Source organism: Pseudomonas sp. 43mfcvi1.1, from assembly GCF_900115935.1.
GTDB classification, from domain to species: Bacteria; Pseudomonadota; Gammaproteobacteria; order Pseudomonadales; family Pseudomonadaceae; genus Aquipseudomonas; species Aquipseudomonas bijieensis.
This window is the reverse complement of the sequence record NZ_UETT01000014.1, coordinates 112,325-196,793: the sequence shown is the minus strand read 5'-3', so window position 1 is coordinate 196,793 and position 84,469 is coordinate 112,325. Positions and strand designations below refer to the sequence as shown.

Here is an 84,469-nt window from a genome sequence, read left to right as displayed (position 1 = left end):
GCAGGCGCTCCAAGTCACCGGAGAGTTTTTCACGGGCGTACTTGTCGTCGTTCTTGAAGAACGACAGCCAGTTGGTGGTCTTGAGTTCGAACAGGTCGATCAGGTCTTCATCCGGGAAAACCGTGTTGCCCACCACGTTGATGTGCTGGATAGCCGCCACGGTGCCTTCGTTGATGTTGACCTTCAGGCCGACGCGGTTGCGCGGCTGCGGCACCACTTCGGTGTCGACAGTGGCCGAGTAGCGGCCCTGGGCAACGTACTGGCGTTGCAGCTCGTTACGCACACCTTCGAGGGTGGCGCGCTGGAAGATCTCGCCTTCGGCCAGGCCGGATTGCTTGAGGCCCTTCATCAGGTCTTCAGTGGAGATCGCCTTGTTGCCTTCGATCTCGATACTGGCAATGGACGGTCGCTCGACAACGGTGATGATCAATACGTCACCGTCGTGTCCCAGTTGGATATCCTGGAAAAAGCCGGTCTTGAACAGCGCGCGCGTGGACTCCACCAGGCGCCGCTCATCGGCGTTATCACCGACGTTCAACGGCAAGGCCCCGAACACACTGCCTGCGGAAACGCGCTGGAGGCCGTTGATGCGAATATCGGAAATCTTGAACCCTTGGGCGTGAGCCAGTGTGACATTGAGCAGCAGTGCAGCCGAGCAGAGCAGGCGCGAAAAATTCATCAAGATCTTATCCAGGACACATCGACAAGTGGTGTAGGTGGAGGCGGATATCTCACCGCAAGACGAGTCACCGCGGGAGCGAGCGGGCTGGTGGCGAGCAAGCATAAAAGTTCGCCGCGTTTGGTGCGGTTAACCCAATGTCAAGTTAGGTAAAGGTTTGCCCGCGGCGATGACGATGCGTGGCACACGGGCGATAATGGGCTGACACCTACTCAAGAGCGGCCCATGATCTCTGTATTGCTAGTCGACGATGACCAGGAACTGACGGGAATGCTCAGCCAATACCTGGAGCGCGAAGGCTTCGAGGCGACTGCGGTGCATACGGGGGAAGAGGGCGAGGTTCAAGCGCTGTCCGGTCGCTACAGCATCGTGGTGCTGGACGTGATGCTGCCGCGGCTGTCGGGTATCGAGGTGCTCAGGCGCATTCGGGCCGTGAGCCAGGTGCCGGTGGTGTTGCTGACGGCCCGTGGCGACAACATCGACAAGATCACCGGCCTGGAACTGGGGGCCGATGACTATGTACCCAAGCCCAGCTCACCGGGGGAATTGGTGGCGCGTTTGCGGGCGATCATGCGTCGGGTGCAGCCGGCGGATCGGTCAACCAGCGAAGTGATCAGGACCGGGCCGTTGGTCCTGTGGCCCGGCAAGCGGCAGGCGCTCTGGCAAGGGCGCGAGCTGGGGGTGACCAGTACCGAGTTCAGTTTGCTCGAGGAGCTGGCCCGCTGTGCCGGGCAAGTGGTGAGTAAACAGAATCTGTCGCTCAATGCCTTGGGCTGTCCCTTGACGCGTTATGACCGACGCATCGATGTGCACATCAGCAGCATTCGCCACAAGTTGGGGCCGCGTCCCGACGCCAAGGCCTGGATCCAGAGCGTGCGTGGCCTCGGTTACCTGTTGATTGCCGAATGATGAAGCCCAGCCGACTGTTCTGGAAACTGTTCCTGGCGTTCTGGCTCGCCACCAGCCTGACCTTCCTGGTCGGGTTGGGCCTGCTGATGATGGGCAGTTCCAGGCCAGGGGATCCTCATCTGGAAACCATCCTGGCCGCTGAAGGACAGCTCCTGCGCCAGTTTGGCGTGGAGTCGGGCCGGCAACTGCTGGCGGTTTGGGAGCACCCTGCTGACCAGGCCGTTGGCGTGTATGACAGTACCGGTCAATTGCTGGCCGGGGCACCGGTTGCGCAACCGGCTTACACGCGATCGGTCATCGGCAAGGACGGCGCCGCACTGTTGCTCAAGTCGACCCATCCCCTGGCTCAAGAGCGCGACAAAGGGCCAAGCCCCTGGACGCCGTTGATCATCGGCACGGTCATGAGCGCGCTGTTCAGCGGTTTCATGGCGTTCTACCTGGCATGGCCGCTGGCCTATCTTCGGCGCGCCATGAGTGACGTGGCCCAAGGACGCTTCGAAACCCGGGTCAAGCCGATCATGGGCGCGCGACGTGATGAAATCGTCGATCTGGCCGAGGACTGCGACCGAATGGCCAACCAGTTGAAGCTGTTGGTAGAAGCCCAGCAACACTTGTTGCACGACATTTCCCACGAACTGCGCTCACCGTTGACCCGCATGCAGGCGGCCATCGGGCTGCTGCGGCAAGATCCGGCTCGCCAGGAAATGGTGGAGCGCATCGACCGTGAGTCGGTGCGCATGGACACGCTGATCGAGGCCTTGTTGACCCTGGCGCGTCTGCAGGGCCGACCAGAGAGTATCGAGCGCGAGCCAGTCGATATCGTCGAGTTGCTGTCGCTAATCGTCGAGGACGCTCGATTCGAAGCGCAGATGAAAGGGTGCCAGGTCAGTCTGCAGGCGTGCCCGGGGTTTGTCAGTCGGGTCAGCGGCGAGCTGTTGTATCGGTGTTTCGAGAACGTCATTCGAAACGCGGTGCGCCATACCCGGCCAAACACCACGGTGATGGTCGTGGCCCAGGTCAATGGCGGCGTAGACGGCCTGACGGTGCAGATCAGCGATCAGGGCCCGGGGGTTGAACACTCGCGGCTACAGAGCATCTTCAATCCGTTCGAGCGTGGCTTGAACGAAGCCAGTGCCGGCTTTGGCCTGGGCCTGGCCATTGCCTCGCGGGCCGTGGAGATACACGGCGGCACCATCCACGCGCGCAATGAGCCGTCCGGCGGGTTGACCGTGGAAATCAGCTTGCCCCGTTGGGCATGATCTTTACACGATATTACATTGGCTTGACGGCTCTGTACGCCCCGCCTCAGTAGACTTTGCGTTCAAACTCAAGCAGCGTTTGCTGACGTTTCAGCGTGGAGGTGGTCATGTTTCTGGTTCATAAGAAGGGCTTCGTCCCCGGCAAGAAAATGGTCGACGGTCTGGTGCCCTACGACTTCTTCTGCGAAGACAATCCGGGCCTCAACCTGTTTGTCTTCACTGGCTCCGCCACGCCGGGCAAAGTGGTCGAGGAACAGACACTCTGGGGGTTTACCCGTCTTGAACGTTTTGAAGCGTTGACCGGCACGCTGGTGTCGAACAAAAAACAGCAAGGCTGGTTCCAGAAGGTCAATGTGCTCACCGGCCCCGCCCAGAACGGTACTCAAGGCGTGAAGTTCCAACGGGTGCTGAAAATCATCAAGCACACCGATGCATCGAGTCGTGTGACCAGCAAGGCCGACTACGAGATTCAGACAGACGAAGGCGACACCTACTTCACTCGTCGGCCTGCTGCGGGGGGCAGTGCGCAAACCATTATCTATTCGGCGGATCAATAGAGACCCTCAGCATCTGTGTCGCTGACCCTCCGCTATCGCGAGCAGGCTCGCTCCCACAGAGGATTGTGGGTGTTCACAGCATCCGCACACGACGCAAGGGCGCTCGTCAAGGCAGCCTGCTTTGGCAGGCTTCAGACGTAGGCAAGCTGAAACCGATAACCCACGCCATACAACGATTCGATGGGGTTTTCCGCCGGGCAGGCCTGTTCGAGCTTGCGCCGCAGATTGCGGATATGGCTGTCGACGGTGCGATCAGTGACCACCCGGTGATCGGAATAGATCCTGTCGAGCAACTGATCCCGGGAAAACACCCGCCCCGGGGACTGTGCCAGCGTGCTGAGCAGGCGCAGTTCCAAGGGCGTCAGGTCCAGGGCGATGCCATCGAGTGACGCTTGGTAGCGGTCTTCGTCAATCAGCAGGCGCGCGGGTTGGTTGACCACCAGTTGCGGGCTGCGGCGCAGGATCGCCTTGACCCTGGCCACCACTTCCCGAGGGCTGAAGGGTTTGCAGATGTAGTCGTCGGCCCCCAGGTCCAGCCCGAGCAGGCGATCCACTTCCTCCACGCGGGCGGTGATCATGATGATCGGCACGGCACTGAAGCTGCGTAGCTCCTGGCACACTTGCAGGCCGTCGCGCCCTGGCAGCATCAGGTCGAGCAGAATCAGCCGCGGTTCGTGGGCCCGGACTGCCGGCACCACCTGTAGCCCGTTGTCCAGGCATTGAACCGCATAGTCGGCGGCGACCAGGTAATCACGCATCAGTGCGGCCAGCTTGGGTTCGTCTTCGACGATGAGGATCGGGCTGTCATTGACCATGCTTCAGGCGCTCCGTGGCAGGCGCAGGGTCAGCCAAAGGCCGCCCAGCGGCGAGTGATCGGCGCTGAGGCTGCCGCCATGGGCCAGGGCGATGCTGTGACAGATGGCCAGCCCCAGGCCAGCGCCACCACTGGCGCGATTGCGTGAGGTTTCGCCGCGGTAAAAACGCTCGAACAACCGTGATAACTGGGTGGCATCGACCCCGGGACCGGAGTCCAGGAAGTCGACGCGCACGGTGTCGCCCTCGTCGGCGGCTCGAATACGCAGCACACCGCCCTCGTCGGTATAACGCACGGCATTTTCCAACAGGTTGCTGAACAGCTGCTGCAAGCGCTTGGGGTCGGCCTCCAAGCGTAGCGACGGGGCTGGCAGTTCCAGCTCCAGGCTCAGGTGTCGGGCATTGCAACGCTCCTGGAACATCGCCACGCAACTTTCCAACAGCTCGTTGAGATCGCATTCGCTCTTGCGGTAGGTCAGCGCGCCGACATCGGCCAGGGACAGTTCGTAGAGATCATCCACCAGTTTGCTGAGCATGCTGACTTCGCCTTGCAGTGACTTCATCGAGGACGGGTCGAGGGTGCGTACGCCGTCTTCGATGGCTTCCAGTTCACCGCGCAGCACCGACAACGGGGTACGCAGTTCGTGGGACACATCGGCCATGAATTCCCGACGCATTTTTTCGTTGCGTTCCAGCGTATACGCCAACTGGTTGAAATCCCGGGCCAACTGACCGACTTCGTCATTGGACGCCACCGACACTCGGTTACTGTATTCACCGGCGGCCAACCGGTGGGTGGCGGCGGCCACGCGCTTGACCGGGTCAAGCAGGGTGCGGGCGATCCACCAGGCAATCAGCATTGCCAACAGTAACGAGAGTACGCCCACCGCCAGGCTGGTGCGCACCAGGTATTGACGAAAGCGTTCGCCGCCAGCTTCGGTCACGTTCTGGAACGGCGTCACCGCCAGCCAGCCGACGGTCTTCCCTGCGACTTGCACCGGGCGCATCAAGGCGTCGTTGGCAATCGCCGAGTAGCCCATTACCAACTGTTTCTGCTGATCCAGCAGGGCGATACGAAACACCGCGCCGGTCAGATCGGACATCGGCATGGGCGGCCGTTCTGGGTGGGTGGTGTTTTCGCCCGGCTCCGGACGCAGCAGTTCGAACCAGCGATCGGGCTGGTTGCGCAGGAATTCCCAGTTGCCTTCGCGCTCATAGGCGCTGGCCAGGCGCGGCAATACCGGCGTCATGCGCAACAGGGCTTGTTCGTTGAGGTAGTCGAGAAAGCCTTTGCCAAAGCTCCAGCCGTTGGCCACGCCCATGCTCAGGATGACGAACAGCACGCTGGCCAGTACGGCAATAAACAGCTTGGTGGAGATGCTCAGTTTCATGGGCTCGGGCAGGTCGGTGAGTGGCCCGTCCATTTAGGCCCTGGCGCCACGAAGATTCAAGGGCGGCGGGCAATCTTCAATTTTCCTGCACATTTGCCTCGCAGTATGGCGCCTGGCTTGAACCATCCGTCTTGCAGAGGCATTTATGTCGACCAAATTATTCGCCAAATCCCTGGTGACCGCCGCCTTCCTGGTGTGCTTGATCGTGTTGTTCATGTTGGGCGGTTGCTCCGGCGAATCCGCGCCTACACCCGAACCGCCCAAGGTCTCGGTGATCACCGTGCAACCGCAAAGCCAGGCGCTGACCACTGAGTTGGCCGGACGTACCCAGGCGTTCATGGTCGCCGAGATACGCCCGCAGGTCGGCGGTATTGTCCAGCAGCGGCTGTTTGTCGAAGGGGCAGAGGTCAAGGCCGGGCAGGCGCTGTATCAATTGGACGCGGCGTCCTACAAAGCCGCTTTGGCGCAAGCCCAGGCGAGCCTGGCCAAGGCCCGCGCCACTCTGAAGTCGGCCCAGGCCACGGCCAGGCGTGACGCGCAACTGGCGAAAATCGATGCCATCAGCCAGCAGGACAACGAGGATGCCCAGGCCAGCCTGCTGACCGCCGAGGCGGAGCTGCAAGTGGCCCAGGCCGATGTCGACACCGCACGCATCAACCTGGCGTATACCCGCATCAGTTCCCCTGTCAGCGGGCGCATCGAAACCTCGACGGTCACTCCGGGGGCACTGGTAGTCGCCAACCAGGACAGCGCACTGACCACGGTGCAGCAGTTGGACCCGATGTATGTAGACGTCACCCAGTCGACCACCGAGCTGCTGCGCCTCAAGCGCGACTTGGCCAGCGGCGTGCTGCAAAGCAACGGTGAAGGCGAGGCGCGGATCAGCCTCAAGCTCGATGACGGCAGTCTCTACGCCCATGAAGGGCGCTTGAAGTTCAGTGGGGTCAGCGTCAACGAGGGCACCGGCACAGTGACCTTGCGCGCGCAAATCGCCAACCCGGACCGGCTGTTGCTGCCGGGCATGTATGTGCGGGCGGTGCTGGAGCAGGCGCGGGATGACAAGGCCATCCTGATCCCACAGAAGGCGGTGACCCGCAGCGCCAGCGGCGCGACTTCGGTACTGGTGGTGGTCAATGGCAAGGTCGAGCAGCGCGTGCTGAGCATCGATCGCGCCGTGGATAACCAGTGGTGGGTCACGGCTGGGCTTAACGCGGGAGACCAGGTGATTGTCGAGGGCGGGCAAAAAGTCCGGGTCGGTGACGCCGTGGTGGCGCAGAACGCCGGCACCCGCAGCCGTACGCAGAAAGCGACCCCTGTCGCCATCGCGCAGGAGGGCTGAACATGGCACGTTTCTTCATCGACCGGCCGATTTTCGCCTGGGTCATCGCCATCGTCATCATGCTTGCCGGCGCGCTGTCGATCAGCCAGTTGCCCCTGGAACAGTACCCGGACATCGCGCCGCCGACGGTGCGCATTTCCGCGACCTACACCGGCGCCTCGGCCAAGACCGTGGAGGACTCGGTGACCCAGGTCATCGAGCAGCAAATGAAGGGCCTGGATAACCTGACCTACATGTCGGCCTCCAGCAGTTCGGACGGCAGTGCCAGTATCAGCCTGACCTTCACCGCCGGCACCAACCCGGACGTGGCCCAGATGCAAGTGCAGAACAAGCTGCAACAGGCCGAGTCGAGGCTGCCGCAGTCGGTGCAAAGCGAGGGCCTGACCGTGACCAAGGGCGGCTCGGATTTCCTGATGATTGCCGCCCTGGTGTCCGACAACCCGAGCGTCACCGGTACCCAGATCGGCGATTACATCTCCAGCACCTTGCTCGATTCCATCAGCCGCCTCGACGGTGTCGGCGATGTGCAGACATTGGGCTCCGGCTATGCCATGCGTATCTGGCTGGACCCGGCCTTGCTGGAAAAATATGCGCTGATGCCCTCGGATATCAGCAGTGCCCTGGAGGCGCAGAACACCGAGGTTTCCGCCGGTCAACTGGGGGCCATGCCGGCGGTGAAGGGGCAGCAGTTGAATGCCACCATCAGCGCCCGCAGCAAGCTGCAAACCGTCGAAGAGTTTCGCAATGTGGTGGTCAAGTCCTCCAGCGACGGGGCCGTGGTGCTGCTTGGGGATGTGGCGCGGGTCGAGTTGGGCAGTGAAAGCTACGACGTCAGCTCTGCCCTCAACGGCAAGCCTGCTGCCGCCATGGGCGTCCAGCTCGCCGCCGGGGCCAACGCCCTGAGCGTGGGGGAAGCGGTGAAGGCCAAGCTCAAGGAACTGGAGCCGTTCTATCCGGCGCAGATGCAACTCAAGAACGTGATTGCCTACGACACCACGCCCTTTGTCAGCCTGTCCATCGAAGAAGTGGTCAAGTCACTGGGCGAGGCCATTGTCCTGGTGGTGCTGATCATGTTCCTTTTCCTGCAGAACCTGCGGGCCACGCTGATCCCGGCGATCACCGTACCGGTGGTGCTGCTGGGCACGTTCGGCGTACTGGCGCTGTTCGGCTATTCGATCAATACCCTGACCATGTTCGCCATGGTCCTGGCCATCGGCCTGCTGGTGGACGATGCGATCGTGGTGGTGGAAAACGTCGAGCGGGTAATGGGCGAGCGACGGTTGTCGGCCCTGGACGCCACGCGCCAGTCGATGGATGAAATCACCAGCGCCCTGGTGGGCATCGCCTTGGTCCTCAGTGCTGTGTTTATTCCCATGGCGTTTTTCGGCGGTTCCACGGGCATCATCTACCGGCAGTTTTCGGTCACGATCGTCTCGGCCATGGTGCTTTCGGTGTTGGTGGCCATGACGCTGACGCCGGCCTTGTGCGCGACGCTGCTCAAGCCGTCCGACGGTCATGGTGCCCAGGGCGGTTTCTTCGGCTGGTTCAACCGTACCTTCGAACGTGGTGCCGAGGCCTATAAAGGCCAGGTAGGCGCTATTTTGCAACGTGGGCGCCGCAGTTGGCTGGTGTATGGACTGTTGGTGCTGGCAATGGCGCTGGGGTATGCCAGCCTGCCGACCTCGTTTCTGCCCGATGAAGACCAGGGCATCCTCATGGCCCAGGTGCAGTTACCGGTGGGGGCTACGGACAGTCGCACCCAGGCGGTCGTCGAGCAGTTCGAAAGCTACCTTCTCGAGCAACCGGAAGTCGAGGCGCTGATCAGCATTTCCGGCCTGGGCATGAACGGCAACAGCCAGAACGCGGCCCGCGCCTTTATCCGGCTCAAGGACTGGAGTGAACGCACGGGGGCGGGGCAGGATGCGGCCGCCATCGCCCAACGGGCGACCCTGGCACTGTCGAGCATCGCCGATGCCAATGTGTTCGTCATGCAGCCACCGGCCATACGGGGCCTGGGGCAGACGTCCGGCTTCGATCTGCAACTCAAGGACCTCGGTGGCCTGGGACATGATGCGCTGGTGGCGGCGCGGGAGAAACTCATCGATCTGGCCAACAAAGACCCGCGCCTGCTGGGGGTACGCAGCAATGGCCTGGACGACGCACCGCAGCTCAAGGTCAGTATCGATGATCGCAAGGCCGGCGCCTTGGGCCTGAGCACCAGCGACATCAACACCACTTTGTCCACGGCGCTGGGCGGCACCTACGTCAATGACTTCCTCAACCAGGGCCGGGTGAAGAAAGTCTACGTCCAGGGTGAGGCCTCGTCGCGGATGCAGGCGGCCGACCTGGAGCACTGGTTCGTGCGCAACAGCAATGACGAGATGGTGCCGTTTTCCTCGTTTGCCAGCAGTTCGTGGAGCTATGGCTCGCCGTTGCTGGAGCGCTATAACGGCAACGCTTCGCTGGAGGTGGTTGGCGACCCGGCGCCCGGGGTCAGTTCCGGGGACGCCATGGATGCGGTGGAAGCCATCGTCAAACAGTTGCCCGAAGGCATCGGTTACGAATGGACCGGGCAGTCCTATCAATTGCGTCTATCCGGTTCGCAAGCGCCGTTGCTGTACGGGATCTCGGTGCTGTTCGTATTCCTCTGCCTGGCCGCGCTCTACGAGAGTTGGTCGGTGCCTTTCTCGGTGTTGCTGGTGGTACCGCTGGGAGTGGTGGGGGCGGTGCTGGCGACCCGTTTCAGTGGCTTGAGCAACGACGTGTACTTTCAGGTCGGGCTGTTGACCACCGTGGGGTTGGCGGCCAAGAACGCGATTCTGATCGTGGAATTCGCCAAGCACCTGCAAGAACAGGGCAACAGCTTGCGCGAGGCGACGCTGATTGCCGCGCGGCAACGCTTGCGGCCCATTCTCATGACGTCCCTGGCGTTCATGTTCGGCGTCTTGCCCCTGGCTTTGAGTACCGGTGCCGGTTCCGCCGGGCGCCAGGCCATTGGGACCGGTGTGCTGGGAGGGATGTTTTGCGCCACGGTGCTGGGGATCTTTTTCGTACCTCTGTTCTTCGTGCAGATCCGTCGGCGTTTCGAGCGCGTTTCCCCGGTTTCGACCTCTGTTCCATCCGCTCAATCAGGTGACGCATGATCAAGTTCCGCTGGCCCTTGCTGGCCATTCTCACGCTGCTCGGTGGCTGCATGAACCTGGCGCCGCAGTATGAACGCCCAGAGGCACCGGTCTCCGAGCAGTGGTTGCCAACCACCAGTACGCCCAAGGGGGAGGTGAGTGCCGACATCGAGTGGCAGCACTTCTTCACCGACAGTCGCCTGGCGCGCTTGCAGGCCCTGGCGCTGAGCAATAACCGCGACCTGCGCCTGGCCGTCCTGAACGTTGAAAAGGCCCAGGCGCAATACCGCATCCAGCGAGCCGAGTCGCTGCCTTCGATCGATGCCAGCGTCAGTGGTACCCACAGTCGCACGCCCGGTTCGTTGTCCAACACGGGCTCGGCGGCCACCACCCATGACTACAGTGCGCAACTGGGGTTGAGCAGTTATGAAGTCGACCTGTTCGGCCGGGTGCAGAACCTTCAGGACGAAGCGCTGGAAGACTACCTGGCCTTGACCGAAACCCGGCGCAGCACGCAGATCAGCCTGGTGGCCGAGGTGGCGACCGCCTGGCTGACCCTGGCGGCCGACAACGAGCGTCTGCACCTGGCCCAGGAGACCTTGCGCAGTCAGCAGGCGACCTACGAACTGACCCAGCGCAGCCACGCCCTGGGCGGCTCCTCCGGTCTGTCCGTGGCCCAGGCGCAAACCACCGTGGAGTCGGCCCGGGTCGACGCGGCGGCGTATGAAAGCCAGATCCTGCAGGATCGCAACGCCCTGCGCCTGCTGGTAGGCAGCGACATTCCCGAAGAGCTGCTGCCGGGCGCGAACCTGGAGTCGGCCGCGGCGCTGGTGCAGGTGCCGGCAGAACTGCCCTCCAGTCTGTTGCAACGCCGCCCGGATGTGCTGGCCGCCGAGCACTCGCTCAAATCCGCCAATATCGACATCGGCGCGGCTCGTGCGGCGTTCTTCCCCAGCATCAGCCTGACGGCCAATGCCGGTTCCTCAAGCTCGGCCTTGTCCGGTCTGTTCAAGTCCGGCAGTGGTGCCTGGACGTTTGCCCCGAGCATCAGCCTGCCGATCTTCGATGCCGGCAGTAACCGCGCGACACTGGACTCGGCCAAGACCGAGCGCGAGATCCAGGTGCAGACCTACCAGCAAACACTGCAGAACGCCTTCAAGGAAGTGGCCGATGCCCTGGCGGAGCGCAGCACGTTGGATCGTCGCATCGAGGCCCAGCAGGCATTGACCGACGCCAGCCGCAAGAGCTTCGAGCTCTCCGACGCTTTATACCGCGGCGGTTCGCAAAGCTATCTCGAAGCGCTGGATGCCCAGCGCTCCCTGTACAGTGCGCAACAGGACCTGATCACCTTGCGCCTGACCGAGCAGAGCAACCGCGTGACGTTGTACAAGGTGATGGGCGGAGGCTGGAATCAAGGGTAGGGCGGGGGCGTAAAGCCAATGACCCGGACCTGTGGGAGCGAGCCGGCTCGCGATAGCGCCGGCCCATTCAACAGCATTGCAAGCTGATCCACTGCCATCGCGAGCAAGCTTGCTCCCACAGGGGATTTTGGGTGGATGCTGTACCTGAGAACCACGCGGAAAAAATTGTGGGAGCGAGCCTGCTCGCGATAGCGCCGGCCCATTCAACCGCATTGCAAGCTGACCCACTGCCATCGCGAGCAGGCTCGGTTCCCACAGGGCTGAATGGGCAACAGCCTCAAGCCGCTGTCGATTTCTCCCGGCTGTCGCTCGCGGTGTCGCGAAACAGTCGAGGGGACATGCCGAAGGTCGATTTGAAATGCCGGCTGAAGTGGGAGCTGCTGCCATAGCCCCAGGCGTAGGCGATATCGGTGAGCGAACGATGGGCATGTTCCCGGTTGCGCAGGTCTTCGGCACAACGCGACAGGCGCCGCTGCCAGATGTATTCGCTGACACTGCACCCCAGTTCATCCTGGAAGGCGCGGTGCAGGCTGCGTACCGAACACTGTTCGGCGTTGGCGATGCGTTCGATGGTCAGGTCGCGGTCAGCCAGGTGGCGCTCGATGTACGCCTTGAGACGGTTCTGCTTGAAGAAGCGAAAGTCGTGTTCGAGTTGCTTTTCTTCCTGTTTGTTCTTCAGCGCGTTATCCAGCAGCCCGGTGATGCTGTCGCCGATCAGCCCGGCCGAATGGTTGTTCAGCAAGGGGTATTGGTTGTAGGCATCGCTGATCAGGTGCATCAGCATCCGCCCCAGTCCATTGCGACCGTTAAGGTGCATGTCGCCGGTTTGCGCGAGTTGCCCGGGTGCGCCTTGGAACAGCAGGATGAAATGTTCGCAGCCTTGCGTGCTGGTCACGTTGAAAGGTTTGCCGCAGTCGACCAGGAGCATTTCGTCAGGGGCCAGCACGCTGCTTTGTTGGCCCTGATCGAAATGACTGACGCCAGCCACCTGCATGATCAACATGCGCGGCGTGTCGAGGGCGTCGACCGCTTTGCTCAGGTGGCGTGAATAGCGATGGGCGCTGGCAGTCATTCGACAGAAGCGCAATTGGCCCAGGTCTCCGTACTCCAGCCGTCCCTGGAAGTTGCTGTCATGCAACGGATCAATGAAGGTCGATTCCAGCCGTTTTATATAGTCCGGCGTGCGCCCCAGGTGATCGCTCATGAACTCTTTCCACTTCATCAGGCGGTCGGAGCGAACAACCTGATCGGTGGACACGCAGGCTAGATGGTTCATTTTTCGCCTCTGTTTTTTATTGTTTTCTGGCGGACCGGGCCAAAGGTCGACTGGCCCGATCCGGGTCTGACCAAGGGGGCCACAGGCTCAGAACGGGTAGTGATGGCCTCCGGGCTGCCAGGTTACCCAATGGGCACGGGTAAACTCATCCAGGGCATAGTGACCGTTGAAGCGACCGAGGCCGGAGTTCTTTTCACCACCGAACGGGGCATTGGGTTGGTCATCGACGGTGATGTCGTTGATGTGGGTCATGCCCGCCACGATGCCACGGGCGAAGTTCAAGCCACGGGCCATGTCCCGGGTGAACACGGCGCTGGACAGGCCATACTCGCTGGCGTTGGCCAATGCCAATGCATGGGTTTCGTTTTCGGCGACCAGCAACGGCAGCAGGGGGCCGAAGGTTTCATCGCGGGCCAGTTCCTGATCGGCGTCTACTTCACCGAAGACATGGGCGGGCAACACCAGCCCGGATGCCGGGCCGCCACAAAGGCGCTTGAGGCCGGCGCTGCGGGCCCTGTCGATTTTATGCAGCAGGCCGTCGAGCTGGTTCTGATTGACCACCGGCCCGATCACCGTATCCGCCAGGGCGGGATCGCCGGTCTTGAGATTGCGCACGCGCTCGACCACCAGCGCCGCGAAGTCGGCATACAGCGAGCGGTCGACGATCACCCGGTTGACGCTCATGCAGATCTGGCCCTGGTGCAGGAAACGCCCGACCACCGCGGCGTGCGCGGCAACTTCAATGTCGGCGTCATCCAGGACCACCAGCGGTGCGTTGCCACCCAGCTCCAGGGCCACGCGCTTGATGTGTTTGCCGCCAGTGGCAATCCGGCCGACATTGCGCCCCACATCCGTCGAGCCGGTGAAGGAAATCAGGCTCGGCACCGGGTGCTCGACGAAGGCATCGCCGATTTCCGAGCCCGCGCCGACCACGACGTTGAGCGTCCCCTGCGCAAAGCCTGCTTCTTCAAACAGATGGGCAATCAGCAATCCGCCGGTCACCGCGGTGTCGCTGGCGGGCTTGAGCACAATCGTGTTGCCCAGGGCGAGTGCCGGCACCACCGAGCGCATGCTCAGGTACAGCGGGAAATTCCATGGGCTGATCACGCCCACCACACCCAAGGGCTCGCGAAAGACAAAACTCTGTTCGCCGGGCTTGTAGCTGGTCAGGATCCGACCTTCGACCTGCATCGGCATCGTCGTGCATTCACGCACCAGGTTCAGTGTGAATTGCCATTCCATGCTTGCCTTGATCCGGGTACTGCCGGACTCGCGGATCAGCCAGTCGATGATTTCTTCGCGGCGGTTCTGGATGACCTGGGCGAGCTTTTCAAGTTGTGCACCGCGCTGGATGGGGTGCAGTTGTGCCCAAGCCGCCTGCGCCTGGTGCGCGGCCTGATAGGCGTCGTCGAGATCGGCAACCGAGGCCAGGGGCATCTCCAGCAGCGGTTCGCCATTGAAGGGGTTGCGGTCGTCCAGGCGGCGCGTGGAGCGCCCGGTACGCCAAGCGCCGTTGATGTATTGATCGCCGTTGATGGCGTAGGGGGCGAGCGGTTGAGTCGTCATAATCTTTTACCCTTGGAGGCAGGTGGTCGCGTCGTTCCGACGTAAAGGTGCAGGCGTCGATGAAAACTGCTCAGCTTCTGATCCAGGCGCGGCCCCAGGAGTTGAGTGTGTATTCCTCCTGTGCCCAGACACCGGGCTGACGGCTGGCATCGGTGACTTCGAGTTCGGCCGAGAACTCCAGGCGGTTGCGATCGGCATCGACCACCATGAAGAACAGATTGTTGCCCGGCCCATGTCGGCCGGGGCCGAAGAAAATGGTGATGCGCTCCTTGGCGAAGCGATCCCCCCAGTCGCGGATGTCATTCCATTCGTTGGTTTCGTAACAGTGGTGGTCCCATTCGTTTTTCGAACCGCGGAAAAACGCCAAGGTGTGGTGCTCGTCGTCCGAGCGCAGGAAGCACGTCATGAGTTGGCCGGTCTGCTCATCCACGACGTTGTCCGAAACAGTGAAGCCCACCGTGTTGACGTAGAAATCGATCATGGCTTCCAGCTCTGTGGTCTGGAATACCACGTGCTGCAAGCGCCCCGGCATGCCTGGGCGAGAGGTCTGGCGAGCGGGGCGGGCGACGCCGAATATCGTTTGCCGGCCCTGGGGATCACGGATCAGGAAGGCTCCCGGCTCGAGCAGCGGCGAGTCGACCTCTTCGATGATGCCGCCATTGCCGAGCAGGCGAACCCGCAGTGCTTGCAGGCGAGGCTGATTGCCCAGGTCGAACGCCGCTGCGAGCAGGCCGCTGTGGTCGGCGGGCGACACGAGCATGGCGCGTTGCGGACCGCTGAGCACCCAACTGCCATCGGCTTGCGCCTGGCTATCCATGTCCAGCATCCGCCGATAGAAGTCGATTTGTCGCTGCGCGTCCTTGCTCGCCAGGTGCAGGTAGCACAGGCGTGCAGGTGTGGAAGTCTGGAGTGTTTGCATAACCACCTCTGTGCGTGAAGGTTCAATGAAAGACGGGCGCGACGCTTGGCTCGATTTCGTTGCTGTGGGCCAGGGCGATGCCGAACAGCGACTGCAACGATTCGGCGGCCTGGGTTTCGGTGGCCTTGTCGAAAATCGCCGCGATGTAGCGATCCGGGCGCAGCAGCACAAACGGGTGGGACTCGCCCAGCAAGGGCTTGAGCAGGCCTTCACGGTCCTGGAGCACCGTGCAGCCTGGGATCGCCGGCATGGCCTGGACAGACTCGGGCAGGATCAGGATGCGTCTGGCTTCAAGGTGGCTCCAGAGGCCATGCTTGAGTTCATCGACACGCTGGCGGGTCGGGTCGCCGTATTGAATCAAGGCGAAGCCGGCACCGATGGCGTCATCGAGCAGGTGTTCGTGGCCGTGGGCATCGGTGAGCATCGGTTGCGGGAACATCTGTCCGCAGGACAATGTGCCTGCCTGCCCCTCGGCCAGCACCAGGCCTCGGGTGAAACGAGGTTTGGGCTTGAAGCGCATTTGCAGGAAGTAATCGCGCAGCGGCGGCAACAGGCCGATCAAGGCGAATGCCCCACTGATCAGGCGAGCGTGCAGGACGGTGGCCGGCGCCATGACCACGCCGAGGTTCAAGGCCAACTTGATCAAGGCCCACGCATGATCGCGACGCTCGCTTTCGTAGGACAGCAGTGCGCTTTGCGCCATTTTGCCCTTCAGCACGCCGATCAGTTTCCAGCCCAGGTTGTGGGCATCGCGAACGCCGCTGTTCATGCCTTGCCCGGCATAGGGCGGGGTCAGGTGCGCGGCGTCGCCGGCGAGGAACACCCGCTGCACCTGCCACTTCTCGGCGACCCGGGCGTGGAAGGTGTAGACCGTCTTGCGCACGAGGGAAACCGGCGCGTCACCCTTGAAGGGGCGCAGCAAGGTTTGCAGGTGGGTTTCGTCGAGCGCCTGTTCGTCCGTTTCATCGGGCTTGAGCAGGAACTCGAATCGGCGTGTACGGTGGGGTCCGGGCACTTCGACCACCGGACGCCTGGCATCGCAATATACGCGGGTCTGCCAGAACGGGTCGTCGTCCTGGTCGGTATCGACCACCAGCCAGCGTGAGGAGAAGCTCGAGCCGACCATTTCGATCCCGAGCTGCTTGCGCACCGGGCTACGACCGCCGTCGCAGGCCACCAGGTAAGCCGCGTGGACTTCGATCATCTGCCCCTCGGCGTCACGAATCCGCGCACACACGCCGTGTTGGTCCTGACTGAACTCCACCAGCTCGTGGCTGAACCGTGCCGTCAGGCTGGCAAACCGTTCGAGGCCCATCCTCAGGGTGTTTTCAAACAGCGGTTGGCGAAACGCGTTGCGCTTGGGGAACCCATACAGCTTGCCGGTCGGTTCGACCTTGCCGAAGCAGCGCCCTCCGGGCCGGGTGTAGTAATGCACGCCGTAGCCAGGCACGACATCACGCAGCACGGCGGCATCCAGCCCGATGGCCTGCATGGTGCGCAAGGATTCGTCGTCGATTGAAACCGCCCGTGGTTCGGTCACGGTGCCCGGCTTGCGATCGATGATCAGGGTGTCCACGTCAGCTTGGCCGAGCAGGTTGGCCAGGGTCAGTCCGGTAGGACCGGCGCCGATGACCAGGACCTGAGTGTTGATGCGTTTGAGGGTTGTCATTGTTATTCCCTTGCGAATGGCTCAGCCCAGTGGCTTGGGGCGATTGGCGAGCGCAGCCATGCGTTGCGACAGTTCCTGTCCCAGGGCAAGGATCTGTTGCCCTTGCGTCTTTTCCTGGGCACTGTCGCGTTCTTGCACCGGGCGCACGCAACTGATGCTGCCGACGACTTTGCCATCGCCGTCGAAGATCGGCGCGGCCAGGCCATAGACGCCCGCGTCGACTTCGCCTGCGCTGGCTACATAGCCCTGGCGACGCAGTTGCTGCAGTGCGCGACGAAACGCCTCCCAGGTCTGGCCAAGTTGGCTGGCGCGAACCTCATCGGGATGGTCGAGAAACAGCTGGCTGTGTTGGCGCGAGGTCATGTTGGCGAGGATCGCCTTGGACGTCGCTCCCAGGAATAGGGGCCTGGGCGAACCGCGGGAGTAGCTGACCTCACTGAACAGATTGCCGTGCTGGTGAATGCACACGACCTGATCCTTGAAAAGTCGGCAGATCAGCCAGACCTGTTGTTCGCTCCACTGCGGGAAGCTGGGCTCAAGCGATTGGGCGGCGCGCACGAGAGGGTCGCTCAGGCGCAACTGGCGGTCCCAGGTAATGATTCGTGCGCCCAGCGCATAACGGCCGGCTTCGACCTGGAACAACAGGTTGGCCTCGGCCAATTCGCGCACGTAGCGGTAGATCGTCGAACGGGTGAAGCTCAAGGCGCCGCCCATGTCATCCACTGCCCAGATCGGGTGCTGTTCGGTGAACAGGTCGAGTACCCGCAACATGCGCTCCAGGCTCGAGCCTTTGCTGTCGCCATCCTGCTCGGGCAGGTGTTCAGGGGGGTGTAGGTTTTCCATGTTCATTGCTCGTCCACGATGCTGTTGCGCAGGGTGCCGATGCCAGCGATCTCGACCTCTACCTGATCGCCCGGCTTCATCCACACCGGCGGTTCGCGGAACGCACCGACGCCGCCGGTGGTGCCGGTGACAATCACGTCACCGGGGGCCAGTTCAGTGAAGGTGGAGCAGTATTCGATCAACTGGCGCACATCGAAAATCATGTCGCTGGTGCGGGTGTGTTGCATCACTTCGCCATTAAGGCGAGTGGTCAGCTCCAGGTCCTGTGGGTCGCCGATCTCGTCGCGGGTCACCAGCCAGGGGCCGAAACTGCCGGTGTTCGGGAAGTTCTTGCCAGGCACGAACTGAATGGTGTGCTTCTGCCAATCGCGGACACTGCCGTCGTTGTAGCAGGCATAACCGGCGACGTAATCCAGCGCGTCGGCGTGCTTGACGTGGCGGGCCGCTTTACCGATCACCACCGCCAGCTCGCCCTCGAAATCAAGCTTGTGGGAGGCCGTTGGGCGAACGATGGGTTGCAGGTGGGCGGTCTGGCTGTCTGCGAAGCGGGTAAAGATCATGGGGTAGGTCGGCATCTCTCGACCGGTTTCGCGCACGTGGGTGGCGTAGTTGATGCCGATGCACAGCACTTTGCCCGGGTTGGGGATGACCGGCAGGAACGTCACGTCAGCCAAGGGAAGACGTGGCAGGCTTGCCAGGGGCTCGCGGGTCAGTTCGCCCAGGCGGTCGTTGGCGATGGCCTGTTTGAGGTCGTGGCCGAGGGTTGGCTTGAGCGATTCCAGGTCGATGACGTGATCACCTTCGACCACACCGTAGCTGCTACGACCTTGGACAACAAAGCTTGCGAGTTTCATGAAGGCTCCTGGGAAGAGGGAGGGTGCAATGAGGGTCAATCTAGTCTTGCTATAAAATCCTGTAAAGTGGGATTTATACAAAAATCCTAAAATATGGAATTTATGTTTTTTTTGGCGAGGCTGTACCTTTGGCGGACCTGGGGAGCAGAGGGAGAGGCAGCAGGCAACCAACCGCAGATGGCTGGGTGTCGTAAGAGGTACGGAAAAGGGATCTAAACCTGTGGGAGCGGGCTTGCTCGCGAAGACGGCGTCACAAGCGACATTGATGTCGACTGTACTACCACCTTCGCGAGCAAGCCCGCTCCCACAGGGGATTTGCGTTTAATCGATTGGTGCCCAGCAGCCATGCAGCGACATGCGCATCCGGAACGGAATCCTGATCCGGGCAATGGGACCGCTGGCCATGTCACGGGAGTCCAGCACCACCAGCTCACTGCGCCCCTCTGCGATGAGGTTGAGCAGGGCAACGACGTAGCCATCGGCTTCCTCTGCATCCGCCGAGCGGGGAATGAAGATGGGCTCCTGGAAGCAGCCGCTGTCGCCAGGAAACCAGGCGTCGGTGCTGCCTGTCTTCAGGTTCAAATGGACCAGCAGGTTGAAGAATTGAAAGGGTATCGGGCCGTTCGCCGGGTTGTAGGGGCGCTGCGGATCGAAGGCGAGCAGGAAACCATGCTGGTACTTGCGACTGATGTAGCGGTCATCACACCTTGGAAACTCGCAGGGGTAATCCGTCAGCGGTTGCGGTTCAACGTCCTCCCCGGCGCCGTTCAGGTCAAAGGTCCAGCGCATCAGGCTGGCAGCCAGGGTTTCCGGCGGCGGGACATAACCATTGGCCTGGGGAAAGAAATAGAAGATGTTCCCGCCGGTGACCGGCATATCGACATAGACCTTGTCGCCCTCATCGAATGCATTGAGCGTATGCCCCTGGAAACCGTCCTTGGGCCCCTTGAACCAACGCACATCTTGCGCATGCCCATTGCGCGGCACGACGGCGAACAACTGAGGCAGGTCGGGTTGCCACTGGAAATGCGCTCCGCCGTTTTTCATGCGCTCGACGTCCACTGTCAACGGAATCAACGGGAACACAACGTACCGTTCGGTCACCGCGAAATCGTGCACCATTGCTGCATAAGGGGCCTGGAACCAGATCTCGTGCAGCAGTTTTCCGTCCGGTGAAATTTCGAAGTAGGCCAGGTCAGGCGTACCGTCGCCTTTGGCTTCATAACTGAAGGCCAGGAGATTGCCCGTCATCGGGTCGAGCTTGGGGTGGGCGGTGAATGTCGCGGATTTGATCTGCCCGTCAAAACTCCATTCGCCCAGGGTTTCCAAGGTCTCGCGATCCATCGCCCAGGGCAGGGCATCTTCCTTGAGTGCCAGCAGCACGCCGTTGTGTGGGATGACGGTGGTGTTGGCCGTGGTGTTGTTCTTCGCCGCGAGCGGGTCGTTGGTGAAGGCGTTGCGATAGACGCCATTGAGCGAGCGACCTTCACGGCGCTGGGCCAGCAAGCGATCGGTCTTCACGTAGCGACGGCGCAGCGATGCCTTGCCGTTGGCAAAGTGGAAGCGGCTGACCATGCCGTCACCGTTGAAAAAGATATCGGTGCCCAGCATCGGGGGATACTGCGGGTCTGGTGCGACTTGATAAAACGTCCCGTGGATCGAAGCGGGAAGGCTGCCTTCAATTTCCAGGTCGAACACGTCTGCTTCCACCCGGCTGGGCGTGTAGAGAGCGCCGGAAAACTCAGGGGTTTGAGGGAATGGAATACTCATCGGGCAATCTCGTCAATGTGCGGGTTCGTTGATGTTCAGGCCGATTGCGGGGACATCGCCGGCCCGGAAGGCTTCACGCCGCGGCGAAAGCGTGCAACGACCAGGCACGAGATCACCAAGGCTAGCAAATAGGCTGAAGCTGCCAGCCATCCGACCGCTCGGAAGTGGCCCTCGCCGACGACCAGTGCGGCCCCGAATGGTCCCAGCCCCTGGCCGATGAAAATCGCAGCGTTACCCAGGCCCGCCAATCGGCCGGAAGGGTCCAGTTCCGCCGCCATGGAAAGCAGGTACGGCAGGCTGAAAAACCAGACCATATGGATCAGGCAAGCCGTGCTGACAAACGCCACGGGGCTGGTGCCATAGACCATGATCAAGGTCGCCAGCAGCGCCGTGCCAAAGCTCAACAGTTGTGGAAACAGCAGGCCCAGGCGCCGTCCGATCAGCCCGGCCAGCCCGGCGCCCAGGGCACCGGCAAGGATGCTGCCACCGAGGATGCCGCCAATCTGCTGAGGCTCCAGGCCGATGCTCTTGCCGATACGTTCCTGGTAAACCCATAGGGCAGAGTGACCGAAAAACAGCAGCGCAAAGAGCATGATCAACAGGATCGACGTGAGGCCGAATGGCGGGATCGCGCCGCTGGTTGCGCGATGGGTTTGCGGGTAGCGTTCAGGCACCCTCCAGCAACCCGTCGCCGCGAGCACACTGGTGATCGCCAATAGTAGAAACGCCCCGTTAACACCGAATGACTTGAGGATCAGCGGCATGGACGTCACCAGTAACATCCCCCACAGCAGGTTACCGATGTTGATGACCGCGAAGGTCGCATCCTTGGACGTGCGCAGCGCCGCGGTGGCGTAGACGACCGCCATGACCGCGCCGCCGCTGGCGCCACAGATCATTCTGGAAACCAGCAGCCCGGCCTGGCTGTGAAGCTGCGTGCTGAGCAGATTGCCCAAGGCCAGGATCAACAGGGCCACCAGGGCGAAGCGGCGGCGGTCGACGCTGGCCATGAACAGGGCGCAGACGCCGCAGGCGATGGCCATCGCAATGAGTTCCGCGGCGAAGATAGCGCCGATTGCATTGAGTGGCAGGCCGAGCTGGTCGATCAAGGCACCGCCCAGGATCGGCTGGATCTGCAGCGTCCCCAGGGAAATGACCATCATCAGGCAGATGGCGCCCAGTGATTTCTTGCTGTCGATGGAGTCGAGTGCGTTCATGAAGCATCACCTCGGGTAATGGGCCCGCTCATGGGTGAGCAGGCGCATACGTCAATCAGAACGTGTGGACGTAGCGAACCTGCACCTGGTAATCCGCCCGGGAGCGATTCTCGACGCCGGTTTCTTTATAGGTGTTGAGCCAGAAGGCCTTGTCTTCGGTGATTTTCCAGAACAGGCCCGGGCCAATGCCCAGCACCTTTTCCCGGGAGTCGGTCAGGGTGTTGCCGTTGACCTTGTCATCGGAAATCTGCCGGAAGTAGTAGCCGTTGATGCCGACCGAGACCGTCGGGAACACTTCGTACGAGGCGGTGAAGTTGGCCCACGCCGACTGTCCCGACTGGGTGTCGCGCACCGATTGCCCTTCGAAGAACTGCGCCGAACTGCTGGCCGGATCATCGTTCTTGAAGTTGTACAGGTAGTTCAGCCGCCAGCTCACTTCCCAGCGAGGCGCGGGCATCCAGGTCGCTGCCCAGTAGGGGTTCAGGGAGAAGTAATTGGAGCCTGGGTTCAGGTCTTTGTGTTTGTCGTACTTGCCCGTTGGCAGGATGGTATCGAAGGCCATGCGCTGCACGAAGACCGGCCTGCCGCTGGCGTCGACGATCGGATCGAACTGGACCTGGGGCCCGACCGTGACGTCGCCCAGGCCTGTGGCGTTGTCCTTGAGCTTGGCACCGTTGTCACCGAAGTCGCCGTCCAGGGACACGACGGGCACCAGCAGGCTCCAACCCAGGTGCGCCCCGCCTGCGAAGGTGTCGGGTGAGTAGTAGCTCAGCTGGTTGATCATCGTGATGACGTTGATCTTCGGGTCATCGAAGGCGCCGTTCTTCTTGCCACCGTTGGTCCTGATGCTGCTGGCGGTACTGAACTTCAAATAAGTCTGATGAGTCAGCCCGGGTGGCCCGGCAAAGCCGTCGTAGAAACTGGTGCCACCCAGGTTGATACCGCTGGGTTGGCTCACCGAAGGTGGGGGAGGGCCATCGGCTGCAAAAGCGGCCAATGACGCGAAGCTGAGTGCCAGGCACGCTGGCAGGGTTTTGGTCAGGCTCATTGAAGTGGCTCTATTCTTGGAATTGTGAGCGGGGGAATATCCCCTGGCACTTCGACTTTAAGTCCCGGTCGTGGGTGATGCTTGAGCGCAACGGCCAGAGTTGACTGGGAGCGCCAGCAACCGGGAGAAAACCGGTACGAACTTCTCAGCCGTCAGCGCCAACGGCGCGCCAGGCGGCCTCGGCCAACTGCTGCCGGTAGAGTTCAGGGCTGCGTTTGACGCGGCCAGAGAGCCAGGCGCGGCAATAGCTCTCTGCCGAACCGATGATCAGGGACGGGATCAGCTCAAAAGGCAGTTCCTGCAAATCCTGCTGGTGGGCCGGGTCGCTGAACCATTTCTTGAGTTCGGCGTTCCTGGCCAGATTCGCCTCGGCAAGCCGCTCCTTGAAGCTGCTTTGTGCGACCGCAAAGCGTGCCTGGTACTGGAACCGCGCCCAATCGGGTTGGCTGACCACCCAGTCCACGTAGCTGTACACCAAGGCCTGGACCCATTCCTGGGTCGACGTGACGGTGCTGAGGTAGCTATCCCTGAGCCGCGCCTGATCATCCAGGGCGGTCATGTACAACGCCGCGACCAAGCCTTCCTTGTTATCGAAATGGTGATAGATGGCCCCCACGCTCATCTGGCTTTCGGCACGGATGATATCGATGGTGGTCGCTTCGATGCCTTGCTGGTTAAACAGTGCCAGGGCGCATCGGAGGATGTGCCGCTTGGACTCGGCACGACGCCCTGGGTAGCAGCGCTCGAGGAGATCGACAGGTTCCATTTTTCGGCCCAGGCAAAAAGGGGCCATGGTAATTGAAACGAAGGCTCGGGACGAGAGATTGACAGGCTGCGTATTTACAGAATAATGTTCTGTAACAGAGCGATATTCTGTAATCGAGTAATGTTCTGTCCATGACTCCAGCCCACCCGACCAGAGATATCCCATGAGCCAGACTCTCAGCATGTACCAAAGCGTTGGCGCTTCCGCTTTCAGCAATATGGCCTGCCAGATGGCACCGTACTTCGGCACCATCAACCCGGAAATTTCTGTATTGACCCCCGGCCGCGGCGAAGTGAAGGTGCCGTTTCGCAAGGAAATCACCAATCACCTGGCTTCCGTTCACGCGATCGCGCTGTGCAACGCGGCAGAGCTCGCAGGCGGCATGATGACCGAGGTGTCCATCCCCAGCGGCGCTCGCTGGATTCCCAAAGGCATGACCGTCGAATACCTGGCCAAGGCCAAGACTTCCATTCATGCGATTGCTGATGGCAGCGAAATCGACTGGGCGACCTCGGGCGACAAGATTGTCCCGGTCGATATCTTCGACGAGGGTGGCGTGAAGGTCTTCACGGCGCGCATCACCATGAACGTGAAAGTCGGCTAGGTCGCCCGCTCCATCATGCGTCGACCGTTTCTGCCAGATGCGCCATCAGCCACTGGCGGAAGCGGTTGACGCTTTGTCTGTTGGGGGCCCGGCCTTGGGGCTCCAGCAGGCAGAACTGCGCGTCGGTGCGCAGGATGGTTTGCGTCGGCCGCACGAGGCTGCCGGTTTGCAAATGGTTGCTGAGCAGGCCCGACCAGGCCAGGGCGATCCCCTGGCCTGCCAACGCCGACTGGATCAGCATGGAGTAGCTGTTGATATTGATGCGCCGCCGAGGTTCTGGCGCTGGGTAGCCAAGGCGTTGGAACCATTCTTTCCAGCCAATCCAGTCCCGGTGCTGGTCTTCCAGCCACAACCAGGTGCATCCACCCAACTGTTCCAGCGATTCGATCCCCGGGTGTTGCGCCAGATAGGCGGGGCTGCATACCGGGAAAATCTCTTCGTTGAACAACGGCGTGACTTTCATGTTTTTCGGTGGCGTGCTGCAGTAATAAAGCGCCAGGTCACAGTCCAGCCGGGAAAAATCACTGACTTGATCCGTCGCGATGATGCGCAGGTCAATCTCTTCATTCTGGCGTTGGAACTCCGATACCAACGGCAGCAGCCACAATGAGGCCATCGCCGTGCTGGTGACGACAGTGACCTGCTGTGCTCCTTGCCAATGGCGCATTCCCGCAGTGGCCTGGGCGATTTGCTGCAACGTATCGCGGATGCTTTCGTAATACTGGCTGCCCGAGGCGGTGAGGTTGATCTCACGGGTCGTGCGGGTGAACAGCGCGGTGCCCAGATAGTCTTCTAGCAAGCGAATCTGACGGCTGATGGCGCCTTGAGTGACGTTCAGCTCGCGCGCCGCCACGGTGAAGCTCAAGTGGCGGGCGGCGGCCTCGAACGCCACCAGGCTGTTGAGGGGCGGCAAGGGTTGCAGTTTCATCAGGCTGGGTCACTGTCTTATAAGGGTTGAGCGCACGGAGATTGTGCAGACGCCAGTGTGCAGTGACTACCTTATTAGCGATGCAAGGCTAAAGATCAAGGATCAGGTCAGACGTGGGCTTGCTGCAGCACAGCAAACGCAGGCCTTTGTCGATTTCCCGTTGCCGGATACCGCCGTTGTGGTTCATGTCCACCGTACCCTGTAGCAGGGCGGTCTTGCAGGTGCCGCAAACGCCTTGGCTGCAAGAAGAAGGTACGATTGCGCCGGCCTTTTTCGCGGCGCTCAGCACGGTCTGGTTGCCCGGCATGCTGAAGGTCTTGCCCGAGCGCGACAGGGTCACCGTGAACACGTCCTGCTGGTCGAGCGAAGGGGCTTGTTCGATCAGCGGCTCTTCGTTCAGTGCCGCAATGTCGAAGCTTTCCTGATGGTAGTGGCTGAAACCGAACGCCGCTTCCCTGAGCAGCGACTTGACCGCTTCCATATACCCCTGGGGCCCGCAGGTGAAGATTTCCCGTTCCTGGAAGTCCGGTACTTGCTGGCTTAACAACGGTAAATCGAGCCGACCTATCGGTTGCTGCCATTGAGCGGTATCGCCCAGACCTTCGCAAACACTGATGACCCGCAGTCCCGGCATGGCGGCCTGCATGCGCGTCAACTCGGCGTGGAAGATGATGTCTGCGGGGGTGCGAGCGCTGTGTACAAACACGATGTCGAGGTTGCCGGCCATGTCGCAGGCAGCCCGGGTCATCGACATCAAGGGTGTCACGCCCGAGCCGGCGGACAGGTACAACAACTTGCTCGCAGGATGGCCGACCGGGGTGAAACTGCCAGCAGGGCCGGAAGCCTTCAGGTGGTCCCCTGGCTTGAGGTTGTCATGCAGCCAATTGGACACCGTTCCCCCCGGCACGCGCTTGACGGTAATGGAAAACGCAAAGGGCCGGGTGGGGGAGGACGACAGGGTGTAGCAGCGGGCGATGGTCTGCCCGCCAATGACCGGCGAGATCGTGATGAACTGGCCAGGCTCGAAACTCAGAGCGCTGAAGTCCGCACACCGAAAGATGAAGGTCCTGACGTCATGGGTTTCCTGGCGCACCGCACAGCATTGCAGGGTTTTCTGTTCACCGCTGTGCCATTGCGAGCCGAATGTGCCCCAGGTTATCGGGTCGGTAAAACGTTGAACCGCGCTGGTGGTTGCGGGGCGCGTCAGGTTTTCGTAAGTCGTCATGTTCATTCCTCACACGCCATGGGCGGCCAGACGCGCCGCGTACCAGCGAGAGAACTGGTCGACATAGGTTTCGGTAAAGGCCGAGAACGGCCCGGGCGTGTAGGCAGGGTCCTGGGTGCCGCTGTGGGTGATGCCGACGAGGCTGGCGTCCTGCAGGTTTGTCGCAGCCCAGACTTCGGTCAGCTTATCCACTTGGTAGTCGACGCCTTCGATGGCATCGGCATGGACCAGCCACTTGGTGCGCACCAGGGTTTTATCGGGCGCCAGTGGGATGATGTAGGACACCACGGCATGGTCGCTCATGATATGGGTCCACGAGTTGTGCGTCCAAAGATGCACGTCGCCCAGGTCGCGACGGGTGAGGTCGCCAAACAGCCGGGTGCAGGCCACGCGGGTATCGAGGGTCTGGGATTCGCCGTTGCCGGCGATGACCAAGCGTTGGGAGCGAAACTGAGTGACGGTGTCTTCCCCCAAGTATTCGACGGCGTCGCAGATATAACCTTCGCTCTCCCAGTTGTTCTTGGTGTCGGCATTGCGGCGGTGATACTCGTCCAACGCTTGAAGTGAATCCTCCCCCAGCCCATCGGTGCAAAAACCGAAATCTTCGGGCAGGAACGACGCGGTCAATTCAGGATGGGTGGCGGCGCAGTGGTAACACTCGCGGTTGTTTTCTATCACCAACTTCCAATTGCCGTTCTCGATGATTTCCGATTCGTAGGCGATCTTCGAGTGGCTGATGTCGTATTGGGCGAAGCGCGGTGTCATGACCTGGTCAAGGTACAGGATGTCTTCTGGCGGTTCGTCGCCCAGGCAGACGAAAACATGGGTGCCGATGACCCGAGTATGCACGGGGATCAGGCTTTTGCATTTGGGGTCGAAACCCTGGCCCATGTGCGCCGCATGTTTGAGGCTGCCATCCAGGTCGTAGCTCCACTGGTGGTAGGGGCAGACCAGCATGCCCACCGTCGATTTGCCGGCCTGTTTCAAACGCGCCCCGCGGTGACGGCAGACATTGCGAAATGCCTGCACATGCTCGTCATCGTCGCGCACCAGAAGGATGGAAGATTTGCCGATATCGAGAGTAGAGACATCACCGGGTTCGGGTATGTCGCTGGTCACGCCCACCAGAATCCAATGTTTGGTGAAAAAGATATCGACGTCGGTTTCGAAAATATCCTGGCGGCCAAACAAACCGCCAGGCATGCCATGGCCGGGCATGCGGTCGGTCAGAAGTTCTCGATGGGTTTTCACGGCATTAATAGTCATTATGGGTCTCGCTCAAACTCAAAGTTGATCAGGCGGCAGGTACAGTTTGGAAAGGTGGAATAAGACCGTCAACGCGCTTTATTTTCACGCTCGCATAACTTTGCGTTATGCGTAGAGGTGGTATTTAAAGTCTTTTTTATCAGTGGTTTAGATAACTGTCGTCGCGCAGCCAATCGACCAGTGCCTGGGTAATGGGCTCAAGTTTTCGACCGCTGGGAATAACCAGGTAATAAGCGTCTTTTGGCTTGACCATGTACGGCGTGATTCTTATCAGTTCACCGCTATTGAGCCGGTGCGCGATCAGCCGACTCCATCCCAGTGCTATGCCATGGCCTTGAATGGCCGCCTGGATTGCGTCGTTGTAGGAACTGCAGCGAAATGAATAATTAAGCTTGGGGCGCATATCGCCGAGTTCCCGGCACCAACGGTTCCAGGTCATCCAGCCTTCGAGGGTTGAATCCGAGTCAATCAACGCCACGTCCAAAAAATCGGTAATGGATGAAGGTGCCGGGTTGCCAGCGAGCCAGGCAGGCGAACAGACGGGAAACACTTCTTCATCGAACAGGAAAACCGAACTTCCATCTTCCCATTTTCCATCGCCGAAACGGACGGCCAGGTCGACGTCATCCCGGTATGAACCTGGCGAGACCTGCTGCGTCATCAAGCGCAACTTCAACTTCGGTTGAAGGGTGCGCAGTGCGATCAACCGGGGGAGTATTCTCAGGTGAGAAAACGCCTCGGTGCAGGCGATGGTGATCTCCTGTTCACCGATGCCCTCGACGATTTTGTCGAAGACACTGGCCATGCGATGAATGGACTCTGCGACGACCAGATGCAGGACATAGCCTTCGTGAGTCAACTTGATTGCCCGATGAAGCCGATGGAACAGCTTGGTTTCCAGCGTATCTTCCAACAGCCTGATCTGTTTGCTGACGGCGGCCTGAGTCACGCCCAGTTCCTGGGCGGCCAGGGTAAAACTGGCCAGCCGCGCCACGGCCTCGAATTCCAGCAAAGCCGTCATCGACGGTATCAACCGCCGATAGCCCTTGACCTTTTTATCGATATCGCTGGGTTGCATAGGTGTGTTCCAACGCCGTGCCGGGTGAATCAAGCCACCGAAGATTGTCTTGCGGGTTCAGAACGCGCTGGGTGTGACAGGTTATGCCCCAGCAGTGCCCGATACAGTTCACCGTCGCCCAATATGCCCAGGACGGTGCCGGCCTCCTCCTGCACGATCAGGGGGTGACCGGTTTCGTAGCGAATCTGCAAGGCGTCGCGCATGCTGGTCGCCGGCGGCACGCAAGTGGGACGTCGAGCCAGGGTCTCGATTCGCTTGGTCGGATCCCATGGCTGGACGTGTGCGGTCGTGGCACCTTTTCGAACGCTGGTCAGATGCCGCTGCGGGTTGACCACCATCCACAGGTTTTGAGCCGTATCCAGGCAATATTCGTCGCGGGCGAAAACGCACTGTTGCAGCGGGGTCATCAAGCTTTTCGCACACAACACATTCAACGGGTTGGTGTGGGCGACGAAGTTACGCACGTAGTCATCGACCGGGTTCAGCACGATCTCTTCGGGCTTGCTGTACTGAATGATCTTGCCGTCTTTCATGATGGCGATACGCGTGCCCAGTTTCAGGGCTTCATCCAGGTCATGGCTGACGAACACGATGGTCTTGTGCAGCTTGCGCTGCAGATCGAGCAGCTCATCCTGCAAGCCTTGGCGAATCAGTGGGTCGAGGGCCGAGAAGGGTTCGTCCATCAGCAGGATGTCGGCGTCCATTGCCAGGGCGCGGGCCAGGCCGACCCGTTGCTGCATGCCGCCGGACAACTCGTCGGGCTTCTTGTTGCGCCACTGGGTCAGGCCCACCAGCTCAAGCTTTTCATCCACCAGCTTGCGCCGTTCCTTTTCCGGGCGGCCCTGCATTTCCAGGCCGAAGCTGATGTTCTCGCGCACCGTCAGCCAAGGCATCAGGGCGAACTTCTGGAACACCATGGCGATGCGCTGGGTGCGCATCATCTTCAGTTCGGCGGGCGTGCAGGACGCGATGTCGATCTGCCGGCCTTCGTGCTCGACGAACAGCTTGCCGCGGCTGACGGTGTTCAAGCCGTTGATGCAGCGCAGCAGGCTGGACTTGCCGGAGCCGGACAGGCCCATCAGCACGCAAATCTCACCTTTGTTGATCTCCAGGTTGGCCTTTTCCACACCGACGATCAAACCCGTCTTCTGGAGAATCTCCGGACGCGAAAAGCCTTGGTCGAGCAGATCCAGGGCGGGCTTCGGACGGGCGCAGAAAATCACGTCGACGTCTTCGAAACGGATGATGCTCATACGTCACCTCTTTTCAGGGTTTCACGTTGCTTGCAGATGCGGTCGAGGGTGATCGCCAGCAGCACGATCGCCAGGCCCGCTTCAAACCCCATCGAGATATCGGCGGTGTTCAGCGCATTGACCACTGGCTTGCCAAGCCCGTCGGCACCCACCAGGGCGGCGATCACCACCATGGACAGCGACAGCATGATGCATTGGGTGATGCCGGCGGCGATGCTGGGCATGGCATGGGGCAGTTCAATGCGCGCCAGTAATTGGCGGCGCGAACAGCCAAAGGCCTTGCCGGCATCCATCAACTCTTCGGGCACATCACAGATACCCAGGTAGGTCAGGCGAATAGGGGCGGCGATGGCGAATACCACCGTGGATATCAACCCCGGAACGACCCCCAGGCCGAAGAGTGTCAGGGTAGGGATCAGATAGACGAAGGTGGGCACGGTCTGCATCAGGTCGAGGACGGGTCGCAAGGCCGCATAGAACCAGGGGCGATGTGCCGCGACGATGCCCAGCGGTACGCCGATGACCACGCACACGAGCGTGGCGAAGGTCACCTGGGCAAGGGTCTCCATGGTCTCCTGCCAGTAACCGAGATTGAGTATCAGCAGGAACGAAAGGGCCACGAAAAGGGTGAGGCTCACCTTGCGTTGGATGTAATAGGCAAGCAGGGCAAATACTGCGATCAACGCCAAGGGATTGAACCAAAGGAGCGCGTTGGTAAATGCGCTGATGATGTTGGAGAGTGACAGCGATATGGCGTCGAAAAGACCTGCGCCATGTTGAGTCAACCATTCGACGTACCGGGCGATGTGTTCGCCCAGTGGAAGCTTCTCTTGTGTAATCCACATATCACTGATCCGGCTGATGGAAAGAAACAGCACGCAAGCAACTGCCCGGGTGCAGCTCTATGCGCCAGGTTTCCAGGCAACACAAAGCGACTGCGAGAGGCTTTCGCGTGAGCAGTTATCGAAGTTTGGGCAGGGGATGAGTAACAGAAGTGGTGTGTGTCAAAGCCAGTCGCCCCGGCGTTCTTTGGCCGGATGTCGAAGGTCTTTCAGAGGTGTGCACTGCAAGGTTCATAGTGGCGGCTCGTTGTTGTTTTGGTCTGGAGTCCGTTGCCTGTGGGAGATATTTATCCAGGTGCCTTTTGCTGACAAACCATTTTATGTCAGCCTCTCATGAGTTTTTGTCATTAATGATTGGCCGCTTCAAGGGAATCGACGTCGATAAAGTCGATCAAATGTACTCCGGTGTACATTTGGCGGTCATCCGAGTACATTCGCGCTACGCATTGTTTAAAGAAGGTAGGCAGGATGTCCCAGGTAGGGAAGGCACGCGGCAAGGCTCAGGACGCAGGCTGGCGGGGCTCGCCGGAGGGATGGCTGGAAGCGGCCTACGAGGCTCTGAAGGAGTCGGGCATCGATGCGGTTCGGGTCATGCCGCTGGCCAAGCGCCTGGGGTTGTCACGCACCAGCTTCTACTGGTTTTTCGAGGATCGCGAGCAACTGCTGGCGGCTTTGCTGTCTCGTTGGCGGGAGACCAATACGGGGGGCCTGATCCGGCAAAGCGAAAGCTATGCCGAAAGCATCTCCGAGGCGATCCTGAATGTGTTCGAGTGCTGGCTCAACCCGCAATTGTTCGATTCGCAGTTCGAGTTTGCCGTACGCAGTTGGGCGCTTCAGTCCGCTGAAGTGGCCCAGGAGGTCGCTGTCGTGGACGAGCAGCGAATGAACGCCCTGGCGAGCATGTTCAAGCGCTTTGGCTATGACAGCCAGGGGGCTGATGCGCGGGCCCGAACGATCTATCTGACGCAGATTGGCTACATCACCATGAACACGACTGAGTTGATCACCGTGCGCTTCCAGCGCATTCCTCATTACGTGAGCATCTTCACCGGCAAAGTCCCCAAGCAGCGTGAGCTGGATCGGTTCTATGGGAAGTTCGGCTATGCCGAAAAAGAGCCCGGCGTCTTCGTTCCCTTGACGGACACTTTCGAAGGTAACACCGATGATTAATGAGACCGTGGGAATCATTGGTGGAACCGGCTGGCTGGGTGGCGCGATTGCCAAGGCGGTCTTGGCGAAGGGACTGGTGCCGACGGGAAACCTGATAATTTCCAATCGTTCGGGGAGCCACCCATTGGCGCAACAAGGCGCCTGCCTGGTCACGGACAACCAGGACCTGGTGGATCGCAGCGACGTCGTGATCGTCGCCGTTCGCCCCGAGCATTTCGCCAGCCTGAACATCAACGCGGCTGGCAAAACCGTTATTTCCCTGATGGCCGGGATGACCGCACAGACGATTGCCGCACAGACCCAGGCTTCGGCGGTGGTGCGGGCGATGCCCAATGCGGCGGTGGAGATCGGGGAGTCTTTTACGCCTTGGTATTGTTTTGCACAGACAGCGGCAACGACGAAAAGCCTCGTGCAGCGATTGTTCGAATGCGTGGGTACGGCGGCAGAGGTTCAGCAAGAAGACTACATCGATTACCTCTCGGCGCTTTCGGGTACGGGCCCGGCTTTTCCTGCCTTGTTGATGACGGCGTTGGCCAATCAGGCGATGGCTGCCGGCATTCCCCCCGACATCGCACAGCTCGCCGCGAAGAATGTCGTGGTCAACAGCAGTCAACTGCTGGCCAGTCACGATGCTCAACAGATGATCGACGCCTTGGTGGCCTACCGTGGGGTGACGGCTGCTGCCTTGCAAACCATGATTCAGGGGCATTTCGAAGAGCAGATTGGAAGGGCGTTGCAGTCAGGCGCCGCGGTTGCTCGCAAGGGCCTTCAGGCCTGATAAGGCAATGTGTATCCGTTGCTGCGGTAACGGTAACGCCGCTATCGCGAGCAGGCTCGCTCCCACAGGGGAGTGGAGCCAGACACAACTTCTGCGCATGACCCGGAAAAACTGTGGGAGCGGAACCACCTCAGCAGAGGGGCTTGGATGAGCAACGTGTGCTATTCAGCCTTGAAGCAATACACCGCCAGCTTGTTCCCGTCCAGATCCCGAGCATAAGCCGCGTAGGCGTTATCAGCCCAGTTACGAGGGCCTGGCAGGCCTTCGCATACGCCACCGTTTGCCAAAGCGGCAGTATGGAACGCCAGGACCGCAGAGCGATTCGGTGCTTCGAAACTCACGGTAACACCGTTGCCGATGGTCGCCGGACCGCCGTTGGCCGGGTTGAGTACAAAGAACGAAGGCTTGTCGACGCCCCAGATGGAGCCGGCCTCGTCGAGATCGGCAACGCGCTTGAGGCCTATCTCTTTCAAGGTGGCGTCATAAAACGCACGTGCTTTTGCCAGGTTGTTGGTGCCGACGGTGACATGGGTAAAAACGGACATCTTGGTTTCCTTTCTGTGGGGTAATGGGGTTTTCCGACCGACTCTCAGAAGTGAATGACGGTACGAATGCTTTGCCCTGTATGCATCAACTCGAAAGCTTCGTTGATCTCTTCCAGGGGCATGTTGTGGGTGATGAAAGTCTCTAGCGGAATCTCCCCGCGGCCAGCCTTCTCGACGTAGCTGGGCAGCTCCGTGCGGCCCTTCACGCCACCGAAGGCGCTGCCGCGCCATACGCGACCGGTGACGAGCTGGAACGGGCGGGTGCTGATTTCCTGGCCGGCACCGGCGACGCCGATGATGATCGACTCGCCCCAACCCTTGTGGCAGCACTCCAGTGCCGCGCGCATCAGTTGCACGTTGCCGACGCACTCGAACGAGTAATCCACGCCACCGTCGGTGAGTTCGACGATGACGTCCTGGATGGGCCGGTCATAATCCTTGGGGTTGATGAAGTCCGTCGCGCCCAACGACAGGGCGACATCGCGCTTGGCCGGGTTGATATCGATGGCAAGGATGCGTCCGGCGTTGGCCATCTTTGCGCCGATGATCGCGGCCAGGCCGATACCGCCCAGCCCGAAGACCGCAACGCTGGCGCCAGACTCGACCTTGGCAGTGTTGAGTACCGCGCCAATCCCCGTGGTCACCCCGCAGCCAAGCAGGCACACCTGCTCCAGCGGGGCCTCCTTTGAAATCTTCGCCAGGGAAATTTCCGGCAGCACCGTGTACTCGGAAAAGGTCGAGCAGCCCATGTAGTGGAACAGCGGCTGGCCTTCGTAGGAAAAACGCGAGGTGCCATCGGGCATCAGGCCTTTGCCCTGGGTAGCCCTGACGGCCTGGCAGAGGTTGGTCTTGCCAGAGAGGCAGAATTTGCACTGCCGGCATTCGGCGGTATAGAGCGGTATCACGTGGTCGCCGACTTGCAACGAAGTCACGCCTTCGCCAATGGACTCGACGACGCCACCACCTTCATGCCCCAGCACCGTGGGGAAAATACCTTCAGGATCACTGCCCGAAAGGGTGAAGGCGTCGGTGTGGCAAACGCCGGTGGCGATGATGCGAACTCGTACCTCGCCGGCCTTGGGCGGCGCAACATCGATAGTGACCAGTCGCAGTGGTTCATTGGGCGCGAACGCGACCGCAGCCCTGGACTTCAAGGTCTGTGCTGACATGGAAGAGCCTCGTGTTGAATATGAAAAATTGCCCCTGATCCCAGGACCAGGGGCATGACTTCAGATGTCCTTGACCAGCCGCAGCGCGTCGTAGATGGCGGCGTGGGTATTACGTGCCGACACCGCGTCGCCGATCCGGAACAGCTGGAAACGACCCTCGGGGTTGGTCACGATATTTTGGGTTTTCCCGGCGATCAGATCGTGCTGTTCAACCGCACCGTTGTTACTCGAATGCGGGCGCAGTTCGAAGTACAGATCGTCCAGGGGCAGGGTGCCGTGGTTGATCACCACCTGATCGACCACGCGCTGCTTGTGCACCTGGCCATAATCGCTGCCGAAGCTGGCCACCAGCTGACCGTCGCGCTTCTCTACGGAGTCGACGCGATAGGTGACCGTGAAGGTGACGTTCAGGTCTTGCAGGCTGCGCATGTAAGGCACCAGGTTCATCGCCATCACCTCCGGCGCAAACGAGCGGTCCGGCGTGACGATCTCCAGTTTTGCGCCGCTGTTGGCGATGACCTCGGCCGCTTGTAGCGCCGCGTGGTCGCCGGCGTCATCGAAGATCAGCACGTTCTGGCCGGGCTTGACGTCGCCGGAAATGATGTCCCAGGTCGACACCACCAGTTCATTGCCTTGCTTGAGCACCTCGGTGTGGGGCAAGCCGCCGGTGGCGACGATGACCACGTCCGGCTCCTCGGCCATGACGGTCTCGGCTTCGGCCCAGGTGTTGAAATGGAACTTCACCCCCAGCCGTTCGCATTGCGCCATGCGCCAATCGATGATGCTGATCATCTCGCGACGCCGCTCGCTCAGGGCGGTCAGGCGGATCTGCCCACCGGGCTGATCCGCCACTTCGAACACCGTGACGTCGTGCCCGCGTTCCCCTGCCACCCGTGCCGCTTCCAGGCCCGCCGGGCCGGTGCCGATCACCACGACCTTGCGCTTGACCGACGCCTTGGGAATCTCATGGGGCATGGTGGTTTCGCGGCCGGTGGCGGCGTTATGGATGCAATACGCCGCGCCGCCCTGGTAGATGCGGTCCAGGCAATAGTTGGCGCCGACGCAGGGGCGGATTTCTTCTTCACGCTTTTCGATGATCTTGCGCACGATATGCGGGTCGGTCATGTGCGCCCGGGTCATGCCGATCATGTCCACCTTGCCCGAGGCGATGGCGTGGCGTGCCGTGGCCACGTCCGGGATCTTGGCTGCATGGAACGTCGGGAAACCGGTGGCCGAGCGAATCTCGCCGGCAAAATCCAGGTGCGGAGAGTTGCGCATGCCCTGGATTGGAATCACGTCGGTGAGGCCAGCATCGGTATCGATGTGTCCGCGAACGACGTTGAGGAAGTCCACCAGCCCACTGTCCTTGAGCATGTGGGAGATCTGGATGCCGTCCTTGGCGCCGAAGCCGCCGGGCAGGTCCTCGTCGCCGGTGTAGCGAACCCCCAGCAGGAAGTCTTCGCCACAACGCTGGCGGATGCCCCGCAACACATCGAAAGTGAAGCGCAGGCGGTTTTCCAGCGAGCCGCCGTACGGGCCGTCGAGGTCGTTGGTCAACGGCGACCAGAACTGATCCATGAGGTGCCCGTAAGCCTGTAACTCCAAGCCATCAAGGCCGGCGGCCTTCATGCGTTCGGCGGCATCCACGTAATCCTTGATGATCCGGTCGATGTCCCAGTCTTCCATCTTTTTCGGGAAGGCCCGGTGGGACGCTTCACGGCGATGGGACGGCGATACGACCGGGAGCCAGTCAGCCTTGTCCCAGCGCGTGCGCCGCCCCAGGTGGGTCAGTTGGATCATCACCGCCGCGCCGTGTTCGTGGCATTCGTCAGTCAGGTCCTTCATCCATTTGACCACTTCATCCTTGTACGCCAGCACGTTGTTGAACACCGGCGGGCTGTCACGGGAAACGGCAGCGGAACCTGCGGTCATGGTCAACGCCACGCCGGCCTTGGCCCGTTCAACGTGATAGGCGCGGTACAGGTCCTTCGGCATGCCGTCGACAGGATACGCGGGCTCATGGGAGGTAGTCATGATCCGGTTTTTGAGGGTCAGGTGTTTGATCTTATAGGGCTGCAGCAGAGGATCGCTGGACATGGTGTTGCGCTCCGGGAACAGAACATCAGGCTTGGTTTTGACATAACGGTATGTTGAATGTTCATGTGTGTCAACGATTGAGACACAGGTGTACATTTTTCTTGCGCGGTGGGAAAGCCAGGATTAACATCCAGCCGAAACAAGGGGGTGGGCCGGCTCGTGCGGCCGGCCATCCCGCATCGATCCAGAGTGCAAGGGGGCTATGCGAGGAACTATGAAAGTGCTCGTTGCGGTAAAGCGCGCCATCGATCCGAATGTGAAGGTTCGGGTGAAAGCCGACGGTTCAGACGTTGAGCTCAATGGCGTGAAGATGGCCTTGAATCCGTTCTGCGAAATCGCGGTGGAGGAGGCGATTCGCCTCAAGGAGAAGGGGTTGGCATCCGAGGTGGTGGTGGTCTCGGTGGGCACTTCGGCCGCTCAGGAACAACTGCGCACGGCATTGGCGTTGGGTGCGGATCGCGCACTGCTGGTGGAAACCGACGCGGTACTCGAGCCGCTCAACGTCGCCAAGTACCTGAGCAAAGTGATCGATCAGGAAAAGCCGCAACTGATCCTGTTCGGCAAACAGGCGATCGACCAGGAAAACAACCAGGTTGGGCAGATGGTTGCGCAGTTGATCGGCAGCGGCCAGGCCACTTACGCCTCGGCAGTCGATCATGTCGACGGGCAATGGGTCGTCGAGCGCGAGGTCGACGGTGGTAGCCAGGTGGTCGCTCTCGCCATGCCCGCCGTGGTGACCTGTGACTTGCGCCTGAACCAACCGCGTTACGCCTCGTTGCCGAACATCATGAAAGCCAAGAAAAAACCGCTTGAAATCATTGCCGCTGACACCTTGGGTGCGAGCGTGAAGGAGCACGCTCGATTATTAGGGGTTGTCCCGCCGGCGGTGCGCAAAGCGGGGATCAACGTCGGTTCGGTGGCCGAACTGGTGGATAAACTGAAAAACGTCGCGGGGGTGATTTGATGCGCACATTGGTAATCGCCGAGCACTGTGCAGGGCAGCTTACGGCGGGTACGTGGAGTGCCGTGACCGCCGCCCTGGCCCTGGGTGCTGAAACGGATTTACTGGTGCTGGGCGGGACGCACGCCTGCGCAGTGGCGCAACAGGCCGCGCTGACCCAGGGCCTGGATCGGGTGCTGCTCGCCCAGGGCGAGATGTTCGAAAATGCCCTGGCCGAGAATGTCCAACCGCTGGTCACTTCACTGGTGGCCGATGGGTATACGCATGTCGTTGCCGACGCCAGCAGCATGGGCCGCAATGTGCTGCCACGGGTCGCGGCCAGCCTGGATGTCGGCATGCTGTCCGACGTCACCCGGATCGTCTCGGCAGACACTTTCCAGCGACCCATTTATGCCGGTAATGCCATCGCCACGGTTCAATCCCTCGATCCGATCAAGTTGCTCACCGTCCGCGCCTCGGCGTTCGCCCAGGCCTTGGCCCATGATCGTCGTTGCGAAGTGGTGACGGTCCAGGGCGGGCTAAGCGCAAGCAACGTGCGTTTCGTCAGTGAGCAACTGACGGCCAGTGAAAGGCCGGATTTGTCGAGCGCTCGGGTCGTCGTTTCCGGCGGCCGCGGCATGCAGGCCAAGGAACATTTCGCCTTGATCGAGCGCGTGGCCGACAAGCTCGGCGGTGCCGTAGGGGCATCGCGTGCAGCGGTGGATTCGGGTTTTGCCCCTAACGACTTGCAGGTTGGACAGACGGGGAAAATCGTCGCGCCGGAGCTATACATCGCTGCGGGTATCAGTGGCGCCATTCAACATTTGGCGGGCATGAGTGGTTCAAAAGTCATCGTCGCGATCAACCAGGACGCTGAGGCGCCGATTGCCCAAGTGGCGGATTACATGTGGGTGGCGGATTTGTTCGAGGCATTACCGGCGCTTGAAAAAGCGTTGTGAGTGAGCGGATGACTCCATCAAAGATAGATATATAAGCTCCGCCAAAATGGCGGAGGAGGGCCGAACCACCTGAGTATCTAACGGCTTTCGCATAACTAAAACTTATCCACGCATAACATAAAATCCCTTGAGGGTGTAATGGCACTCTGCTTTTATGAGGGAAGTTCTTTCTTCTGCTGCCCTGCCAATAACTATTAATACAGTACGCGGAGATGCACCATGATTACGTTATCCAGTAAAACTTGTATCGGCTGGCTTGCAGGCGCGGCGATGGCCGTCGCTAGCCTGATGGCTCACGCCGAGGAACCCACGCCTATCCGTATTGGATGGGTGAACTGGTCGGATACGGAAATCGCTGTAAAGCTGGCAGATACGGCATTGCGCGACCATTTGAAGCAACCGGTCAAATTGGTGCTCGCCGATATTGGTATTCAGTTCCAGGCCCTGGCCAACGGCAATATCGACCTGATTCCGATGGTCTGGCTGCCGAGCACTCACAAGTCGTTCTATGACAAATACAAAGACAAGCTCGAAGACCTCGGTGTGCTGTATGAAGGTCGGATCGGCATGGCCGTGCCAACGTCCATTCCCACTAGCGAGATCGCCAGTGTCGAAGACCTTAACAAGCCTGAAGTGCGGGAAAAGCTTGGTGGCAAGATCCTGACGTCGGAAGTGGGCAATGGCCAATACAAACTGACGGAAAAGGCCATTCAAGAATACAAGCTCGATGGCTACAAGATGGTCGCCTCTTCGGAGTCCGGGATGTTGAGCGAGCTGGATCGCAACCTCAAGCGTGACAAATGGTCGTTGATCAACGCCTGGAGCCCGCACTGGATGTTCGCCAAGTGGCCGCTGCGCTACCTGGATGATCCGAAGCAGATTTTCGGTGGTGCCGAACAAATTCACGCCGTAGCCCGTAAAGGCTTCAGCGCCGAGCATCCCGATGTCGCGCGGTTCTTCGCCAACTTCAAGATTCCCAAGGCTGACCTGGAGAAGTTGATGGCCAGCGCCCGTGACAGCTCGGCAGACAAGGTCGTTGCAGAGTACTACGCCGCGAACAAGCCCCGCTTCGAGGCCATGTTTGGCAGCCAGACCGCCTCCGCGACGCCGTCCCAGTAATGACCATTGCTACTGAGTAGCTGTGTCGCCGTCCGGTGTCCTTGCTGAAGGGCACCGGGCTCATCGAACGAACATTCAGGCGATACCCTTGAAGACCACAGCCTATCGTCGCTTTACCCTTGATGATGCGGTCGACTGGGTGAAGCATCTCTGCCAATCGAAGGGTTGCTCTCCAGCGGTTGCCAACTCACTGGCCCACGCCACCGTTGCTGCGCAAGCGCGGGGTAACCAGGCCGTGGGGTTTCGCCATCTCGTCGATTACTTGCCGGGTTTTTCATCGGGGCGAATCAATCCACGTGCCGAGCCGCGAATCTCCTGCGCCGGTGCGATTATTCTCAAGTCTGATGCCCGTGGCGGAATTGCCCAGCTTGGCGTGGATCGCTGCTTCGATTCGTTATGCCATGCCGCGCACGCCAATGGCGTGGCCGCGCTGAGCCAGTGCAACAGTTTCACCAGCGGTGAACTGGGTGACTACACGTCGCGGTTTGCCCAGGCCGGGCTGATTGCATTGGCGGTCGCAAACGGGCCGGCGCTGGTTGCGGTTCCTGGCGCCAAGGGCAAGACCTACTCGACCAATCCGCTCTCGTTTGCAGCGCCTTCAGCCGATGGCATTCCCTTGTTGTTCGACCAGGCGAGCAGTGCCGCCGCATTCGTGAACATCGCCCACGCCGCCTCGACGGGTAGCGATATTCCTGAGGGGTGGGCGGTGGATCGCGATGGCAACGGAACACGTGATGCACTGGCGGCGTTGAGCGGTGCGCTGCTGCCTTTTGGTGGTCATCGCGGGGCCAATCTGATGCTGATGGTCGAGGTCCTGGCTGCGGGGCTCACGGGGGCCAATTGGTCGTTGGATTCGCCGGCGTTCAACCAGGGGACCCAGACGCCTGGCTGTGGCCTGTTGATCCTGCTCCTGGCGCCGGCGTTCTTTTCAACGGGATTTGAGCAGCGGCTTTCAAGTCAACTGACCCGCCTGACGCAGATGGGCGTCCACAGGCCGGGATGGGAACGGCAACACGCAACGGTCAATGCGCAGAATGATGGGATCAGTGTTCCCGTTGACCTGCTGGAACAGCTGAGTCACCTGTAAGCCAGTTCGACACATTGCTCGATAAATGGGATCGAAAACGATGATAAACAGCACTGAAGATCCATCGTGGGACCAGGACATTATCCGCAACGGGGACCTGCTCAGGCACTCGCTTCAGAACGTCCTGTCGGGCAGCGCTTGCGATGAGGCGCCAGCACATACCGCGTCTCTGAATACCGCCCAATGGACTCTCAGCAAGACTGCGCAAACTTCAAATGCGCTACCCGTTTTTTTGCAGGGCCATTTATCCGCGGCACTGGACGCTGCGCCGCGGACCGATGACGGCCTGGTAGCGATACTGGTTGCGCTCGGCACGCTCTTGCCCCATGTCACCTGGATAAACCGTCAAGCCCGGGCTGACCAGGACAGCGCTTTCGTGGAGCGGCATCGTCACGGAATGATCGCCGGTCCCGGAGGGCTATTCGAATGTTCCACCTTGACCCTGGGGTTGGCGCTCCTGATGCCCGAGACCTGCTACCCCTATCACCAACACCCGCCTGCCGAGTTCTACCTGGTTCTTTCGCCGGGCGACTGGTACCGGGAGGACGTGGGTTGGTGGAGCCCTGGACCAGGCGGTCTAGTCTTCAACTCCCCGTCATGCGTCCATGCAATGAAGTCGATGGATGTTCCACTTCTGGCACTGTGGGGCCTGATGCATTAGTGCCTCGTTATAAGAGTAGATGAACTCGGGTAGTGATTGAGAGGATGAGACATGGCGGTTACCACGCAAGGTATCAAGTTGGACGAAGACACGCAGGCCAGGCTGAAGTCCGCGGCGGCCAGGTTGGACCGTACCTCCCATTGGTTCATGAAAAAGGCAATTCTGAACTTTATTGAAAAAATTGAAGCCGGAGCCGGCATTGAAGAACTTGTAGCGACCGAACTTCTGGAGAAAGATGCCAGGCGCCACAGCATCGCACGACGGCTTTGCAAGGACTGCAGTATTGATGACTTGAATTGACTTAATGATGGATCAGATCGGAAGATAATTGACAAAGCCTGACTTGAACAAACTATTAAATGCCCTGCCTATAACGTCGAAATATATAGGCAGGGGCTTGTTCATATGATTGATATTTTCTCATGAGTATTGAATGAAAAATGGTTTGTTCGTGTCCGTTCAGTCCTGAACAATGACTTCAGCAAACGGGATCGGGATGAACACGCTTGATTCCAAAAGCTACAGCGTGCTTCAGGATAATTAAAAGAACGGCGTTTTCGTTGAGGATCGACCGATGATTCAGATGACCGATACCCGGCTGGCTAGCAAACAGACCGCATTCGAAGAAATACCTTTTATCGATATCGCACCCTTACTCGATGGGAGCGACCCGCTGACAGTTGCTCGCCAGATTGGCGAGACGTGCGAGAAAGTTGGTTTTTTCTATATTAGGAATCATGGAGTATCTCGCGCCTTGATCGACGCGATGTATGCGCAAACGAAAAACTTCTTCGCCATGCCGTTTAATCAAAAGAATAAACTGAACGTGGTCAATTCAGGTCCCACGCTGCGCGGTTACATACCCATGTACGCGGAAAACGTCGATCCGGAAAATACCCGTGATTTCAAGGAGTGCTTCGACTACGGCGCGCACGATGAGCAAGTGTCTCCTTTTTTCGGGGCAAACCTGATGCCGACCGAGCTTCCGAAATTTTCGGGTGTCTGTGACGCCTACCATAAAGCGATGCTTGAGCTGGCCCGTAAGCTCATCAGCGCCATTGCGCTGAGCCTGGATCTGCCAGCGAACTACTTTGAAAAACTGCAACGCAAACCGATCACCATCCAGCGCTTGTTGCACTACCCCTCGCAGAGTGGCGAGATTTCACAAAAGGAAATCGGGATCGGAGCGCACACGGACTATGGTTTCCTGACGATCCTTTTCCAGGACAAGGTTGGTGGCTTGCAAGTCCGCAATCGTGCGGGTGAATGGGTCAGCGCGCCACCGGTGGAAGATACGTTCATCGTCAACATCGGTGACCTGGTGCAAACCCTGACGAATGATCGCTATACCTCGACTATGCACCGCGTCATCAATACCAGCGGTGTTGAACGGTATTCCATTCCATTCTTCATTGACTTGGACTTCGACGCGACGGTCGAGACCGTGGCGACGTGCATCAGCGTCAGCAACCCGGCCAAATATGCGCCCTACACCTGCGGCCAACACAAATACAGTCGCTTTGTCGCCAGCTACACCCACCTGCAGGAGGCGTTCGAAGCCGTCTGACGGATGAAGGCGCGGTGCAGAACCCGGTCACCGTCTACAGGGAGACGGTGACTGTCCGGGAGGCGTTGGGGTTACCCATAGGTATTTGACGAAGCGCGTTCATCACGCGGTGTCACACCGAAATAGCCACGATAGCTTCTGGTGAAGTGCGCACTTGAACCAAAGCCGCAGAGCGCGCCTATTTTCAGGACGGGTGATGAGGTCTGCTTCAACAACTGTTGTGCCCGGACTAACCGCAGCTTGAGGTAATAGCGCGACGGCGAGATGTCCAGATACTTATGAAACAGCCTCTCCAGTTGTCGACGTGAAATACCGACCTTGAATGCCAACGCGTTGAGCTCCAGGGGGACATCCAGATTGGCCTCCATCAACACGATAGCCGCTTGTAGCCTGGGTTGATTTGCGCCGAGTGTATGCTTGAGCGGTATCCGTTGGTGATCCTGATCATCGCGCATGCGTTCGTACATGAACATATCGCAGATCGCCGCTGCCAACTCACGACCGTGCTCGCGCCTGATCAAGTGCAACATCATGTCCATCGGTGCCGTGCCGCCGGCAGAGGTCAGGTGATTAGTACCGACGGAGAACAGGTGTGAAGTGATGTCCGCTCCAGGAAACGCTTCGCGCATTTGCGCCAGGCATTGCCAATGGACGCTGCACTTATGCCTGTCCAGCAGGCCGGCCTTGCCCAGGGCCCAGCTTCCTGTGCAGATAGCACCCAGTTGCAGGCCCAGGTCGGCTTGGTGCTGCAACCAACGCACATGGTCATGGCTCACGCTGTCCTGCACATTCATCCCGCCACACACGATCACGGTATTCAACGCCGAGGCCTGTTCCATTTTGGCGTCGGGCGTTATGTACAAGCCGGCACTGGCACGCACCGGTTTTGCGTCCTTGCCCAGGGTGAACCATCGATATAGCTCTCTGCCGGAGAGCTGATTTGCCATGCGCAAGGGTTCTATTGCCGATGCCAGGGAGATGAAGGTGAAGTCATCCAGTAGAAGGAATCCGACGGATCGTGGGGCAGGGGGCTGCGAAGTGGACACTGTGTTGCGCTCCTTTTGGATGTTGCGTACCCGTGCAGCTCTCATAGTTCGTGGCGACGTTCCCTCGACGGTGGATAACCAAAAAAAGAGCTGTAGCATTTACTGAAGTGAGGTGTTGAAACAAAGCCGCAGGCGATTGAGACATCGATGATCGTCAGGCTTGAGTTCTGTATCAGGCGCTGGGCGCCTTTAAGTCGTAATTCCAAGTAGTAGCGCTGTGGAGGGACCCCCAATTGCTCCTGGAAAAGACGTTGCACCTGACGTCTTGATAATTGAACGCACTCGGCGAGTTGATCCGGGCTTAACGGCTCCTCCAAGTTACACTCCATCAACGTGATCAGTTCTCGTAGCGGGGCGCTGACCTTGCCATCTTGAACCTGAACTGAAGTACGGAACCTGGACTGGTCGTGATCCAACACGTCAAAAACTGCGTTCGCGACGTTCTGATCAAGCGCTTTATAAAGCCACTTCATCATCATTTGAAAAGCCCCCGCGGGGCTCGCCGCCGTGAGCCGGTCTCGATCAAATACCACGGCGTCCAACGTGACGTTCGTGTTAGGCGAAAACTCGGATAAAGCGATCCGTTGTTCTGCGTGAATGGCACAGCGGTAGCCATCCAGCAATCCGGCTTTGCCCAGATACCAGGCGCCATTCCATAACCCGCCGAGCGCGATGGGCATGCTGGCGAGTTTGTTCAATAGCTTCACCAACGCCTCAGGCACGACTCTAGGCGTGCGTAACCCTCCGCAGACAATCATCAGATCCAGGGCGGCGATTCTGATGTCGGTCAGGGGGGTATCCGGTCTGATGGGGATGGCCAGGTCGCTCATGACTTCGGAGTCGTTGCGACTGAATGTATGCACTTTTATCGACCCAGGCTGGATGAGGTTTGCGGTCACCAGCACGTCCAGGCATTGCGTGAAACACGTCAGGGAGAAGTTCTCAAGCAAGAGAAAACCTATGCTTGATGTTTTATGACCCTCGATTAACTGGTTCATCAATCAAGCTTCATATCTGTAGAAAGCTGTTATCGAAGGGGTAATGCGTCAGCAACTCATAGCCGGTTTCAGTGACCAATAATTGGTTCTCCAGCTTGATGCCATCGCGGCCACCCACTTCACCCACGTACGCTTCGACACACAGGGCCATGCCTGCTTGCAGCTCTCCCTCGTATCCGTAGGATTCCAGGTCCTCCGGGTAGCGGATACTGGGGTACTCGTCGCACAGGCCCACGCCATGAAACAGCACGCCGTACCGCTGGGCGCGGTAGGACTCTGGCAGTCGATGCGCCTTGGCGGTGAGTTCCGTGAAGCGCACGCCTGGCTTGATCAGCTCGCTGTTGTGGGTGATATGGTCATGGGCAATTCGATACAGGCGCTTCTGTTCGGCCGTAGGTTCCAGCCCCCCGCAAATCCAGCTGCGGGACATGTCCACGCACATGCCGTAGGTGCCGATCAGATCCGTGTCGAACGACAACAGGTCGCCGTCGCTCAACACCCGTGGTCCAGACTCCTGGAACCAGGGGTTGGTGCGAGGACCGGAACTGAGGATTCGCGTCTCGATCCATTCGCCGCCGCGGCGGATGTTGCCGGCATGCAGTGCGGCCCAGACATCATTTTCGGTCACGCCGGCGCGCATTGCCTGGTGCATTTCAGCCACTGAGGCTTCGCACGAGGCCACCGCACAGCGCATTGCCTTGATCTCGTCAGGGCCCTTGATCATGCGGGCGAATTCGGTCACTTCCTGGCCGCTGTGCATTTCGATAGCCAAGGCATCCAATGCGCGCACACCAGCGACTTCGATTCGATCCACCGCCAGCCGGCGGTTGGCGCCGGCGTGTAGGCGCAGCAACTCGTCGATTTGCGCGGCGAAATGCCTGGCGTGTCGATCCGTATGCTCGCCGGTCTCGAAAAAGAAAAAAGACGCGCCGCTGCGTAATTCCGTCACCAGCGGCAAGTGAGCAGAAAGGTGATCGCAGCCATGGAAGTCCCACAGAACAACATGCCCACTGGCGGCGACGAAGCATGCCCGTGCGGGGTTATGGGTCGTCCATAATTGCATGTTGGTGGTATCGGTCGCGTAGCGGATATTCAGTGGATCGAATAACAGAATGCCGCCCAGGTCACGGGCGACCAACTGATCCACGAGTCGTTGCAATCGGTACGTACGCAGGGTGGGCAAATGGGGCGGCTCCAGGCCCAAACGCTCCCACTCCGCAAAAGCCAGGAGAGTGGGGCCTATTTCGACACGGTCGTTGTCATTGACCGAGCCATCTTTTTTTAATGCAGTTGCACGCTGCCTGGCCGGGTCGATGCGCCGAGCATTGGCTGGAATCGAAAAAGGTGAGGTTGTCATGGTGGCGTCCAGTTTCAATCTGCTGAAAGGCTCTGCGCGACCAAGCGACTATCGAGCCGGGGGACTTGATAACCCGATCACCGCTTGCGTGAAGCGGTGATCGGTGTGCTGAACGCTGTCAATACAGCACGTGTTCGATCAGGTTACGAAGCATCGATCCAGATGGTTTTCAGCTCGGTGTACTGATCGTGTGCCCAGACGGATTTGTCGCGACCACCAAAGCCAGACTCTTTGTAGCCGCCGAACGGCGTGGAGGCGTCGCCTTCACCGAAACAGTTGACCGTGACCACGCCCGCACGAATCTCCCGCGACAGGCGCAAGGCGTTGCGCAGGCTGCCGGTATAGGCGGATGCCGCCAGGCCGTAGACCGTGTCGTTGGCCAGTTCAATGGCCTCGTCGAGGGTACTGAAGCTGGTGACGCTCAGTACCGGCCCGAAGATCTCCTCGATAAACAGGCGACTATCACGTTCGACTCCGTCGATGATCGTCGGCTGTACGAACACGCCGGACTCGGTCTCTCCACCTTGCATCACATTGAGTTTCTGCTCGGCGGCATAGTCCAGATAAGAACGCACCTTTTCGAAATGCGTTTTGCTGATCATCGCACCGAGGCGATTTTCAGGATCCAGTGGGTCACCCATTTTCCAATCGCGCAGATGCTTGCTGATCAGTTGCAGCAGCTCATCCTTGACGTCTTTATGGACGATCAGCCGTGAGGACGCCGAGCAGTTCTCGCCCATGTTCCAGAAAGCGCCGGCCGTCACATACTGGGCAACCTGATCAAGGTCTTCGCAGTCATTCATCACCACGGCGGGGTTTTTACCGCCCAGTTCCAGCACCACGCGCTTGAGGTTCGACTCGGACGCGTACTTGAGAAACAACCGGCCCGTGTCGGTAGAACCGGTGAAGCTGACCATCGCCACATCCATGTGCCGGCCGATTGCCTCACCCGCTTCCCGGCCACCGCCAGGGGTAATATTGAATACGCCTGCCGGAATACCGGCCTGATGTGCCAGTTCGGCAACGCGCAGCGCGGTCAGGGTGGTTTCCTTGGCCGGTTTGACCACGATGGAACAGCCAGCGGCCAAGGAGGGACCAATCTTCCAGGCCAGCATCAACAATGGGAAGTTCCAAGGCAGAACCAGTCCGACGACGCCGATCGCTTCGCGTACCACCATGGTTACCGCACCGTGGCCGGTCGGCGCGGTGCTGTCGTACACCTTGTCGATCAACTCCGCATGCCAGCGCAGGGTATGGATCGTGTCGGGCACATCGACGTTCTGGCATTCGCTGACAGGCTTGCCACTGTCCAGGCTTTCCAGCACGGCGAGTTCGTGGGCGTTGTCTTCCAGCAATTGGGCGAAACGCAGGAGTACCTGTTTGCGTGCGCCGGGTGACAGCTTATGCCAGCGACCATCCTCGAACGCTTGCTTGGCGGCAGCCACGGCAACGTCGACGTCACGGGTATCGCACGCCGCTATCTCGGCAAGCGTTTCACCCGTGGCAGGGTTCGTCGTGATGAAGGTTTTTCCAGAGAGGGCATCGCGGAACTCGCCGTTGATGAACGCCTGGGTAGGAAACTTCAACTGGGCGGCGATGGCCGCGTACTGTTCTTTGGTCAGTAGATCAGCCATTTCAGGCACCTCCAGTGATCTGCGCAATGTTGCGCTTGAGCTCGGTGATGACGCCTTGCAGCGCCTGCTTTTCATCAGGGTCCAGGCCGTGCAGAGGGGCGCGCAGGCCACCGGTGCGCAAGCCGTTCAGTTCACACCCGTACTTGATGGACTGGACAAACTTTCCGCCTTCCAGAAAGTCCATCAGCGGCATCATCGCCGTCATGATGCGGCGGCCTTTGTCGAAGTTTTTTTCGACAACACAGGCCTCGTACAGCGCGACGTGCTCGCGGGGGATGAAGTTGGAACCGGCACACACCCAACTGCGGGCGCCCCATGCGAAAAATTCCAGGGCTTGATCGTCCCAGCCGCAAGACAGGGCGATGTGCGGGTATTTGCAGGCCAAACGGTGCATCTGAGCCATGTCGCCGGAGCTTTCCTTGATGGCAACGATGTTTTTCACATCGCGGACTTCGTCAAAGAATTCCTCGCCCATGCTCACGCTCATCCGACCTGGATAGTTGTAAAGCATGATGGGGAGAGCGGCGGCGCGGTCCACCGCCTTGACATGCAGTGCGATCTCTTTTTGCGTCGGCAGTGCGTAGGGCGGCGAGCCAACCAACAGCGCGTCGGCCTTGATGGCTTTCGCCGCTTCGGCGTAGGCGACCGAGTCTTCAGTGCGGATGGCGCCGGTACCCACGATCAGCGGTAGACGACCGCGCAGCACGTCCTTGGCCTGGGCGGCCAGGTCGAAACGCTCCTGAGCGGTGTGGGCATAATATTCGCCGGTTGAGCCACCGATAATGATGCCGTGCACCTTGGAGTCGACCAGATACTCCAGGACTTCGGCGAAGGCTGTCTTATCGATACTGCCGTCAGAGGTCAGTGGAGTAACGGCCGGTGTGTAAATGCCTTCAAATTTCATTAATCTCGCTCCAGTTAATGTCACTGCCTATCAAGCGGCGCTGGCTCGATAGAGTCAGCGCAGCCAGTTTTTCAACCAAGGGAGACCACGTGCTGAAGATCGAGCAAGTGGTCTTCAACTTCTTCAAGTTTGTCGGGGCGGGTCAACTTTCTTTACCGGCTCGGTACTGCCCCCAGCGCAAACTTATATTGACGCCTGCTGAAACCAGTGGGGCGGGTGGGTTAGGAGATGGGCCTGGTGATTTCAAGACGAAATCGATGAGTTCAGAGTGTTCCCCAGCCAGCCAATCCGCCAAGAGTTTGCCGGTGGCGGTGCCGCGGGTAACACCTAGCCCATTGCAGCACAGTGCCCCATAGACATTGGGCGACAGCTCGCCGAAATAACCCATATGGTTACGTGAAAGAGCCAGTGCGCCTCCCCAGGTATATTCGAACGTCATCTCAGGCAACATGGGAAAGCGTTGCTCGAAAGATGCCTGATGCCTGGCGACAAAGCGTTTCAGATATTTTGAATCGCTGCGGCCGTCGGGGTTAAAGCTGAAACTGTTACGGATCAAAAGACGGTTGTCCGGTGTACGACGTACCGTGGTACCGAATGGATCCGCAGGAATGACACCCCAATAAGGCCGGCCGCCGAGGCGAGCCTGCTCTTGTTCGGTCATGGGGCGGGTCAGGCTGGCATAGGTGAACACCGGTAGCATTCGCCCTTTCAGGAAGCCGAAACTCATGCCAAAGGCATTATTGGTCAGGATCAGTTTGTCGGCGGTGATTGAACCCGCGGCGTGCTTGAGCACCGTCTTCGTGCCGTACTCCACATGAGTGATCGCGGTGTTTTCATACAGCGTCACATTATTGGGGAGGCTGTCGGCCAAACCTTTGACCAGCGCCGAAGGCTGAAGCAAGGAAGTCCCTGGTGTAAATAACGCCTTGCGGTAGAAATGCGTGCCGATATGTTCGGGCAGTTCGCCAGCCTCGATCATCTGGTAGGGCTGATCCAGTTTATCGAGTCCGCGACGGTAGGCCTCCAGGACGGCGATGCCTCTTGGTTCAACGGCTGCCTGATATTTGCCGCAATGCTTCATTTGGCAATCGATGTTGTGGCGTTCAACCAACTCTTTTAAATAACCCAGGCCACTCAGATTAAGTTTCAGTGTGGTTTTCGCCGTGGCGATATCGCCTATGTAATCCTCCGCGGCGATGTCATGCGGCAAATCGATAGCGAACCCGGCATTGCGACCGGAAGTGCCAAAGCCCACTTCCTGAGCGTCGATCAACAGGATGGAATCGTCGGGGAAATGAGCCGCTAGCTGACGGGCGGCGGCAAGCCCTGTAAAGCCAGCACCGATAATCACCCAGCGTGCGCTGCTATGGCCTTGATGGGCGGGCTTGATCTGGCGCCCCTTGCTCAAGTGGTACCACCCGCAAGATGGATCATCGGCAGGTAACGAAGATACTTTTAACATTTCAAGATCCTGTTCATTCAACCGATCCGACGTCAGTCATGCAAAAAAGGGTGCTTGGTCATTTCACGTGTGCTGAGAATCCAACGGACGTAAATGTTAAGTCTTTGCAGTTTCAATTAACGATGTGATCAGGCGGTATCGAAGTGCGTTTGCATTGCTTGGGGTATCGAATCTATCGGCTTACATCGAACGGAAAACCATTAAAGGACGGGGCAGTCATCGACTTGCCCCACCTTGGTACGGCTATTAATTATTAGCTTGTGTCGCCGCAGCGCGAGCTGTTTGCAACCATGCATCAAATTGCTGCCGATGGGCTGCTACCCACTCCTTGGCGTGACGGCGGATATCTGCGGGTTTTTTCTCGCCCTGTTGCATTTTCAAGTTCTGGGCACTTTCGTCAGCCGTGGTGATTTGCATCACCGAAAGGAACTTCAAGGCCGCCGGATTCTTCTCGGCGAAGTCTTTATTCAACACGGCCTCGACCTTATCTACCGCAAAGCCGAGATTCTTGCCCTTGTACATCGTGTCGACATCATTCTTGCCGTCAGGCAGGTCGGTTTTCGGTACTTCCAGCCATACCACATCCTTGTCTTCTACCAGAACAGTGGCGATCCATTGTGGGACCCAGGTGAAGTAGAGAATCGGTTGCCCTTCCTTGTAACGGGTAATGGTGTCAGCCATCAGTGCGAAATAGGAGCCCTGGTTGACGGTGACTGTTTTATCCAGGTCATAGGCCTTCATGTGGTGGGCGATGATCAGCTCGCAGCCCCATCCAGGATTGCAGCCCGTCAGGTCTGCTTTGCCGTCGCCGTTGGTGTCGAACAGTTTGGCGATTTCCGGTTTCTTCAAGTCAGTGAGGTACTTGATGCCATGGGCTTCAGCGGTCTTCTTGTCGATCAAATAACCTTGGAGCACGCCGGGCATGATGTCGCCCGCCTTGACCATGGTTTTATCGCCCCCGGCCTGCTGGAAGAATTTATCGTGCAGCTTGTCCCACAAGTGCACGGTAAAGTCCGCATCACCGCTACCCAAGGCCATCATCATGACGCCGTACTCGGTCTCCTTGGGCTCCTGCACCTTGTAGCCCAGCTCTCGGAGGCCTTCCATGGCTACTTCGCCACGGAATCGCTCTTCAGCGATAGAGGGGAAGATGGGGGTGACCTTTACACCGTCCCCCGGTTGGTTCGCCGAGGCGTTTGCGCACAGGGACGTAGCCGCAATGGCGAAAGCTGTAGCGCAATTGAAAATGCGACGGGAAAGCTTGAATTCAGACATCTTCGCGTACCTTTTTTGGGTTTTTATCTTCAAGTGCGGCAGATCGAATAAGAGGGTTCAAGCGGTCTTGCTTCGCCCCGCAGGCTGTTTTGCGCCGAACAGGCGTAGCAGAAGGCCTACGGGACCGGTGTGATACCAGCGCAGGCTCGGGTCGGCTCCGGTGCGCGCGCCCATGGCTTGGGTCAAGCGGTCAAGGAAGATGGCAAGCAGCACCAAGCCAGTCCCACCGACCGTGGCCAAGCCCATGTCCAGGCGGCCGATGCCGCGCAGGACCATCTGGCCAAGACCGCCCACCGAGATCATCGAAGCGATCACCACCATCGACAGCGACAGCATCAGGGTCTGATTGAGTCCAGCCATAATGGTTGAGGTCGCCAGTGGCAACTGAACCCGGGTCAGCATCTGCCGCGGTGTGCAGCCAAAAGCGCGGGCGGCTTCTATTTTGTCCTCCGGTACCTGGCGAATGCCCAGATTCGTCAGGCGCACCAGAGGGGGAAGGGCGAAGACAATGGTCACAAGGATGCCCGGCACGTTGCCGATGCCGAACAGCATGACGACAGGCACTAGATAAACGAACGCCGGCAGTGTCTGCATGGCATCGAGTACGGGCCGTAGGACCTTTTCCAGATTGTCACTGCGGGCGCAGAGAATCCCCAGTGGGATACCTAGCAGGGCGCAAAAGAATACCGAAGTCAGTACGAGCGCCAGGGTGGTCATCGACTCGGACCAGACACCGATAAGGCCCAGCAGTGTGAGCGTCACAAAGCACAGCAAGGCCATGCGTTTACCGGCTAGTTGCCATCCCAGCAATGAAGACAGGATGATCCCGATGCTGGGTGGAATGCTCTGCAGAATGTATTCGACGCCGTTAAGTACTTGGTCGATCGGCCAGCGGATGGCGCGAAACACATCGCGAAAGTTGTGCACCAGAAAATTGAGGGTGCTTTCCACCCAGTCACCCAATGGAAGGGTGAGGACTTGAAACGGGTCGAGAAAACTGAACTCGGACATTAGGGCTTACCTCTTCATCTTCACCGCTGCGACGTCATGGAGGCCGCAGGTACTTCAGGTCAGGGACGCGCCAGCGTAGATGGGCGCGGCTGTTTAATGGCGGCTCAGCGTTTGCAGTAACTCGCTCTTTGACAGGGTCCCGGTGAGAGCGCCCGAACGGTCGAGTACAGGGACCGGGTAGGGCAGGTTGGCGGCGATCTCCAGTACTTCGTGCAGGGGGGTATCGGTAAAGACAGGCTGCTGTTTGTGCTGGGTGTAATGCGTGTTGCCACCCGCGCCGCTGGTATCGATATCGACCACCCCAAGTAGTTGTCCAAGTTCATCGATCAAGTAACCAAATGGCAGGCCGGCCTTGAAATGTGGCGCTTGGCCATTCGCTTTACGAACCGATTCCGGATTGAGCCTGGCCACGTCGCCTGCCTTGAGAATCCGGGAACTATCGAATCCTTTGAAGAACGTGCGTACATAGTCATTGGCCGGCTGACTGATCAACTCTTGAGGTGTGCCGATCTGTACCACCTGGCCCCCCTCCATGATCGCGATGCGGTGACCGATGCGAACGGCTTCCTCAATGTCGTGGGAAATGAAGATGATGGTTCGCTTTTGCTCGGCTTGCAGGCGAATGAGTTCTCCCTGCATCTCGCTGCGGATAAGCGGGTCCAGAGCGGAAAAGGCTTCGTCCATCAGCAGGATGGTCGGGTCGTTGGCAAGCGCGCGGGCCAGGCCTACGCGTTGCTGCATGCCGCCGGAAAGTTGATGCGGATAACTGTGCTCCTGTCCAGCAAGACCGACTTGGGCGAGGGCTTCCCTGGCGCGGCTATGCCGTTCCTTTTCACCAATGCCGGAAATTTCCAGCCCAAAGGCGGTGTTTTCCAGAACGCTCATGTGCGGCATCAAGGCAAAGGACTGGAACACCATGCCCATCTCTTTACGGCGGACATCAAGAAGGGCTTTATCAGCCAGGCCCGTAATTTCTCGACCATTCAGATAAATACTGCCTGAAGTGGGCTCGATAAGGCGGTTGAACAATCGCACCATCGTGGACTTCCCAGAACCTGAGAGTCCCATGATCACAAATATTTCACCGCGCTTAACAGCAAAGCTGGCGTCAAAAACACCAATAACTTGACCTGTTTTCTCAAAGACTTCTTTTTTGCTTGCCCCGGCGGCGAGCATTTTCATCGCCGTGTCAGGTTGCGCGCCAAATATCTTAAAAACGTTCTTAACAGAAATGATTTCGTCTGGGCTAGTCATCGCGTCCCTCCTTTGCGTGTAACGCTACAAGCGCGCGAAATCGAATTGAGCTCGAGCGTTGGTAATTTAGGCGGGCAGTAATAAAAGATAGATCTGCGCATGACATGTACCTGTTTTTTATTGTTTGCCCTTGGGGTCGGGCTTTTTTTCAATCTATAAGTATCCCGATTTTAAATCCAACAACATTTACAGGGCTTTATGGATAACCTAACGTTATCGAGACGCGCTAAAACGACCGCCTTCGCGCAATCACGACGCTTTTGTATGGCCTGGGCTAGGCTATTGAGTTACGCTCCGCCGCTTTCGCGGATGATAGGAGTGTGAGGGCTTACCATGCTCAGCAGACACGTTGACCCCGATACATTACTGCTTAGAATGCCTTCCCTTCGGGCTGTCAGGGCATTCGTCGCCGCCGCTAAATATGAAAGCTTCACTCGGGCAGCGGAGGCCCTGTGCGTATCGCAAGCCGCGATCAGTCGGCAGATTCGAGAGCTTGAGGAATCGTTGGGCGCTCAACTGTTCATGCGTGCCGGGCGCACGGTAGAACTAACCGCCGAGGGAAAGATATTTTTTGAGGCGGCGCAACTGTCGTTCGTTAATATCGCACAAGCGGCTGAAAGGATTCGTACCGCTCCGACGCAGAAGCATATCCTGACTGTTTGTTGCTCACCCGCATTCTCTGCATTATGGCTGTCCGAGCATCTTCCAGAGTTTCGGGCGACTAACCCGGATATTGAATTCAATCTGATTACCACTCAGAACTTTGTGAATATGGAACCTGGCATAGAGCCGGACATCATCATCTCAAAGATTCGCAAGGTGGGGGATGGGTATAAGAGTTATCAGTTGTGCCACGATATTATTTATCCTGTTTGCTCTCCAGCGTTTTTGGACGCACATCCCGAACTGAACTCGCTTGAAGGGGTGCGCGATTCTTCGCTACTTAATCTAAGCCCCTATGGACGGTCGGGTGTGGCTGAACATGTGGACTGGGGGGTGTGGCTGGCTTTTCTGAACGTTGATATTGATGAGCGTCCTGCCGACTGTCCGCCTATTTTTCATGCGAATGATTACAACCTGATCATGAACATGGTCTTGACCCATCAAGGCGTTGCGCTGGGCTGGAACCAGCTTGTCGGGGCAATGGTCGAGAGAGGGCAGCTCGTTCGCCCTGTCGAGCATCAGGTGACGCTTCGAAACAGTCTTCATTATGTAGCCTACAATGAAAGGACTGAATACGAAGATGCCTGTCGGCGAGTCCGGGACTGGATTCTTTCTAAGTTTTCCAGATGGAGCATATGAGTTTTTTTTCATTTAAATCTTCTCGGTCGGTACAGCGATTGTAAGTAAAGTCTTGCCTGGAATCGGTGGGTCATAACGCTAAGTTATCAGTTGAACGACGAAAATGTAGTTTTGCCGACAGGATAGGCTGTCGTACCCTTGGTGTTAAATATGGCTAAAACATGCGTATTCAGCGGTTGCGTTGGACAATGCTCCGCGTAGGACCCGTTGGGCCATGACACCGTTTTCTGGGCGTACTTACCATTAACCGTCAGGTTGATGCGTAGAGGATAATAATGAATATCAAAGCATCCGTGATCGACCTGATTCAAAAGCGTAAGGCGCGCCACGCGCTTCCCCGTGAGCTGTATATTGAACCTGAGGTTTTTCGTCAGGATCTTGAGCAGATTTGGCACAAGGATTGGATTTTTGCCGGGCATACCTTTGAGCTTGAAAAGCCCGGGCAATACTTGACGTTGCAGATTGGTGACTATCCAGTTTTAATCATCAGGGATAAAAGTGGTCAGGTCCGTGCTTTTCACAATGCTTGTCGTCATCGTGGCTCTAAAGTTTGTGAGCACGCCCAAGGCAAAGTTGCGAAGCTGGTTTGTCCTTATCATAAATGGACTTTCGAGCTGGACGGCAGTCTTTTGTTTGCCGGTAATATGGGGGCCGATTTCGACAGGTCTCAATACAACCTGAAACCCGTTCATTGTGAAATTGTCCATACGTACATTTATGTATGCGTCGCTGACGAGGCGCCTGAGTTCGAAAGTTTCAGGCATTCTGTAAGTCCTTTCATCGCCCCCCATTTCCTGGATAACTGCAAGGTTGCTTTCGAGTCCAACCTCGTGGAAAAGGGTAACTGGAAACTCGTATTTGAAAACAATCGCGAATGCTTCCATTGTGACGGTACGCATCCCGAATTGATGAATTCTTTTGTCGAGAATCTTTCGGTGGCCGGGGTGGGGGGCGAAGATGATCCTGAATTGACCGCGCACTGGAATCGCTGCGAAATCGCGGGCATGCCCAGCAAGCTTGTCATGGACCCGAATGGCCGTTTTCGTATGACACGCATTCCACTTTCCGCGGGCGCCGTGAGTTACACAATGGATGGTAAACCTGCTGTTACGGGGCGCCTGGATAAAAGCGGCGAGCCGGATATTGGCGCCTTGCTCTACTTTAATTACCCGTCTACCTGGAACCACTTTCTCGGCGATCACGCATTGAGCTTCCGGGTACTCCCGATCGGGCCTGGCGAAACGCTTGTGACGACCAAATGGCTTGTGCCCAGTACCGCCGTTGAAGGTGTTGACTACGAGATTGACCGGCTGACCAAGGTTTGGCTTGCCACCAACGATCAAGACCGTCGTTTGGTGGAAGGTACGCAGGCAGGTGTGACCTCACCGACTTACGAGCCGGGACCCTTCTCGGACATCGCGGAAAATGGCGTATGCCAGTTTGACGATTGGTACTGCGAAACCATGCTGACGCGCCTCCAGGCCCAGATTCCACTTAAATCGGTGGATTGATTTCCTTGCAACGATGGCCGGCGCTTTCGGCGTTGGTCATCGCTACTACGGCGTGCAAACAGCCCGGGAAGGGCGGTTGGTGCGTCCGCTCGAGAAGAATAAGAAAGGGCTCGATTCAATGTCCGCATTCGCTTTTTCCGGTCTCAACCTGGCCGTGACCACGCCGTTCGATGCCCAAGGCAGGATCGACTATCCACGCTTCGAGACGTTGCTCGAGCGCTATCTGACTGCTGGCGTAGAGGGTTTTGTCCTGAGCTCAGGGACAGGCATGCATGTCTACCTGCGCCAGGAAGAGTCCAGGCAACTGGTGGCCTTTGGCACTCAGGTCATCAAGGGGCGCGCTCGCGTCATCGTGCAAACGTCTGCCTTATTGGCGGATGAAGTGGTGCAGCGCACCCGCCATGCCGCCGAATGTGGCGCCGATGGCGTCATGGTATTGCCACCGTTTTTCGAAGGTCCAACCGACGACCAGAGCATCATCGATTTCTACGCCACGGTGTCCGAAGCCGGGTTGCCAATCATCGGCTACAACGTGCCTCAGGCGGTGGGGGTAGAAGTGACTCCTTCGCTGCTTCGCCAGTTGAGCGAGATTCCGAACTTCGTATCGGTCAAAGACAGCAGCGGCGATCTGGCCGCGCAGGCGTCGCTGATCCGCACGGGCCTGCCGACAATGAACGGCGCCGACCCACTGGTGCCGTACGCGCTCTTTGCCGGTGCGGCGGGCCTGATCTGGGGCGGGGCGAACATGGCGCCGCGTTCTTGTGTGGCGGTAGTGAAGGCCGCCATTGAGCAGGATTGGGCACGTGCCCGGGAAATCTGGCGGGCGATCGAGCCGGTGATGTCATTGATCTGGCAGGGTGATTACGTGCAATCGGTTTACGCCGGTGCCGATATCACCGGCTATGGCGCGGGTAACCCTCGCCGACCGTTGGCGCGTCTGCCTGCTGAGAGGATCGCCGTGCTAAAGGCCGCCCTTGAGCCTTTGATCGCTCTCGAAAGCCGACTTACGTTTGCGTGAGTGGCGTGCCGGGCGTGAATGATGTCGTCGTGAAGGGCAGAATCACACTCGAAATGGGGGATATATGAGCAATCAGCTGGAAAGCGCCATGCGTCATTACGAGGTTCCCAGGCCTCAACTTGGAATCATCTTGTGCCTGTTGTCGATGCTGATCTTTGCGAGCCAGGACGGGATCACCAAGGTGCTGGTCAAGGATCTGCCCATCGCGCAACTCGTCATGGTGCGCTATTGGGTATTCCTGGTCTTTGCTGTCGGTTACAGCGTTTACCAAGGTAGCTTGCGAACCGCATGTCGAAGCCAGCATCCCTTTCTGCAGGTCATCCGTGCGCTGATTGGCGTCGGTGAAATCGCTCTGTTTGGAATAGGGCTGCGCTACCTGGGCCTGGCTGAGATGCATGCCCTGTACGCCGTGTTTCCCCTGATGACCCTGGCTTTGGCTGGTGCATTTTTGGGTGAGTACGTTGGAGTTCGCCGATGGATTGCCGCCGCTGTCGGTTTCCTGGGCACGGTGGTCATCCTTCGACCGGGTACCGGTGTTTTTGAACTGGCGGCGCTTATCCCATTGTTGTCGGCCCTGGGGTTCGCTGTTTTCAGCGTGCTGACCCGACGCATCAGCCAAGGTGATTCGTTTGCCACGAACATGCTCTACATGGGGTTCTTTGGCGCGATAGCCATCACCTTGCTAGGTCTTGCGGGCTGGGTGTCTCCAAGCCCGAAGCAATGGGCCCTGATCGGGGTCCTTTCAATCACAGGCGTAGTGGCCCAGCTTTTACTTATCCAAGCGCTCAGGTACGCAACAGCGGCTACGCTCCAGCCTTTCAACTACACGCTTCTGGTGTTTGCCACGTTGATAGGCCTGTTCGTGTTTGGCGAGCTTCCCGACGCATGGACAGTGGTGGGAGCATGCATGGTGATTGCCGGTGGGCTGTATGCGATCAAGGTGAAAGGTTAGGCCTCTTATTCGCTATAGGCATAAGCATAATAGAATATATTCCTTGGTCGTATTAGCCATCGTGCTAGATTGTTCCTACCGGACAACCGGATATGTTCAATCCCATTTTATGGTACGACTATGTCCGGCGCCCGAATCTTCCAAATCAGCCTTGAGGCTCTGTCCTGTGACCGAACCCAAGGAGCGATTTCTCACTCCGGCAATATCCGCCTTAGTTCTGCCTCCATTACCGTTCCATTCGTGACCGGTAAACCGCTCCCGTGTCAGGCCAACAGCGAAGCCTGCAGTGCAATCAGCGAAGGCTTGGCGTTTCTTCTCTACGCCATGTGAATCCTCGCTGTTGGGCACTTCCATACCATTAGTCTAGCCAGCCATCTTCAGGTAATGCCGGTCCTGCGGGCCGCAACTTGATGCGTGAGCGAATGGACGCCTGTTCAAAGCAATATCTACGCGATTTACAACAATGCCAAATTATTTGGATGAAGCTCATCGAGCTGAAATCGTCAAGCTGAGCACGACATTAACCAGTCAAACGGAATGGCCAACCTGGCTTTTGTTGGTCGGATTCTACCTGGCCTGGGCTTTCGTTGTTTTTCATGGGGACGCACTGGGTGAAGTATTCACCATCGTCTTGTTGATTCCGCTGGTCGTGCTCTGGATGTCGATTCAGCATGAGCTTATCCACGGTCATCCAACGCGCTGGCCAGCCATAAATAAAGCCCTGGGATATCTGCCGTTCGCCGTATGGTATCCCTACGATATTTACAGGGACACGCACCTGGCGCATCACAACGACGAGGTGTTGACGGTGCCTGGTCAAGATCCAGAAAGTCGTTATGTCACAAGTGCCTTTTGGTTGCGCTCACCTGGTTATACGAGGGTGTTGCTATGGGTAAATAAGACCTTGGGCGGGCGCTTGATCATCGGCGCTCCGTTGGCAGTCATTTCACTTGTGGGCGCCGAGATAAAGGGGCTGTTTCATACCGGACGGAGCCATTGGCGGATGTGGGCTACGCATCTATCAAGTGTTGCCGTGTTGCTGGGATTGGTTGAGCAATACAGTGCCATCAGCGCGATCCAGTACATCTTATTTGTTTCGCTTCCAGCGTTATCCATTGCAATGATCAGGTCGTTTTACGAGCATCGGCCGTCAGCGCTTCCAGAACACCGCACGGTTATCAATGAATCGTCAGGGCTTTTGAGTTGGCTTTTTCTGAACCTCAACCTTCATCTGGTTCATCACGATCTTCCCGGTCTGCCCTGGTTTTACTTGCCACAGGTGTATAGGGCCCGGCGTGAACAATGGATAGCTCGAAACAATGGCTACGTCATTCATGGCTATTTCCAGTTATTGCATAGACATCTGCTCAGTCCAGTGGATTGTCCGCGCCATCCTGCCGAGCAATAAAAAATGAAAGCTAATCTGGGCGTTGGAAAATGATACGTTTTGAAGCCGTCAAGAAAACTCATAAGGGCAGCCCGCGAATGGCCGTGAGCGATTTGACGCTTCATGTCCGGGAGGGTGAGATCTGCGTGTTTGTCGGGCCAAGCGGTTGCGGCAAGACCACCATTTTGCGAATGATCAATAGGCTCGATACTCAGGACAGTGGCCGCATCTGTGTAAATGGGGTTGCGACCGACGAGCTTGACGTCGTTACGTTACGCCGTGGCATTGGTTTCATGATGCAAAGCTCGGCTTTATTTCCTCACCAGACCGTTGCAGAAAATATCGGCGCTGTACCGCGGCTCTTGGGCTGGGGTAAGTCTAAAATCCGCCAGCGCGTGAGCGAGCTCATTTCCCTGGTCGGACTTCAGCCGGAGTTTCTTGACCGCTACCCGAATCAGCTGTCGGGCGGGCAGCAAAGCCGTGTCGCCCTGGCGAGGGCTTTGGCCTCGGACCCACCGGTTGTATTGATGGACGAACCCTTTGCCGCGCTTGATCCGGTGATACGCGAGCGATTGCAGGATGAACTGGTTGCGCTCCAGCGGCGTTTGCACAAGACCATCATTCTGGTAACGCATGACATGGAGGAGGCGATCAAGGTCGGCGACCGGATTGCAATATTTGAGGGGGAAGGGATGCTTGTTCAGTTCGACACTCCTCACAATATCCTGGCCCATCCTGCTAGCGATTTCGTGAGTGGGTTTATTGGGAAAGACCCTTTATTGAAAAGACTTACGCTGATGAAAGTCGCCGATCTTCCGGCGGAAATTGACGGTGAATCCACTGTACCCGCTCCAGAACTGGCAACCGTTACGATAAATGACTCATTGCATCACGCATTGGTGAAAATCCTCAGTGCCCCAACCGGTGTTGTAGCGCGGGTGGATGAGGCAGGAGGTTACGAAGGTTGCATCTCGATCGAGTCCCTTTATAACGCCTTGAGCGGATCCCGACCTGGAAGCCTGCAATGATGGATGGGGCGTGGATTGTCGATAATTGGCAAGCGATTGTTCAGTTGTTATTGGATCACATTCAGTTGGTCACACTGGGCCTGTGTATAGGCATGCTGGTGGCGGGCGCAATGGTGTTCTTGACACTGTGGAAGCCTGTCTTGGCTCGGCCCATGATTTATGTCAGCGGAATACTGTTCACCATTCCTTCCCTGGCATTGTTTATTTTGATAATGCCTTTTACTGGTTTGTCCAAGACCACATCGGTTATTGGCCTGAGTCTGTATTCCTTGCTGATTATTCTACAAAACACCTTGGCGGGACTTGCCAGCAACCCCCCGGACGTTCTGGAAGAAGCCCGCGCGCTAGGGTATACGCGCATGCAGAGGTTTCTGGGTGTTGAACTTCCACTGGCCTTGCCTTCGTTATTGGCAGGGCTACGAACGACATCAGTTACCTTGGTCGGGTTGGTGACTGTTACTGCGTTAATTGGTCAAGGTGGGTTGGGCCAGCTGTTCATTACCGGGTTGGCGCAAAGTTTCACTACACCTGTAGTGGTCAGCTTGGTCCTGACGGTGATGTTGGCGCTGTGTTTTGATTTTCTGTTTTATTCAATCAATAAATGGCTGGTCCCTTGGGTGCGCTAATGAACATGATCGCAAGTGTCTACCATTGGTTTTCTCTTCCTGAAAATTGGTTGGGAGAAAACGGCATACTGACGCGGCTGGCGGAGCATATTTATTACGTATCTTTAAGTATCACTATTGCTTGTGCGATAGCGTTGCCGCTCGGCGTATTCATGGCTAATTACCGCAAGGGCGCAAACCTGGCGATAGGGGTGTTCAATCTTGGCCGCGCATTGCCTTCTCTCGGCATTGTGATACTGGCAATCATGGTCATTGGCTATGAAACCAGCACGGTCATTATCGCGCTGGTTGTCATGAGCATACCGCCGATATTAACCAACACCTATGTCGGTATCGATCAGGTGGATTCGTCGTTGAAAAGTGCGGCCACCTCCATGGGCATGCGTAGATGGCAAACGTTTATTCAACTTGAACTGCCTTTGGCCTTCCCGCTGATTTTTTCCGGTTTCAGATCGGCCCTGGTGCAACTTATTGCAACGGCAACTATTGCCGCCTATGCGGGATTCGGTGGGTTGGGCAGATTTCTCATCGACGGACTGGGTCGCAACGATACACCGCAAATTATTGGCGGTGCATTGGTGGTGTCGGCCCTTGCGATTGTCAGCGAGTGGCTCTGCTCGACGATAGAAACACTCATGGTTCGAAAATGGCGAACAGCGAATGTTGAACTGAGCGCTACATGATCAGGGCATTTGAAAGTGCCTATTAATTTTGCAGAGGTGCAAGTCCAAATGAAAAACAAACAACGTTCGAAGGCTCGCTCAGTGCAATCGGTTTCATTGTTGCTGGGGTTAGGCTTGCTGGTGGGCAGCACGTTTGCCAGTGCTCAATCCATCACCATAGGCGGGGCCAATTTTTCCGAGCAGACGATTCTCGCAAACATTTATGCGTCAGCCTTGAAAAATGAAGGGATAGAAGTCAAGACCCGGCTCAATCTGGGCAATCGCCAGATCATCGCCAAGGCCTTGGAAAATGGGGATGTCGACGTTGTACCCGAATACATAGGATCACTGCTGAGTTTTTATGATGACAAGACAGCCCTGACCAGCCAAAAGGAGATCGTCAGCGCCTTGCAGCAGAAGTTACCGGCGAACCTGCAGTTGCTTGAGCCTTCCGCGGCGGGCTCTATTACCGCTTGGGCCGTCACTAAAAAGACCGCAGAAAAGTACAACTTGCACACCTTGTCCGACCTGGCGCCTGTCTCAGCTGATTTAACGTTGGGCGGACCACCGGAAGTCGCCACTTCTGCCTTGGGCCTGCCTGGGCTGAAAGCGGTCTACGGCATCAATTTCAAGAGCGTCAAATCCCTGGACATGGGCGGGCCCTTGTCGCGGCTGGCGTTGAATTCAGGCGCTATCGACGTCGCCACCGTCGTCTCCACGCAAGGCATCCTGGCGAAAGAACCCTGGGTTGTGCTCGAGGACGACAAGCATCAACAACCCCTGCAAAACATCACCCCACTGGGGCGCAAGGCACTGCTAACCCCGGAAGTCACCAAGGTGCTCAACGAAGTTTCCGCAAAGCTGACCGATGACGATCTCAAGCAACTCAATCGCCTTGTTGATATCGATCACAAGGATCCGGCAAAAGTCGCGGCGCAGTGGGTCGCCGAAAATACCGTCAAGACGGCCAACTGAACATGAATGCGATGTTGGTGAGGTCGCGGAGTCGTTATGTCCAATAAAAGTATGATCCTGAATCTGTTCTTCTTTAATCCCCAAGGGGACCATCGTTTTTCCTGGCGCCACCCGTTGTCACCGACCCAGGAAATATTGACGCTGGGCTACTACGTAAAACTGGTGCAGGCGGCCGAGGCGGCGAAGTTCGATGCGGTTTTTGTCGCCGATCACGTGGCGGTCTGGGACTCCGTGGCCAGCGGCTTGAGGCACTATGCCAATGCCCGCCTTGAGCCCATTACGCTCTTGTCCGCACTGGCCGCTGTGACCGAGCACATCGGTCTGATGGGCACGGCTTCAACGTCCTATAACGAGCCCTTCAACATCTCGCGGTATTTTGCATCACTGGACTATCTCAGTTCAGGGCGAGCCAGTTGGAATATCGTGACTTCCTGGCTGGAAGAGGAGGCTTCGAATTTCGGATTGTCAGGCGTGGCGAAACACGGCGATCGTTATCTGCGGGCCGATGAATTCATTCGTGTCGTCAAACAGCTTTGGGACTCATGGGAGGACGGGGCGCTTGAATTCGACAAGGGCACCGGCGATTTTGCCGATCCATCGAAAATCCATCCGATCCATCACAAAGGGACGCATTTCAGCGTGCGAGGGCCGCTTAACGTGCCGCGTCCACCTCAAGGGCATCCGGTCTTGGCCCAGGCGGGGTCTTCTGAAGCGGGCAAGGACCTGGCCGCGGCCCACGCGGACGTGCATTTCTGTTTCATCAATACGGTTGAAGAAGGACTGGCGTACAGGGCCGATTTGAATCGCCGGCTCGAGTTGAAGGGCAGGCATTCCAGTGATCTGAAAATCATTACCGGTGTGCTTCCGGTGGTTCTGGAGGATGAGACTGAGGAGGAGCGACGTCGGCAACTGGAGGACAGTCTCATTATCGATGCCGTGGCGATTGACCTGGTCTCCAGCTACACCCGTCTCGACTTGACGGGGCTCTCGCCGGACGGCCCCCTGCCAGCGTTGCCAGATGAGTCTGAGTTTGATGGCATTCGAACTGAGCTGGCCCTGCTCAAGAAGTACGATCCTTCCTTGTCTATCCGCGAAATAGGGCGCCGCTTGGTCAAGAGCTCCAGTACCTGGCTACTGATCGGAACGGCGGAGCATATAGCCGATAAGCTTTCAGCGTTATACGAGTCGAATGCCGTCGATGGCTACAACCTCATGTTCCCGTTTTTGCCGACGGACTTCGAAGCATTCACGCGTGGCGTGGTGCCTTTGCTGCAAGCCAAAGGGGTTTTCCGCAAGGAATATGAACCCGGGACGCTAAGGGACCGCTTGGGCTTGAAAAAACCGGCTAACAGCTTCTTGCTGTGATCAGCGCCAAGCGCCGATAACAGTCCTTTAATTGGATTTCATATGACCAGCGATCTCTCCATGTACCTCGCTCCCGCAAGGGTTTTACAGGCACAGGAAGCCTGGCTTCGACGTGTCCTGGCGATTTTGGGCGAGCACCGCGGGCAAGGCCGGAAGGTTGATCCCATGTCCCATTGGCTTTCCCCCGATCTGTTGTTGTCCCAGACCTGCGGCTATCCTTTGGTCACGACACTGCGGGGAAAGGTGAGGCTGGTGGGGCGTCCGAGCTATGAACTGGCTCATAGCTCAGCCGGCGACCATTGCAGCTTGCTGCTTTGCAGGGCTGATTCGGCCATGGCAGATCTGGCTGACTTCCAAGGCAGCCATGGTCTGATCAACGCCCATGACTCGAATTCCGGAATGAATCTATTGCGGCATACGCTTGCCGGTATCAGTGACCATGGTTTTTTCTCGAAGCTATCGGTCACGGGATCGCACAGGGAAAGCCTTCGAAGACTGAAAGCCTGCGACGGTGATCTCGCCTCCATAGACAGTGTCACCTATGACTACCTAGCGAGAGATAACAGTAGCGAGGTCGAAGACCTGAGGATCCTGACGCGAAGTGTGCGCAGTCCTTGCCTGCCTTACATCACCTCGTTACGTCGGACAGCGGCCGACGCAGATTCAATCAGGGATGCAATGAATGAAGCCCTGAGCCAATTGCCTGAGGTTTCTCGTGACCTGGCGATCAAGGAAGTGCTGCCAGCCAGTGAGGCGGACTATGAATGTCTGCTGGAATATGAACGCCGTGCGCTCGATTGCGGCTTTTCGTTTGTATCGTCCTGAGTGAGCCATCCCTGGCTCGCCCCTCAAGCAATCTAGAACTTGAACCGTCCCACCAAACCCTTGAGCTGCCCGGAAATATCCGTCAAACGCCCCGAACCGGTTTGCGCCGAGTGGGCGTATTCCTCCACCAGCTGTGCATCGGTATGGATCTGCGCGATGTGCCGGTTGATGTCTTCGGCCACCTGGTGCTGTTCCTCTGCCGCCGTGGCGATCTGAGTGTTCTGGTCACGAATCGAATCCACCGAGTTGCGGATCTTGTCGAAACTGTCGCGGGCCTGTTGGATGCGTTCCACGCTGGTTTGCGACACCTGCAGGCTGCTTTGCATCTGCTGGGTGACTTCCTGGGTGCGCCGCGCGAGGTTGCCCAGCAGGCTGTCGATCTCGCCCGTGGAGTCGGCGGTACGCCGTGCCAGGGCGCGGACTTCGTCGGCCACCACGGCGAACCCGCGACCTTGGTCGCCGGCCCGCGCGGCCTCGATGGCGGCGTTGAGGGCCAGCAGGTTGGTCTGCTCGGCGATGGAACGAATGGTGTCGAGGATGGTGTTGATGTTCTTGCTGTCCTGTTCCAGCGCCTGCATGGTCTGGGTCGACTGCTGCAGGTCCTCGCTCAGTTTCAGCACGCTGCCGGTGGCTTCGCCGATGTGATGCTGGCCGTCATGCACGTCGCGATAACCTTCGTCCGCGCTGGAGGCCGCCTGGCTGCACGAGCGGGCAACTTCGTTGGCAGTGGCGACCATTTCATTGAACGCGGTGCTGACCAGCTCCACGGCCTGGCGCTGGCGCCCGGCGGCGTCGTTCATGTTCTGGGCCACGTGGCTGGTATCGGCTGCGGCGGTTTGCAGGTCGGAAGAGGCGCTGCCGATGCGCTGCATCAGTTGCGCGATCATGCCCAGGAACTGGTTGAACCAGCCTGCCAGGGTGGCGGTTTCGTCCTTGCCTTGTACCGAGAGTTTGCGGGTGAGGTCGCCTTCACCTTCAGCGATTTCCTGCAGACCGTTGGCAACCCCGCGGATCGGCCGCACGATTACGCTGGCGAAACTGGCGCCCACCACGGCGAAGACCACGGCCAGCGCGGCGGCGATGGCGGCGATCAGCCAAGTCAGGCTCGAGGCTTCAGCCATTACTTCGTCGCGCTTGATCAGGCCGATGAAGCGCCAGCCCAACCCTTTGGAGCTGACCACGTTGGCCATGTAGGGCACGCCTTCGATCTCGATCTGGGTCACGCCATCGCTGCTTTTGGCCAGCTCGGCATAGTTGGGGCCCAGGTCGGCCAGCGGCTTGAAGTTGTGCTTGGCATCGGCAGGGTCCACCAGGACGTTGCCGTTGGCTTCCACCAGCATCAGGTAGCCGCTCTCGCCCAACTTGATGTTCTTGACCAGTTCGGTCAGCTGCTTGAGCGACACGTCCAGGCCCACCACGCCCACGACGTTGCCGCTGGCGTCGGCGACGGTGTGTACGGTGCCGATCAGCGACACATCGTCCGGCGCCCAGTAATAGGCATCTGTACGCGCCACGGTGCCTGGTTTGGCCAGGGCGGCCTTGTACCAGGGGCGCACGCGTGGGTCGTAGTTGGTCATCTTGGGGTCGTCAGGCCAACTGGCGTAGCCACCGTCGCTCATCCCCACGGAAAGGTAGGCGGTGGTCGGATGGCTTTTGGCGAATCGGTCGAATACTTCCAGAAGCTGTCGATTGATTTCGGGGAGCGGTGTTTGTGCAGCATCGGCCAGGGAGTAATTTTTCAAACCCTTGGCCGCGATGATCCGTGGATCCTTGGCGATGTATTCGACGTTCTGGCTGATGCCATCGAAGAACTGCTTCATGCCGTTGTCGATCTGACGGATTTCACGACCGCTACTGTCCAGGAAGTTGGCTTTCGCGGCGTCGCGCAGGTTCAGCACGACAAGCACCGCCACCAGGATAACCGGGAGGCAGGCGATGGCCGCGAACGCCCATGTCAGCTTCTGTTTGATATTCATGACTTCTCCCGCGGAATTTTTTAAGTGTTGGAACGGCGGAAACAGCAGTGGTTGGCGTTGCGAGTCTCTGGAAGGGAAAAGCGCCCATGCCTACAGCCAATGTATCGACCAAAGTCGTAGGCACTTGAGGCCGTCCGTTTTGGCGCGGGTCGATCAGTAGAGGGCGTCGGTGCGATTGCACCCGGTTTGACTAGCCTGGAAGATAGCGTGGTTTGCTCTGTCTCTTTGCCTTGTGGTTAACGGCACCCACCGGCAGCAAACCCTCATCGTCTTTAAGGTATTAACGAGGCCCTATGCCAAGCGCATTCGAGAGCGTACTCAAAAACAAGAACATGGCTTATCGACCACTCGGAGCGGCACCCGCCAGCCAGTCGCCGATCCGCGTCGCGTTTGTATTGATGGACAACTTCTCGATGATGTCCTTCACCGGTGCGGTGGACGCGCTGGTGACCGCCAACCTGATGAGCGACATGCCCCTCTATGAAGTGCTGACGGTGGGGGTTTCAGGAGGACAGGTGACGAGCGACCTGGGCATTGTCATCTCGACCGACATCGAGCTGGCACAGATGCCGGAAAACCAGGACGTGCTGATCGTTGCCGGCGGCTTTCGGGTGAAGTTGCAAGGCCACCCCTTGCTGCGGCGCAAGCTGCGCGCCAATGCGGCGTCCGGGGCGATACTGGGAGGGCTGTGGAATGGTGTCTTCTTTGTGGCTGATGCCAATCTGCTGGACGGTTTCGAATGCGCTGTCCACCCGGAAAGCCGCGCCATGATGGCGGAGGTGTTTCCCCATGTGAAGGTGTCCAGCCGGGCCTATGTCGTTGATCGGGAGCGGGTCAGTTGCGCAGGTGCCAACAGTTCGCTGCGCATGATGCTCCAGTTGATTCGCCAGACGGGTGGGGCGGCACTGGTGGGCGCCATCGAGGAAATTCTTCGCTGTGATGAGTCGGGCGATGATGCGACGGACTTGCCTCCGGTCTTCGTCGAGACCGACCCGACGCTGCCGGAAAGCCTCAAGCTGGCTTTGGAACTGATGTGGCAAAACGTAGAAGAGCCTCTGACCATCGATGAGCTGGCGGCGTGCGTCAAGATTTCCAAGCGGCAGTTGGAACGACGGTTCTGCAGTTTTCTCGGTGCCACCCCAACACGCTATTACCTGGAGTTGCGCTTGACACGTGCCCGCCAGCTTATCCAGCAAACCAATCGGTCCGTGACTGAAATCGCCGTGGCGACGGGTTTCGTCAGTTCCCCGCACTTCCAGCGTCGTTTCCGGGATTTCTTTGGTGTGCCGCCTGGCAGTTACCGTTCGAAATCGGAACGCAGACAAACCTTGCGATGAAGCCGTCGCAAAATCAGAGATGAACTTTGTGATGGGCAAAGGGGGCCGTGCAACTTTGCGGGAGCAGGCTGCGGTGTTACGGACAAAAAATCAGCTGTTATCGTCTGTCTGAGTTTCGGTGGGCAGGTCTTCGGTTTGCGGGGTGGCTTGCGATGCGGTCAAGGTCGTCTCCTTGCACAACACCTTGCCGACTTCGTCGGCGATCGAGCCGTCGATGATTCGCCCTTGCATCTGGTCGAACTCGGCTTTCTCCAACCCTGCGAGACTGTTGTACATCCCCATATGCCGCACATTGCGGCTGGCGCAGTCGAGTTCCAGTTTCGTGTAGTTGGTGAAGTAGGTGCCCGTTCTCTGCACGGTGGCCTGGATGGCTGAACCACTATCGACAGACGAGACGATGGAGTACACGGCATCCGAATCATCGTAAATGTATTTGATGTTCTGGACATCCGCAGCCGCACTGCACGCAATCGAGATTAAAGCGAGGGATATAAGGGTTTTCATGCTTTCTTCCGTGAATAAGCAAGTCAGGAGTTGATGGCAAAATGAAATTATTGCCTGGGCTCGTGCATCGGGTCAATTTGCTTTGGGTAGGATCATGACCGCCGGTCAGAAACAAAATCCTTTTGGGAACTTTATAGGCCCCCATGCCTCGTGGCAACAGGCGAGCACATTTCAGGCTGAGAGTGAAGCCAGTCCAAGATGCTTCGCCGCTCCATAGATCAAAGCTTGAATTCGCCAAGTTACCCGACTTTTTTTAGAAGTTTTTCGTCTGAATGGCTTCAATGCTTACGAGTTCAGCACTTTCGAATTGCCCCATGGCGTGAAGTCGAGCGTCAGTGCAACAAGAATGGCCCCTGCGGAAATCAGGAAAAGCAAAGCGTGATGTCCGCCACTGGCATTGAACAGTGCTGAATAGGCAAACCCGGCGACCGCCTGGAAGGTCGCGAATGAAACCGTGGCACGACTCCAGGCGAGTTGTTGGCGATGATGGTTGGGTATCAGTTCATGCACCCGGGCCAGGGCCAAGGGCACAATGCCCGGTGGGAAAGAACCAATGACTACCGCCAGTAGCGCCAACGCCATGAAGGTTTGTGAAATCGCCAGCAAGCCGAGGGCAATTGCCTGCACGAGTAGCACCAGTCGAATACTCCTGCGCGCACCCAGGTGATCGGCGAGAAAGCCATAGCTCACCGGCCCGATAATCGCCCCGAGGCCATACATGACCCAGACCAGTGCCCCGACATGTGCCCCGGCCCCGAGGCCGCGGGCCACGTAGTCCACCAAAAAAACCATCGCAGGCACGAGCCCGGCGGCCATGAAGGCGTACTGGGCGAACAATCGGAAGACAGCCGCAGGCATGGGGGCGTCGGGCGCAGCGCTGGCTGCCACATGCGCCGTGTCCTGGGGCCAGCCAAACCAGCTCAGCCCGGTCAGTACCAGTGACAGGGCGCCGAGCCCCAGCCAGGTGGCTTGCAAGCCGAGGCTCAAGAGCGGTGGCACAATCGTTCCCGAACCGGCGATGCCAAGGCCGATGCCAAGGAAAATCGCACCACTGGCCAACCCTTTGCGCGCCGCCGGCACATGGGGCAATACGGTCGCCGCCACCAGTACCATGATGGCGCCGCCGGCGATTCCCGACAGTAGCCGCCAGGCGAAGTACCAGGTGACCGAAAGCGGGAAAGCACAGGCGAAAAACGCGCCGGTCACGGCCAGCATCATCAGCCGCAAGGCGTTCCTGTTGGTCAGTCGGTGGGCCATGGGACGGCCGAGCAGGGCGCCGACCAGGTATCCGACCAGATTCGCTGCCCCCAGGTAGACCACGTCATTGGCCGAAAACCAATGGGCCTCGATCAACGAAGGGATCAGCGGCGTGTAGGCGAAACGCGCCAGGCCGATGCTGACGAGGCTGGCACAGAGGCCGGCGAAGATGGGTAACCAGATGCCCGTGGGCGCGGAGTCGAGCGCAGCGGATGGAGTGGTCATGACAGCGATCCTGTGAAGGGTTTATGGCGCCCAGCATATCGGTTATCGTTGCTGCGTTTATGCAGCGATTTCGCGGCAATGCGATGCAGATTTGCATCACTGGAGAGGTAGATGAATTGGGATGATGCGCGGGTGTTTCTTGCTGTTTGCCGGGCGTCGACCTTGCGTGGTGCCGCGCGGGCATTGGGGGTGGATCAGGCGACTGTGGGGCGGCGCATCACGGCGTTGGAGAAATCCCTGAGTGCCGCGTTGTTCCTGCGCACCCCTGACGGTTACGCATTGACAGCCGTCGGCGAGGCGGCACTCGAGGCGGTGGAGAAGATGGAGCATTCGGCGTTGGAACTGGAGCGCCGGATCCAGGGCCTGGATGATCGCCTGATTGGCAATGTCCGGGTTGCCACTACCGACTCATTGGCCATCGATTTCCTGATTCCCGCCATTGCCCGCTTGCATGGACGGCACCCTGATGTGCGCGTGCAGCTGGATGCTTCCACGCAGATACTCAGCCTGGTCAAGCGGGAGGCGGACATTGCCGTACGCAACACCCGGCCCGACAACCCTGACCTGATCGCCCGGCGGATCGCGCGTTGGCCGGTGGGGCTGTTCGCGTCCCGGGCCTATGTCGATGCCCATGGCCTACCGTCGCCCGGCAGTGAATTCGAAGGCCATGACCTGGTGGTCTACCAGCCCTACTTGCAGGGCAGCAAGGACTTTACCCTGGTCTGCGAGCCGATCAACCGCGGGCGGATCGTGGCAAGCCTGAGTTCGAGCCTGTTGGTGCGCCGTTCGATTGCCGCGGGCATCGGCGTGGGGGAAATCCCGGTGTATATGGGGGAGCGTGACGGGCTGCTGAGGATCTGGCCGGAACGCACGCGCCCGCTGCCTTACGAGGTATGGCTGGTCACCCACGCGGACCTGCGCCATACCGCACGGGTGCGGGCGGTAATCGATGAGATTGTCGAGGTGTTTGCGCTGGAGAATGAGTGAAGCGGTCATGAGGTCCAATGTGGGAGCGAGCCTGCTCGCGATGGCGTAGGGTCATTCAGCGTTGATATTGAATGACAGGCCGCTATCGCGAGCAGGCTCGCTCCCACAGTGGGGGCAGGCATAGACACGGCTGTCATGGCATCTGTGGCAGTTCCTGCGGCCGCAGATCGAACACCAGCACCTCGGCATCCTGGCCGTTACTCAAGGTCAGGACCTGCTCCTCGCGCACGCGCACGCCATCACCTTCCTGTAACGGCACGCCGTTGAGCTCGACAGTGCCTCGGGCGACATGCACGTAGGCATAGCGATCCGGGGCCAGGGTCAGGGTGGCGCTTTGCTCGCCATCGAACAACCCGGCGTAGACCCGTGCATCCTGGCGCACCTGGAGCGAGCCGTCGGCGCCATCCGGGGAGATGATCAATTGCAGGCGACCCTGTTTCTGCTCACGGCTGAAATGCTCCTGTTGATAGCGTGGCGTGGCGCCGCTGACGTTGGGCACGATCCAGATCTGCAGGAAGTGCACCGGCTCGTCCGCACTGTGGTTGAACTCGCTGTGGGCCACGCCGCTGCCGGCGCTCATCAATTGCACGTCACCGGGGCGAATGACCGAGCCCGTGCCCAGGGTATCCTTGTGTTCCAGCGCCCCTTCGAGCACATAGGAAAAGATCTCCATGTCCCGGTGGGGATGCTGGCCGAAGCCCTTGGCCGCGGCGACCCGGTCATCGTTGATGACCAGCAGGTCGGAGAAGCCCTGTTGGTTGAGGTCGCGGTAGCTGGCAAAAGAGAAAGTGTGGAACGAGGTCAGCCAGCCGTGACGGGCGATGCCGCGGTCCGAAGCTTTGCGAAGGGTCAGCATGATGATTTCTCCTGATGTTTATGGGCGACGGCTGGGGCCGTTCGCCGAGTTCAGAAGAAGGTTAATGTTTATCAGGATATTCAATAAGCAGGTGAAAAACGAAAGACTGTCCTGTTTGAGTAGACAATAGAGAATGCCTACCGGCAGATGCTTCGCTTCGACATAATGCTGAGGTTTTTGAGCCACACAAAACCTGTGGGAGCGAGCCTGCTCGCGATGGCGTTGGATCAGCCAAGCACCAGTGCGACTGACCTACCGCTATCGCGAGCAAGCTCGCTCCCACAGGGGGTATTTACAGTTTCTGGATTTTTTTGGCGTCTTTCTCGATGAAAACCGTTGCAATGGTGCTGTTCCCGGATTTTCTGCTGCTCGACATGTCCGGGCCTCTCGAGGTGTTTTCCATCGCCAATCGCTACCTGGCAGCGGAACAGCGTTATCAACTGCTGACCCTGGGGACCGAGCGCGGGCCGTTGCGGGCGTCCAACGGCGTGACGGTGCTGGCCGATATCCATATCGACCAGGCATGGGCGGCCTATGACGTGTTGCTGGTGCCGGGCGGGCCGGGGGCCTATAACGACCAGCATCCGGGATTGCACACCTGGCTGCGGGCCGCGGCGCAGCGGGCTACGCGCTACGGCTCCATCTGCACCGGGGCCTTCGTACTCGGTGAAGCGGGCTTGCTCGACGGTTATCGCGTCACCACCCACTGGCATTACACCGAACGCCTGATCCAACGATTCCCCAAGGCTGTGGTCGAGACCGACAAGATATTCCTGCAGGACAGGCGCCTGATCACCTCTGGCGGCGTTACCGCCGGGATCGACCTGGCCCTGTCCATCGTCGCCCAGGACCATGGCCGCAAGGTGGCGTTGGACGTGGCCAAGGTGTTGCTGGTGGTGATGAAACGCCAGGGCGGACAGGCGCAGTTCAGCCCCTCGGTGGCGGCGGTGTCGACGCAGGAGTCGGCCATTACCCGGGTGCAGAATCATGTGATGGAACATCTGGAAGAACCCTTCACCATCGAGCGCATGGCCGCGTTGGCCGCCATGAGCGCGCGGCATTTCGCCCGGGTCTTCGCCCGTGAAGTGAAGATGACGCCCATGGAGTTCCTGCAGGGCGCGCGCATCGACCGGGCGCGTCAGTTGCTGGAGACCACCGACCTGCCCCTCAAGACCGTGGCGTTTCGCAGTGGGTTTGGCAGTGTCCGGCACATGCGCTTTTTGTTCAGTGAAAAGCTCGGCCTGACCCCGGTGCAATATCGTCAGCAGTTCAGTTGAGCCATCGGTGTCCGTCCAGGGCACCGTGATGTCCGTGGTGCTCCCTGTGCCAGCATTGTCCTGAAGCCTGTGCCTGCCAAGATAACGGCGAACCCTTTGGAAAGGATGCGCGGGAGCCGGGGCAGACGTGTTCGTTGATCCGCACACTGATGCCCGGACCGGTTATCCGGCGCTGGATCGCCCATGAACAGTTTCGTCAAACCCGACAGCGAGCCGGCGCTGAGCTTCGGTCCGTTCGTCTTCCACCGGCAGCAGCGGCTGGTCACCCGTGACGGCCAGCCCATCGCGCTGGGCGGCCGCGCCCTGGATGTTTTGCAGGTGCTGGTGGAGCATGCCGGCCGCTATGTCAGTAAGCAGACACTCATTGCACAGGTGTGGCCTGACAGCGTCGTGGAGGACATCAACCTGCGAGTGCACATCGCGGCGCTGCGGCGGGCCTTCGGTGACGGCCGGGACGGCGCTCGCTATATCCTCAATCATCCTCGGCAAGGCTATTGCCTTGCGTTGCCCCTGGCGGCGCAAGGGGGCGTCGAGTCGCCTTTCAGCTGCCGGGTCGAACGGCACAACCTGCCCGCCCGCCTGAGCCCGGTGGTCGGTCGTGACAAAGTCCTGGGGCGGCTACTGGCGCAAGTACCCCATCAACCCCTGACCACCGTGGTCGGCCCGGGCGGGGTTGGCAAGACGACCGTGGTGTTGCGGGTGGCGGAGCTGCTGCTCGAGCATTTTGACGACGGTGCCTGGTTCGTTGACCTGGTGGCTGCCGGCGATCCCGCGCAAGTGATGGCGCAGGTGGCCGGCGTGCTGGGCCTGGGGCACGGTTCTTTGGTCCGCTGCCTCGAACCCTGTCGGATGTTGCTGGTGCTCGACGGTTGCGAGCAGGTGCTCGATGGCTGTCGGGAACTGGTCCAGGCACTGGCTGCAGCGGCGCCTGGGGTGTCGGTGTTGCTCAGCAGTCGCGAAGCCTTGGACTTGCCGGATGAAAGGCTGGTGTCCCTGCCGGGGCTGGCCGTGGCGTCGCCCCAGGAACCTGAGCACCAGATCGAGGCGTGCCCGGCGGTGCAGTTACTGATCGAGCGGGTGGGCGCCCGGCAGCAGGGGTTCAAGCCGGGTAGTCGCGACTGGCCGATCCTTGCACAGATTTGCCAGCGCCTGGACGGGTTGCCACTGGCGTTGGAACTGGCGGCGGCCCAGGTCGATGCCTTGGGAGTGGCGGGGGTCCTGGAGCAATTGGATTACGGTTTGTCACTCTTGAGTCACGGGCGGCGTACGGCGGTGGCTCGACACCGAAGCCTGGAAGCGGTGCTGGACTCGAGTTTCGAACGTTTGAGCGCTGACGAACGAACCGTATTCCAGCGCCTGGCGGTGTTCGAGGGGCCGTTCACGCTCAAGGCTGCGCTGGCCGTGATCAGTTGCGCTGAACTGAGTGTCGGGCCATTGCCCGGCCTGCTGTCGAGGCTGGCGAGCGTATCACTGTTGATGGTCGAGCCGCGCGCCGAAGGGGTTCGCTTCTATCTGCTCCACACTATTCGCACCTATGCCATGGACAAATTGCGGCGCAGTGGTCAGTGGCCTGTGTTTCATCGGCGTTATGTGTTGCAAGGTGCTTGGGGCGCCCGGCCTTCAAGGCCCCAACCGGCGGGTCAGCTCCTGGAGCAGCGCGCTGGCTTCCAATAAGTCGGGGGTGTCGAAACCTTCGGTGAAGCGTCGATAGACGGGCCCAAGCAGCGCCTGCGCGGCGTGGGCTTGCCCCTGGCGTTGCCACAAGCGCGCCAGGGACGTGGCGCTGCGCAGTTCCCAGGCCAAGGCATTGTGGCGACGGGCCACGGCCAGGGCAGCCAGCAGTTGTGCTTCGGCTGGCTTCACGAGGGACGGCTCGTTCTGCGCCAGCAGGGTTTCAGCGTCGGCCCGCAGGATCTCCGCCGAACACCAACCCGCGGCGCCACTGCGCGCCCGTTCGATTTGCGCCGGGACGACAAAGTCGCTGCGCAGGGTGACGGCGATGTCCTGGATCAGTCCGCTCGTCGAACTCGTTGCCAGGGGTTGGCCATCGAATGCGCAGGCGTAATGGCAAGCCCAGTCATGGAACAGCATCACCGAATGTTTCTTGGCCTGCTGCTTCAACAGCTCGAGCCTTTCCCGGGCGGTCGAATGATCGCCGTTGTAGTGGGCGATCACGCAACCGGTCAGCGCCAGGGTGTAGCAGATCGAAATGCCGTGGTTGATCTGCAAGGCGATCTGTAACGCCAGGTTGGCGGTGCGTCGGGCTTTTTCGGCAAAACCTTGCAGCCAGAGGATGCGTGCCAGTATCGTCAGCGCGGCCACGCTCTGGTCGTATTGCACGCCGAAACCGTGGCTGAAACGGCTGAGGTGGCCGCTCTGGGCCAGGCGCTGGATCACCTGTTCGGCATCGCGCCGCGCCGCGCCCTGGTCGCCGATGAAATGCAACGCCAGCACCCGCAGGCGTTGAGTGCTCAAGGACAGGATCGGGTCGCCCTGCAAGCCCAATCGGTCGAAATCCAGGCTGTGTGCCAGGGCCTGTTGGTAGTTGCCGCAGCTGAGGTCGACGGTCATTTGCCCGGACACGGCCCGCAGCTCACCGGCCAGGTCCTGGCATTGCCGAGCCAACTGCCGGGCGGTGGCAAAGGCTCGGACCGTTGCCGGCGTGCCGCCCTCGGTGTGGTAGTTGAAACTGGCGTGGGCCAGTTCCAGGGCCAGGGTCAAGCGTGGGCAGGGAGCGGGGCTGGCCCGCAATAATTGCAACGCCTTGTTGACGTAGAGGCCATGTTCCTTGAGCAGCGACAGCTCCTGCCAGAGGGGCAGGGTGCGGGCGGTCAAGCGGATCGCCACGGCGTGTGAACCCTGCGGACCCAGGCCTCGGTCGAGTGCCGCACGGATGTCGTCGCGATAGTCGGCGTAGCGGGCGATCCACAATCGGGTGGGCGTGTTGTCCCAATCTTTTTCCGCCTGCCCCATGAGCGCCAGGCAGCGCTCGGCGTGGCGTTCCTGGCTCGCTGCCAGCTCCCCGGCTTCGGTCAGTCGCTCCAAGGCATAGCTGCGGGTGGTGTCCAGCAGGCGATAGCGCACCTCTTCATCGCCGATCTCTACATTGAGCAACGATTTGGCGACCAACTGGCTGATCGACACCAGCACCTGGTCGGGCGCGACATGCTGGCCAATGATCACCGCGGCGGCGGAGGCCAGGTTGAAACTGCCCATGAACACCGCCAGCCGGCGCAAACAGGTTTGCTCGCACGTCGTGAGCAGCGCGAAGCTCCAGTCCAGCGTGGCGCGCAAGGTTTGCTGGCGCGGTGCGGCGTCGGTGTCGTTGTGAAGCAGGGCGACGCTGTCTTGCAATTGCCGGTGCAGTTCCTCCAGGGTGAAACGACCGAGTTGTCCTGCGGCCAGTTCAATGGCCAAGGGAATGCCGTCCAGTCGCTGGCAGATGTCGATCACCAACGGCACCTCGCGGTCGGTCAGTTCGAAGTCGTCACGGCTGGCCATCGCACGTTCGGCAAACAGTTGCAGCGCCGGGTACTCCAGGGCGGGATAACCCTCGATGGGCATTTCCCGGGGCGGGAGCGCCAGGGCGTCCAGGCGCTGTACGTGTTCGCCTTCGGCACGCAGGCCTTCGCGGCTGGTGGCCAGGATGTGCAGGTGGGGAGCGCCACGCAGCAAGGTTTCGCTGAGCTGGGCGATGGCGTCGATCAGGTGCTCGCAGTTGTCGATCACCAGCAGCAGATGCCGCTCCTTGAGCTGGCGGGCGATGGCGTCCAGCGGATCACCGTCCTGCAGTGGCAGGTCCAGCAATGCACGCAGGTTTGGGGCGATCATGGCCGCATCGTTGAGCGACGCCAGGTCCAGCAGATGAGTGCCGTCACGATAGTGGCCGATCAGCCGTTCAGCGACCCGCAGGGCGACGGTGGTCTTGCCGATGCCGCCGGTGCCGACCAGGGTAATGAAGCGTTTTCGCGGCAGTTGGGCCACCAGGTTTTCCACCAGGGCCTGGCGTCCGATCATGCGCGTGTGCTGCAACGGCAGGTTGCGCGCCAACGACGGATGGGGGATATGCGCCAACTGGTCGAGGGGTTCGAATGACAACGGCGCGACAAAGCTATAACCGCGCTGCGCCACGGTGACGATGTAGCGCTGCCCGGCCTGGCCATCCCCGAGAGCCTTGCGCAGTGCCGCGACGTGCACGCGCAGGTTGGTGTCTTCCACCACGCTCCTGGGCCAGACCCGGGCGATCAATTGCTGCTTGCTCACCACCTCGCCGGCGTGTTCGAGCAACACCAGCAGAATCTCCACGGCCCGTCGTCCCAGGCGCAACGGTTGCCCACCCTCCAATACCAGGCGCTGGCGCGGATGGACCCGATAAGGGCCGAAATGCACCGTCTGTTCGACGGGCAAGCTGAGGTATTGGCTCATGGTGCTCTCAATGTTCTGGTCCCGATGCCTGGGCTTTACCCGAGCATATTCCTCAGGTTTGGCTTCAAGCGCAACGGCGCAGGCTCTACTCCCAGCCTTCCAGTCGACGAACCTCGTGGCGAGGGAGCTTGCTCCCGCTGGGTCGCGAAGCGGCCCCAAAAGGCCGCATCTCCCATCAATCTGGCACACCGAGGTGACAATCCTGGGGCTGCTGCGCAGCCCAGCGGGAGCAAGCTCCCTCGCCACAAAAGCTCCCAGTTCCAAAAAAATTAACAACGTTTAACTCACGCAGATGCCTCTCCTGATCGGACCATAAAGCGATCCACCCACCTCAAGGAGTCATGTCATGAGCACCTTCATCACCCGCGACGGCACCGAGATTTACTACAAGGATTGGGGCAGTGGTCAACCGGTGGTCTTCAGCCACGGCTGGCCGTTGAACTCGGACAGTTGGGAGGCGCAGATGATGTTCCTGGCGTCCAACGGCTACCGGGTGATCGCCCATGACCGCCGCGGGCACGGGCGCTCCAGCCAGCCCTGGGACGGCAATGACATGGACACCTACGCCGATGACCTGGCCGAGCTGATCGAACGCCTGGAGCTGAAGAATGCGGTGCTGCTGGGTTTCTCCACCGGCGGTGGTGAAGTGGCGCGCTACATCGGTCGTCATGGCTCCGCCCGTGTCGCCAAACTCGGCCTGATCTCGGCGGTAACGCCGCTGATGCTCAAGACCCCGGCCAACCCTGGCGGCCTGCCCATCGAAGTGTTCGACGGCTTCCGCCAGGCCTCCCTGGCCGACCGTTCTCAGCTATACAAAGATGTGGCCAGCGCGTTTTTCGGTGCCAACCGTCCAGGCGCCAAAGTCTCCCAAGGCATGATCGACTGGTTCTGGATGCAAGGCATGCTCGCCGGCCACAAGAACACCTACGACTGCATCAAGGCGTTCTCGGAGACCGATCTTTCCGAAGACCTGCGCAACATCGACGTGCCGACCCTGGTGGTCCATGGCGATGACGACCAGATGGTCCCCATCGAAACCGCCGGCATTGCCGCCGCCAAGTTGCTCAAGAACTCGCAGCTGTTGGTCTACCCCGGCGCGCCCCACGGCCTGACCGACACCCACAAGGACCGATTGAACGCGGATCTGCTGGCGTTCATCCAGGGTTGACCAAGCCGCAGACCTGTGGGAGCGAGCAGCCTCGCTCCCACAGGATCGGCATTCAACAGGAATAACACCCATGAACCGCAACGATTTACGCCGTCTCGACATGAACCTGCTGGTGATCTTCGAGGCACTGATGTTCGAGAAAAACCTGACCCGCGTCGCCGAAAAGCTGTTCATGGGCCAGCCGGCGGTGAGCGCGGCGCTGGGACGCTTGCGGGATCTGTTCGATGATCCGTTGCTGATCCGCCATGGCCGCGGGATGGAACCGACCCCACGGGCCCTGGCGATCCTGCAAGAACTGCAACCGGCCATGGACACGATTTCCAGCGCGGTCAGCCGGGCCAAGGCGTTCGATCCGTCCACCAGCTGCGATGTGTTTCGCATCGGGCTGTCCGACGATGCCGAGTTCGGCCTGTTTCCTCCGTTGCTGAGCCAACTGCGCGAAGAAGCGCCGGGGATCATCGTGGTGGTGCGCCGGGCCAATTTCCTGCTGATGTCGTCGCTGCTGGCCAGCGGTGAAATCAGCGTCGGGGTCAGCTACACCACCGACCTGCCGGCCAACGCCAAGCGCAAGAAACTGCGGGACATCCCTTGCAAGGTCTTGCGTGGCGACAAGCGCCCGGGGCCACTGACCCTGGACGAATACTGCGCGCGGCCCCACGCCATGGTCTCGTTCTCGGGTGACCTGAGCGGCAACATCGACCTGGACCTGGCCCGCATCGGCCGGGCCCGCAAAGTCGTGCTGGCGGTGCCGCAGTTCAGCGGGTTGCGGGCTTTGCTGGCCGGTACCGAACTGATCGCCACCGTGCCCGACTACGCCGCCTGCGCGTTGGTGGAAGGCTGCGCGTTGCGGGCCGAGGACCCGCCGTTCGAGATCAATGCCGCTGAGTTGTCGATGGTCTGGAGCGGTGTGCATGACAACGACCCGGCCGAGCGCTGGTTGCGCTCGCGTATTGCCAGTCACATGTCCCAACCGTTGCCGGCGGCCGCCTTGGCGGACCCGGTCGGAGCTCACCGATGAATACCTCTGACGAACGTTCCCTGCAGGATCTGGGCTTGTTGTTCCTGCGCCTGAGTGGTGCGCTGTTTTTGCTCTGGGTCCATGGGCTGCCGAAGCTGTTGCATTACAGCGTCGAGCTGACCCGCATCGAAGACCCGTTTCACCTTGGCGCGGCGCCGACCCTGGTCCTGGCGATTTTCGCCGAGGTGCTGTGTCCGCTGCTGATCATGGCCGGTGTGCTGGTGCGCCTGGCGTGCCTGCCGATCCTGTTTCTGCTGGCCGTGGCGCTGCTGGTGGTGCACCCGCAATGGAGCCTGGAAGAAGGGCAGTTCGGCTGGTTGTTGCTGATCGTATTTACCAGCGTATTGATTGCCGGGCCTGGACGCCTGGCGATGAACACGCGTTTTGTTGGAGTGCTTCGCCATGTCTGAATCTCAAACCGTTGAATCCACCGCGAGCCCGGCCAGACCTGGCTTTGATGAAATCGTGACCCTGGTGGTCAAGCACCGGATCAAGGCCGGCCAGGACGCGGCCTACGAGGCCTGGTTGCGTCGCACGGTGCGTGTCGCCGCCCAGTGGCCGGGGCACTTGGGAGTGGATGTGGTGCGCGGCAAGCAGGGCGGGCTGGCGCTGTTCACTTGCGTGCTGCGTTTCTGCTCCACCGAGGCCATGCAACGCTGGCTGGATTCCCCGGAGCGCCGCGAGCTGGTGGAGGAGGCCACGCCGTTGCTGGCTGACGGTGATCAGACCGAAGTCGGGGCGCACAAGGAATTCTGGTTCACCCCGCTGGCCGATGCGGCCACACCGCCGCCGCGCTGGAAGCAGGCCGTGGTGACATTGCTGGTGATTCTGCCGCACACCTTGCTGGTGCCGCTGATCTGGGGGCCGTTGCTGCAACTCAACGCCTTTCTTTCCAACTACGTGGTGGCGACGTTCCTGATCACCCTGACCATCGTGCTCTCGGTGGTGTACGTGTGCATGCCGCTGGCGACCCGTTTGTTCGCACCTTGGCTTGAGGCCTCCAAAGCCCACGAACATTTGGAGCCCGGCCATGGCCAATAAGGACGACCCAACTGATCCGCTGCGCCGCCAATTTCTCGCCGCCGGGTCCTTGCTCAGTGCTGCGGCGGCTTTCTGGCCGCGGCTGTCCCTTGCCTCTACTCATCCAGAAGGAAATCCGATGAACGCCGATCTGATTCTGTTCAATGGCCAGTTCCATACCGTCGACCGTGAAAAGCCCCACGCCAGTGCGGTCGCCATCAGCCAGGGGCGTTTCGTCGCGGTAGGGACCGACGCCGAGGCCATGGCCCTGCGCGGCAGCGGCACCCAGGTCATCGATCTCAAGGGCCGCACCGTCATCCCCGGGCTCAACGACTCGCACCTGCACCTGATCCGCGGTGGCCTGAACTACAACCTCGAACTGCGCTGGGAAGGCGTGCCGTCCCTGGCCGATGCCTTGCGCATGCTCAAGGACCAGGCCGACCGCACACCGACGCCGCAATGGGTGCGCGTGGTGGGCGGCTGGAACGAATTCCAGTTCGCCGAAAAACGCATGCCGACCCTGGAAGAACTCAACCAGGCGGCTCCCGACACCCCGGTGTTCGTCTTGCATCTGTATGACCGCGCCTTGCTCAACCGTGCCGCGCTGCGGGTGGCCGGCTACACCCGTGACACGCCGAACCCGCCAGGCGGTGAGATCGTGCGTGACAGCAAGGGTGAGCCCACCGGCATGCTGGTGGCACGGCCTAACGCGATGATCCTTTATTCGACGCTGGCCAAAGGGCCGAAGCTGCCGCTGGAATATCAGGTCAACTCCACGCGCCAGTTCATGCGTGAACTCAATCGCCTGGGCCTGACCAGTGCCATCGATGCCGGCGGCGGTTTCCAGAACTACCCGGACGACTACGCGGTGATCGAACAATTGGCCCGCGAGCAGCAGTTGACGGTGCGCATCGCCTACAACCTGTTCACTCAGAAGCCCAAGGAAGAACTCAGCGACTTCAAGAACTGGACCGGCAGCGTCAAGTTGCATCAGGGCGACGATTTCCTGCGGCACAACGGCGCCGGGGAAATGCTGGTGTTCTCGGCGGCGGATTTCGAGGACTTCCTCGAGCCGCGTCCGGACCTGCCGCCGGGCATGGAGCAGGACCTGGAGCCGGTGGTCCGGCATCTGGTGGAGCAGCGCTGGCCATTCCGTTTGCACGCCACTTATGACGAATCCATCAGCCGCATGCTCGACGTGTTCGAGAAGGTCAACCGCGACATTCCGTTCAATGGCCTGCCGTGGTTCTTCGACCACGCCGAGACCATCACGCCGAAGAACATCGAGCGCGTGCGGGCGCTGGGCGGTGGTATCGCGATCCAGGATCGCATGGCCTTCCAGGGTGAATACTTCGTCGACCGCTACGGCGCCAAGGCCGCCGAAGCCACTCCGCCGATCAAGCGCATGCTCGCCGAGGGCGTGCCGGTGGGTGCCGGCACCGACGCTACCCGGGTGTCGAGCTATAACCCTTGGACCTCACTGTACTGGATGGTCAGCGGCCGCACCGTCGGCGGCCTCTCGTTGCACGAAGAAGGCCTGCCGCGCCTGACCGCGCTGGAACTGTTCACCCATGGCAGCGCCTGGTTCTCCTCGGAGCAGGGCAAGAAAGGCCAGATCAAGGTTGGCCAACTGGCGGACCTGGCGGCCCTGAGCGCGGACTTCTTCAGCGTCGAGGAAGAAGCCATCAAGTGGATCGAGTCGGTGCTGACCGTGGTGGACGGCAAGGTGGTGTACGCCGCCGGCGACTTCGAAAAACTCGGCCCGGCCAGCGTCCCGGTGCTGCCGGACTGGTCCCCGGTGGTCAAGGTCCCGGGCCATTGGCGCCCGACTTCCCCGTTGCAGGCGCAGGTTCACCAGTGCAGCGGTCCGTGCACGGTGCACGCCCACAGTCATGAACGGGCGCGGCTGTCGAACGTGCCGGTCAGCGATTTCCAAGGTTTCTGGGGCGCGTTTGGCTGCTCCTGTTTTGCCTTCTGACTGACACAACACATCCCTTGTGGGAGCGAGCCTGCTCGCGATGGCGGTGGAACATTCAACATCGCCGTCGCCTGACACTCCGCTATCGCGAGCAGGCTCGCTCCCACAGGTTTCGTAACATCCATCCCAAAGGAGTCATCCCATGAGCAACGTTCCCGCCTACAACCGTCTGAACAAAGACGACGCGGTCGTCCTGCTGGTCGATCACCAGACCGGCCTGATTTCCCTGGTCCAGGACTTCTCGCCGAACGAGTTCAAGAACAACGTATTGGCTTTGGCCGACCTGGCGAAGTTCTTCGAACTGCCGACCATCCTGACCACCAGCTTCGAAAAAGGTCCCAACGGCCCGATCGTGCCGGAACTCAAGGAAATGTTCCCGGACGCGCCGTACATCCCGCGTCCAGGCCAGATCAATGCCTGGGACAACGAAGATTTCGTCAAGGCGATCAAGGCCACCGGCCGCAAGCAACTGATCATCGCCGGCGTGGTGACCGATGTCTGCGTGGCGTTCCCGACCCTATCGGCACTGGCCGAAGGTTTCGATGTATTCGTCGTCACCGACGCCTCGGGCACATTCAACGAAACCGTGCAACAGGCCGCCTGGGTGCGCATGACCGCTGCCGGCGCGCAGATGATGAACTGGTTCTCGGTGGCCTGTGAGCTGCACCGCGACTGGCGCAACGACATCGAAGGCCTGGGCAACCTGTTGTCCCAGCGCATTCCGAACTACCGTAACCTGATGAACAGCTACTCGGCGCTGACGGCCAAGTAAGCATGGCGGTTACTGCTGGACGACGCCCGCCTTGTGCGGGCGTTTTTGTGCCAGCCATCAACGTTTCGGCAAACTGATCTGCCGTCATCGCGAGCAGGCTCGCTCCCACAATGTCATCGAGTGTTCTCGGGCTCCATGTTCACCACGAACCCCTTGTGGGAGCGAGCCTGCTCGCGATGACAGCAGCACATGCGACACCTTCCCAACCTGTCTCATCCCAACCACAATGCCCAACAGTTCACCTTGACTGTCCACCCTGGAATGACAATGAACCCCTTCGAAGAAATGCGCATCTTTGCCCAGGTCATGGAGTCGGGCAGTTTCACCGCTGCGGCGGACAAGCTGGGGCTGTCGAAGCAGTTCGTCAGTCG

General features: G+C 59.4%; 74 protein-coding genes and 2 pseudogenes (1 of these 76 only partly in view). 38 read left to right on the top strand and 38 right to left on the bottom strand.

Translation table 11 applies throughout. The features are described 5' to 3' along the window. Positions 1 to 679, bottom strand: a 679-nt coding sequence (locus DTP52_RS24355; RefSeq protein WP_305887898.1) for a POTRA domain-containing protein, incomplete at its 3' end; no start/stop codon positions are given. A 225-nt stretch (positions 680 to 904) separates the two neighbouring features. Here DTP52_RS24355 and DTP52_RS24350 point away from each other — a divergent pair. From DTP52_RS24350 to DTP52_RS24340, 3 genes are all read left to right on the top strand, one after another. Next, positions 905 to 1,588: a response regulator transcription factor gene (locus tag DTP52_RS24350; protein WP_109755635.1), complete on the top strand. Its 684-nt coding sequence runs from the start codon at positions 905 to 907 to the stop codon at positions 1,586 to 1,588. Continuing rightward, positions 1,585 to 2,847 (top strand): ATP-binding protein, encoded by a 1,263-nt coding sequence (locus DTP52_RS24345; RefSeq protein WP_109755634.1) that lies wholly within the window; start codon positions 1,585 to 1,587, stop codon positions 2,845 to 2,847. The genes DTP52_RS24350 and DTP52_RS24345 overlap by 4 nt, the downstream gene beginning before the upstream one ends. A 107-nt stretch (positions 2,848 to 2,954) precedes the next feature. Beyond that, the gene (locus DTP52_RS24340; RefSeq protein WP_109755633.1) at positions 2,955 to 3,404 is read left to right on the top strand and encodes a hypothetical protein; all 450 of its coding nucleotides are present in this window, start codon (positions 2,955 to 2,957) and stop codon (positions 3,402 to 3,404) included. Positions 3,405 to 3,535: 131 nt separating this feature from the next. On the opposite strand, the gene DTP52_RS24335 is transcribed toward DTP52_RS24340, so the two are convergent. Continuing rightward, positions 3,536 to 4,219, bottom strand: a complete 684-nt coding sequence (locus DTP52_RS24335; protein WP_109755632.1) for a response regulator — start codon at positions 4,217 to 4,219, stop codon at positions 3,536 to 3,538. Positions 4,220 to 4,222: 3 nt separating this feature from the next. Beyond that, positions 4,223 to 5,641 (bottom strand): sensor histidine kinase efflux regulator BaeS, encoded by a 1,419-nt coding sequence (baeS, locus tag DTP52_RS24330; protein WP_109755631.1) that lies wholly within the window; start codon positions 5,639 to 5,641, stop codon positions 4,223 to 4,225. Positions 5,642 to 5,753: 112 nt separating this feature from the next. Between baeS and DTP52_RS24325 the strand changes: the two genes are divergently transcribed. The 3 genes from DTP52_RS24325 to DTP52_RS24315 are packed head-to-tail and all read left to right on the top strand — an operon-like array spanning position 5,754 to position 11,490. After that, positions 5,754 to 6,947: an efflux RND transporter periplasmic adaptor subunit gene (locus DTP52_RS24325; RefSeq protein ID WP_109755630.1), complete on the top strand. Its 1,194-nt coding sequence runs from the start codon at positions 5,754 to 5,756 to the stop codon at positions 6,945 to 6,947. Between the two features lie 2 nt (positions 6,948 to 6,949). Next, on the top strand, positions 6,950 to 10,090 hold the full coding sequence (locus DTP52_RS24320) for an efflux RND transporter permease subunit (RefSeq protein ID WP_109755629.1): 3,141 nt from the start codon (positions 6,950 to 6,952) through the stop codon (positions 10,088 to 10,090). Next, positions 10,087 to 11,490: an efflux transporter outer membrane subunit gene (locus tag DTP52_RS24315; RefSeq protein WP_109755628.1), complete on the top strand. Its 1,404-nt coding sequence runs from the start codon at positions 10,087 to 10,089 to the stop codon at positions 11,488 to 11,490. Before DTP52_RS24320 ends, DTP52_RS24315 begins: the two co-directional genes overlap by 4 nt. Positions 11,491 to 11,767: 277 nt before the next feature. On the opposite strand, the gene DTP52_RS24305 is transcribed toward DTP52_RS24315, so the two are convergent. The 10 genes from DTP52_RS24305 to DTP52_RS24255 all read right to left on the bottom strand — a co-directional run bounded on the left by DTP52_RS24305 (position 11,768) and on the right by DTP52_RS24255 (position 23,418). After that, a complete protein-coding gene (locus tag DTP52_RS24305) occupies positions 11,768 to 12,766 on the bottom strand; it encodes a helix-turn-helix domain-containing protein (protein ID WP_109755626.1) in 999 nt (332 codons plus the stop codon). 87 nt (positions 12,767 to 12,853) lie between these two features. Next, positions 12,854 to 14,332 (bottom strand): aldehyde dehydrogenase family protein, encoded by a 1,479-nt coding sequence (locus tag DTP52_RS24300; protein WP_109755625.1) that lies wholly within the window; start codon positions 14,330 to 14,332, stop codon positions 12,854 to 12,856. Between the two features lie 70 nt (positions 14,333 to 14,402). Then, entirely contained in the window at positions 14,403 to 15,251 is an 849-nt protein-coding gene (locus tag DTP52_RS24295) for a VOC family protein (RefSeq protein WP_109755624.1), read from the bottom strand. Positions 15,252 to 15,273: 22 nt separating this feature from the next. Beyond that, complete coding sequence (locus DTP52_RS24290; protein WP_109755623.1) at positions 15,274 to 16,920, bottom strand: bifunctional 3-(3-hydroxy-phenyl)propionate/3-hydroxycinnamic acid hydroxylase; 1,647 nt, start codon at positions 16,918 to 16,920, stop codon at positions 15,274 to 15,276. A 21-nt stretch (positions 16,921 to 16,941) separates the two neighbouring features. Further along, positions 16,942 to 17,763 carry an IclR family transcriptional regulator gene (locus tag DTP52_RS24285; RefSeq protein ID WP_109755622.1) on the bottom strand — a complete coding sequence of 274 codons (822 nt, stop codon included), beginning with the start codon at positions 17,761 to 17,763 and terminating at the stop codon, positions 16,942 to 16,944. Positions 17,764 to 17,765: 2 nt separating this feature from the next. Beyond that, the gene (locus DTP52_RS24280) at positions 17,766 to 18,617 is read right to left on the bottom strand and encodes a fumarylacetoacetate hydrolase family protein (RefSeq protein ID WP_109755621.1); all 852 of its coding nucleotides are present in this window, start codon (positions 18,615 to 18,617) and stop codon (positions 17,766 to 17,768) included. 321 nt (positions 18,618 to 18,938) lie between these two features. Then, positions 18,939 to 20,387, bottom strand: a complete 1,449-nt coding sequence (locus tag DTP52_RS24270; RefSeq protein WP_109755620.1) for a carotenoid oxygenase family protein — start codon at positions 20,385 to 20,387, stop codon at positions 18,939 to 18,941. A gap of 35 nt (positions 20,388 to 20,422) precedes the next feature. Further along, complete coding sequence (locus DTP52_RS24265; protein WP_109755619.1) at positions 20,423 to 21,604, bottom strand: MFS transporter; 1,182 nt, start codon at positions 21,602 to 21,604, stop codon at positions 20,423 to 20,425. Positions 21,605 to 21,659: 55 nt separating this feature from the next. Beyond that, positions 21,660 to 22,652: a transporter gene (locus DTP52_RS24260; RefSeq protein WP_109755618.1), complete on the bottom strand. Its 993-nt coding sequence runs from the start codon at positions 22,650 to 22,652 to the stop codon at positions 21,660 to 21,662. Between the two features lie 145 nt (positions 22,653 to 22,797). Continuing rightward, entirely contained in the window at positions 22,798 to 23,418 is a 621-nt protein-coding gene (locus DTP52_RS24255) for a TetR/AcrR family transcriptional regulator (protein ID WP_109755617.1), read from the bottom strand. Between the two features lie 163 nt (positions 23,419 to 23,581). Between DTP52_RS24255 and DTP52_RS24250 the strand changes: the two genes are divergently transcribed. Beyond that, positions 23,582 to 24,022: a hotdog fold domain-containing protein gene (locus DTP52_RS24250; protein WP_109755616.1), complete on the top strand. Its 441-nt coding sequence runs from the start codon at positions 23,582 to 23,584 to the stop codon at positions 24,020 to 24,022. A 13-nt stretch (positions 24,023 to 24,035) separates the two neighbouring features. Here the strand turns inward: DTP52_RS24250 and DTP52_RS24245 are convergent, their stop codons facing one another. The 6 genes from DTP52_RS24245 to choW form a co-directional block, all read right to left on the bottom strand. Then, a complete protein-coding gene (locus DTP52_RS24245; RefSeq protein WP_109755615.1) occupies positions 24,036 to 24,950 on the bottom strand; it encodes a LysR substrate-binding domain-containing protein in 915 nt (304 codons plus the stop codon). Between the two features lie 88 nt (positions 24,951 to 25,038). Then, positions 25,039 to 26,175, bottom strand: coding sequence for a hybrid-cluster NAD(P)-dependent oxidoreductase (locus DTP52_RS24240; protein ID WP_109755643.1), 1,137 nt, complete (start codon positions 26,173 to 26,175; stop codon positions 25,039 to 25,041). Between the two features lie 9 nt (positions 26,176 to 26,184). Continuing rightward, positions 26,185 to 27,441, bottom strand: coding sequence for an SRPBCC family protein (locus DTP52_RS24235; RefSeq protein ID WP_109755614.1), 1,257 nt, complete (start codon positions 27,439 to 27,441; stop codon positions 26,185 to 26,187). Positions 27,442 to 27,580: 139 nt separating this feature from the next. Beyond that, complete coding sequence (locus DTP52_RS24230) at positions 27,581 to 28,519, bottom strand: LysR substrate-binding domain-containing protein (protein WP_109755613.1); 939 nt, start codon at positions 28,517 to 28,519, stop codon at positions 27,581 to 27,583. 29 nt (positions 28,520 to 28,548) lie between these two features. Further along, positions 28,549 to 29,772: a choline ABC transporter ATP-binding protein gene (choV, locus tag DTP52_RS24225; protein ID WP_109755612.1), complete on the bottom strand. Its 1,224-nt coding sequence runs from the start codon at positions 29,770 to 29,772 to the stop codon at positions 28,549 to 28,551. After that, a complete protein-coding gene (choW, locus tag DTP52_RS24220; RefSeq protein ID WP_109755611.1) occupies positions 29,769 to 30,617 on the bottom strand; it encodes a choline ABC transporter permease subunit in 849 nt (282 codons plus the stop codon). The genes choV and choW overlap by 4 nt, the downstream gene beginning before the upstream one ends. Before the next feature lie 465 nt (positions 30,618 to 31,082). Between choW and DTP52_RS24215 the strand changes: the two genes are divergently transcribed. Together DTP52_RS24215 and DTP52_RS24210 are read left to right on the top strand one after the other, a co-directional pair. Then, positions 31,083 to 31,784: a TetR/AcrR family transcriptional regulator gene (locus DTP52_RS24215; RefSeq protein WP_109755610.1), complete on the top strand. Its 702-nt coding sequence runs from the start codon at positions 31,083 to 31,085 to the stop codon at positions 31,782 to 31,784. Further along, positions 31,777 to 32,562, top strand: coding sequence for a pyrroline-5-carboxylate reductase (locus DTP52_RS24210; protein ID WP_109755609.1), 786 nt, complete (start codon positions 31,777 to 31,779; stop codon positions 32,560 to 32,562). Before DTP52_RS24215 ends, DTP52_RS24210 begins: the two co-directional genes overlap by 8 nt. A 161-nt stretch (positions 32,563 to 32,723) precedes the next feature. Here DTP52_RS24210 and DTP52_RS24205 read toward each other — a convergent pair whose 3' ends face one another. Genes DTP52_RS24205 through DTP52_RS24195 form a run of 3 tightly spaced genes read right to left on the bottom strand, consistent with a single transcriptional unit; the run spans position 32,724 to position 36,373 of the window. Beyond that, positions 32,724 to 33,107: a VOC family protein gene (locus tag DTP52_RS24205; protein ID WP_109755608.1), complete on the bottom strand. Its 384-nt coding sequence runs from the start codon at positions 33,105 to 33,107 to the stop codon at positions 32,724 to 32,726. Positions 33,108 to 33,151: 44 nt separating this feature from the next. Continuing rightward, positions 33,152 to 34,276: an S-(hydroxymethyl)glutathione dehydrogenase/class III alcohol dehydrogenase gene (locus DTP52_RS24200; RefSeq protein ID WP_109755607.1), complete on the bottom strand. Its 1,125-nt coding sequence runs from the start codon at positions 34,274 to 34,276 to the stop codon at positions 33,152 to 33,154. 60 nt (positions 34,277 to 34,336) lie between these two features. After that, positions 34,337 to 36,373, bottom strand: coding sequence for an NADH:flavin oxidoreductase (locus DTP52_RS24195; protein ID WP_109755606.1), 2,037 nt, complete (start codon positions 36,371 to 36,373; stop codon positions 34,337 to 34,339). A 214-nt stretch (positions 36,374 to 36,587) separates the two neighbouring features. On the opposite strand from DTP52_RS24195, the gene DTP52_RS24190 reads away from it, so the two are divergent. The 7 genes from DTP52_RS24190 (at position 36,588) to DTP52_RS24160 (ending at position 42,706) form a co-directional block, all read left to right on the top strand. Further along, the gene (locus DTP52_RS24190) at positions 36,588 to 37,337 is read left to right on the top strand and encodes an electron transfer flavoprotein subunit beta/FixA family protein (protein WP_109755605.1); all 750 of its coding nucleotides are present in this window, start codon (positions 36,588 to 36,590) and stop codon (positions 37,335 to 37,337) included. Next, the gene (locus DTP52_RS24185; protein ID WP_109755604.1) at positions 37,337 to 38,272 is read left to right on the top strand and encodes an electron transfer flavoprotein subunit alpha/FixB family protein; all 936 of its coding nucleotides are present in this window, start codon (positions 37,337 to 37,339) and stop codon (positions 38,270 to 38,272) included. The genes DTP52_RS24190 and DTP52_RS24185 overlap by 1 nt, the downstream gene beginning before the upstream one ends. A 219-nt stretch (positions 38,273 to 38,491) precedes the next feature. Next, positions 38,492 to 39,391 (top strand): glycine betaine ABC transporter substrate-binding protein, encoded by a 900-nt coding sequence (locus DTP52_RS24180; RefSeq protein WP_109755603.1) that lies wholly within the window; start codon positions 38,492 to 38,494, stop codon positions 39,389 to 39,391. Between the two features lie 88 nt (positions 39,392 to 39,479). Beyond that, on the top strand, positions 39,480 to 40,478 hold the full coding sequence (locus tag DTP52_RS24175; protein ID WP_256594282.1) for an Ldh family oxidoreductase: 999 nt from the start codon (positions 39,480 to 39,482) through the stop codon (positions 40,476 to 40,478). A 25-nt stretch (positions 40,479 to 40,503) separates the two neighbouring features. Then, positions 40,504 to 41,139: a dimethylsulfonioproprionate lyase family protein gene (locus DTP52_RS24170; RefSeq protein WP_109755602.1), complete on the top strand. Its 636-nt coding sequence runs from the start codon at positions 40,504 to 40,506 to the stop codon at positions 41,137 to 41,139. A 51-nt stretch (positions 41,140 to 41,190) separates the two neighbouring features. Continuing rightward, positions 41,191 to 41,439 carry a ribbon-helix-helix protein, CopG family gene (locus DTP52_RS24165; RefSeq protein WP_109755601.1) on the top strand — a complete coding sequence of 83 codons (249 nt, stop codon included), beginning with the start codon at positions 41,191 to 41,193 and terminating at the stop codon, positions 41,437 to 41,439. Positions 41,440 to 41,713: 274 nt separating this feature from the next. Then, positions 41,714 to 42,706, top strand: a complete 993-nt coding sequence (locus DTP52_RS24160; RefSeq protein WP_109755600.1) for an isopenicillin N synthase family oxygenase — start codon at positions 41,714 to 41,716, stop codon at positions 42,704 to 42,706. 80 nt (positions 42,707 to 42,786) lie between these two features. Here the strand turns inward: DTP52_RS24160 and DTP52_RS24155 are convergent. The 9 genes and pseudogenes from DTP52_RS24155 to DTP52_RS24115 form a co-directional block, all read right to left on the bottom strand. Further along, positions 42,787 to 43,797, bottom strand: a pseudogene (locus DTP52_RS24155) (GlxA family transcriptional regulator); the annotation flags it as partial. Beyond that, entirely contained in the window at positions 43,794 to 44,750 is a 957-nt protein-coding gene (locus DTP52_RS24150; protein WP_109755598.1) for a GlxA family transcriptional regulator, read from the bottom strand. The pseudogene DTP52_RS24155 and the gene DTP52_RS24150, both read right to left, overlap by 4 nt. 10 nt (positions 44,751 to 44,760) lie before the next feature. Beyond that, complete coding sequence (gene dddP / locus DTP52_RS24145; RefSeq protein WP_109755597.1) at positions 44,761 to 46,107, bottom strand: dimethylsulfonioproprionate lyase DddP; 1,347 nt, start codon at positions 46,105 to 46,107, stop codon at positions 44,761 to 44,763. Positions 46,108 to 46,250: 143 nt separating this feature from the next. After that, a complete protein-coding gene (locus DTP52_RS24140) occupies positions 46,251 to 47,741 on the bottom strand; it encodes an aldehyde dehydrogenase (RefSeq protein WP_109755596.1) in 1,491 nt (496 codons plus the stop codon). A gap of 1 nt (position 47,742) precedes the next feature. Continuing rightward, positions 47,743 to 48,645 (bottom strand): dihydrodipicolinate synthase family protein, encoded by a 903-nt coding sequence (locus tag DTP52_RS24135; protein ID WP_109755595.1) that lies wholly within the window; start codon positions 48,643 to 48,645, stop codon positions 47,743 to 47,745. A gap of 142 nt (positions 48,646 to 48,787) precedes the next feature. Continuing rightward, positions 48,788 to 50,107, bottom strand: coding sequence for an FAD-binding oxidoreductase (locus tag DTP52_RS24130; protein WP_109755594.1), 1,320 nt, complete (start codon positions 50,105 to 50,107; stop codon positions 48,788 to 48,790). A 246-nt stretch (positions 50,108 to 50,353) separates the two neighbouring features. Further along, positions 50,354 to 51,382 carry a glycine betaine/L-proline ABC transporter substrate-binding protein ProX gene (gene proX / locus DTP52_RS24125; RefSeq protein WP_109755593.1) on the bottom strand — a complete coding sequence of 343 codons (1,029 nt, stop codon included), beginning with the start codon at positions 51,380 to 51,382 and terminating at the stop codon, positions 50,354 to 50,356. 57 nt (positions 51,383 to 51,439) lie between these two features. Beyond that, a complete protein-coding gene (gene proW, locus DTP52_RS24120) occupies positions 51,440 to 52,393 on the bottom strand; it encodes a glycine betaine/L-proline ABC transporter permease ProW (protein ID WP_109755592.1) in 954 nt (317 codons plus the stop codon). 93 nt (positions 52,394 to 52,486) lie between these two features. Next, positions 52,487 to 53,647, bottom strand: a complete 1,161-nt coding sequence (locus DTP52_RS24115) for a glycine betaine/L-proline ABC transporter ATP-binding protein (RefSeq protein WP_109755591.1) — start codon at positions 53,645 to 53,647, stop codon at positions 52,487 to 52,489. A gap of 333 nt (positions 53,648 to 53,980) precedes the next feature. Between DTP52_RS24115 and DTP52_RS24110 the strand changes: the two genes are divergently transcribed. The 4 genes from DTP52_RS24110 to DTP52_RS24095 all read left to right on the top strand — a co-directional run bounded on the left by DTP52_RS24110 (position 53,981) and on the right by DTP52_RS24095 (position 58,430). Further along, positions 53,981 to 54,949 (top strand): LysR family transcriptional regulator, encoded by a 969-nt coding sequence (locus DTP52_RS24110; RefSeq protein WP_109755590.1) that lies wholly within the window; start codon positions 53,981 to 53,983, stop codon positions 54,947 to 54,949. Between the two features lie 275 nt (positions 54,950 to 55,224). Continuing rightward, entirely contained in the window at positions 55,225 to 56,460 is a 1,236-nt protein-coding gene (locus DTP52_RS24105; RefSeq protein WP_109755589.1) for an aromatic ring-hydroxylating dioxygenase subunit alpha, read from the top strand. Positions 56,461 to 56,578: 118 nt separating this feature from the next. Then, positions 56,579 to 57,478: a dihydrodipicolinate synthase family protein gene (locus DTP52_RS24100; RefSeq protein ID WP_109755641.1), complete on the top strand. Its 900-nt coding sequence runs from the start codon at positions 56,579 to 56,581 to the stop codon at positions 57,476 to 57,478. Positions 57,479 to 57,542: 64 nt separating this feature from the next. Further along, positions 57,543 to 58,430 carry a DMT family transporter gene (locus tag DTP52_RS24095; RefSeq protein WP_109755588.1) on the top strand — a complete coding sequence of 296 codons (888 nt, stop codon included), beginning with the start codon at positions 57,543 to 57,545 and terminating at the stop codon, positions 58,428 to 58,430. Positions 58,431 to 58,526: 96 nt separating this feature from the next. On the opposite strand, the gene DTP52_RS31080 is transcribed toward DTP52_RS24095, so the two are convergent. After that, positions 58,527 to 58,784, bottom strand: coding sequence for a hypothetical protein (locus tag DTP52_RS31080; protein ID WP_146206879.1), 258 nt, complete (start codon positions 58,782 to 58,784; stop codon positions 58,527 to 58,529). 109 nt (positions 58,785 to 58,893) lie between these two features. On the opposite strand from DTP52_RS31080, the gene DTP52_RS24090 reads away from it, so the two are divergent. The 7 genes from DTP52_RS24090 to DTP52_RS24060 are packed head-to-tail and all read left to right on the top strand — an operon-like array spanning position 58,894 to position 65,298. Beyond that, on the top strand, positions 58,894 to 59,838 hold the full coding sequence (locus DTP52_RS24090; protein WP_109755587.1) for a fatty acid desaturase: 945 nt from the start codon (positions 58,894 to 58,896) through the stop codon (positions 59,836 to 59,838). 29 nt (positions 59,839 to 59,867) lie between these two features. Continuing rightward, a complete protein-coding gene (locus tag DTP52_RS24085; RefSeq protein ID WP_109755586.1) occupies positions 59,868 to 60,845 on the top strand; it encodes an ABC transporter ATP-binding protein in 978 nt (325 codons plus the stop codon). Beyond that, on the top strand, positions 60,842 to 61,471 hold the full coding sequence (locus tag DTP52_RS24080) for an ABC transporter permease (protein ID WP_109755585.1): 630 nt from the start codon (positions 60,842 to 60,844) through the stop codon (positions 61,469 to 61,471). Before DTP52_RS24085 ends, DTP52_RS24080 begins: the two co-directional genes overlap by 4 nt. Further along, complete coding sequence (locus DTP52_RS24075) at positions 61,471 to 62,154, top strand: ABC transporter permease (RefSeq protein WP_109755584.1); 684 nt, start codon at positions 61,471 to 61,473, stop codon at positions 62,152 to 62,154. Before DTP52_RS24080 ends, DTP52_RS24075 begins: the two co-directional genes overlap by 1 nt. A 48-nt stretch (positions 62,155 to 62,202) precedes the next feature. After that, entirely contained in the window at positions 62,203 to 63,108 is a 906-nt protein-coding gene (locus tag DTP52_RS24070; protein WP_109755583.1) for an ABC transporter substrate-binding protein, read from the top strand. Between the two features lie 36 nt (positions 63,109 to 63,144). Beyond that, positions 63,145 to 64,473 carry an LLM class flavin-dependent oxidoreductase gene (locus DTP52_RS24065; RefSeq protein ID WP_109755582.1) on the top strand — a complete coding sequence of 443 codons (1,329 nt, stop codon included), beginning with the start codon at positions 63,145 to 63,147 and terminating at the stop codon, positions 64,471 to 64,473. Between the two features lie 42 nt (positions 64,474 to 64,515). Beyond that, entirely contained in the window at positions 64,516 to 65,298 is a 783-nt protein-coding gene (locus tag DTP52_RS24060; protein ID WP_109755581.1) for a phosphate/phosphite/phosphonate ABC transporter substrate-binding protein, read from the top strand. A gap of 32 nt (positions 65,299 to 65,330) precedes the next feature. Here the strand turns inward: DTP52_RS24060 and DTP52_RS31750 are convergent, their stop codons facing one another. After that, the gene (locus DTP52_RS31750; RefSeq protein WP_371925633.1) at positions 65,331 to 66,098 is read right to left on the bottom strand and encodes a methyl-accepting chemotaxis protein; all 768 of its coding nucleotides are present in this window, start codon (positions 66,096 to 66,098) and stop codon (positions 65,331 to 65,333) included. Between the two features lie 93 nt (positions 66,099 to 66,191). Beyond that, positions 66,192 to 67,274, bottom strand: a pseudogene (locus DTP52_RS31745) (cache domain-containing protein); the annotation flags it as partial. Between the two features lie 293 nt (positions 67,275 to 67,567). Here DTP52_RS31745 and DTP52_RS24050 point away from each other — a divergent pair. Continuing rightward, positions 67,568 to 68,611 carry a GlxA family transcriptional regulator gene (locus tag DTP52_RS24050; RefSeq protein ID WP_109755579.1) on the top strand — a complete coding sequence of 348 codons (1,044 nt, stop codon included), beginning with the start codon at positions 67,568 to 67,570 and terminating at the stop codon, positions 68,609 to 68,611. Positions 68,612 to 68,701: 90 nt separating this feature from the next. On the opposite strand, the gene DTP52_RS24045 is transcribed toward DTP52_RS24050, so the two are convergent. Next, positions 68,702 to 69,115 (bottom strand): hypothetical protein, encoded by a 414-nt coding sequence (locus DTP52_RS24045; RefSeq protein ID WP_109755578.1) that lies wholly within the window; start codon positions 69,113 to 69,115, stop codon positions 68,702 to 68,704. Between the two features lie 285 nt (positions 69,116 to 69,400). Then, on the bottom strand, positions 69,401 to 70,597 hold the full coding sequence (locus tag DTP52_RS24040; RefSeq protein WP_109755577.1) for a YbfB/YjiJ family MFS transporter: 1,197 nt from the start codon (positions 70,595 to 70,597) through the stop codon (positions 69,401 to 69,403). A gap of 111 nt (positions 70,598 to 70,708) precedes the next feature. Between DTP52_RS24040 and DTP52_RS24035 the strand changes: the two genes are divergently transcribed. Continuing rightward, complete coding sequence (locus tag DTP52_RS24035; protein ID WP_109755576.1) at positions 70,709 to 71,584, top strand: LysR family transcriptional regulator; 876 nt, start codon at positions 70,709 to 70,711, stop codon at positions 71,582 to 71,584. A gap of 133 nt (positions 71,585 to 71,717) precedes the next feature. Here the strand turns inward: DTP52_RS24035 and DTP52_RS24030 are convergent, their stop codons facing one another. Next, positions 71,718 to 72,440 (bottom strand): pirin family protein, encoded by a 723-nt coding sequence (locus DTP52_RS24030; protein ID WP_109755575.1) that lies wholly within the window; start codon positions 72,438 to 72,440, stop codon positions 71,718 to 71,720. A gap of 326 nt (positions 72,441 to 72,766) precedes the next feature. Between DTP52_RS24030 and DTP52_RS24020 the strand changes: the two genes are divergently transcribed. Then, a complete protein-coding gene (locus DTP52_RS24020; RefSeq protein ID WP_109755573.1) occupies positions 72,767 to 73,717 on the top strand; it encodes a GlxA family transcriptional regulator in 951 nt (316 codons plus the stop codon). A gap of 183 nt (positions 73,718 to 73,900) precedes the next feature. Beyond that, the gene (locus DTP52_RS24015) at positions 73,901 to 75,391 is read left to right on the top strand and encodes a winged helix-turn-helix domain-containing protein (protein ID WP_109755572.1); all 1,491 of its coding nucleotides are present in this window, start codon (positions 73,901 to 73,903) and stop codon (positions 75,389 to 75,391) included. On the opposite strand, the gene DTP52_RS24010 is transcribed toward DTP52_RS24015, so the two are convergent. Continuing rightward, positions 75,338 to 78,142, bottom strand: coding sequence for a winged helix-turn-helix domain-containing protein (locus DTP52_RS24010; protein ID WP_109755571.1), 2,805 nt, complete (start codon positions 78,140 to 78,142; stop codon positions 75,338 to 75,340). The genes DTP52_RS24015 and DTP52_RS24010 overlap by 54 nt on opposite strands. A gap of 346 nt (positions 78,143 to 78,488) precedes the next feature. On the opposite strand from DTP52_RS24010, the gene DTP52_RS24005 reads away from it, so the two are divergent. The 7 genes from DTP52_RS24005 to DTP52_RS23970 all read left to right on the top strand — a co-directional run. Beyond that, the gene (locus tag DTP52_RS24005) at positions 78,489 to 79,310 is read left to right on the top strand and encodes an alpha/beta fold hydrolase (protein WP_109755570.1); all 822 of its coding nucleotides are present in this window, start codon (positions 78,489 to 78,491) and stop codon (positions 79,308 to 79,310) included. Positions 79,311 to 79,380: 70 nt separating this feature from the next. Further along, positions 79,381 to 80,328, top strand: a complete 948-nt coding sequence (locus DTP52_RS24000; RefSeq protein WP_109755569.1) for a LysR family transcriptional regulator — start codon at positions 79,381 to 79,383, stop codon at positions 80,326 to 80,328. Continuing rightward, positions 80,325 to 80,738, top strand: a complete 414-nt coding sequence (locus DTP52_RS23995) for a DoxX family protein (protein WP_109755568.1) — start codon at positions 80,325 to 80,327, stop codon at positions 80,736 to 80,738. Before DTP52_RS24000 ends, DTP52_RS23995 begins: the two co-directional genes overlap by 4 nt. Next, on the top strand, positions 80,731 to 81,369 hold the full coding sequence (locus tag DTP52_RS23990) for an antibiotic biosynthesis monooxygenase (RefSeq protein WP_109755567.1): 639 nt from the start codon (positions 80,731 to 80,733) through the stop codon (positions 81,367 to 81,369). The genes DTP52_RS23995 and DTP52_RS23990 overlap by 8 nt, the downstream gene beginning before the upstream one ends. A 118-nt stretch (positions 81,370 to 81,487) precedes the next feature. After that, complete coding sequence (locus DTP52_RS23985) at positions 81,488 to 83,326, top strand: amidohydrolase (protein ID WP_109755566.1); 1,839 nt, start codon at positions 81,488 to 81,490, stop codon at positions 83,324 to 83,326. Between the two features lie 142 nt (positions 83,327 to 83,468). Beyond that, positions 83,469 to 84,098 carry an isochorismate family cysteine hydrolase YcaC gene (gene ycaC / locus DTP52_RS23975; RefSeq protein ID WP_003203400.1) on the top strand — a complete coding sequence of 210 codons (630 nt, stop codon included), beginning with the start codon at positions 83,469 to 83,471 and terminating at the stop codon, positions 84,096 to 84,098. A gap of 267 nt (positions 84,099 to 84,365) precedes the next feature. Beyond that, positions 84,366 to 84,469, top strand: partial view of a LysR family transcriptional regulator gene (locus DTP52_RS23970; RefSeq protein WP_109755565.1) — the 5' end (the start) only. It continues 775 nt past the right edge of the window; 104 of the gene's 879 nt are visible here — the first part of the coding sequence; it begins with the start codon at positions 84,366 to 84,368; the stop codon falls past the right edge of the window.

Coding starts and splice junctions, on each gene's coding strand:
- DTP52_RS24150 (WP_109755598.1), bottom strand. CDS start 44,750: ATGAACCAGTTAATCGAGGGTCATAAAACATCAAGCATAGGTTTTCTC.
- DTP52_RS24230 (WP_109755613.1), bottom strand. CDS start 28,519: ATGCAACCCAGCGATATCGATAAAAAGGTCAAGGGCTATCGGCGGTTG.
- DTP52_RS24245 (WP_109755615.1), bottom strand. CDS start 24,950: ATGAAACTGCAACCCTTGCCGCCCCTCAACAGCCTGGTGGCGTTCGAG.
- DTP52_RS24290 (WP_109755623.1), bottom strand. CDS start 16,920: ATGACAACCCTCAAACGCATCAACACTCAGGTCCTGGTCATCGGCGCC.
- DTP52_RS24015 (WP_109755572.1), top strand. CDS start 73,901: ATGAACAGTTTCGTCAAACCCGACAGCGAGCCGGCGCTGAGCTTCGGT.
- DTP52_RS24315 (WP_109755628.1), top strand. CDS start 10,087: ATGATCAAGTTCCGCTGGCCCTTGCTGGCCATTCTCACGCTGCTCGGT.
- DTP52_RS24000 (WP_109755569.1), top strand. CDS start 79,381: ATGAACCGCAACGATTTACGCCGTCTCGACATGAACCTGCTGGTGATC.
- DTP52_RS24020 (WP_109755573.1), top strand. CDS start 72,767: ATGAAAACCGTTGCAATGGTGCTGTTCCCGGATTTTCTGCTGCTCGAC.
- choV (WP_109755612.1), bottom strand. CDS start 29,772: ATGAGCATCATCCGTTTCGAAGACGTCGACGTGATTTTCTGCGCCCGT.
- DTP52_RS24045 (WP_109755578.1), bottom strand. CDS start 69,115: ATGAAAACCCTTATATCCCTCGCTTTAATCTCGATTGCGTGCAGTGCG.
- DTP52_RS24335 (WP_109755632.1), bottom strand. CDS start 4,219: ATGGTCAATGACAGCCCGATCCTCATCGTCGAAGACGAACCCAAGCTG.
- DTP52_RS24140 (WP_109755596.1), bottom strand. CDS start 47,741: ATGGCTGATCTACTGACCAAAGAACAGTACGCGGCCATCGCCGCCCAG.
- DTP52_RS24280 (WP_109755621.1), bottom strand. CDS start 18,617: ATGAAACTCGCAAGCTTTGTTGTCCAAGGTCGTAGCAGCTACGGTGTG.
- DTP52_RS24265 (WP_109755619.1), bottom strand. CDS start 21,604: ATGAACGCACTCGACTCCATCGACAGCAAGAAATCACTGGGCGCCATC.
- DTP52_RS24005 (WP_109755570.1), top strand. CDS start 78,489: ATGAGCACCTTCATCACCCGCGACGGCACCGAGATTTACTACAAGGAT.
- DTP52_RS24110 (WP_109755590.1), top strand. CDS start 53,981: ATGCTCAGCAGACACGTTGACCCCGATACATTACTGCTTAGAATGCCT.
- DTP52_RS24130 (WP_109755594.1), bottom strand. CDS start 50,107: ATGTTAAAAGTATCTTCGTTACCTGCCGATGATCCATCTTGCGGGTGG.
- DTP52_RS24350 (WP_109755635.1), top strand. CDS start 905: ATGATCTCTGTATTGCTAGTCGACGATGACCAGGAACTGACGGGAATG.
- DTP52_RS24325 (WP_109755630.1), top strand. CDS start 5,754: ATGTCGACCAAATTATTCGCCAAATCCCTGGTGACCGCCGCCTTCCTG.
- DTP52_RS24100 (WP_109755641.1), top strand. CDS start 56,579: ATGTCCGCATTCGCTTTTTCCGGTCTCAACCTGGCCGTGACCACGCCG.
- DTP52_RS24345 (WP_109755634.1), top strand. CDS start 1,585: ATGATGAAGCCCAGCCGACTGTTCTGGAAACTGTTCCTGGCGTTCTGG.
- DTP52_RS24080 (WP_109755585.1), top strand. CDS start 60,842: ATGATGGATGGGGCGTGGATTGTCGATAATTGGCAAGCGATTGTTCAG.
- DTP52_RS24195 (WP_109755606.1), bottom strand. CDS start 36,373: ATGTCCAGCGATCCTCTGCTGCAGCCCTATAAGATCAAACACCTGACC.
- DTP52_RS24065 (WP_109755582.1), top strand. CDS start 63,145: ATGTCCAATAAAAGTATGATCCTGAATCTGTTCTTCTTTAATCCCCAA.
- choW (WP_109755611.1), bottom strand. CDS start 30,617: ATGTGGATTACACAAGAGAAGCTTCCACTGGGCGAACACATCGCCCGG.
- DTP52_RS24215 (WP_109755610.1), top strand. CDS start 31,083: ATGTCCCAGGTAGGGAAGGCACGCGGCAAGGCTCAGGACGCAGGCTGG.
- ycaC (WP_003203400.1), top strand. CDS start 83,469: ATGAGCAACGTTCCCGCCTACAACCGTCTGAACAAAGACGACGCGGTC.
- DTP52_RS24250 (WP_109755616.1), top strand. CDS start 23,582: ATGAGCCAGACTCTCAGCATGTACCAAAGCGTTGGCGCTTCCGCTTTC.
- DTP52_RS24200 (WP_109755607.1), bottom strand. CDS start 34,276: ATGTCAGCACAGACCTTGAAGTCCAGGGCTGCGGTCGCGTTCGCGCCC.
- DTP52_RS24205 (WP_109755608.1), bottom strand. CDS start 33,107: ATGTCCGTTTTTACCCATGTCACCGTCGGCACCAACAACCTGGCAAAA.
- DTP52_RS24040 (WP_109755577.1), bottom strand. CDS start 70,597: ATGACCACTCCATCCGCTGCGCTCGACTCCGCGCCCACGGGCATCTGG.
- DTP52_RS31080 (WP_146206879.1), bottom strand. CDS start 58,784: ATGGAAGTGCCCAACAGCGAGGATTCACATGGCGTAGAGAAGAAACGC.
- DTP52_RS24135 (WP_109755595.1), bottom strand. CDS start 48,645: ATGAAATTTGAAGGCATTTACACACCGGCCGTTACTCCACTGACCTCT.
- DTP52_RS24115 (WP_109755591.1), bottom strand. CDS start 53,647: ATGACTAGCCCAGACGAAATCATTTCTGTTAAGAACGTTTTTAAGATA.
- DTP52_RS24180 (WP_109755603.1), top strand. CDS start 38,492: ATGATTACGTTATCCAGTAAAACTTGTATCGGCTGGCTTGCAGGCGCG.
- DTP52_RS24210 (WP_109755609.1), top strand. CDS start 31,777: ATGATTAATGAGACCGTGGGAATCATTGGTGGAACCGGCTGGCTGGGT.
- DTP52_RS24165 (WP_109755601.1), top strand. CDS start 41,191: ATGGCGGTTACCACGCAAGGTATCAAGTTGGACGAAGACACGCAGGCC.
- DTP52_RS24090 (WP_109755587.1), top strand. CDS start 58,894: ATGCCAAATTATTTGGATGAAGCTCATCGAGCTGAAATCGTCAAGCTG.
- DTP52_RS24190 (WP_109755605.1), top strand. CDS start 36,588: ATGAAAGTGCTCGTTGCGGTAAAGCGCGCCATCGATCCGAATGTGAAG.
- DTP52_RS24235 (WP_109755614.1), bottom strand. CDS start 27,441: ATGACTATTAATGCCGTGAAAACCCATCGAGAACTTCTGACCGACCGC.
- DTP52_RS24010 (WP_109755571.1), bottom strand. CDS start 78,142: ATGAGCCAATACCTCAGCTTGCCCGTCGAACAGACGGTGCATTTCGGC.
- DTP52_RS24105 (WP_109755589.1), top strand. CDS start 55,225: ATGAATATCAAAGCATCCGTGATCGACCTGATTCAAAAGCGTAAGGCG.
- DTP52_RS23985 (WP_109755566.1), top strand. CDS start 81,488: ATGAACGCCGATCTGATTCTGTTCAATGGCCAGTTCCATACCGTCGAC.
- DTP52_RS24075 (WP_109755584.1), top strand. CDS start 61,471: ATGAACATGATCGCAAGTGTCTACCATTGGTTTTCTCTTCCTGAAAAT.
- DTP52_RS24260 (WP_109755618.1), bottom strand. CDS start 22,652: ATGAGCCTGACCAAAACCCTGCCAGCGTGCCTGGCACTCAGCTTCGCG.
- DTP52_RS24060 (WP_109755581.1), top strand. CDS start 64,516: ATGACCAGCGATCTCTCCATGTACCTCGCTCCCGCAAGGGTTTTACAG.
- DTP52_RS24030 (WP_109755575.1), bottom strand. CDS start 72,440: ATGCTGACCCTTCGCAAAGCTTCGGACCGCGGCATCGCCCGTCACGGC.
- DTP52_RS24320 (WP_109755629.1), top strand. CDS start 6,950: ATGGCACGTTTCTTCATCGACCGGCCGATTTTCGCCTGGGTCATCGCC.
- DTP52_RS24240 (WP_109755643.1), bottom strand. CDS start 26,175: ATGACGACTTACGAAAACCTGACGCGCCCCGCAACCACCAGCGCGGTT.
- DTP52_RS24270 (WP_109755620.1), bottom strand. CDS start 20,387: ATGAGTATTCCATTCCCTCAAACCCCTGAGTTTTCCGGCGCTCTCTAC.
- DTP52_RS31750 (WP_371925633.1), bottom strand. CDS start 66,098: ATGAACGACGCCGCCGGGCGCCAGCGCCAGGCCGTGGAGCTGGTCAGC.
- DTP52_RS24185 (WP_109755604.1), top strand. CDS start 37,337: ATGCGCACATTGGTAATCGCCGAGCACTGTGCAGGGCAGCTTACGGCG.
- DTP52_RS24295 (WP_109755624.1), bottom strand. CDS start 15,251: ATGCAAACACTCCAGACTTCCACACCTGCACGCCTGTGCTACCTGCAC.
- dddP (WP_109755597.1), bottom strand. CDS start 46,107: ATGACAACCTCACCTTTTTCGATTCCAGCCAATGCTCGGCGCATCGAC.
- DTP52_RS24170 (WP_109755602.1), top strand. CDS start 40,504: ATGGGATCGAAAACGATGATAAACAGCACTGAAGATCCATCGTGGGAC.
- DTP52_RS24085 (WP_109755586.1), top strand. CDS start 59,868: ATGATACGTTTTGAAGCCGTCAAGAAAACTCATAAGGGCAGCCCGCGA.
- baeS (WP_109755631.1), bottom strand. CDS start 5,641: ATGGACGGGCCACTCACCGACCTGCCCGAGCCCATGAAACTGAGCATC.
- DTP52_RS24095 (WP_109755588.1), top strand. CDS start 57,543: ATGAGCAATCAGCTGGAAAGCGCCATGCGTCATTACGAGGTTCCCAGG.
- proW (WP_109755592.1), bottom strand. CDS start 52,393: ATGTCCGAGTTCAGTTTTCTCGACCCGTTTCAAGTCCTCACCCTTCCA.
- DTP52_RS24070 (WP_109755583.1), top strand. CDS start 62,203: ATGAAAAACAAACAACGTTCGAAGGCTCGCTCAGTGCAATCGGTTTCA.
- proX (WP_109755593.1), bottom strand. CDS start 51,382: ATGTCTGAATTCAAGCTTTCCCGTCGCATTTTCAATTGCGCTACAGCT.
- DTP52_RS24160 (WP_109755600.1), top strand. CDS start 41,714: ATGATTCAGATGACCGATACCCGGCTGGCTAGCAAACAGACCGCATTC.
- DTP52_RS24050 (WP_109755579.1), top strand. CDS start 67,568: ATGCCAAGCGCATTCGAGAGCGTACTCAAAAACAAGAACATGGCTTAT.
- DTP52_RS24285 (WP_109755622.1), bottom strand. CDS start 17,763: ATGGAAAACCTACACCCCCCTGAACACCTGCCCGAGCAGGATGGCGAC.
- DTP52_RS24305 (WP_109755626.1), bottom strand. CDS start 12,766: ATGAACCATCTAGCCTGCGTGTCCACCGATCAGGTTGTTCGCTCCGAC.
- DTP52_RS24300 (WP_109755625.1), bottom strand. CDS start 14,332: ATGACGACTCAACCGCTCGCCCCCTACGCCATCAACGGCGATCAATAC.
- DTP52_RS24340 (WP_109755633.1), top strand. CDS start 2,955: ATGTTTCTGGTTCATAAGAAGGGCTTCGTCCCCGGCAAGAAAATGGTC.
- DTP52_RS24255 (WP_109755617.1), bottom strand. CDS start 23,418: ATGGAACCTGTCGATCTCCTCGAGCGCTGCTACCCAGGGCGTCGTGCC.
- DTP52_RS24035 (WP_109755576.1), top strand. CDS start 70,709: ATGAATTGGGATGATGCGCGGGTGTTTCTTGCTGTTTGCCGGGCGTCG.
- DTP52_RS23990 (WP_109755567.1), top strand. CDS start 80,731: ATGTCTGAATCTCAAACCGTTGAATCCACCGCGAGCCCGGCCAGACCT.
- DTP52_RS23995 (WP_109755568.1), top strand. CDS start 80,325: ATGAATACCTCTGACGAACGTTCCCTGCAGGATCTGGGCTTGTTGTTC.